Annotated in this window: 112 protein-coding genes, 4 tRNA genes, 1 other RNA gene and 2 pseudogenes (1 of these 119 only partly in view); 73 read left to right on the plus strand and 46 right to left on the minus strand. The window is 65.5% G+C overall.

What is annotated here, in order from left to right:
- Positions 1-256: Spy/CpxP family protein refolding chaperone (locus tag EPD81_RS10670; protein ID WP_221929241.1), on the plus strand; the 256-nt coding region annotated here is incomplete at its 5' end.
- A 15-nt stretch (positions 257-271) separates the two neighbouring features.
- Positions 272-819: pseudogene (locus EPD81_RS10960) on the plus strand (phenylacetate--CoA ligase family protein); the annotation flags it as partial.
- Between the two features lie 281 nt (positions 820-1,100).
- On the opposite strand, the gene EPD81_RS05850 reads toward EPD81_RS10960, so the two are convergent.
- From EPD81_RS05850 to EPD81_RS05860, 3 genes are all read right to left on the minus strand, one after another.
- Positions 1,101-1,176: transfer RNA gene (locus EPD81_RS05850), tRNA-Phe, on the minus strand.
- A 37-nt stretch (positions 1,177-1,213) separates the two neighbouring features.
- Complete coding sequence (locus EPD81_RS05855; protein ID WP_142804529.1) at positions 1,214-2,671, minus strand: sensor histidine kinase; 1,458 nt, start codon at positions 2,669-2,671, stop codon at positions 1,214-1,216.
- Positions 2,655-3,332 carry a response regulator transcription factor gene (locus EPD81_RS05860; RefSeq protein WP_142804530.1) on the minus strand — a complete coding sequence of 226 codons (678 nt, stop codon included), beginning with the start codon at positions 3,330-3,332 and terminating at the stop codon, positions 2,655-2,657. Before EPD81_RS05860 ends, EPD81_RS05855 begins: the two co-directional genes overlap by 17 nt.
- 126 nt (positions 3,333-3,458) lie before the next feature.
- On the opposite strand from EPD81_RS05860, the pseudogene hemA reads away from it, so the two are divergent.
- The 4 genes and pseudogenes from hemA to grxD form a co-directional block, all read left to right on the plus strand.
- Positions 3,459-4,694: pseudogene (gene hemA / locus EPD81_RS05865) on the plus strand (glutamyl-tRNA reductase); the annotation flags it as partial.
- Between the two features lie 95 nt (positions 4,695-4,789).
- Positions 4,790-5,884, plus strand: a complete 1,095-nt coding sequence (gene prfA, locus EPD81_RS05870) for a peptide chain release factor 1 (protein WP_142804532.1) — start codon at positions 4,790-4,792, stop codon at positions 5,882-5,884.
- Entirely contained in the window at positions 5,881-6,744 is an 864-nt protein-coding gene (gene prmC, locus EPD81_RS05875; protein ID WP_142804533.1) for a peptide chain release factor N(5)-glutamine methyltransferase, read from the plus strand. Before prfA ends, prmC begins: the two co-directional genes overlap by 4 nt.
- 129 nt (positions 6,745-6,873) lie before the next feature.
- Entirely contained in the window at positions 6,874-7,197 is a 324-nt protein-coding gene (grxD, locus tag EPD81_RS05880; protein WP_028874655.1) for a Grx4 family monothiol glutaredoxin, read from the plus strand.
- A 65-nt stretch (positions 7,198-7,262) separates the two neighbouring features.
- Here the strand turns inward: grxD and argH are convergent, their stop codons facing one another.
- A complete protein-coding gene (gene argH / locus EPD81_RS05885) occupies positions 7,263-8,666 on the minus strand; it encodes an argininosuccinate lyase (protein ID WP_142804534.1) in 1,404 nt (467 codons plus the stop codon).
- A 129-nt stretch (positions 8,667-8,795) separates the two neighbouring features.
- On the opposite strand from argH, the gene hemC reads away from it, so the two are divergent.
- The 5 genes from hemC (at position 8,796) to ffs (ending at position 13,272) form a co-directional block, all read left to right on the plus strand.
- Positions 8,796-9,755, plus strand: coding sequence for a hydroxymethylbilane synthase (gene hemC / locus EPD81_RS05890; protein ID WP_142804535.1), 960 nt, complete (start codon positions 8,796-8,798; stop codon positions 9,753-9,755).
- A complete protein-coding gene (locus EPD81_RS05895) occupies positions 9,752-10,534 on the plus strand; it encodes a uroporphyrinogen-III synthase (protein WP_142804536.1) in 783 nt (260 codons plus the stop codon). The genes hemC and EPD81_RS05895 overlap by 4 nt, the downstream gene beginning before the upstream one ends.
- Positions 10,531-11,865 carry a uroporphyrinogen-III C-methyltransferase gene (locus tag EPD81_RS05900; protein WP_142804537.1) on the plus strand — a complete coding sequence of 445 codons (1,335 nt, stop codon included), beginning with the start codon at positions 10,531-10,533 and terminating at the stop codon, positions 11,863-11,865. The genes EPD81_RS05895 and EPD81_RS05900 overlap by 4 nt, the downstream gene beginning before the upstream one ends.
- 139 nt (positions 11,866-12,004) lie before the next feature.
- Complete coding sequence (locus EPD81_RS05910) at positions 12,005-13,168, plus strand: heme biosynthesis HemY N-terminal domain-containing protein (RefSeq protein WP_142804538.1); 1,164 nt, start codon at positions 12,005-12,007, stop codon at positions 13,166-13,168.
- Positions 13,169-13,174: 6 nt separating this feature from the next.
- Positions 13,175-13,272: signal recognition particle sRNA small type (ffs, locus tag EPD81_RS05915), an RNA gene on the plus strand.
- 4 nt (positions 13,273-13,276) lie between these two features.
- Here the strand turns inward: ffs and EPD81_RS05920 are convergent.
- Positions 13,277-14,164 (minus strand): ZIP family metal transporter, encoded by an 888-nt coding sequence (locus EPD81_RS05920; protein WP_142804539.1) that lies wholly within the window; start codon positions 14,162-14,164, stop codon positions 13,277-13,279.
- 153 nt (positions 14,165-14,317) lie between these two features.
- Here EPD81_RS05920 and dnaX point away from each other — a divergent pair, with 153 nt between their 5' ends.
- From dnaX to EPD81_RS05960, 8 genes are all read left to right on the plus strand, one after another.
- Positions 14,318-16,120 (plus strand): DNA polymerase III subunit gamma/tau, encoded by a 1,803-nt coding sequence (gene dnaX / locus EPD81_RS05925; RefSeq protein ID WP_142804540.1) that lies wholly within the window; start codon positions 14,318-14,320, stop codon positions 16,118-16,120.
- Positions 16,110-16,436 carry a YbaB/EbfC family nucleoid-associated protein gene (locus EPD81_RS05930; RefSeq protein ID WP_142804541.1) on the plus strand — a complete coding sequence of 109 codons (327 nt, stop codon included), beginning with the start codon at positions 16,110-16,112 and terminating at the stop codon, positions 16,434-16,436. Before dnaX ends, EPD81_RS05930 begins: the two co-directional genes overlap by 11 nt.
- A 6-nt stretch (positions 16,437-16,442) precedes the next feature.
- Positions 16,443-17,042, plus strand: coding sequence for a recombination mediator RecR (gene recR, locus EPD81_RS05935; protein WP_142804542.1), 600 nt, complete (start codon positions 16,443-16,445; stop codon positions 17,040-17,042).
- 95 nt (positions 17,043-17,137) lie between these two features.
- Positions 17,138-17,728, plus strand: coding sequence for a ubiquinol-cytochrome c reductase iron-sulfur subunit (petA, locus tag EPD81_RS05940; RefSeq protein WP_142804543.1), 591 nt, complete (start codon positions 17,138-17,140; stop codon positions 17,726-17,728).
- Positions 17,729-17,744: 16 nt separating this feature from the next.
- On the plus strand, positions 17,745-19,010 hold the full coding sequence (locus EPD81_RS05945) for a cytochrome bc complex cytochrome b subunit (protein WP_142804544.1): 1,266 nt from the start codon (positions 17,745-17,747) through the stop codon (positions 19,008-19,010).
- Complete coding sequence (locus EPD81_RS05950) at positions 19,007-19,762, plus strand: cytochrome c1 (RefSeq protein ID WP_142804545.1); 756 nt, start codon at positions 19,007-19,009, stop codon at positions 19,760-19,762. Before EPD81_RS05945 ends, EPD81_RS05950 begins: the two co-directional genes overlap by 4 nt.
- A gap of 108 nt (positions 19,763-19,870) precedes the next feature.
- Positions 19,871-20,473 (plus strand): glutathione S-transferase N-terminal domain-containing protein, encoded by a 603-nt coding sequence (locus EPD81_RS05955; protein ID WP_142804546.1) that lies wholly within the window; start codon positions 19,871-19,873, stop codon positions 20,471-20,473.
- 2 nt (positions 20,474-20,475) lie between these two features.
- Positions 20,476-20,874, plus strand: a complete 399-nt coding sequence (locus EPD81_RS05960) for a stringent starvation protein B (RefSeq protein WP_142804547.1) — start codon at positions 20,476-20,478, stop codon at positions 20,872-20,874.
- Between the two features lie 2 nt (positions 20,875-20,876).
- Here EPD81_RS05960 and EPD81_RS05965 read toward each other — a convergent pair whose 3' ends face one another.
- A complete protein-coding gene (locus EPD81_RS05965; protein ID WP_142804548.1) occupies positions 20,877-22,133 on the minus strand; it encodes a D-amino acid dehydrogenase in 1,257 nt (418 codons plus the stop codon).
- Between the two features lie 231 nt (positions 22,134-22,364).
- Between EPD81_RS05965 and EPD81_RS05970 the strand changes: the two genes are divergently transcribed.
- The 12 genes from EPD81_RS05970 to EPD81_RS06025 all read left to right on the plus strand — a co-directional run bounded on the left by EPD81_RS05970 (position 22,365) and on the right by EPD81_RS06025 (position 34,194).
- On the plus strand, positions 22,365-23,750 hold the full coding sequence (locus EPD81_RS05970; protein WP_185955374.1) for an MATE family efflux transporter: 1,386 nt from the start codon (positions 22,365-22,367) through the stop codon (positions 23,748-23,750).
- Positions 23,750-24,340 carry a DedA family protein gene (locus tag EPD81_RS05975; protein ID WP_142804550.1) on the plus strand — a complete coding sequence of 197 codons (591 nt, stop codon included), beginning with the start codon at positions 23,750-23,752 and terminating at the stop codon, positions 24,338-24,340. Before EPD81_RS05970 ends, EPD81_RS05975 begins: the two co-directional genes overlap by 1 nt.
- Before the next feature lie 4 nt (positions 24,341-24,344).
- Entirely contained in the window at positions 24,345-26,114 is a 1,770-nt protein-coding gene (gene pabB / locus EPD81_RS05980; protein ID WP_142804551.1) for an aminodeoxychorismate synthase component I, read from the plus strand.
- Entirely contained in the window at positions 26,092-27,078 is a 987-nt protein-coding gene (locus EPD81_RS05985) for a DUF523 and DUF1722 domain-containing protein (protein ID WP_142804552.1), read from the plus strand. Before pabB ends, EPD81_RS05985 begins: the two co-directional genes overlap by 23 nt.
- 55 nt (positions 27,079-27,133) lie before the next feature.
- Entirely contained in the window at positions 27,134-27,898 is a 765-nt protein-coding gene (locus EPD81_RS05990; RefSeq protein WP_142804553.1) for an EAL domain-containing protein, read from the plus strand.
- A gap of 143 nt (positions 27,899-28,041) precedes the next feature.
- Complete coding sequence (locus tag EPD81_RS05995) at positions 28,042-29,052, plus strand: class 1 fructose-bisphosphatase (protein WP_142804554.1); 1,011 nt, start codon at positions 28,042-28,044, stop codon at positions 29,050-29,052.
- A gap of 170 nt (positions 29,053-29,222) precedes the next feature.
- Entirely contained in the window at positions 29,223-29,513 is a 291-nt protein-coding gene (gene groES / locus EPD81_RS06000) for a co-chaperone GroES (protein WP_142804555.1), read from the plus strand.
- A 50-nt stretch (positions 29,514-29,563) separates the two neighbouring features.
- Complete coding sequence (groL, locus tag EPD81_RS06005) at positions 29,564-31,198, plus strand: chaperonin GroEL (protein WP_142804556.1); 1,635 nt, start codon at positions 29,564-29,566, stop codon at positions 31,196-31,198.
- Between the two features lie 118 nt (positions 31,199-31,316).
- Positions 31,317-32,105 (plus strand): molybdate ABC transporter substrate-binding protein, encoded by a 789-nt coding sequence (gene modA, locus EPD81_RS06010; protein ID WP_142804557.1) that lies wholly within the window; start codon positions 31,317-31,319, stop codon positions 32,103-32,105.
- A gap of 9 nt (positions 32,106-32,114) precedes the next feature.
- A complete protein-coding gene (gene modB / locus EPD81_RS06015; protein ID WP_142804558.1) occupies positions 32,115-32,780 on the plus strand; it encodes a molybdate ABC transporter permease subunit in 666 nt (221 codons plus the stop codon).
- Entirely contained in the window at positions 32,780-33,859 is a 1,080-nt protein-coding gene (gene modC, locus EPD81_RS06020; protein WP_142804668.1) for a molybdenum ABC transporter ATP-binding protein, read from the plus strand. The genes modB and modC overlap by 1 nt, the downstream gene beginning before the upstream one ends.
- A gap of 125 nt (positions 33,860-33,984) precedes the next feature.
- Positions 33,985-34,194 (plus strand): YjfB family protein, encoded by a 210-nt coding sequence (locus EPD81_RS06025; RefSeq protein WP_142804559.1) that lies wholly within the window; start codon positions 33,985-33,987, stop codon positions 34,192-34,194.
- 11 nt (positions 34,195-34,205) lie between these two features.
- Here the strand turns inward: EPD81_RS06025 and tgt are convergent, their stop codons facing one another.
- On the minus strand, positions 34,206-35,327 hold the full coding sequence (tgt, locus tag EPD81_RS06030; protein ID WP_142804560.1) for a tRNA guanosine(34) transglycosylase Tgt: 1,122 nt from the start codon (positions 35,325-35,327) through the stop codon (positions 34,206-34,208).
- Between the two features lie 23 nt (positions 35,328-35,350).
- Positions 35,351-36,412 (minus strand): tRNA preQ1(34) S-adenosylmethionine ribosyltransferase-isomerase QueA, encoded by a 1,062-nt coding sequence (gene queA / locus EPD81_RS06035; protein ID WP_142804561.1) that lies wholly within the window; start codon positions 36,410-36,412, stop codon positions 35,351-35,353.
- A gap of 16 nt (positions 36,413-36,428) precedes the next feature.
- Here queA and EPD81_RS06040 point away from each other — a divergent pair.
- The 15 genes from EPD81_RS06040 to ubiD all read left to right on the plus strand — a co-directional run bounded on the left by EPD81_RS06040 (position 36,429) and on the right by ubiD (position 51,277).
- A tRNA-Leu gene (locus EPD81_RS06040) sits at positions 36,429-36,512 on the plus strand.
- 388 nt (positions 36,513-36,900) lie between these two features.
- Complete coding sequence (locus EPD81_RS06045; RefSeq protein ID WP_142804562.1) at positions 36,901-37,287, plus strand: acyl-CoA thioesterase; 387 nt, start codon at positions 36,901-36,903, stop codon at positions 37,285-37,287.
- 101 nt (positions 37,288-37,388) lie between these two features.
- On the plus strand, positions 37,389-38,681 hold the full coding sequence (locus tag EPD81_RS06050; protein ID WP_142804563.1) for an OmpP1/FadL family transporter: 1,293 nt from the start codon (positions 37,389-37,391) through the stop codon (positions 38,679-38,681).
- A gap of 175 nt (positions 38,682-38,856) precedes the next feature.
- Positions 38,857-41,238: a 3-hydroxyacyl-CoA dehydrogenase/enoyl-CoA hydratase family protein gene (locus tag EPD81_RS06055; protein WP_142804564.1), complete on the plus strand. Its 2,382-nt coding sequence runs from the start codon at positions 38,857-38,859 to the stop codon at positions 41,236-41,238.
- A 14-nt stretch (positions 41,239-41,252) separates the two neighbouring features.
- A complete protein-coding gene (locus tag EPD81_RS06060; RefSeq protein ID WP_055423622.1) occupies positions 41,253-42,452 on the plus strand; it encodes an acetyl-CoA C-acyltransferase in 1,200 nt (399 codons plus the stop codon).
- 12 nt (positions 42,453-42,464) lie between these two features.
- Positions 42,465-43,265 (plus strand): enoyl-CoA hydratase/isomerase family protein, encoded by an 801-nt coding sequence (locus tag EPD81_RS06065; protein ID WP_142804565.1) that lies wholly within the window; start codon positions 42,465-42,467, stop codon positions 43,263-43,265.
- A 157-nt stretch (positions 43,266-43,422) separates the two neighbouring features.
- Complete coding sequence (locus EPD81_RS06070; RefSeq protein WP_142804566.1) at positions 43,423-43,884, plus strand: DUF2802 domain-containing protein; 462 nt, start codon at positions 43,423-43,425, stop codon at positions 43,882-43,884.
- Entirely contained in the window at positions 43,881-44,540 is a 660-nt protein-coding gene (locus tag EPD81_RS06075) for an SPOR domain-containing protein (RefSeq protein WP_142804567.1), read from the plus strand. The genes EPD81_RS06070 and EPD81_RS06075 overlap by 4 nt, the downstream gene beginning before the upstream one ends.
- 35 nt (positions 44,541-44,575) lie before the next feature.
- A complete protein-coding gene (gene fliW, locus EPD81_RS06080) occupies positions 44,576-45,031 on the plus strand; it encodes a flagellar assembly protein FliW (RefSeq protein ID WP_142804568.1) in 456 nt (151 codons plus the stop codon).
- A 13-nt stretch (positions 45,032-45,044) separates the two neighbouring features.
- Positions 45,045-45,425 carry a RidA family protein gene (locus tag EPD81_RS06085; protein WP_142804569.1) on the plus strand — a complete coding sequence of 127 codons (381 nt, stop codon included), beginning with the start codon at positions 45,045-45,047 and terminating at the stop codon, positions 45,423-45,425.
- Between the two features lie 7 nt (positions 45,426-45,432).
- Positions 45,433-47,487: an ATP-dependent DNA helicase RecG gene (recG, locus tag EPD81_RS06090; RefSeq protein ID WP_142804570.1), complete on the plus strand. Its 2,055-nt coding sequence runs from the start codon at positions 45,433-45,435 to the stop codon at positions 47,485-47,487.
- Positions 47,480-48,040 carry a chorismate lyase gene (locus EPD81_RS06095; RefSeq protein WP_142804571.1) on the plus strand — a complete coding sequence of 187 codons (561 nt, stop codon included), beginning with the start codon at positions 47,480-47,482 and terminating at the stop codon, positions 48,038-48,040. Before recG ends, EPD81_RS06095 begins: the two co-directional genes overlap by 8 nt.
- Positions 48,041-48,046: 6 nt before the next feature.
- The gene (ubiA, locus tag EPD81_RS06100) at positions 48,047-48,922 is read left to right on the plus strand and encodes a 4-hydroxybenzoate octaprenyltransferase (protein WP_142804572.1); all 876 of its coding nucleotides are present in this window, start codon (positions 48,047-48,049) and stop codon (positions 48,920-48,922) included.
- A 13-nt stretch (positions 48,923-48,935) separates the two neighbouring features.
- Entirely contained in the window at positions 48,936-49,781 is an 846-nt protein-coding gene (gene pyrF / locus EPD81_RS06105) for an orotidine-5'-phosphate decarboxylase (protein ID WP_142804573.1), read from the plus strand.
- Positions 49,782-49,786: 5 nt separating this feature from the next.
- Entirely contained in the window at positions 49,787-51,277 is a 1,491-nt protein-coding gene (gene ubiD / locus EPD81_RS06110) for a 4-hydroxy-3-polyprenylbenzoate decarboxylase (RefSeq protein ID WP_142804669.1), read from the plus strand.
- A gap of 18 nt (positions 51,278-51,295) precedes the next feature.
- On the opposite strand, the gene EPD81_RS06115 is transcribed toward ubiD, so the two are convergent.
- The 10 genes from EPD81_RS06115 to EPD81_RS06160 form a co-directional block, all read right to left on the minus strand.
- A complete protein-coding gene (locus tag EPD81_RS06115) occupies positions 51,296-53,386 on the minus strand; it encodes a M3 family metallopeptidase (RefSeq protein WP_142804574.1) in 2,091 nt (696 codons plus the stop codon).
- A gap of 23 nt (positions 53,387-53,409) precedes the next feature.
- Positions 53,410-54,660: an MFS transporter gene (locus EPD81_RS06120; protein WP_142804575.1), complete on the minus strand. Its 1,251-nt coding sequence runs from the start codon at positions 54,658-54,660 to the stop codon at positions 53,410-53,412.
- A 72-nt stretch (positions 54,661-54,732) separates the two neighbouring features.
- Complete coding sequence (locus EPD81_RS06125; protein WP_142804576.1) at positions 54,733-55,653, minus strand: phosphoribosylaminoimidazolesuccinocarboxamide synthase; 921 nt, start codon at positions 55,651-55,653, stop codon at positions 54,733-54,735.
- A gap of 45 nt (positions 55,654-55,698) precedes the next feature.
- On the minus strand, positions 55,699-56,970 hold the full coding sequence (locus tag EPD81_RS06130) for a DUF3422 family protein (protein ID WP_142804577.1): 1,272 nt from the start codon (positions 56,968-56,970) through the stop codon (positions 55,699-55,701).
- Entirely contained in the window at positions 56,967-57,920 is a 954-nt protein-coding gene (gene corA, locus EPD81_RS06135) for a magnesium/cobalt transporter CorA (protein ID WP_142804578.1), read from the minus strand. Before corA ends, EPD81_RS06130 begins: the two co-directional genes overlap by 4 nt.
- A 233-nt stretch (positions 57,921-58,153) precedes the next feature.
- Positions 58,154-58,408, minus strand: coding sequence for a YfhL family 4Fe-4S dicluster ferredoxin (locus tag EPD81_RS06140; RefSeq protein ID WP_142804579.1), 255 nt, complete (start codon positions 58,406-58,408; stop codon positions 58,154-58,156).
- A gap of 26 nt (positions 58,409-58,434) precedes the next feature.
- Entirely contained in the window at positions 58,435-58,932 is a 498-nt protein-coding gene (gene coaD / locus EPD81_RS06145; RefSeq protein WP_142804580.1) for a pantetheine-phosphate adenylyltransferase, read from the minus strand.
- Positions 58,929-59,465: a 16S rRNA (guanine(966)-N(2))-methyltransferase RsmD gene (gene rsmD, locus EPD81_RS06150; RefSeq protein WP_142804581.1), complete on the minus strand. Its 537-nt coding sequence runs from the start codon at positions 59,463-59,465 to the stop codon at positions 58,929-58,931. The genes coaD and rsmD overlap by 4 nt, the downstream gene beginning before the upstream one ends.
- Before the next feature lie 4 nt (positions 59,466-59,469).
- Positions 59,470-60,795: a pitrilysin family protein gene (locus tag EPD81_RS06155; RefSeq protein WP_142804582.1), complete on the minus strand. Its 1,326-nt coding sequence runs from the start codon at positions 60,793-60,795 to the stop codon at positions 59,470-59,472.
- A gap of 21 nt (positions 60,796-60,816) precedes the next feature.
- Positions 60,817-62,220: a pitrilysin family protein gene (locus EPD81_RS06160; RefSeq protein ID WP_142804583.1), complete on the minus strand. Its 1,404-nt coding sequence runs from the start codon at positions 62,218-62,220 to the stop codon at positions 60,817-60,819.
- 122 nt (positions 62,221-62,342) lie between these two features.
- Here EPD81_RS06160 and ftsY point away from each other — a divergent pair, with 122 nt between their 5' ends.
- Genes ftsY through EPD81_RS06180 form a run of 4 tightly spaced genes read left to right on the plus strand, consistent with a single transcriptional unit; the run spans position 62,343 to position 66,228 of the window.
- On the plus strand, positions 62,343-63,509 hold the full coding sequence (ftsY, locus tag EPD81_RS06165; RefSeq protein WP_142804584.1) for a signal recognition particle-docking protein FtsY: 1,167 nt from the start codon (positions 62,343-62,345) through the stop codon (positions 63,507-63,509).
- Positions 63,506-64,168 (plus strand): cell division ATP-binding protein FtsE, encoded by a 663-nt coding sequence (locus tag EPD81_RS06170; protein ID WP_142804585.1) that lies wholly within the window; start codon positions 63,506-63,508, stop codon positions 64,166-64,168. Before ftsY ends, EPD81_RS06170 begins: the two co-directional genes overlap by 4 nt.
- Entirely contained in the window at positions 64,165-65,067 is a 903-nt protein-coding gene (locus tag EPD81_RS06175) for an ABC transporter permease (protein ID WP_142804586.1), read from the plus strand. The genes EPD81_RS06170 and EPD81_RS06175 overlap by 4 nt, the downstream gene beginning before the upstream one ends.
- Positions 65,068-65,112: 45 nt before the next feature.
- Positions 65,113-66,228, plus strand: coding sequence for an NADH:flavin oxidoreductase/NADH oxidase (locus EPD81_RS06180; protein WP_142804587.1), 1,116 nt, complete (start codon positions 65,113-65,115; stop codon positions 66,226-66,228).
- A gap of 164 nt (positions 66,229-66,392) precedes the next feature.
- Here EPD81_RS06180 and EPD81_RS06185 read toward each other — a convergent pair.
- Positions 66,393-66,469, minus strand: a tRNA-Met gene (locus tag EPD81_RS06185).
- A 56-nt stretch (positions 66,470-66,525) separates the two neighbouring features.
- Here EPD81_RS06185 and miaB point away from each other — a divergent pair.
- Genes miaB through lnt form a run of 5 tightly spaced genes read left to right on the plus strand, consistent with a single transcriptional unit; the run spans position 66,526 to position 71,647 of the window.
- Positions 66,526-67,863 (plus strand): tRNA (N6-isopentenyl adenosine(37)-C2)-methylthiotransferase MiaB, encoded by a 1,338-nt coding sequence (gene miaB, locus EPD81_RS06190; protein WP_142804588.1) that lies wholly within the window; start codon positions 66,526-66,528, stop codon positions 67,861-67,863.
- Position 67,864: 1 nt separating this feature from the next.
- Positions 67,865-68,827, plus strand: coding sequence for a PhoH family protein (locus EPD81_RS06195; RefSeq protein ID WP_142804670.1), 963 nt, complete (start codon positions 67,865-67,867; stop codon positions 68,825-68,827).
- Positions 68,824-69,273 carry an rRNA maturation RNase YbeY gene (ybeY, locus tag EPD81_RS06200; protein WP_142804589.1) on the plus strand — a complete coding sequence of 150 codons (450 nt, stop codon included), beginning with the start codon at positions 68,824-68,826 and terminating at the stop codon, positions 69,271-69,273. The genes EPD81_RS06195 and ybeY overlap by 4 nt, the downstream gene beginning before the upstream one ends.
- Positions 69,270-70,124: an HlyC/CorC family transporter gene (locus EPD81_RS06205; protein ID WP_142804590.1), complete on the plus strand. Its 855-nt coding sequence runs from the start codon at positions 69,270-69,272 to the stop codon at positions 70,122-70,124. The genes ybeY and EPD81_RS06205 overlap by 4 nt, the downstream gene beginning before the upstream one ends.
- A gap of 2 nt (positions 70,125-70,126) precedes the next feature.
- On the plus strand, positions 70,127-71,647 hold the full coding sequence (lnt, locus tag EPD81_RS06210) for an apolipoprotein N-acyltransferase (RefSeq protein WP_142804591.1): 1,521 nt from the start codon (positions 70,127-70,129) through the stop codon (positions 71,645-71,647).
- A gap of 88 nt (positions 71,648-71,735) precedes the next feature.
- Here the strand turns inward: lnt and EPD81_RS06215 are convergent.
- Positions 71,736-71,812: transfer RNA gene (locus EPD81_RS06215), tRNA-Met, on the minus strand.
- Positions 71,813-71,940: 128 nt separating this feature from the next.
- On the opposite strand from EPD81_RS06215, the gene EPD81_RS06220 reads away from it, so the two are divergent.
- Genes EPD81_RS06220 through EPD81_RS06235 form a run of 4 tightly spaced genes read left to right on the plus strand, consistent with a single transcriptional unit; the run spans position 71,941 to position 75,870 of the window.
- The gene (locus EPD81_RS06220) at positions 71,941-72,678 is read left to right on the plus strand and encodes a 16S rRNA (uracil(1498)-N(3))-methyltransferase (protein WP_142804592.1); all 738 of its coding nucleotides are present in this window, start codon (positions 71,941-71,943) and stop codon (positions 72,676-72,678) included.
- Entirely contained in the window at positions 72,678-74,159 is a 1,482-nt protein-coding gene (pap, locus tag EPD81_RS06225) for a polyphosphate:AMP phosphotransferase (protein WP_142804593.1), read from the plus strand. Before EPD81_RS06220 ends, pap begins: the two co-directional genes overlap by 1 nt.
- A gap of 14 nt (positions 74,160-74,173) precedes the next feature.
- Positions 74,174-75,574 (plus strand): amino-acid N-acetyltransferase, encoded by a 1,401-nt coding sequence (gene argA, locus EPD81_RS06230; RefSeq protein ID WP_142804594.1) that lies wholly within the window; start codon positions 74,174-74,176, stop codon positions 75,572-75,574.
- 17 nt (positions 75,575-75,591) lie between these two features.
- Entirely contained in the window at positions 75,592-75,870 is a 279-nt protein-coding gene (locus EPD81_RS06235; protein WP_142804595.1) for an oxidative damage protection protein, read from the plus strand.
- Positions 75,871-76,019: 149 nt separating this feature from the next.
- Here EPD81_RS06235 and phoU read toward each other — a convergent pair whose 3' ends face one another.
- The 3 genes from phoU to EPD81_RS06250 are packed head-to-tail and all read right to left on the minus strand — an operon-like array spanning position 76,020 to position 78,090.
- A complete protein-coding gene (gene phoU, locus EPD81_RS06240; protein ID WP_221928800.1) occupies positions 76,020-76,721 on the minus strand; it encodes a phosphate signaling complex protein PhoU in 702 nt (233 codons plus the stop codon).
- A 41-nt stretch (positions 76,722-76,762) separates the two neighbouring features.
- On the minus strand, positions 76,763-77,443 hold the full coding sequence (gene rpiA, locus EPD81_RS06245) for a ribose-5-phosphate isomerase RpiA (RefSeq protein WP_142804672.1): 681 nt from the start codon (positions 77,441-77,443) through the stop codon (positions 76,763-76,765).
- 5 nt (positions 77,444-77,448) lie between these two features.
- Positions 77,449-78,090, minus strand: coding sequence for a cytochrome c (locus EPD81_RS06250; RefSeq protein WP_221929245.1), 642 nt, complete (start codon positions 78,088-78,090; stop codon positions 77,449-77,451).
- Between the two features lie 76 nt (positions 78,091-78,166).
- On the opposite strand from EPD81_RS06250, the gene yihA reads away from it, so the two are divergent.
- On the plus strand, positions 78,167-78,790 hold the full coding sequence (gene yihA / locus EPD81_RS06255; protein WP_142804597.1) for a ribosome biogenesis GTP-binding protein YihA/YsxC: 624 nt from the start codon (positions 78,167-78,169) through the stop codon (positions 78,788-78,790).
- Between the two features lie 177 nt (positions 78,791-78,967).
- Positions 78,968-79,981, plus strand: a complete 1,014-nt coding sequence (hemB, locus tag EPD81_RS06260; RefSeq protein ID WP_142804673.1) for a porphobilinogen synthase — start codon at positions 78,968-78,970, stop codon at positions 79,979-79,981.
- Positions 79,982-79,989: 8 nt separating this feature from the next.
- Here hemB and EPD81_RS06265 read toward each other — a convergent pair whose 3' ends face one another.
- On the minus strand, positions 79,990-80,862 hold the full coding sequence (locus EPD81_RS06265) for a methyltransferase domain-containing protein (RefSeq protein ID WP_142804598.1): 873 nt from the start codon (positions 80,860-80,862) through the stop codon (positions 79,990-79,992).
- A gap of 16 nt (positions 80,863-80,878) precedes the next feature.
- Here EPD81_RS06265 and EPD81_RS06270 point away from each other — a divergent pair, with 16 nt between their 5' ends.
- Both EPD81_RS06270 and EPD81_RS06275 read left to right on the plus strand, forming a co-directional pair.
- Positions 80,879-81,607 carry a ComF family protein gene (locus tag EPD81_RS06270; protein WP_142804599.1) on the plus strand — a complete coding sequence of 243 codons (729 nt, stop codon included), beginning with the start codon at positions 80,879-80,881 and terminating at the stop codon, positions 81,605-81,607.
- Positions 81,608-81,612: 5 nt separating this feature from the next.
- The gene (locus EPD81_RS06275; protein ID WP_142804674.1) at positions 81,613-82,077 is read left to right on the plus strand and encodes a tRNA (cytidine(34)-2'-O)-methyltransferase; all 465 of its coding nucleotides are present in this window, start codon (positions 81,613-81,615) and stop codon (positions 82,075-82,077) included.
- 6 nt (positions 82,078-82,083) lie between these two features.
- Here EPD81_RS06275 and EPD81_RS06280 read toward each other — a convergent pair whose 3' ends face one another.
- Genes EPD81_RS06280 through EPD81_RS06300 form a run of 5 tightly spaced genes read right to left on the minus strand, consistent with a single transcriptional unit; the run spans position 82,084 to position 84,790 of the window.
- On the minus strand, positions 82,084-83,097 hold the full coding sequence (locus EPD81_RS06280) for an NAD(P)H-dependent glycerol-3-phosphate dehydrogenase (RefSeq protein ID WP_142804600.1): 1,014 nt from the start codon (positions 83,095-83,097) through the stop codon (positions 82,084-82,086).
- Positions 83,085-83,552, minus strand: a complete 468-nt coding sequence (locus EPD81_RS06285) for an SH3 domain-containing protein (protein WP_185955375.1) — start codon at positions 83,550-83,552, stop codon at positions 83,085-83,087. The genes EPD81_RS06280 and EPD81_RS06285 overlap by 13 nt, the downstream gene beginning before the upstream one ends.
- Before the next feature lie 19 nt (positions 83,553-83,571).
- A complete protein-coding gene (gene secB / locus EPD81_RS06290) occupies positions 83,572-84,060 on the minus strand; it encodes a protein-export chaperone SecB (RefSeq protein ID WP_142804602.1) in 489 nt (162 codons plus the stop codon).
- A 23-nt stretch (positions 84,061-84,083) separates the two neighbouring features.
- Positions 84,084-84,362: a glutaredoxin 3 gene (gene grxC, locus EPD81_RS06295; RefSeq protein WP_178086727.1), complete on the minus strand. Its 279-nt coding sequence runs from the start codon at positions 84,360-84,362 to the stop codon at positions 84,084-84,086.
- Positions 84,359-84,790, minus strand: coding sequence for a rhodanese-like domain-containing protein (locus tag EPD81_RS06300; RefSeq protein ID WP_142804603.1), 432 nt, complete (start codon positions 84,788-84,790; stop codon positions 84,359-84,361). Before EPD81_RS06300 ends, grxC begins: the two co-directional genes overlap by 4 nt.
- 130 nt (positions 84,791-84,920) lie before the next feature.
- Between EPD81_RS06300 and gpmA the strand changes: the two genes are divergently transcribed.
- From gpmA to EPD81_RS06320, 4 genes are all read left to right on the plus strand, one after another.
- A complete protein-coding gene (gene gpmA, locus EPD81_RS06305) occupies positions 84,921-85,670 on the plus strand; it encodes a 2,3-diphosphoglycerate-dependent phosphoglycerate mutase (RefSeq protein ID WP_142804604.1) in 750 nt (249 codons plus the stop codon).
- A 25-nt stretch (positions 85,671-85,695) separates the two neighbouring features.
- Positions 85,696-87,018, plus strand: a complete 1,323-nt coding sequence (locus EPD81_RS06310) for a murein hydrolase activator EnvC (protein WP_185955376.1) — start codon at positions 85,696-85,698, stop codon at positions 87,016-87,018.
- A gap of 170 nt (positions 87,019-87,188) precedes the next feature.
- Positions 87,189-88,634, plus strand: a complete 1,446-nt coding sequence (locus EPD81_RS06315; protein ID WP_142804606.1) for a S41 family peptidase — start codon at positions 87,189-87,191, stop codon at positions 88,632-88,634.
- 5 nt (positions 88,635-88,639) lie between these two features.
- Positions 88,640-89,398 (plus strand): TOMM precursor leader peptide-binding protein, encoded by a 759-nt coding sequence (locus tag EPD81_RS06320; protein ID WP_142804607.1) that lies wholly within the window; start codon positions 88,640-88,642, stop codon positions 89,396-89,398.
- On the opposite strand, the gene ribD is transcribed toward EPD81_RS06320, so the two are convergent.
- The 6 genes from ribD to EPD81_RS06350 are packed head-to-tail and all read right to left on the minus strand — an operon-like array spanning position 89,363 to position 95,771.
- Positions 89,363-90,475, minus strand: coding sequence for a bifunctional diaminohydroxyphosphoribosylaminopyrimidine deaminase/5-amino-6-(5-phosphoribosylamino)uracil reductase RibD (gene ribD / locus EPD81_RS06325; protein ID WP_255446494.1), 1,113 nt, complete (start codon positions 90,473-90,475; stop codon positions 89,363-89,365). The two genes, EPD81_RS06320 and ribD, sit on opposite strands and share 36 nt — an antisense overlap.
- On the minus strand, positions 90,450-90,962 hold the full coding sequence (gene nrdR, locus EPD81_RS06330) for a transcriptional regulator NrdR (RefSeq protein ID WP_142804608.1): 513 nt from the start codon (positions 90,960-90,962) through the stop codon (positions 90,450-90,452). The genes ribD and nrdR overlap by 26 nt, the downstream gene beginning before the upstream one ends.
- A gap of 12 nt (positions 90,963-90,974) precedes the next feature.
- Positions 90,975-92,225, minus strand: coding sequence for a serine hydroxymethyltransferase (gene glyA, locus EPD81_RS06335; protein ID WP_142804609.1), 1,251 nt, complete (start codon positions 92,223-92,225; stop codon positions 90,975-90,977).
- A 54-nt stretch (positions 92,226-92,279) separates the two neighbouring features.
- On the minus strand, positions 92,280-92,948 hold the full coding sequence (locus tag EPD81_RS06340; RefSeq protein WP_142804610.1) for a histidine phosphatase family protein: 669 nt from the start codon (positions 92,946-92,948) through the stop codon (positions 92,280-92,282).
- 1 nt (position 92,949) lies between these two features.
- Entirely contained in the window at positions 92,950-94,179 is a 1,230-nt protein-coding gene (locus tag EPD81_RS06345) for a pyridoxal-dependent decarboxylase, exosortase A system-associated (protein ID WP_142804611.1), read from the minus strand.
- A complete protein-coding gene (locus EPD81_RS06350) occupies positions 94,176-95,771 on the minus strand; it encodes an acyl-CoA ligase (AMP-forming), exosortase A system-associated (RefSeq protein WP_142804612.1) in 1,596 nt (531 codons plus the stop codon). Before EPD81_RS06350 ends, EPD81_RS06345 begins: the two co-directional genes overlap by 4 nt.
- 54 nt (positions 95,772-95,825) lie before the next feature.
- Between EPD81_RS06350 and EPD81_RS06355 the strand changes: the two genes are divergently transcribed.
- Complete coding sequence (locus EPD81_RS06355; protein ID WP_206673221.1) at positions 95,826-96,095, plus strand: acyl carrier protein; 270 nt, start codon at positions 95,826-95,828, stop codon at positions 96,093-96,095.
- A gap of 114 nt (positions 96,096-96,209) precedes the next feature.
- On the opposite strand, the gene argB is transcribed toward EPD81_RS06355, so the two are convergent.
- The 9 genes from argB to EPD81_RS06400 are packed head-to-tail and all read right to left on the minus strand — an operon-like array spanning position 96,210 to position 105,882.
- A complete protein-coding gene (gene argB / locus EPD81_RS06360) occupies positions 96,210-97,112 on the minus strand; it encodes an acetylglutamate kinase (protein WP_142804613.1) in 903 nt (300 codons plus the stop codon).
- Positions 97,113-97,128: 16 nt separating this feature from the next.
- Complete coding sequence (gene aspS, locus EPD81_RS06365; protein ID WP_142804614.1) at positions 97,129-98,922, minus strand: aspartate--tRNA ligase; 1,794 nt, start codon at positions 98,920-98,922, stop codon at positions 97,129-97,131.
- A gap of 22 nt (positions 98,923-98,944) precedes the next feature.
- On the minus strand, positions 98,945-99,583 hold the full coding sequence (locus tag EPD81_RS06370) for a DUF502 domain-containing protein (protein WP_142804678.1): 639 nt from the start codon (positions 99,581-99,583) through the stop codon (positions 98,945-98,947).
- A 33-nt stretch (positions 99,584-99,616) separates the two neighbouring features.
- A complete protein-coding gene (locus tag EPD81_RS06375; RefSeq protein ID WP_142804615.1) occupies positions 99,617-99,889 on the minus strand; it encodes an FmdB family zinc ribbon protein in 273 nt (90 codons plus the stop codon).
- A 50-nt stretch (positions 99,890-99,939) separates the two neighbouring features.
- Positions 99,940-100,803, minus strand: a complete 864-nt coding sequence (locus EPD81_RS06380; RefSeq protein WP_142804616.1) for an A24 family peptidase — start codon at positions 100,801-100,803, stop codon at positions 99,940-99,942.
- On the minus strand, positions 100,800-102,011 hold the full coding sequence (locus EPD81_RS06385; RefSeq protein ID WP_142804617.1) for a type II secretion system F family protein: 1,212 nt from the start codon (positions 102,009-102,011) through the stop codon (positions 100,800-100,802). The genes EPD81_RS06380 and EPD81_RS06385 overlap by 4 nt, the downstream gene beginning before the upstream one ends.
- A 21-nt stretch (positions 102,012-102,032) precedes the next feature.
- Complete coding sequence (pilB, locus tag EPD81_RS06390; protein ID WP_142804618.1) at positions 102,033-103,730, minus strand: type IV-A pilus assembly ATPase PilB; 1,698 nt, start codon at positions 103,728-103,730, stop codon at positions 102,033-102,035.
- Positions 103,727-105,052 carry an HlyC/CorC family transporter gene (locus tag EPD81_RS06395; RefSeq protein WP_142804619.1) on the minus strand — a complete coding sequence of 442 codons (1,326 nt, stop codon included), beginning with the start codon at positions 105,050-105,052 and terminating at the stop codon, positions 103,727-103,729. Before EPD81_RS06395 ends, pilB begins: the two co-directional genes overlap by 4 nt.
- An 8-nt stretch (positions 105,053-105,060) precedes the next feature.
- Complete coding sequence (locus EPD81_RS06400; RefSeq protein WP_142804620.1) at positions 105,061-105,882, minus strand: inner membrane protein YpjD; 822 nt, start codon at positions 105,880-105,882, stop codon at positions 105,061-105,063.
- A 39-nt stretch (positions 105,883-105,921) separates the two neighbouring features.
- On the opposite strand from EPD81_RS06400, the gene ffh reads away from it, so the two are divergent.
- Genes ffh through gloA form a run of 4 tightly spaced genes read left to right on the plus strand, consistent with a single transcriptional unit; the run spans position 105,922 to position 109,242 of the window.
- On the plus strand, positions 105,922-107,277 hold the full coding sequence (gene ffh, locus EPD81_RS06405; protein WP_142804621.1) for a signal recognition particle protein: 1,356 nt from the start codon (positions 105,922-105,924) through the stop codon (positions 107,275-107,277).
- A 3-nt stretch (positions 107,278-107,280) separates the two neighbouring features.
- Positions 107,281-108,072, plus strand: a complete 792-nt coding sequence (locus EPD81_RS06410; RefSeq protein ID WP_142804622.1) for an EI24 domain-containing protein — start codon at positions 107,281-107,283, stop codon at positions 108,070-108,072.
- Complete coding sequence (locus EPD81_RS06415) at positions 108,069-108,827, plus strand: molybdopterin-binding protein (protein WP_142804623.1); 759 nt, start codon at positions 108,069-108,071, stop codon at positions 108,825-108,827. The genes EPD81_RS06410 and EPD81_RS06415 overlap by 4 nt, the downstream gene beginning before the upstream one ends.
- A gap of 28 nt (positions 108,828-108,855) precedes the next feature.
- Positions 108,856-109,242: a lactoylglutathione lyase gene (gene gloA / locus EPD81_RS06420; protein WP_142804624.1), complete on the plus strand. Its 387-nt coding sequence runs from the start codon at positions 108,856-108,858 to the stop codon at positions 109,240-109,242.
- Between the two features lie 24 nt (positions 109,243-109,266).
- Here gloA and trxC read toward each other — a convergent pair whose 3' ends face one another.
- On the minus strand, positions 109,267-109,710 hold the full coding sequence (gene trxC / locus EPD81_RS06425; RefSeq protein ID WP_142804625.1) for a thioredoxin TrxC: 444 nt from the start codon (positions 109,708-109,710) through the stop codon (positions 109,267-109,269).
- 93 nt (positions 109,711-109,803) lie between these two features.
- On the opposite strand from trxC, the gene EPD81_RS06430 reads away from it, so the two are divergent.
- Complete coding sequence (locus EPD81_RS06430) at positions 109,804-110,247, plus strand: DUF192 domain-containing protein (protein ID WP_206673218.1); 444 nt, start codon at positions 109,804-109,806, stop codon at positions 110,245-110,247.
- Between the two features lie 88 nt (positions 110,248-110,335).
- On the opposite strand, the gene dnaE is transcribed toward EPD81_RS06430, so the two are convergent.
- Positions 110,336-110,576, minus strand: the 3' end of a protein-coding gene (gene dnaE, locus EPD81_RS06435; protein WP_142804626.1) for a DNA polymerase III subunit alpha. The gene runs 3,224 nt beyond the window's last position; 241 of the gene's 3,465 nt are visible here — the last part of the coding sequence; its start codon lies beyond the right edge, outside the window; it ends in the stop codon at positions 110,336-110,338.

A 110,576-nucleotide genomic window follows, 5' to 3' on the forward strand; every position in this document is an offset into this window, starting at 1 on the left:
GGAGGACTTCCGCAAGAAGCAGGGGGACCTGGCGGCGAAGATGTATGCCGAGCAAGCCAAGCTCAACGAAATCTACTACTCCGGGAAGCGTGACCCCGCCGCGATCGACAACCAATACAAGAAGATTTGCGACCTGCGACGGCAGATGATCCAGATCCAGGTCGATGCGCAGAATCGCATGGACGCGGTGCTCACCCCCGAGCAGAAGGAGCGGCTGCGCGGTTACTACGGCGGGCGGGGCGGGATGATGCGGTAGCCGGCCACAGCCGGCCACGTTAACGGTGACTGGGCCGTGCTCGAGCCGGTCGACGCCGACTACCGGCCGACTCTACCGGGCACGCCGTCGCACACGGTCCTGCTGAGTAATCTCGCCAGCCGGGTACAGCCGATCCTGCGCTACGACCTCGGGGACAGCATCCTGCAGCGGCCCGATCCCTGTCCCTGCGGCAATCCACTGCCCGCGATCCGCGTGCAGGGCCGCTCCGCCGATGTGCTCTCATTTACGACAGAACGCGGCGAGCGTGTCTTTATCCCTCCGCTGGCGTTGGAGCTTGACCATATCTCTGGCGTCGAGCTGTCGCAGATCGTGCAGACTGCACCGATGCGTCTGCGCGTGCGCCTGCGTCCCGCGCCCGGCGCCGACCCGGAGCGCATGTGGGGGAGGCTGTGCGTAGTGGGATCGCGTGCCTGCTCATCGAGCACCGGCTCGATCAGGTCGCGGTCGAGCGCGCCGAGGAGCCGCCTGCGCAATCCAGCGGCGGAAAGTACCGCACCGTCATTCCGCTACCTCCCGAGGGCGCCCCGACCACGCAGGGTTGAGGCTATGTCTGGTTTGGGTGAGCGATGCACTCATCCAACCGGTTGAACGGTCAGCACGTAACTTGTTGATATTGAATGGTGCCGTCGGCGCTCCCTGTTGACTTCGACCTTTCGCCGGGGAGCAGGGCCGGAGAGAAAAACGGCGCGGAGAGAGCGAAATGGGGCCCGAGGCAGGCGAGACGGCCGGGGAAGGAAGTCCGCAGGAATCCGCAGGAGTCCCCGCGAACGCGCGGGAGCGCGCAAGAAAAAAGGCCAACCGAGAACGGTTGACCTTTATATATTGGTGGCCAGGGGCGGAATCGAACCACCGACACGCGGATTTTCAGTCCGCTGCTCTACCGACTGAGCTACCTGGCCGCCGAAGACCGCCATTATAGCGGCGGGAAAGAGAAAGTCAATCATCCTTGGCGCGGGGGCGCTCGTCCTGCCGGGCGGGGCTTCGTGCCGGCAGGGGGAAGCGCACGCGGGCGAGCGTGCCCTGGCCGTGGGGGTTGGGTTCGAGGCTGACGTCGGCGCGGTGCATCTCGGCGATCTCGCGCACGATCGCAAGGCCCAGGCCGGAGCCGTCGACGCCGGTGTCGAGCACGCGGTAGAAGCGCTCGAAGACGCGGGGGCGGTCGGCGGGGGGGATGCCGATGCCGGTGTCTTCGATCTCGACGTCGACCGAATCCCCGCGGGCTAGCGCGCGCAGGGTGACGCTGCCGCCGGGCGGGGTGTATTGGATGGCGTTGTCGACCAGGTTCTTGAAGAGTTCCTGCAGCATGAGGCGGTTGCCCTCGACTTCCAGCCGCCCTTCGCTTTCGTCGAATCCGAGCTCGAGCGCTTTGTGCTGGGCCTTGGGGTAGAGCTCGAGGGCGACGTCGCGCAGCAGTTCCTGTACGTCGAGGCGTTCGATGCGGTGTACCGTCTCCGAGCTCGATTCGGCGCGCGCCAGCGTGAGCAGCTGCTGGATGAGGTGGGCGGCGCGTTCGGCGGCGCCGTGCAGGCGCTGGAGATCCTGGCGCAGCGCCTGCGGGTCGCGCTCGCGCAGGGCGAGCTCGGCCTGCATCTTCAGGCCGGTGATGGGGGTGCGCATCTGGTGGGCGGCGTCGGCGATGAAGCGGCGCTGGGCCTGGAGGTTTTCTTCGAGGCGGGCCATCATGTCGTTGAAGGCGACGATGAGGGGGCGCACCTCTTCGGGAACGCTCTCGGGCGGGATGGGCGAGAGGTCGGTGGGGCGTCGCTGGCGGATGCGCGCCTGTAGGCGAGCAAGGGGTGCGATGCCGCGGGTGAGGCCAAACCAGACGAGCACGACCGAGAGGGGGATCAGGGTGAATTGGGGTAGCAGCACGCCGGTGACGACGTCGGAGGCGAGCTCGCGGCGCTTGTTGAGGGTCTCGGCCACTTGGGCGATGACGACGCGAGGCTGCTCGGCTCCATGGCGCTGGTCGATACGGGCGGCGATACGCACTGGTTCGCCGGCCACGACGTCGTCGCGCCAGCGTACTTCGCCGTCGGGCAGCCAGGGGCGGGGCGGGGCGGGGATCTCGGCGTCGCCGCCGACGATGCTCTCGTCGGTGCGAACCTGGAAGAAAATGACGTCGCTCGCCGAGGAGCGAAAGAGGATGCGTCCCGGCGCGGGCAGGTCGAGTTGGACTCGGTCGCCGTCGATCGTCACGAAGCGCGCGAGCATCTGAACCTGCTCGCCCAGGGCGTGGTCGAACGAGCGATTGGCGATACGATCGGCCACTTGGTGCGTGACGATGATGGAGAAAGGCCAGAGAAAGAGCAGGGGGGCGAGGAGCCAGTCGAGGATCTCGCCGAAGACGGAGTTGGGCGAGCCGTCGGGCGTGCGCTTACGCCAGGGAAGCATCGCTGGGCTCCAGGCTGTAGCCGAGGCCGCGCACCGTCTGGATGCGTACGCCGCTTCCTTCGATCTTCTTGCGCAGCCGGTGCATGTAGACTTCGATGGCGTTGGTGGAGACTTCCTCGCCCCAGCCGCAGAGGTGTTCGACGAGCTGTTCCTTGCTCACGAGCCGCCCGGGGCGGGTGATGAGGTATTCGAGGAGCGCGAGTTCCCGGCCGGAGAGTTCGAGCGGGGTGCCGTCGAGCCAGACGCGCCGAGCGGTCTGGTCGTAGCGCAGCTTGCCGGCCTCGACCACCGGCGGCGCGGCGAGCGAGCGCCGGGTGAGCGCCCGTACGCGGGCTTCCAGTTCGGGCAGGGCGAAGGGCTTGGTGAGGTAGTCGTCGGCGCCGGCATCGAGCCCGCGCACGCGGTCTTCGATTCCGTCCTGGGCGGTGAGGATGAGCACGGGAGTGGTGTTCTTGCGCGCGCGCAAGCGGCGCAGCACCTCGATGCCGGGCAGTCCCGGCAGGCCGAGATCCAGGATGACGAGGTCGTAGGGGGTGGTTTGCAGGGCCACGTCGGCCTCGCGGCCGTTCATCAGCGTGTCGATGGCGCAGCCGGATTGTTTGAGCGCCCGGGCAAGGCCGTCGGCAATGACGGCGTCGTCTTCGACGATGAGGATGCGCATGCCTGCGTTCTCCCTTGGGCGATGGCTTCGCCCGCATTGTGGGTGCCCTGCTGTCCGCCGTCAAGGGTCGGGTCGGGGCGGATGATATAATCGCTGCCTTTACTCCGATCTCCAGCTCGCGCGCTCATGCCGTTCTATGCCTTGGGTCTGAACCACCATTCGGCGCCGATCGCGATTCGGGAGCGGTTCGCGTTCGATGCGCAGCGCGTGGCGCCGGCCCTGCAGGAATTGTGCGGTGGCGTGGCCGGCGTGTCGGAAGCCGCCATCCTCTCCACCTGCAACCGCACCGAGCTCTACGTGGCGGCGCGCGAGGCGGAGCCGGTGGTGGCTTGGCTCACCGCCCGCCAAGGAACGCCGCTGCCGGAAGTGGCGCCGCACCTCTTCACCTATATCGACCAGGCGGCGGTGCGCCATGTTTTTCGCGTGGCGAGCGGCCTCGATTCCATGGTGCTGGGCGAAGCGCAGATCCTGGGGCAGTTCAAGGACGCAGTGCGGGCGGCGCAAGCGGCTGGAACGCTCGGCAAGCATTTGCACAAACTCTTCCAGCACACCTTGGCGGTGGCCAAGGAAGTGCGTTCGGGCACGGCGATCGGGGCGAACGTGGTCTCCATGGCCGCGGCGGCGGTCAAGCTCTCCGAACGCGTCTTCGGGCCGGTATCGGAGCAGCGGGTGCTCTTCGTCGGCGCCGGCGAGATGATCGAATTGTGCGCCACCCACTTCGCCGCCGGCCGCCCCAGGCGGATGATGGTGGTCAACCGCACGCTCGCCCGGGCCGAGGCGATCGCCCAGCCGCTGGGCGCGGGCGTGGGGCGGCTCGAGGACCTGCCGGACATTCTGCCCGAATTCGACACCATCGTCTCGAGCACGGCCAGCCCGCTGCCGCTCATCGGCCTGGGGATGGTCGAGCGCGCCCTGAAAAAGCGTCGGCGCCGGCCCTTCGTGATGGTGGATCTGGCCGTGCCGCGCGACGTCGAGCCGGAGGTGGGTGAGCTCGACGACGTCTTCCTCTATGCCGTGGATGATCTGGCGCAGATCGTGCAGGCGGGGCTCGCCTCGCGGCAGCAGGCGCTGGTGGCGGCGGAGCGCATCGTCGAGGAGCGGGTGGCCGAGTTCATGGCCTGGGTGCGCTCGCGCGAGATCGTGCCCTGGATCCGCCGCCTGCGCGAGCGGGCCGATGCGCTGCGGGAGGCGGAGCTACAGCGGGCCTTGCGCCGCCTGCATGGGGGCGAATCGCCCGAGGCGGTGCTCATGGCCCTGAGCCATGGGCTGATGAACAAGTGGCTGCACGCGCCCACGCGCTTTTTGCAGGAGGCGGGCGACGCGGAACGCGAGGCGCTGCTCGCGGCCCTGCCGCGGCTCTTCGCGCTGGAATCCGACGTGCCACCGGAAAAAGACCGGGGAGAGGAGGCGGCGCAGGCGCAATCCCTGCCCCTGGCGGTGCCGCGAGGGGAGCGGGGATGAAGGCACGTATCCGCGAACGGCTGCAGCGCATGGAGGAGAGGCTGCAGGAGCTCGATCGGGCGCTGATCGATCCGGCGGTGGCGTCCGACCCGCAGCAATTGCGCCGTCTGGGGCAGGAGCGCGCGGAACTCGAGCCCGTGGTGATGCAGTGGCGCGCCCATCGCGCTCTCGAAGACGAGCTCGCTGCGACCGAGGCGCTCGCCGCCGATCCCGAGCTGCGTGCGCTCGCCGAAGAAGAAACGATGCGGCTCGCCGAGCGACTCGCCGAGAGCGAGCGCGCGCTCATGGAAGCGCTCACGCCTCGCGACCCCGAGGACGATCGCCCGGCTTTCCTCGAGATCCGTGCCGGGACGGGCGGCGAGGAGGCGGCGCTCTTCGCGGCGGATCTGCTGCGCATGTATCTGCGCTATGCCGAGCGCCGCGGCTGGCGCAGCGAGATCCTCTCGGCGAGCGAGTCCGACCTGGGGGGGTACCGCGAGGTGATCGTGCGGCTGGAGGGGCGCGGCGTCTACGGCCGGCTCAAATTCGAGTCGGGCGTGCATCGGGTGCAGCGGGTGCCGGCCACCGAAAGCCAGGGGCGCATCCATACTTCGGCTTGCACGGTGGCGGTACTGCCGGAGCCGGACGAGGAGGCCGTGGTGCAGATCGACCCTTCCGAGCTGCGCATCGATACCTTCCGCGCGAGCGGCGCGGGCGGACAGCACGTCAACCGGACCGATTCGGCGGTGCGCATCACGCACCTGCCCACAGGGCTCGTCGTCGAATGCCAGGACGACCGCTCGCAGCATCGCAACAAGGCGAAGGCCATGGCGGTGCTGGCCGCACGGCTGGAGGCGCGGCGGCGGGACGAACAGGCCGCGGTGGTGGCGGCCGCGAGAAAGAGCCTGGTGGGCAGCGGCGATCGCTCCGAGCGCATCCGCACCTACAATTTCCCGCAAGGCAGGGTGACGGACCACCGCATCAATCTTTCGCTCTATCAGCTCGACGCGCTCCTCGAGGGGGATCTTGATCCGCTCATCGAGCCGCTGCGCCTCGAGCATGAACAAGAGCGGCTGCATGAGCTGGAGAACGCGCCCGAGGATTCGAAATGAATACGACGTCCGGGGCGCTGCCGCACGATGCGACGGTGGGCGAGGCGCTCGCCTGGGCCCGCGCCCGTATCGGCGCGCTGGAAGCGCGCGTGCTGCTGTGCCACGCCAGCGGCTGGAGTTCGACCAAGCTCACCGCCTGGCCGGAACGCTCCTTGCCGGCGGAAGTGCTGCAGCGCTTCGCCGCCTGGGTGGAGCGGCGCGCGGCGGGGGTGCCGGTGGCCTACCTCGTGCGCGAGCGGGAGTTCTACGGACGGCGCATTCGCGTCACGCCGTCGGTGTTGATTCCGCGGCCGGAGACCGAAACCTTGGTGGAGGTAGCGATCGCGCTCGCCCTTTCCCTGCCGCCTGGACACGCGCCGCGCATCCTGGATTTGGGCACCGGTAGCGGCTGCATCGCCATTACCCTGGCGCTGGAATTGCCACAGGCGGAAGTTTTCGCAGTGGACGCTTCGTGTGAAGCGCTTGCTCTAGCGTTGGAAAACTCCGCCCGCCTGAAAGCGAGCGTGTCGTTCATGGAGAGCGACTGGTTCTCCCGGCTAGGCCCGGGCGAAACGTTCGACCTCATCGTCTCCAACCCGCCTTATCTCGCCCAGGACGATCCGCATCTCGAAGAGGGGGATCTACGATTCGAACCGCGCTCGGCGCTGATCGCCGGAGAAACCGGCTTGGAAGCGATCGCGGCGATCGTCTCCGAGGCGCCACGCCATCTCGCCGAGGGGGGGTGGTTGTTGCTGGAGCACGGCTGGGACCAGGCACAGCGGGTGCGGGGTCTGTTGCTCGATGCCGGTTTTCTCGAGGTGCAGAGCTGGAAGGATTTGGCTGGGCACGAGCGGGTGAGTGGTGGACGGCGTCGTGGCTAAAATAGAAAATTCCTATGTTGTGGAGCCGGATTGTGATGACCAGGATTTGATCAGGGCTTACCGATCCTTGACGACTCCCGTTACCCTTCGCTAACATGACTCTCCCCCAGCTCCGCAACAAGGACTCCCATGGACATCCAAGAAAAAATTCGCCAGCAGATTGCCGCCGATCCGGTGGTGCTCTACATGAAAGGCACGCCCGATTTCCCCTTGTGCGGTTTCTCCGCGGCGGTGGTGCAGGTGCTGCGCCGCTGTGGTCTGAAAGACTTCGCCGCCTACAACGTGCTCGAAGACGAGTCCTTGCGCCAGGGGATCAAGGAATACGCCAACTGGCCGACCATCCCCCAGCTCTACATCAAGGGCGAATTCATCGGCGGGGCGGACATCGTGCGCGAGATGTACGAGTCGGGCGAACTGCAGGAATTGCTCAAGGAAGCCGGTGTGCTCGCTTGACATCGGGTGCCGCGCAACCCCACCATGCAGCCGCACGGTAGGCGATTCGCGGCACCCGCACGGTTTCAGACGCGATTCATCAGCCGCGCCCGGGCCTGCGCGATCGCTTCGCGCACCGCCTCGGGCGCGGTGCCGCCGATGTGCCGCCGCTGCGCGAGCGACCCCTCGATCGTCAACACTTGATACACGTCCTCTTCGATCAGGGGGCTGAAACCGCGCAGCACTTCGAGCGGCAGTTCGGCCAGATCCACGCCGCGCGCCTCGGCCTCGCGCACGGCGCGCGCCACCGCTTCGTGCGCGTCGCGAAAGGGCACCCCTTTCTTCACCAGATAGTCGGCCAGATCGGTGGCCGTGGCGAATCCCTGGCGCAGCGCTTCGCGCATCGCCTCGGGGTGCACGCGGATGCCGCCCACCATCTCGGCATAGATGATGAGCGTGTCGAGCACGGTATCGACGGCGTCGAACAAGGGTTCCTTGTCTTCCTGGTTGTCCTTGTTGTAGGCGAGCGGCTGCGCCTTCATGAGGGTGAGGAGCCCCATGAGGTGCCCATAGACGCGCCCCGTCTTGCCGCGCACGAGTTCCGGCACGTCCGGGTTCTTCTTCTGCGGCATGATGGAAGAGCCGGTGCAGAAGCGGTCGGCCAGGGTGATGAAGCCAAAGCGCGGCGTCATCCACAGGATGAGCTCCTCGGAGAAACGCGACAGGTGCATCATCACGAGGGAGGCCGCCGAGAGGAATTCGATGGCGAAGTCGCGGTCGCTCACCGCGTCGAGCGAATTGCGGCACACGTCCTCAAAGCCGAGCTCGCGGGCGACGAACTCGCGGTCGATGGGAAAAGTGGTGCCGGCGAGGGCCGCCGCTCCCAGCGGCAGGCGGTTGACGCGCCGGCGGGCGTCGCGCAGCCGCTCGCGGTCGCGCTCGAGCATCTCCACATAGGCCATGAGGTGGTGGCCAAAGGTTACTGGCTGCGCCACCTGCAGATGGGTGAAGCCGGGCATGGGCGTGGCCGCGTGCGCCTCGGCCAGGTCGAGGAGGGCGCTTTGCAGCGCTTCGATCGCTTCGACGATGGCGTCGATCTGGTCGCGCAGCCATAGGCGCAGGTCGGTGGCGACCTGGTCGTTGCGGCTGCGCCCGGTGTGCAGGCGCTTGCCCGCATCGCCCACCAGGGCCGTGAGGCGTTTCTCGATGTTGAGGTGCACGTCCTCGTCGTCCAGCGACCAGGGGAAGTCCCCGCGTCCGATTTCCTCGCGAATCTGGGCCATGCCGCGCTCGATGTCGGCCAGATCCCGGGCGCTCAGGATGCCTTGGCGCGCGAGCATCTTGGCGTGGGCGAGCGAGCCGCGGATGTCGTGCTCGGCAAGCCGCCGGTCGAAGGGGATCGAAGCAGTGTAGCGCTTGACGCGCTCGGAGACGGGTTCGGCGAAGCGTCCCGACCAGGTCTTGGCGGGCGTGTGGGGCGTGTCGGTCATGGTGATGAGCGGTGATCAGGCAAGGAAAGGGGCAATTATAAGGCCGCGGGGCGTCGAGGCGACGATGATAGAATCGCCGCATCCGTTGTTTGCCACCGGCGCTCATGTTCGCGCCGCCAGGGAGAAAGCATGACAGAAGAAAACCCGGCCTTTCCTCCTCCTTCGCGTCTCGTCATCGCCACCCGCGAGAGCCGCCTCGCCTTGTGGCAGGCGCAATTCGTCAAGGCGCGGCTCGAGGCCCTCTATCCCGCCTGTCGCGTCGAACTGCTGGGAATGACCACCCGCGGTGATCGTATCCTCGACCGTCCCTTGGCGAAAGTGGGGGGCAAGGGGCTGTTCGTCAAGGAACTGGAGACGGCGCTGCTCGCGGGGGAAGCCGATCTGGCGGTGCACTCGATGAAGGACGTGCCGATGGTGCTCGACGAGGCGTTCGCGCTTCCCGCCACGCTCGCGCGCGAAGAGCCGGCCGATGCCTTCGTCTCGAACCGCTACGCCAGCCTCGACGATCTGCCGCCGGGCGCGGTCGTGGGTACTTCCTCGCTGCGACGCCAGGCCCAGGTCATCGCTCAGTACCCCTATCTGGCGGTGAGCCCCTTGCGCGGCAATCTCGACACGCGCCTGCGCAAGCTCGACGAGGGGCAGTTCGACGCCATCATCCTCGCGGCGGCCGGTTTGCGTCGCCTGGGATTGGGCGAGCGCATTCGGGCGGTGCTGCCGGTCGAGGTCAGCCTGCCGGCGGCGGGGCAGGGCGCACTGGGCATCGAATGCCTGGCCGAACGCGCGGAGGTGCGCTCCTGGCTCGCACCGCTCGGCGATCCCTTCACCACCGCCTGCGTGGCCGCCGAGCGGGCCTTTGCCCGGGTGTTGGGCGGCAGCTGTGAAGTGCCGATCGCCGCCTATGCCGTGCGCGAGAGCGGGGAACTCTGGCTGCGCGGCCGGGTGGCCGAGCCCGACGGCAGCCGTATCTACGGTGGCGAGATCCGCGGGCCGCTCGCGGAGGCGAGCCGTTTGGGCGAGACCCTGGCGCAGCGTCTGCTCGATGAAGGCGCGGCGGAGCTCGTCGCGACGCTCTCGGGCGGCGCGGCATGAGCGACTCGCCGCCCGCCGTGTGGGTGACCCGTCCGCGTGCGCAGGCCCGGCGGCTCGAGGCGATGCTGCAGGCGCGCGGCTTCGCACCGGTGGCGGCGCCCTTGCTCGCGATCGAACCGATCGAGGACGAGGAGCAAGAGGCGCAGGTCGCCGCCGCGCTGGATGACTATGCATGGGTCTTCTTCGTCAGCCGCACCGCCGCCGAGCTCGCCGTGCCGCGCCTTCGCCGTTACCGCGCCTGGCCGCCGGGTCCGCCGGTGATGACGGTGGGTGAGGGCAGTGCCGAATCGCTGCGCGCCCTGGGATTCTCAGAGGTCATCTGTCCCCGCGAGGGGGCGGATTCGGAGGCAGTGCTCGCGCTGCCCGCGTGTTCGGGCGCGGCCGTCTCCGGGCGGCGGGTGTTGATCGTCAAAGGGGAGGGCGGACGGGCGCTGCTCGCGCGGACCTTGAGCGAGCGCGGCGCTCTGGTCGATAGCTGGGTGTGCTATCGTCGAGTCCCGCCCCGATGGACGGCGGAAGTGCTCGCCCCCTTGCGCGAGCGGCGGCTCGCCGCCATGCTCCTCACGAGCAGCGAAGGGGTCATGAATCTGCCGGCCCTGGTACCGGCTGCCGATTGGCCGCTGCTCGTCGACGTGCCGGCCGTCGCGGCGCACCCGCGCATCGCTGCCGCGGCCACGACCCTGGGTCTGCGGCGCGTCGTCACGGCAGCGGCTCCGGGGGACGCCGGGCTCATGGCCGCCCTGGAATCCTTGCCCGCTTTGCAGGAGGGAAATCGATGAACGAACCGAAAACGAAAGAAAACACGGTGGAGGATGCCGCGGCTGCAGAAAGCGCGGGTACCTCCCCTCCTTCCCTCGAGTCCTCGCCCGAATCGGTAGGACGAGAAGCGACGTCCAGGCCGCCGCAGGGCACGATGGGAGATCCTCAGGGTGGGCCGTCGCACGCGAACGAGGCAGAATCGAGTGCCCCGTCCGCTCGATCCGGCCGTTCCTGTCGCCGCTGGGGCGGCTGGGCGTTGGCAGCCGGCGTCGTGGTGTCGCTACTTGCTTTGGGCGCCTACGCTTATGCGCGCCATGTCGTGCAGCAGGAGGCGGCGCAGCGCCAGGCGCTCGAGGAGCGACTCGTCCGGCTCGAACAAGGATCGCGACGCAGCGAGGAATCATTCCAGCAGCTCCAAGGTGCGCTGACCGTCCTCACGCAGCGGCTCGATGCCGTCCAGCGCACGCTGGGGCAGGTTCAAGGGCAAGTGGATGATCTGCGCGAGCTGGGCCGTTTGGTGGAGCGCCTCACCCAGGCGCTGAGCCGGCAGGACGAGCGACGCCTGCTCGTCGAGGCGCGTGACGTGCTCAGCTATGCGCAACGGCGCATCGACTGGGCGAACGACCTCTCGTCCGCGATTGCCGTGCTCGCCGAACTCGACGCGCGTTTGGCCAAGGAGAGCAAAGGGCTCTTCCTGCCCTTGCGTCAGGCGCTCGCCCGCGACTTGGAGCGTCTCCGCGGCGCCCCTCGGGTCGATCTCGACGGGATCCTCGCCCGACTCGATGCGCTGGAATCCCGTTTGCCGCAGCTCACCCTCACCTTCGCCGCGCCCGTGCCGGAGACGGCGAGCATCGCCCTCCCTCGGCACGGTGCCGACGCAGGGTCGGAGAATTCTTTGCCGCCGGGGGAATCACCTTGGTACCAAGGAATCTGGCAGACGATCCTGCATTGGGGCGACGCAATGCTCACATCCGTGGCTGGGCTGGTGCGTTTGGAGCGACTCGATGCGGTTGCGCCGGAGCTCCTTTCGCCGCAGATGCGCCTGGTGCTCGAAGAAAACCTGAGGTTGTGGCTCTCCAGCGCTCGACTCGCCGCCCAGAGTGGCGACGAGGCGCGTTACCGTGCCGCGCTCGATAAAGTACGAGAGGCGGTGGAGCGATTCTACGAACGTGATGATCCTGTCGTGGCCGCGACGCTCGCGGCGCTCGACGAGCTCACGGCACAAGCGGTCGGCGCGACGCGCCTCTCGCTCACCGACTCGTTCGCCGCGCTCGCCCGGATCGAGGAACGCCTGCAGGCCGAAGCGGCCGCTTCCTCCGCCGCCCCCCTGGGGGAGACGCTGAAGAAATGAGCGAGCGGGATGAAGCGCAAGGCGCACGGAGCGCAGCGACCGAGACATATCGAGTGGATAGGCGAGGGAGCGAGCACCGCGCAACGCAGCGATTCGCCCGCGCAGCCAATCATTCAGCGTTTCCCTTGAGGAGAGCCCCATGAAAGCCTTGCTTACCTTCGTGCTCGTGGCGTCTTTGGCGGTGGCGGCAGGGCTCGCCATCGAGGGCGTGGATGGTTACGTGGTCTTCGTCGTGCCTCCGTGGCGTGCCCAGTTGTCTCTCACCCTATTCGCATCGTTGGTCGTGGCGACCGTATTGGTTCTCTACGCCCTGTTGCGGCTGGGAAGCTCGCTCATCGCACTGCCCCGATCCCTACGCAATCGGCGCGAGGCATGGCGTTTGCGTCGGGCGACACACACGCTGTCGCAGCTGGTGCGCGCCCATGTGCTGGGTGATGTGGCGAGGGTCCATCGTTTGGCGGACCGGCTCTCCCGATACCCCGACCTTTCCGAAGCCGGCGCGGCGCTCGCCACCGTGACGGCGCTCGATCGCGGCGATGAATCCCGAGCGGAGAACTGGCTTGCCCGGCTCCAGCGTTGGCCCGACGTTCGTGCCGTGCTGGAAGCCGAGTTCGGCGCACGATGCGCCCGTCCCGAACGCCTCCATGCGGCGATGGAGCGGCTCGCAGAACTGCGCGGTCTCCCCGAGGCCACGGCGCTGCGTCTGAGGCTGGAAGCCGCCAAAAGGGAAGAACGTTGGCAGGAAGTGCTCGAATCGGCACGTCGCTTGCGCGCGCTCGAAGCCATGGACGCGAGCGAAACGGCTGCCCTCATCCGGCAAGCCCACCTCGACGATGCCTCCTCCCGGCTGAGCTTGGGGGTAGACCTCGCCGCTTGGTGGAAACGGCTACCCAAGGAAGAACGCTACGATCCCGCTTTCCTCGTTTCCTTGGCAAGGCTGGCGCTCGACCGGGGGCAGGGCATGAAGCTTCGTCCCATCCTCGAAAACGCCTTGAGCAAGTGCTGGCTGCCGGAGCTGGTTCGGCTCTACCCTTACTGTGTCGAACCCGGCGCTCGGCAAGAGGCGCTCGTCCGGCTGGAAGAATGGCGCTCGGCTCACCCCGAAGAGCCCGCGGTGCTCGAAGCCCTCGTCGAACTCTGTCTCGAACTGCAGCTGTGGGGCAAGGCGCAGGACTATCTCACGCAGTTGCGTCGGGTCGGTGCCGATCCTGCCGTGCTGGAACGCTTTGGCTCGCGGCTGCGAGCGGGCACCGCAGATCGCGATGGCGCGACCCTTTCCGCTCCTCGAGGCGTGTTAGAATAGTGCCGTGGCGGGTCGCCCCGCATTGCGGCGCGGAAACCGGGTCAGGGCCGGAAGGCAGCAGCCCTAACCGCTCCCCGCAAGTGCCGGGGGTCCGGCTCGCCACCCTCCTCATACCCAGTACGACAGCCCCAACACCAAGGCCACCCCGCCGACGAGCGGTAGGATCGCCCGCATTCCGCTTTGGCGAAGCCGGGGCGCGAATTCATGGATCAGCACGAACCCCATGGCCCCTGCTGCCAAGCCGGCCATCGAGAACGCCTGTTCGGTGCCGACCAGACCCAGGCTTTTCGTCAGCAGCGCCACCACGGGTTCCACCGAGACCGCGGCGAAAGCCCAGACGCCCGCTTTCCTATCGGACCAGCCCGCCGCCGTGAGCAACCACATCGCCAGCACGCTCTCGGGCACGTTCTGGATCGCGATGCCCAAGGCAAGGCTGGGCCCAAGCACCTCACTCATGCTCAGCGCCAACCCTTCGGGCACGTTGTGCAGGGCGAGCGCAAACAGGAACAAGCGGGCCGAGCGCTCCTGCCCGGCCAGGGGCTCATGGCGGTGCGGCACCAACCGATCGAGCAGGGCCAACATGCCGGCCCCCAGGCCGAGCATCAGCATCCACTCGAGCATCGCCCGTACCTGCCCACCGTCCTGGGAGGCGATTTCTTGGATGGAGGGCAGGATGAGCCCTACGATTACGCTCGTGCCCATCACGCCGGCGGCAAAGATCTCGGCCGTGACGGGGGAAGCCAGCACCCACGACGACAAGGTGCGCGCGATCAGCAAGCCGCCGAGGGCCGCCGACAAGGAGAGGCAGACGAGGAAACCCCAAGGTGAAGCCGTCTTCAAGGGAACCAAGACCGCCGCGAACAGCACGGCCGCGCCCGCGAGCCAGATCGCCCATCCCAACGCGGCGCGAAACGCGCGCAGGGCACCGCCTTTCCGTTGCGTCGGCTCGTGTGCCATACCTATCGGGCTGAAGCGCGCCAAGACTTTGCTGATCATGGGATTCTCCTCGTGCTCGTGATCTCGTCCTGAAGAAAGGATAAGGTTTGAGGGCGCCAAATGCAAATGATATTGAGAAATAATCGCAATAAAAAATTCCCATCCCAGGGCGTTTCGTGGTGTCATCGAGAGAATCCGGTAGAATTCCCTCCCATGACCCAACTCGCCCTCGCCCGCAAATGGCGACCCCGCCGCTTCGAAGCGCTCGTGGGGCAGGACCACGTCGTGCGCGCCCTCACGCACGCGCTCGGCACGCAGCGGTTGCACCACGCCTATCTCTTCACCGGCACGCGCGGGGTGGGCAAGACCACCATCAGCCGCATCTTCGCCAAGGCGCTCAACTGTGAGCGAGGCGTCACGCCCGAGCCCTGCGGTACGTGCGCCGCGTGCGTGGCGATCGACGCCGACCGTTTTCCCGACTACGTCGAGATGGACGCGGCTTCCAACCGCGGCGTCGACGACATGGCGGCCTTGCTCGAGCAGGCCGTCTATGCGCCGGTGCAGGGGCGCTTCAAGGTCTACATGATCGACGAAGTGCACATGCTCACCGGGCACGCCTTCAACGCCATGCTCAAGACCCTCGAAGAGCCGCCCGAGCACGTCAAGTTCATCCTCGCCACCACCGACCCGCAAAAGATCCCCGTCACGGTGCTGTCGCGCTGCCTGCAGTTCAACCTGCGCTCGCTGCCGCCCGCCCTCGTCGCCGAGCACGCCGCCCGTATCCTGGAGGCCGAGGGCGTGCCCCACGATCTCGGGGCGCTCGAACTCGTGGGGCAGGCCGCGCGCGGCTCCATGCGCGATGCGCTCTCGCTCCTCGACCAGGCGCTCGCCTACGGGGCAGGAGAGGTGCGCGAGACGCAGGTGGCGGAGATGCTGGGCCTGGTGGCGAGCGCCACCTTGCGCGAACTCTTCGAGGCCGTGACAGCGGCCGATGCCCCGGCTGCGCTTGCGCTCGCCGACCGGCTCGCCATGAGCGGTGCGTCGCTCGAATCGGCCCTGGCCGCGCTCGCGCAACTCGTGCATCAGCTCGCCGTGCTGCAGTTCGCGCCCGAAGCCCTGGAGACGCAGACGCGCGAGGCGCTCGCCCCGCTCGCGGCCCGGCTCGACCCCGAATACCTGCAGCTCGCCTACGACATCCTCACGCACGCGCGCCGCGATCTCCCTCTCGCGCCCGATCCCGCCGTGGGCTTCTCGATGGCCGTCTTGCGTCTGCTCGCCTTCGCGCCCCAGACGACCGCCACGCCCCCTTCCGCCGTGCCCGGCCCCGTCGCGGCGCCGCGCAGTGAAACGACCAGTGCCACGCCGCGCCCCTCGCCAAGCGAGGATGCTTCGCCTCTGGACGAAAGAGAACGCCTGGATACCGCGCCGTCGCGCTTCGAGCACGAGGCATCTACGGATGAGGTGACCCACGAGGCAATCGGTGTTACGCCGATACGGACGGAAGCGGTGCCCGGGGAGCCTTCTTCGTCCGGTGCACATTCCGTGCGGGAGCCGCTCGTGTCTTGCCCGGGCGAGCCGGTACGGTCGGGCAGCAGCGAGGTCGATGCCTGGCACGAATGGTTTGCCGCCATGCGTCTCACCGGGCTCGCGCGCGAGTTCGCGCAACATTGCGTCTGCCGCGCGGTCCACGGCGATATGGTCGAGCTGCTACTCGATGCCTCGCACCGCGTGCTGCTCGAACTACACCCGGAATGCGTCGATCGCATCGCCGAGGCGCTGGGCGAGGTGCTGGGGCGGCGCGTCCAAGTGCGCGTCACCGTGGCCGAAGTCGCCGATACCCCGGCGCAGCGCGAAGCCGAGGCCCGTCGCCGGGCCCATGCCGCCGCCGTCGGGCGGCTGCTGGCGCACCCCGTTACCCAGCGGCTCGTCGAACGGTTCGACGCCACGCTCGACGAGGCCAGCGTCACCTGGTCTAGTTCTTCAACTCCACCGCAAGGAACACGCCATGCTCAATAAGAACGCCCTCTCTGGCTTGATGCGCCAGGCGCAGCAGATGCAGGAAAACATGAAAAAAGTGCAGGACGAACTCGCCGCCCTCGAAGTCGAAGGGCAGGCCGGGGCCGGGCTCGTCAAGGTAATCATGACCTGCAAGTACGACGTGCGCCGCGTCAGCATCGATCCCTCCGTGCTCGACGACAAGGAGATGCTCGAAGATCTCGTCGCCGCCGCGGTCAACGACGCCGTGCGCCGGGTCGAGCAGACCACCCAGGAGAAGATGGCCGCCGTCACTGCCGGCATGCCTTTGCCTCCGGGCATGAAATTGCCTTTCTGAGCGTCCATGCCCACGCCGCTCGACGAACTCATCGAGGCGCTGCGCTGCCTGCCGGGCGTCGGCGCAAGGAGCGCGCAGCGCATGGCGCACCACTTGCTGCAACGCGAGCGGCGCGGCGCGCAGCGGCTGGCCCGGGCGATCGAGGCGGCGCTCACCACCCTCACGCACTGCGCGCGCTGCAATGCCTTCAGCGAGACCGCCGTGTGCGCCCGCTGTAGCGATCCGGCGCGCGACGCCACCCTCGTCTGCGTGGTCGAATCGCCCGCCGACATGGAAGCGATCGAACAAACCCACAGCTACCGTGGCCTTTACTACGTGCTGATGGGGCGCTTGTCGCCGCTCGATGGCATCGGCCCCAAAGAGCTCGAGCTGGAGCGTTTGCTCGAGCGGCTCGCTGCTCCAGAGGTGCGCGAAGTGGTGCTCGCCACCAACTTCACCAACGAAGGCGAGGCCACGGCACACTGGATCGCCGAACGCGTGCGAGCGCGTGGGTTGGCGGTCACGCGCCTGGCGCGCGGCGTGCCGCTCGGCGGCGAGCTCGAATACGTCGATCCTGCCACCGTGGCGCACGCGCTCATCGACCGCCGCCGCCTCGACGCCACCTGAAGCGTCGAGCCACCGCATTCCTCTTGGACGCCTCCCGTCGATCCTTTATAATTTGCAAATTTGTTCCGTCTTCCCATCTCTCGAGGATTCGCGCCATGAGCAAGGATCAAACGTTGGACGACAACCGGCGGCAGCTATTGATCGCCACCTCCGTCGTCGGAGGAGCCGGCGTGGTTGCCGCAGCGGCTCCCTTCGTCGCCAGTCTCACGCCTTCCGATCGCGCCAGGGCGGCCGGCGCGCCGGCCGAAGCCGATGTCAGCAAGCTCGCCCCGGGCGAAATGATGACCGTCGAATGGCGTGGCCAGCCCGTCTGGATCCTGCGCCGTAACGAGGCGATGCTCGCCACGCTCGAAGAAGTCGAACCGCTCCTTGCCGATCCGAATTCCGAGAAATCCATCCAGCCTCCCTACGCCAAGAACCGGCACCGTTCCATCAAACCGGAATATCTCGTCGTCGTCGGGATCTGTACCCACCTCGGTTGCTCCCCTACGCCCAAGTTCGCCAAGGGTGAGGCGAGCGGTATCAGCAAGGACTGGCTGGGTGGCTACCTCTGCCCCTGCCACGGCTCGCATTTCGACCTCGCCGCACGCGTGTTCAAGAGCCAACCGGCGCCGACGAACCTCACCGTGCCGCCGCACCAATACCTGACCGATACCAAGATCCTCATCGGCGAAGACAAAGCTTGACGCGCGAGGAAAGAACATGACTGCCAAGAAAGGACTGTTGCACTGGATCGACGAGCGCTTCCCGCTCACCTCCACGATCCGGGAGCACCTCACCGAATACTACGCACCCAAAAACTTCAACTTCTGGTACTACTTCGGTTCGCTGGCGCTGCTCGTGCTGGTGATCCAGATCGTCACCGGCATCTTTCTCGTGATGCACTACAAGCCGGATGCCTCGCTCAACGCTTCCGGCATCCCCGTGGCCTTCGCCAGCGTCGAGTACATCATGCGCGAGGTGCCCGGCGGCTGGTTCATCCGCTACATGCACTCCACCGGCGCTTCGGCGTTTTTCATCGTCGTCTATCTGCACATGTTTCGCGGGCTGCTCTATGGGTCGTACCGTAAGCCGCGCGAACTCGTGTGGATCTTCGGCGTGCTCATCTTCCTCGCCCTGATGGCCGAAGCCTTCATGGGCTACCTGCTGCCATGGGGGCAGATGTCCTACTGGGGGGCGCAGGTCATCATCAACCTCTTCTCGGCGATCCCCGTCATCGGGCCGGATCTCTCCACCGTGATCCGCGGCGATTTCGTGGTGTCGGATGCCACGCTCAATCGCTTCTTCTCACTGCACGTCATCGCCGTGCCGCTGGTGCTGCTGCTGCTCGTGGCCGCGCACATCATCGCGCTGCACGAAGTCGGCTCCAACAACCCCGACGGGATCGAGATCAAGAAGAAGAAAGACGCCAACGGCCGCCCGCTCGACGGCATCCCCTTCCATCCGTATTACACGGTCAAGGACATCGTCGGGGTGGCGGGCTTCCTCATCGTCTTCTTCGCGGTGCTCTTCTTCATGCCCGAGGGCGGCGGCTACTTCCTCGAGTACAACAACTTCATCCCGGCCGATCCCATGGTCACGCCGCCGCACATCGCGCCGGTGTGGTACTTCACACCGTTCTACTCCATCCTGCGCGCCGTCACCTACCCGCTCTTCGGCATCGACGCCAAATTCTGGGGTGTGGTCGCCATGGGCGCGGCGGTCATCATCATCGCTTTCCTGCCCTGGCTCGACCGTTCGCCGGTGAAATCCATTCGCTACAAGGGACCGATCTACAAGACCGCGCTCACGATCTTCGTCATCTCCTTCTTCATTCTCGGGTATCTCGGCGTATTGCCGCCCACGCCGGGACGCACGCTGGTGTCGCAGATCTGCTCTGTGCTCTATTTCGCCTTCTTCTTGCTGATGCCCTGGTACAGCAAGATCGATCCCTGCAAACCCGAACCGGAAAGGGTGACCTGGAAATGAAGAACCTCATCGTCCATGCCAAGCGGCTGCTCACGGCCGTCCTTTTCGCCCCCGCGCTCGTTTTTGCCGCAGCCGCAGGGGTGCCACTCGACAAGGCGCCGCTTTCTACGGATTTCGAGCGTCTCAAGCGCGGCGCGACGACCTTCGTCGCGGAGTGCCTCGCCTGCCACTCCGCGAGCTTCATGCGCTACAACAAGCTCACCGAGATCGGCTTCACCGAAGACGAGATCAAGGAAAAGCTCTTGCCGCCGGACAAGAAAGTGGGCGACCTCATGACCATCGCCATGCGGCCGCAGGACGCGAAGAGGTGGTTCGGTGGGGTCGCTCCGCCCGACCTCACGCTGGTGACGCGTCAGCGTAATTCCGAGTTCGGCAGCGGCGCGGACTGGGTCTACACCTACCTGCGCTCTTTCTACCGCGATCCTTCCCGTCCCAACGGCTGGAACAACGTCGTCTTCCCGGGGGCCGGCATGCCGCACGTCTTCTGGGAACTTCAGGGCGAGCAGACGGCCAAAATCACTCAAAACCCCGATGGTACCCAGTCGATCGAGCTCGTGCTCTCCAAGCCCGGAACGATGAGCCCGCAGGAATACGACGAGATGGTGGCCGATCTCGTCTCGTTCATGCAGTGGATGGGCGAGCCGATCGCCGAGAAACGCAAATCCATCGGCATCTGGGTGATGATCTACCTGGCGGTGTTCTTTGCGCTCGCCTATGCGCTCAAGAAAGCGTATTGGAAAGACGTCCATTGAACCCAGCTGCGGCGGGGCGCCGCAGCCCGGCCGGGCAGGATCCGCGCCCCGTCGCCACGCACGCACCCCGGCCGGGGTGCGTTCGTTTTTCTTCGTGAGACGCACACCATGATGAACCTCTATTCGGGATCGGTCGATCCATTCAGCCATCGTTGTCGCATCGTCCTCTATGAAAAGGGGATGGATTTCGAAGTCACCGACGTCGATCTGCTCGACAAACAGGCCGACGTCGCCCGTATCAACCCCTACGGGCGGGTCCCGGTGCTCGTCGATCGCGAACTCGTGCTCTTCGAGCCCAACATCATCAACGAGTACATCGACGAACGCTTTCCCCATCCGCAGCTGATGCCGCCCGATCCGATCCTGCGTGCCCGCGCGCGCCAGCTGCTGCAGACGCTGGAGAACGAGCTCTTCCGCCACATGCGCGTGCTGGAAGATGCGCAAGAAGAGGCGCCGCGCGAGCAGGCGCGCCAGACGATCCGCGACCAGCTGGTGCAACTCGCGCCCATCCTCAACCGCCAGAAGTACCTCTTCGGTGAGGACTACTCGATGATCGACGTGGCGATGGCGCCCTTGCTGTGGCGGCTCGAGCACTACGGCATCACCTTGCCCTCGGCTGCCTCGCCGATCATGAAGTATGCCGAGCGCCTTTTCAGCCGCCAGGGATTCATCGACGCCCTCTCGCCTGCCGAAAAACTCATGAGGAAGTGACGATGCTACCCCCTTCGGCCAAACTCTACCTCGCCAGCGCGCTCTACAACTGGTGCCTCGACCGCGGGCTCACGCCCTACGTCAGCGCCAAGGTCCAGGGGGCGCGCGTGCCCCGCGGCTACGATCAGGATGGAGTCATCGTGCTCAACCTCGGACCGGAGGCGACCAACCGTTTCGCCTTTGAACCCGACGGCATCTCCTTCCAGGCCCGTTTCGGCGGCAAGGTCTTCGACGTCTGGCTGCCGGCGGAAAACATCATCGCGATCTACGCGCGCGAGACCGGGCACGGCATCGCGCTGCCCGACGAGATGTTCACCGCGCCGGAACCCGACGGCGAACCGACCCCGCCCGAGGGTCCGGAAGAAAAACCCGCCAAAGGGTTTCTGCGCGTGGTGAAATAGGCTCAGCCCACGAAAGGAAAGGCTTCCAGCCCGGGCGGCGTTTTCCCTTCGAGGCGAGCGACGAGCGCCTGCGCCGAACCGCAGGCGAGCGTCCAACCCAGCGAACCGTGGCCGGTGTTCACCCACACGTTGGCCATGGGGCTGCGCCCGATGAGCGGCACGCCGCCCGGCGTCATGGGCCGCAGCCCGGCCCAGGCTTCGGCCGCTTCCAGATCCGCCACGCCGGGCAACATCGATTCCGCCCAGCGTCTCAGGGGCGCGATGCGCTCCGGACGCACCGAATCGTCGTAGCCGGCGATTTCCGCCGTGCCGGCAATTCGCAGGCGGTTCCCCAGCCGCGAGCAGACGATGCGCTTCGATTCGTCGGTAAGCGAGGCGGTGGGCGCGCGCTCCGGCGCGAGGATGGGGGCCGTGAGCGAATAGCCCTTGACGGGATAGATCGGTGCCTCCATGCCGAGCGGCGCGAGCAGCCGCGGGCTATCCACGCCGGCGCAGACCACGATCGCATCGGCCGTGAGCTCGAAGGCTCCGGCCGACCCCTCGAATCGCGCCGCCTCGCAGCGGCCCTTGCCCAGACGCCAGCCGCTCCAGTGCGTCTCGAAGAGCACCTCGGCCCCGGCCCGGCGTAGCCGCTCCACCATCTCCTCGCAGAAACGGCGCGCGTCGCCGGATTCGTCTTCCGGCGCGTAGAGGGCACCGCAGAGTTTCGCGGCCACCGGCGCGAGCGCCGGCTCGATCTCCACCGCCTCGGCGGGCGAGATCGCCCGAACGGTGATCCCCATCTCGCGCAGTTCCGCCTCGTGCTGCCGCCCGGTTTCCCAGTCGCGCGGGGTGAAGAAGAGGTGCAGGATGCCGCGGGTCTGCACGTCGTACTCCAGGCTGAGCGCTTCGCGCCAGCGGCGCAGCACCTGCAGGCTGTGGCGCGCGAGCAGCGCGATCGCCCGCGTGTTACGCTCGTGGCGCGACGGCAGGCATTCCCGCAGGAAGGCCGTGAGCCAGCACCATTGCGCGGTATCGAGCGAGGGGCGCCAGCGAAAAGGCCCGTCCTCGCGTCCCAGTGATTCCAGGGCGATCAAGGGCGCCCTGGGGCTGGACCAGGGCTGAGGATGGCTCACCGAAATCTGGGCGCCGTTGGCATAGCTCGCGCCACGCCCAGGCGCCTCCCGCGCATCCACCAGCGTCACCGTATGCCCTTCCTCGCACAAGGCCCAGGCCGTGGACACGCCGATGACGCCGGCACCGATCACGAGGGTTTTCATGGGGATCCTGTCTCCATCGGACGAAATGGGAAGTCACCTGCCTTGCATGTCGAACAGTGTAGCGCATAAAAAAACACGCTACGCGTGCAGATGGCTTTCGTGGCAGACTTCGAGGTTTCCCCTCGGTCGAGGAATTCGAATGATTCGTTGCACTTTCTCGTACCTTACGTCGCCTTTCATCGGCTCGGCTACGGGCGTCTTCACCTCCGGTACGCTCTCGGTGAGAAAACGATGAGCGAAAGGGGGTGCGAACCCTGGTCGGAAATCCGGGCGTTGCTCCGCCTCGCCGGGCCGATGGTGTTGTCGCAGGTGGCGTTCGTGCTCATGGGGCTGGTGGATACGGCCATGTCGGGGCACGCGGGGGCGCAGGAGCAGGCGGTGGTGGGGCTGGGGGTGGCGCTGTGGATTCCGGTCTTCATCGGCCTGATGAACGTGGTGCAGGCGGTGAGCCCCTTCGTGGCGCGGCATTATGGGGCGGGGGATCATCGCGCCATCGTGCGCGATACCCGCGAGGCGATGTGGCTGGCGCTCTGGACTTCGCTGGTGCCGCTGGCGGCCTTGCCTTTCGTGCCGGCGGTGTTGCGCGCCTTCGGGATCGAGCCGGAACTGGCGGAGAAAACGACCTTTTTCCTGGAAGGAATCGGCTGCGGTCTGCCGGCGGCGCTGATATTCCGGGCGCTCGCCTTCTATTCGGCGAGCGTGGACCGGCCCAAACCGATCATGACGATAGCGTTTCTCGGGCTCGGGATCAACGCGTTTTTCAACTGGGTGCTGATCTACGGCCGATTGGGGGCGCCGGCTCTGGGGGGCGCGGGATGTGGCTGGGCCACGGCGATCGGGATGTGGTGCAGCCTCGTGGTGATGGGGCTGTGGACGGCGTTCGCGCCGGCCTATGCGCCGTTTCGCCTCTGGCGTGGCGGCTGGAGTTGGCCGAGCCTGGAGGGGCAGAAACGCCTGTTGCGTCTAGGGTTGCCCATGGGCGGGGCGGGGCTCGCGGAGGTGGCGGCCTTCACGGGCATCGCGGTGCTGATCGGGCGCTTCGGGCCGGTGCAGATCGCGGCGCATCAGGTGGCGCTCAACGTGGCTTCGCTCCTTTTCATGTTGCCAGCGGGTATCGGCGCGGCGTTGGCGATCCGGGTGGGGCAGAGCCTGGGCGCGGGCGATCCGGCGCGGGCAAGGTGGCTCGCCTGGATGGGAGTGGCGGTAGGGCTGGCGATCGGGGTGCTGATGATGGGGCCGGTGCTGGCGGGGCGGCATGCGATCACGGCGCTCTACAGTTCGGATCCGGCGGTGCGGGATCTCGCGGCTTCGCTCCTGGTGCTGGCGGCATTATGGCAGGTGTTCGACGCGACGCAGGCGTGCATGATGGGCGCTTTGCGCGGCTATCATGTGACCCTGCTGCCCATGCTCCTCATGCTCGGGGCGTTTTGGCTGGTGGGTATCCCTCTGGGGGCCTGGCTCGGCTATGAAGGGGGGCCGTTCGGTCGCCCGTTGGGAGTGTTCGGTTTCTGGATCGGGCTGCTGGTGGGCCTTGCCTTGGTGTCGTGTGGGCTGGCGTTGACGCTGCGCACGGTGGCCGATGCGGCGTTGTCGCGGTGCAGGACGAAGGAGGCGTGATGACGTTCTCGCTCGATTTTCCTTCATTGGTATCGCAGTACGGTTATCTGGCGGTGTTCGTCGGTTGCTTTCTCGAAGGGGAGACGATCCTGCTCCTGGCGAGCTACGCCGCGCGGCGCGGATATCTCGATCCCTGGCTCGTCTGGGCCGTGGCGGCCTTTGCCGGTACGATGGGGGATTTGTTCTTCTTCTGGCTTGGTCGGAGGCACGGGCGCTGGGTGCTGGAGACTTTGCCTCGTTTGCGCGGCAAGATCACCTGGGCCCTCGTGCTCATCGAGAACCATCCGGTAAAACTCATCCTGCTGATGCGTTTTCTCTACGGGTTGCGCATCGCCTTGCCGATCGCCATGGGCATGAGCCGCATTCCGGTGCAGCTCTATGTGCCGCTCAATTTCCTGTCGGCGCTCTTGTGGGCGGCGGTGATCGTGCTCGCCGGCTACCTCTTCGGTGCCGCGGTCGAGGTCTGGCTCGACGAGCTCGGCCGTTACGAGTATTGGATCATGGGGGCGCTGGCCGTGCTGGTGCTGGTGGTGCACAGGGTGATGCGCCGGGGCGGGTTGCGTCGTCGGAGGGTAAAAAGTGGGCGGTGAGGGCGTGACTCCCGAAGCGTGGATCGATTTTGCCGCACCGAGAGCGGAGGACGTGCCGCTGCGGGGGCGTTTCGCGGGACTGCGCAGCGTGCTGCAGGCCGAGCGTTTCGCAGAGGTCCCGATCGTGCTCGAGCGGGTCGAGGCTGCGGCGAGGGCCGGGCTGTGGGCCGTGGGATACCTGAGCTATGAGGCGGCCGCCGCGTTCGATGCTGCCTTGGAGATCCATGCTCCGGAGCCGGGAGCGCCTCTAGTCTGGTTCGCACTCTTCGAACGGCTCGCTCCCTGGCCAGAGTCCATCACAGCGGGAGAATATGCCCCTTTGGCTTGGCGCAAGACATTGGATGATGCGGCCTTCACGGCGGCGGTGGCGCGCATCCATCGAGCGATCGCCGAGGGGGAGTTCTACCAGCTCAATTTCACGGCGCCCGTGGAGAGCTCCTTTTCGGGGGACGCGCTGGCGTTCTTTCTTGCCTTGCGCCGGGCGCAGCCGGGAGGGTATGCGCTCTTTCTCGACACGGGTGAGGGGCGTCGGGTGGCGAGCGTCTCGCCGGAGCTCTTCTTCGACCGCGTGGGAGATCGGATCCTGTGCCGTCCGATGAAAGGGACCGCGCCGCGGGGGAATTCCCCCGAAGAGGATGCACGCCAGGCGCTGCGTTTGCGCACGGAGGAGAAAGAGCGGGCGGAAAACGTGATGATCGTCGATCTCATTCGCAACGATCTCTCGCGCTTGTCCCAACCGGGAGGAGTGCGCGTGCCGCGGCTCTTCCATACGCAGGCTTGGCCGACGGTGTGGCAGATGAGCTCCGACGTCGAGGCCGTGCTGCGGCGAGAAGTGCGCCTGGTCGATGTTTTCTCGGCGCTTTTTCCCTGCGGCTCGGTGACCGGTGCGCCCAAGGTTCGGGCGATGCATTGGATTCGCCGTCTGGAGCAGGGGCCGCGGGGCGTATATTGCGGCGCGATGGGAGTGGTGCGTCCCGGTGGGGACGCGACGTTCAACGTACCCATCCGCACCGTCGAGATCGTGCAGGGGCGGGCGCGTTGCGGGATCGGCAGCGCCATCACCGCCGATGCGAGGGCCCAGAGCGAGGCGCGTGAGTGGCGCGTCAAAAGCGTTTTCCTCGAACGGGCGGCGCGTCCTTTTCAGCTACTCGAGACGATGCGCGTGGAAAACGGGGCGGTGGCCCATTGGCCGTTGCATCGGGAACGCCTGTTGCGTGCAGCGCGGCATTTCGGCTATCCCTGTGAGGAATCCGTGCTCGAGGCGGCGGTGCGCTCGGCCGCGGCTTCTTGGCCCGAGCCGGCGGGGCGCCTGCGCTTGTTGCTCGACGCCGAGGGAAAGGTGTCGGTCGATGTCGATGCCGTGCCCGGCACGCCGGATCGTCCCAAAGTGATGCTCGCCCGCTCGCCCATCGATGGCACGAGCGAGTTCGTGCGCTACAAGACGACCCGACGCGAAGCCTACGAGGTCCTCGCCCGCGCTGGGGTATTCGACACCTTGTTGTGGAACGAAGCAGGTGAGCTCACCGAATTCACGCGCGGCAACGTCGCGGTGCGATTCGGTGAAACGTGGTATACCCCGCCGCTGTGCTGTGGTTTGCTCGATGGAGTGATGCGCCGCATACTCTTGACGCAGGGGCGGCTCGTCGAACGACGGATCCGCCGTGAGGAGCTCGGCTCAGCCGAAGAGCTTGCTTTTCTCAATGCCTTGCGCGGTTGGGTGTCGGTGGTCTTGATGCGGGAGGAGGAAAACGATGCGCCAGGGTGTGGGGAATGAAAGTCAGGCCCTACAAGGGGCGGAGCGCCTGAAGCTTGCCGTGAGCGCCTGCGTGCTGGGGCAGCCGGTGCGCTACAACGGCGGGCACAAGCGCTCGGCCTTGTGCGTCGAGCTGCTGGGTCAGGCGTTCGACTTCGTGCCCTTGTGTCCGGAAGTGGGGATCGGGCTGGGCACGCCGCGCCCGCCCATCCGCCTCGTCGGTTCGCCCGAATCTCCCCGGGCCGTGGGCGTGAGCGATGCCTCGCTCGACGTCACCGAACGTCTGCAAGAATGGGCCGAGCGCGCGGCGGCGACGCTCTCGGGGGTGAGCGGGGTCATTCTCATGCAGCGCTCGCCTTCTTGTGGTCTTTTTCGGGTCAAGGTCTATCGGCAGGATGATCGGCCGCCGCAGTTCGGCAGCGGCATTTTCGCGGCCACGCTCGCGCGCCGGCTGCCGGAGCTGCCCATCGAGGAGGAGGGGCGGTTGCACGATCCAGTGCTGCTGGAGAATTTCGTCGTCCGGGTGCGGGCCTACGGCGAGTGGCGACGCCTGCTCGCCGCGGGACTCACGCGCGGGGCGATCGTCGCGTTCCATTCACGCTACAAGTATCTGCTGCTCGCGCACGACCCCGCGGGTTACCGTACCCTGGGGCGTATGGTGGCCGGACTCGGCGAGGAGACGCCCGAGGCGTTCGCGTCGCACTATTTTCCGGCGTTCATGGCCGCCCTGAGGCGGCGCGCCACGCGCGGCACGCACGCCAACGTGCTGCAGCATCTGGCCGGTTACCTGCGTCGGGTATTGCCGTCCGAGGAGCGCCAGGAGCTGCAGGAGCTCATCGCGCAGTATCGCCAGGGAGTGGTGCCGCTCGTCGCGCCGATGGTGCTCTTGCGTCACCATCTGCGCCGCCATCCCGATCCTTATCTGGCGCAGCAGGTCTATCTGGAGCCGCATCCGCCCCGGCTGGGGTTGCGCAACGCGCTGTAGGGAACCGTTGCGGCTGCTATCATGGGTCCATCGCCCAAACGCCGGAGATCCAAGAATGCCCACCGTATTTCCACAGGAAGAAACGCTGCGAGCGGGGTGCGACCGTTGCCGCGAGGGACTGGGGTTTGCGTTCAGCTTTGCCTTTCAGCCCATCGTGGACGTGGCTCGGCGCGAGGTCTTCGGTTACGAGGCGCTGGTGCGCGGTCCCCAGGGTGAGCCGGCGATGAGCGTGCTCGGTCGGGTCGACGACGACAACCGCTACGCCTTCGATCAAGCCTGCCGTGTGCGCGCGATCACCTTGGCGAGCCGCCTGGGGCTGGATCGATATCTGAGCATCAATTTCCTGCCCAATGCGGTCTATGAGCCTTCCCTGTGCATCCGCAGCACCCTGGAGGCAGCAAGGGAATGCGGATTTCCCGCCGAGAAAATCCTCTTCGAGGTGACGGAGGGGGAGCGCATCGACGAGGTCGATCATCTCACGAACATCTTTGCCTACTACCGTTCGCGCGGATTTCTCACCGCGCTCGACGATTTCGGCGCGGGGCATTCGGGGCTGAACATGCTGGCGCGCTTCGTGCCCGATCTCATCAAGATCGACATGGCCCTGGTGCGCGATGCGCATCGTGATCGCGTCAAGCAGGCGATCCTCGAGGGATTGCTGCTCACCTGTCGGGAGCTGGGCGTGAAGGTGCTCGCCGAAGGCGTGGAGCAGGCCGAGGAGGCGCAGTGGTTCGCCGCCCGCGGAGTGCACCTGATGCAAGGGTATTTCTTCGCCAAGCCGGGGTTCGAGTGTTTGCCGCCGGTGCGCTGGCCTTCGTAGTGGGCGCCTCGTCTGCGCGAGCGCGCGCCATGGTTCGCAGCTGATCCGGGAACTTTTTGCTCATGGAGCGCCTTCGTGCCCGTGGCAAAGGGTCGTTCTTGGCGCGATAATTCTTTTTTTCGCCAACCGCTGGAGTCTTTCCCATGCGCCGTGTCAGCCTCTCGCAATTCCTCATCGAAGAACAACGCGCCGGACGGCTCGATGCCGACCTGCGGCTCCTCGTGGAGGTCGTCGCCCGTGCCGTGAAGGCCATCGCCGTGACCATCTCCAAAGGGAAGCTGTGGGACGTGCATGGCGAGACCGGTGTGGAGAACGTCCAGGGTGAAGTCCAGAAGAAACTCGACGTCATCGCCAACGAACTGCTGCTGCAGGCCAACGAATGGGGCGGGCACCTCGCTGCCATGGCGTCCGAAGAAGTCGAGGAAATCTGCCAAATCCCCTTCGAGTATCCGCGCGGCGGCTACCTGCTTTTGTTCGATCCGCTCGATGGGTCCTCCAACATCGACGTCAATATCTCCGTGGGCACCATCTTCTCGGTGCTACGCAATCCCGATCGGGAGGCGATTCCGACCGAGGCTTCCTTCCTGCAGCCGGGCACCGCCCAGGCTGCCGCCGGCTATGCCATCTATGGTCCGGCCACCCAGCTCGTCATCACCACCGGCAATGGCGTGCATGGATTCACGCTCGATCGGGAATTCGGCTACTTCGTCTATACCCATCCGTTCATGACGATTCCTTACCAGACGAGCGAATTCGCCATCAATGCCTCCAACATGCGTTTCTGGGAACCGCCGGTGCGTCGTTATATCGAGGAGCTCATCGCCGGCAAGGACGGACCTCGGGGGCGCGACTTCAACATGCGCTGGGTGGCTTCCATGGTATCCGACGTGCACCGTACTTTGTCCCGTGGCGGGATTTTCCTCTATCCCTTGGATGCGAAGAACCGCGCCCAAGGCGGCAAGCTGCGCCTTCTCTATGAGGCCAATCCCATGGCCTTTCTCGTCGAGCAGGCGGGTGGGGGGGCCATCGACGGGCGGCGGCGCATCCTCGAAATCGCTCCGCATCGGCTGCATCAACGTGTGCCGGTCATCTTGGGTTCGATGGAAGAAGTCGAGCGGGTACGGGCCTATCACGAAGAATCCGACGCTTCCTGATTCCCTTGCCCGAGGCCTCGCGGCTTCGAAGAAATGGCGCGAAGCGCGTCGCCCCTCTTGAAATTTCGGTCGAAGGCCCCTATTATTAGCACTCGACAACGGTGAGTGCTAACAACGGGCCGCCGTTGGGTGTGTTCAAACCCTGTATCCGAACCAGAGGAGTCGACACCATGAAAATCCGTCCTTTGCATGATCGCGTAATCGTCAAGCGTCTGGAGTCCGAGCGCAAGACCGCCAGCGGCATCGTGATTCCGGACACTGCGGGCGAGAAACCCGATCAGGGCGAAGTGATCGCCGTGGGCAACGGGAAGATCCTCGAAGACGGCAGCGTGCGCCCCATGTCGGTGAAACCGGGCGACAAGGTACTCTTCGGCAAGTATGCCGGTCAAACCGTGAAAGTCGAGGGCGAAGAGCTGCTCGTGCTGCGCGAAGAAGACATCCTCGGCGTGATCGAAGACTGATCGCGCTGCGACTCCAACCCTTTTCGGAAACTTTTCAGGAGGCATGATCCATGGCTGCCAAGGAAGTCAAATTCGGTGACGTAGCCCGCGAGCGGATGGTGGCGGGTCTCAACATTCTCGCCAATGCGGTCAAAGTGACGCTCGGCCCCAAAGGTCGCAACGTCGTGCTCGAGCGCAGCTTCGGCGCTCCGACCGTGACCAAGGATGGCGTGTCGGTCGCCAAGGAAATCGAACTCAAGGACAAGTTCGAGAACATGGGCGCGCAGATGGTCAAGGAAGTCGCTTCCAAGACCTCGGACGTGGCCGGTGACGGTACCACCACCGCGACCGTGCTCGCCCAGGCCATCGTGCGCGAGGGCATGAAGTACGTCGCCGCCGGCATGAACCCGATGGATCTCAAGCGCGGCATCGACAAGGCCGTCGTTGCGATCGTCGACGAGCTCAAGAAGATCTCCAAGCCCTGCACCACCAGCAAGGAGATCGCCCAGGTCGGTGCCATTTCCGCCAACTCCGACCAGTCGATCGGCGACATCATCGCTCAAGCGATGGAGAAAGTCGGCAAGGAAGGCGTGATCACGGTCGAAGACGGCAAGTCGCTCGAAAACGAACTCGAAGTGGTCGAAGGGATGCAGTTCGACCGCGGCTACCTCTCGCCGTACTTCATCAACAACGCCGAGAAGCAGATCGCCGTTCTCGACAACCCCTACATCCTGTTGCACGACAAGAAGATCAGCTCCATTCGTGAGCTGCTTCCGGTGCTCGAGCAGGTCGCCAAGGCCGGCCGGCCGCTGCTCATCATCGCCGAAGACGTGGAAGGCGAGGCGCTCGCCACGCTCGTGGTCAACAACCTGCGCGGCATCCTGAAGACCTGCGCCGTCAAGGCCCCGGGCTTCGGCGATCGGCGCAAGGCCATGCTGCAAGACATCGCCATCCTTACCGGCGGTACGGTCATTTCCGAAGAACTCGGCCTGCAGCTCGAGAAAGCCACGCTCAACGACCTCGGTCAAGCCAAGCGCGTCGAGGTGGGCAAAGAGTATACCACCATCATCGACGGGGCGGGCGATCCGGCCAAGATCCAGGCGCGCATCAAGGAGATTCGCGTCCAGATCGAAGAGGCCACGAGCGACTACGACCGCGAGAAACTGCAAGAGCGCGTGGCGAAACTCGCCGGCGGCGTGGCGGTGATCAAGGTCGGTGCGGCCACCGAAGTCGAGATGAAAGAGAAGAAGGCCCGCGTCGAGGATGCGCTGCACGCTACCCGCGCCGCGGTCGAGGAAGGCATCGTCCCTGGCGGTGGCGTGGCTCTGCTGCGTGCCCGCGAGGCCGTGCTCGCCAAGGGGCTCAAGGGCGCCAACCACGATCAGGATGCCGGCATCAAGATCGTGATGCGTGCCGTCGAGCAGCCGCTGCGTGAAATCGTGGCCAACGCCGGTGAAGAAGCCAGCGTGGTCCTGGCCAAGGTGCTCGAAGGCAAGGGCAATTTCGGCTACAACGCCGCCACGGGCGAATACGGCGACATGATCGAGATGGGCGTGCTCGACCCGACCAAGGTCACGCGCACCGCGCTGCAAAACGCCGCTTCCGTCGCCAGCCTGATGCTCACCACCGAAGCCATGGTAGGCGAGCTGCCGGAAGACAAACCCGCCGCCAACCCCATGGCGGGCATGGGCGGTATGGACATGTGATTTCTCGCGCTGCTCCTTTCCGGGAGCAGGGATCGAGATCCGGGAGCCCCGCGCGAGCGGGGCTCTTTTTTTGCCCCTTCGCGCTACACTTGAAGCCTTATCAAGGAGGAGCGAGGGAATGGAGCCAAGTTCTGAGCAACGGGTTTCGTCTCGGGGTCGATCCCATCTGCAGGCGGTCTGCCTGCTCCTCGGCCTGTGGGCTATGGCCTCGCCGACTTGGGCCGCCGAAGTGATCGTGGCCGTGGCGGCCAACTTCAGCGCCCCGATGAAAGAGATCGCCGCCTCTTTCGAGCGCGAGACGGGGCATCAGGTGAGCCTGAGTTTCGGTTCGACCGGCGGTTTCTACACCCAGATCGTCCATGGTGCTCCATTCCAGGTCTTTCTGGCCGCGGACGACGAAACACCGGCCGCGCTCGAACGCGACGGCCATGCCGTGCCGGGTACGCGTTTCACCTATGCGGTGGGGAAACTGGTGCTGTGGAGCCCCGGCCCTCTGGTGGATGCCCAAGGCAAGATCCTGGAGACGGGCAAATTCGCGCATTTGGCCGTGGCCAATCCCAAGCTCGCTCCTTATGGCAAAGCGGCGATGCAAGTCCTGCAGAAACGAGGACTTGCCGCGCGCCTCGAACCAAAGATCGTCAGGGGCCAATCGATCACCCAGACGTACCAACTCGTCGTGAGCGGGGCGGCCGAGCTCGGGTTCGTCGCGTTGTCGCAAGTCCATGAAGACGGAAAAGTGAAGGGATCGGCGTGGTTGGTGCCGCAAGAAGATTATGATCCGATCCGGCAAGACGCCGTCTTGCTTGTGCGGGGCAAAGACGAGCCGGCAGCGCTTGAACTGCTTGCCTATCTGCAGCGCGAACCGGCGCGGGCGATCATCCGGCGCTACGGCTATTCCTTCGAGTGAGCTCGTGCGATGAGCGCAGGCGCTTGGGCGGCCTTGGCCCTGTCGCTGCGTCTGGCCGCGGTGACGACGTTGGTGTTGTTCTTGATAGGAACGCCGCTCGCGTGGTGGCTCGCACGCACGCGCTCCCGCTTCAAGGAGGTCATTGCCGCGGTCGTGGCCTTGCCGCTCGTCCTGCCACCCACCGTGATCGGTTTCTATCTCCTGCTCCTCATGGGACCCCATGGACCGGTGGGTTGGCTCACCCAGCAACTCGGTTGGGGGCTGCTGCCGTTTTCCTTTTCCGGCCTCGTGGTGGGTTCGGTGATCTTTTCCTTGCCCTTTCTCGTTCAACCTCTGCAGAATGCCTTCGAAGCGTTGGGCGATCGCCCCTTGGAGGTAGCCGCCACCTTGCGCGCCGGGCCGTGGGATCGCTTTTTCACCGTGGCCGTGCCGCTCGCCCGTCCGGGTTTTCTCACTGCCGGCGTGCTCAGTTTCGCCCATACGATGGGGGAATTCGGCGTCGTCCTGATGATCGGGGGCAATATCCCGGGCAGAACGACCGTCGCTTCGGTTCAGCTCTATGAGTTCGTCGAAGCGATGGAATATGGCGAGGCGCATTGGCTCGCCTTCGTCCTCGTCCTCTTCTCTTTTGCCGTCTTGCTGCTGCTCAACTTCTTCGGGAAGAGAAAGCGATGATGCACGCCGGTATCGAGGCCGAGTTGCATGCCGACTTCGCCGATTTTTCGCTCAGGGTGTCTTTGTCCTTGCCCGGACGGGGTGTGAGCGCCCTCTTTGGCCCCTCGGGTTCGGGCAAGACGAGCTGCCTGCGGGCCTTGGCCGGTTTGATGCGCCCGCGAGGGTTCGTGCGCTTTGCCGACGAAATCTGGCAAGACGATGCCAAGAAAGTTTTCGTGCCGACGCATCGCCGGGCGATCGGCGTGGTCTTCCAAGAGGCGAGCCTTTTCGCCCATCTGTCGGTGCGCGGCAATGTCGAATATGGTCTGCGGCGTGTCCCGCCGGCGCAGCGGCGCATCGCCTTGGAGCAGGCGATCGAGTTGCTGGGGATCGCCCCACTGCTCGAGCGTCGTCCCCAGACTTTGTCCGGCGGTGAGCGCCAACGGGTGGCCATCGCCCGAGCCTTGGCCGTCTCGCCGCGCCTCTTGCTGATGGACGAGCCGCTCTCGGCCCTGGACGTCGGGCGTAAAGGGGAGATCATCCCCTACCTAGAACGTCTGCCGCACGAGCTCGACATTCCCATCGTCTACGTCAGCCACGCGCCCGACGAGGTCGCGCGCCTGGCCGATCACTTAGTGGTTTTGCGCGAGGGCAAGGTACTGGCCAGCGGCCCCTTGTCCGAGGTGCTCGTGCGCCTGGATACGCCGATTCGCCTGGGCGAGGAGGCCGGTGTGGTCTTGCAGGGGAAGCTTGCCGAGCATGACGAAACGTGGGCCTTGATGTGCGTTTCCTTTCCCGGGGGAAGGCTGTGGGTGCGCCGTGAAAATCTACCCCTGGGTGCCCCTTTGCGCTTGCGGGTGCTCGCGCGCGACGTGAGCCTTGCGCGCTCGCCGCATCAGGATGCCAGCGTGCTCAACGTGTTGCCGGCCAGGGTCGAAGCAATCGGCGAGGATGAACACCCGGCCGACGCCTTGGTGCGGCTCACGGTGGGAGAATCCGCTCTGCTCGCGCGGATCACGCGTCGTTCCGCGGCCCGGCTCGATCTGCATCCCGGGCAAACCGTATGGGCGCAGATCAAAGCGGTGGCGGTGCTGCGCTGAAACATCGGGCGAAGACGAGGGAAATGATACGACCTCTGCGGGCTGGTCGTTCCGACAGGGGAACACGGCAATGCTTCGATGATCTACAATGTCCCTATGAGCCGGATCAAAGAAGGGGGTGCGTCATGGATGCCGTCAGTGTCGCCAGCATGATGACCGCCATGCAGCAAGCGCAGCTGCAGGATCAGGTCGGCACCGCCGTGCTGAGAAAAGCACTCGACGTGCAGGAGAGCACGGCGCAGGCGCTGCTCTCGGCGCTGCCGCAAATTCAACAAGCGCCGATATCGGCTTCGAATCCGCCGCACTTGGGCAATTCGGTCAATATTTTCGCCTGAATCGCGTCTCCCTACACGCCGCGCTGACGTTCGGCAAGGATCCGCGCCGCCGTTTCGGTGAAGTTTCCTTGCTCGATCGCCGCGCGCAGCTCCGCCATGAGCGTCAGGTAGAAGTGCAGGTTGTGCGTGGTATTGAGGATGCTCGCCAGAATTTCGCCCGTACGGTAGAGGTGGTGCAGGTAGGCGCGGGTGAAATGGCGGCAGGTGGTGCAGCTGCAGGTCTCGTCGAGCGGGGCGGTGTCCTCGCGATAGCGCGCGTTGCGGATCTTCACGTCGCCGTAGCGGGTGAAGAGTAGTCCGTTGCGTGCATTTCTCGTGGGCATGACGCAGTCGAACATATCCACGCCCGCGCCCACGCCGTGGATGAGGTCTTCCGGCGTGCCCACGCCCATCAAGTAACGCGGTCGCGTCTGCGGCAGCTTGGGCGCGACGTATTCCAGCACGCGCCGCATTTCGTCCTTGGGTTCGCCCACCGACAGCCCGCCGATGGCGTAGCCGTCGAAGCCGATCTCCATGAGCCCGGCGAGCGACTCGTCGCGTAGCGCCTCGTACATGCCGCCTTGCACGATGCCGAAGAGCGCGTTGCGATTCCCCAGCCGGTCGAATTCGGCCCGCGAGCGTTTGGCCCAGCGCAGCGACAGGCGCATCGATTCGGCCGCCTGGTCTGCCGTGGCGGGGTAGGGCGTGCATTCGTCGAAGATCATCACCACGTCGGAATCGAGTACGGTCTGGATCTGCATCGAGACTTCCGGGGTGAGGAAACAGCGGGCCCCGTCGATGGGGGAGGCGAAACGCACGCCTTCTTCGCTGATCTTGCGCAGCGCTCCGAGAGAAAAAACCTGAAACCCACCCGAATCGGTGAGGATCGGCCGTGCCCAGCCCATGAATCGGTGCAGACCGCCGTGGCGGCGGATCACCTCGAGCCCCGGGCGCAGCCACAGGTGAAAGGTGTTGCCGAGCACGATCTGTGCGCCGACGTCTTCGAGCGCCGCCGGGGTCATCGCCTTGACGGTGCCATACGTGCCCACTGGCATGAAGATGGGTGTCTCCACCGCGCCGTGCGCCAGCTGGAGCCGTCCGCGCCGGGCGGCTCCGTCGGTGGCGAGCAGGGTAAAGGCGGGAGTGTCGCTCATGGGGATTCCTCGATGACAGGAATTCAACGCGCGAAGCGGCGCGGGATGAACATCGCGTCGCCATAGCTGAAGAAGCGGTAGCGTTTTGCGATCGCGTGGGCGTATGCGCGGCGGACGCGCTCGAGCCCGGCGAGCGCAGACACCAGCATGAGCAGCGTCGAACGGGGCAGGTGGAAGTTGGTCACCAGCGCATCGACCACGCGAAACTCGTAACCGGGCGTGATGAAGAGCCCGGTCTCGCCGCTGCCGGGGCGAAGTTCTCCGTCTTGGGCGGCGCCTTCCAGGGCACGCAGACTGGTGGTCCCCACGGCGATCACCCGCCGCCCGAGTGCCCGCGCCCGGGCGATGCGCGCCACCGTCTCCTCCGGGATCCAGTAGCGCTCGCGGTGCATGCGGTGTTCGTCGAGGCGCTCGACGCGTACCGGCTGAAACGTCCCTGCACCGACGTGCAGCGTTACCCAGGCGGTGTCCACGCCATGCTCGGCGAGCCGGTGCAAGAGCGCTTCGTCGAAGTGCAGGCCGGCGGTGGGCGCGGCCACCGAGCCGGGCGTACGGGCATAGACCGTCTGGTAGCGCGCCTCGTCCTCCGGTTCGGCCGGGCGGGCGATGTAGGGCGGCAGCGGCAGCCGGCCGTGCCGCTCGACGAGGCGGGGCAGATCGCCTTCTCCGACGAGCCGGAGGTGGTAGAACTCGCCGTCGCGGCCCACGACTTCGACCTCGAAGGACTCTTCCAGCCGCAGGCGCATGCCGGGGCGCGGCGGCTTGCTCGCGCGCACCTGGGCGAGCGCCTCCTGTGTGCCGACGAGCCGCTCGACGAGCACCTCCACCGCACCGCCGCTTTCCTTGCGTCCGAAGAGGCGCGCGTGGATCACCCGGCTGTCGTTGAAGACGAGGAGGTCGCCTTTTTCGAGGAATTCGGGCAGATCGCGAAAGAGCCGGTCGTGCAGCGCTTCGTCGTCGAGCACGAGCAGGCGGCTGGCGCTGCGCTCGGGCAGCGGCGCCTGGGCGATCAGTTCGGGCGGCAGGGAAAAATCGAAGTCGTGCACCGTCAGCGACGGGGCTTTGCGCAGCTCGGGTTCTTGCATATAATCTTTCTTCCGCGCCGGGATGGCGGAACAGGTAGACGCAGCGGACTCAAAATCCGCCGGTGGTAACACCGTGAGGGTTCGACTCCCTCTCCCGGCATTCTATCATCAGACGCATTCTTTCCCTTGGATGGGCCGATGCCCGGCAGCTCGAAATGGACGGCTGCAGGGCGGCTTGTCGCCTCGATACCTCGACCGAAGACCCTTTGCCCGGATTCTACTCGGAGTGGTTTTCGCGGTGCACGACCCTTCCCTGGTTTCTCCCTCCCCTTCCTCGGCATTTTTCTCCGCGAACCATTGCTCCAAAAATTTTTTGTGCTATTATTCAAACAAACGTACGAAACAATTGGTGCATCCCATGCGTTCTCCAGAGTTCCCTCCCTCCCTTGGTGGTCGCGCTCGCCTTCGGGCGAGCGCCTTTTTTTGCCAGGAAGGGATGAACGAGTCGGCTATCATGGTCGTTCGATTCGTGTCCTCAGGAGAAAACCATGTCGGATGTGCTGCCAGATCGTCAACCGGAATTGCGGGTGATGCCCATGCCTTCGGATCTCAATCCGGCGGGCGACGTGTTCGGTGGCTGGGTGATGGCGATGGTCGACATCGCAGGCTCCTTGCCGGCGCGCCGTCGCAGCCGCGGGCGCGTGGCCACGGTGGCGGTCAACAGTTTCGTGTTCAAACAGCCCATCGCCGTGGGTGACGTGGTGAGCCTGTATGCGGAGATCGTTTCGGTGGGGCGTACGTCGATCACGGTGGACGTCGAAGTCTTTGCCGAGCGCCATCCCGAGCGTCCGCTCGTGGTGAAGGTCACCGAAGCCCGGCTCACCTACGTGGCGCTCGATGCGCAGGGTAACAAACGCCCCATAGAGGGGAGTTGAACGGTCCGGCTTGCCGAGGGGGCTTCGTCGGAACGTGGCAGGTAGAAAAGAATGAGCGGGCGTATGTCCGTCGGTTCGTGACGAAGAGGAGGAGACGAGCAATGAAGACGAAGCTTTTGACCGTGGTGGTTCCGTCGCTGTTCGCCGCCAGTTCCACGGCGCTGGCCAGCGGTTTTCAGCTCATCGAACAGAGCGCGAGCGGCATCGGCAACGCCTATGCCGGCTCGGCGGCGCTGGCCGAAGATGCGGGCACGATCTTCTATAACCCTGCCGGTATGACCCGGCTCGGGGCGCGTGAGGTTTCAGTGGGGGTGTCATTGGTGAAACCCAGTTTCAAGTTCAAGAACGAGGGTAGCATGCTAGTCCCCGGTGTGCCGATGACGGGTAGCAATGGCGGTGATGCCGGTGATTGGGCAGCGATTCCCAACGGGTATTATTCGCACAGGATCAACGATCGTTTGTGGGCAGGAATCGGCGTGGGCGTACCCTTCGGCCTCATGACCGAATACAGCGACGACTGGATCGGGCGATTTCATTCGACCAAGTTCGACATCAAGACGATCAACATCAATCCCTCGATCGCGTTCAAAGTGAATGATATGTTGTCATTGGGATTTGGGGTGAGCGTGCAGCGTTTCGAGGCGACCTACGACCGCTATGCCGGCGTGGCGCCGGGGTTACCTTCTTTGCAACGGACGAAACTGCGCCTCGAAGCGGACGACGTCTCCTGGGGGTGGAATGCCGGTGTGCTCTTCACGCCCACCGACAAGACGAAGCTGGGGTTTTCGTACCGTTCCAAGGTCAAGCACGATTTGGAGGGAGACATCACAGCCTCTGGTCCGGCAGCTCCAAAGCTGAACAGCGTTGGCCTGGCCGGAGTCGACGCCAAGGTATCGGTAGACTTGCCGGATACTTTCATCGCCAGCGTGGCTCAGGGGGTCGGGGAGCGTTGGGAGCTCCTCGCCGACGTGTCGTGGACCGGATGGAGCAGCTTGAACGTGCTGCCAATTTATCGTTCGAGCGGAGTACAGTCTGGTTCAGTGGCCGATACTTTGGCTACCCGCTTTCAGGATACGTGGCGCGTGGCCCTGGGGGCACGCTATCGTTATGATGAGCGGTGGCTGCTGAAATTCGGCGTGGCCTATGATGAGTCGCCCGTGCGGGATGCCGAGCGCCGCCTCACGGCGCTTCCGGACAATGACCGGATCTGGGTGTCGCTCGGAGCGCGTTGGTCGCCGGATCGTGACAACCGGGTGGATTTCGGGCTGGCGTATCTATTCATCAACGATACGCGCATCGATCGGAACGCGATCGACGAAGGAAAGGGCTGGGTGAGAGGCAAATACGAAGGCGACGTGTGGCTAGCCGGAGTGCAGTATTCTCGCGCTTCCTGAGTATGTCGATCGGGCGCCGTGAGCGGACCTCGATTGGACCTCGCTGTGCGACCGCTCGTCCATTCGGTCCGACGCGCAGGCTCTTGGGGTTGGTACGACGGCGACGCGCGAGGGTTTTTCGAGGTGCCGTTTTTTCGGCGCCATCATGGTATTCGTTCGAAGCAAGGAGAATCGTGTGGAACGTATGAGGATCCGCAAGGTGGCCGTGCTCGGCGCCGGGGTGATGGGGGCGCAGATCGCCGCGCATTGCGCCAATGCCGACCTGCCGGTGGTGTTGTTCGATCTACCCTCGGGCGAGGGGGATCGCAATGCGACGGTGCTCAGGGCGCTCGAGGGGCTGAAGCGCCTCGATCCGGCGCCGCTGGCCGAGTCGCAGCGGCTCGGCTGGATTCAACCGGCCAATTACGACGACGATCTGGAGGCGCTGCGCGAGTGCGATCTGGTGATCGAGGCGATCGCCGAGCGCCTGGACTGGAAACAGTCCCTTTATGAACGCGTGGCGCCTTTTCTCGCGGAAGGGGTCACGCTGGCCTCGAACACGTCGGGCCTGTCGATCACTGCGCTCGCGCAGGCGCTGCCCGAGGCGGTGCGCCGCAATTTCTGCGGCATCCATTTCTTCAATCCACCGCGCTACTTGCCGCTCGTGGAGCTGGTGCCGCATGCGGGTAGCGACGCAGCACGGCTCGATGCGCTGGAGGGTTGGTTGACGACGCGCTTGGGGAAATCGGTGATCCGGGCCAAGGATACGCCCAACTTCATCGCCAACCGCGTCGGCGTGTTTTCCATCCTCGCGGTGATGCATCACACGCAGCGGCTGGGCCTGGGGTTCGACGAAGTCGACGCGCTCACGGGGCCGCGCATCGGCCGTCCCAAAAGCGCGACGTACCGCACGGCCGACGTGGTGGGGTTGGACACGCTGGCACACGTCATCGGGACGATGCAGACGACCCTGCCCGACGATCCCTGGCATGAGATCTTTCGCGTGCCGCCGTGGCTTGAGGTTTTGATCCGGCAGGGTGCCTTGGGGCAGAAGAGCGGCGCCGGGGTCTATCGCAAGGAGAAAGGGAACATCCTGGTGCTCGATCTATCCGCCGGGACTTACCGTCCGGCCCAGGGAGAAGTGGCGCCGGAAGTGGAGGAGATCCTCGCCCTGCGCGATGTGCGCGAGCGCTTTGCCCGGCTACGCGCGAGCGGGCATCCTCAGGCCCAGTTTCTGTGGGCGCTGTTTCGCGACGTGTTCCACTACTGCGCTTTCCATCTGGCGACGATCGCCGACAGCGCCCGCGACGTCGATCTGGCGATGCGCTGGGGGTTCGGCTGGGCCATGGGGCCTTTCGAGACCTGGCAGGCGGCGGGTTGGCGCGACATCGCCCGGTCGATCGAGGAAGATCGTGCCGCCGGCCTCACGCTCGCCAACGTGCCGCTGCCAGCCTGGGTGGAGGGGCTCGAAGGCACGCACTCGGCCAAGGGTTCGTGGAGCGCGGCGCGCAGCACGTGGGTGGGACGCTCTTCGCTCGCGGTATATCGGCGTCAGCTCTATCCCGACAGGGTCTTGGGGGAAAGATTCGACGATCCGGGCGAGACCTTGTGGGAGAACGAGGGGGTGCGCCTGTGGCGTCGCCCCGATCAGGACCAGGGCGTGGGGATCGTCTCGGTGCGCACCCGCCATCACACGCTGGGCGCAGCGGTGATCGAGGGCATCCTGGAGGCAGTGGCGCGGGCCGAGCGTGAGCTCGATGCGCTGGTGCTGTGGCACGAGGCTCCGTTTGCGCTGGGCGCCGACCTGAAGCAGGTGCTCGAGGCGGCACAGGCTGGCCGGTTCGATCAACTGGAGACCATGGTCGAACGATTCCAGCAGGCATCCATGCGGCTCAAGCACGCCGAGATTCCCGTGGTGGCGGCGATCGAGGGCATGGCCTTGGGCGGGGGCTGCGAGTTCGCTCTGCATGCGGCGCATCGGGTGTTCGCGCTCGAATCCTACGTCGGCCTGGTGGAGGTGGGCGTGGGGCTCATTCCGGCAGGGGGCGGATGCAAGGAACTGGCGATACAGGCGCATCGCATGGCCCGGCGTGCCGCTGGAGGCGATGTTTTCGCGTTCATCCAGCCGATGTTCGAGCAGGTGGCCAAGGCCAAGGTCTCGCGCAGTGCGCTCGAAGCGCAGGCGATCGGCTATGGGCGAGCCGGTGACGACGTGCTGATGCATCCGAAGGAGTTGCTCTACGCGGCGATCCGACGTGCCCGCTCTCTGGCCGAGGCGGGCTACCGTCCGCCGCTGCCCGAGCGTGAGGTCGTGGTGGCGGGGCGAAACGGCATTGCCACCTGCGAGATGATGCTGGTCAATATGCGCGAAGGGGGATTCATCTCCGAGCATGATTACCGCGTCGGCAAGGGAGTGGCTACCGCTTTGTGCGGAGGAGAAGTGGAGAGCGGAGCCCGGGTGCCGGTGGAATGGCTGCTGGCGGTGGAGCGGCGCGAATTCATGGCGCTGCTGCGCACGCCCCAGACGTTGGAACGCATCGCACATACGCTCGCAACGGGCAAACCGCTGCGCAACTGAGGAAAGGAGCAACGATGAGCAAACGAGGGCAGGATGCCTATGTGGTGGCAGCGGTACGCACGCCGGTGGGTCGCAAGGGCGGGATGCTACGCCATGTACGACCGGACGACATGCTGGCGCACGTGCTGCGAGCGGTGACGGAAAAGGTGCCGTCGCTCGATCTGGCGGAGATCGGCGACGTGATCACGGGCTGCGCCATGCCCGAGGCCGAGCAGGGGATGAACGTGGCCCGCATCGGCCTCTTGCTGGCTGGTTTTCCGGTGCAAGTGCCGGGCGTGACGATCAACCGCTTCTGCGCTTCCGGCCTGCAGGCGGTGGCCGACGCGGCGGCGCGCATCCGCTTGGGTGAGGCCGACGTGATGGTCGCCGCGGGCACCGAGTCGATGAGCGTGATGCCGCAGATCATGGGCAACAAGGTGAGCCTCAACCCGAAGGTGGTGGAATCGGACGAGAACCGGGCCATCGCTTACGGGATGGGGTTGACCGCAGAGGTGGTGGCACGCAAATATGGCGTGTCGCGTGAGGATCAGGATGCCTTCGCCCTGGAATCACACCGCAAGGCAGTGGCGGCAATCGACGCAGGGTACTTCCGCGACGAGATCGCTCCCCTGATGGTACGAACGCACCTGCCCGGCGCCGAGGGAACGGTGGCGGTGCGCGAGTCGATGGCCGAGATCGACGAGGGGCCGCGGCGCGATACCTCACCGGAGCGGCTCGCCTCCCTCAAACCGGTATTCGCTGCGCGCGGCAGCGTGACCGCCGGCAACAGCTCGCAGATGTCCGACGGGGCGGGGGCAGTGTTGCTGATGTCCGAAGCGGCGCTCGAACGCTATGGAGTGCGGCCCATTGCCCGCGTGGTATCGTACGCGGTGGTCGGCGTGCCGCCGGAGGTGATGGGAATCGGTCCGGTGGAAGCCATCCCCCGAGCCTTGCAGCGTGCCGGCCTGAAACAGGATGATCTCGACTGGATCGAGCTCAACGAGGCGTTCGCGGCGCAATCGTTGGCGGTGATGCGCACGCTGGGGCTGGATCCGGCCAAGGTGAATCCGCTGGGCGGGGCGATCGCTTTGGGCCATCCTCTGGGGGCAACCGGAGCGATCCGTACCGCCACCCTGATGGCGGCGATGCAACGCGACCCGAAGGTGCGCTATGGCATGGTGACGATGTGCATCGGCACGGGTATGGGGGCAGCCGGGATCTTCGAGCGGGTGTAGACGGGAGGAAGCATGGCACAGACGGTGCTGTGGGAGGTGGTCGACGGAATCGGACGGTTGGAGCTCAACCGTCCGGAGTCGCTCAACGCCTTGTCGTTCGACATGATGGAAGCGCTCGACGAGGCGAGCGCCGCTTTGGTGCAGCGTACTGATCTGCGCGTCCTGGTGGTGAGCGGGCAGGGTGGGCATTTCATGGCCGGTGGGGACATTCGCGATTTTTCCCGCCTGCTCGATCGTACGCCCGGGGAGCGGCGTGAAGCGTTTCGCGCCGCGATCGAGAAGCGGGTGAATCCCGTGGTGGAGCGTTTGAGCCGTGTGCCCTGTCCGGTGGTGGCCAAGGTGCGTGGTGCCTGTGCCGGGTTCGGCATGTCCTTGATGCTCGCCTGCGATCTGGCGATCGCCTCGAGCGACGCGGTGTTTACCACGGCCTATGCCATGCTGGGGTTGCCTGCCGACGGCGGGTTGTCTTACTTCTTGCCCCGGGTGGTGGGCAGCCGACGTGCGGCGGAGCTTTTCCTTCTCTCGGAGCGTTTCGACGCGCAGCGTGCCCTGGAGCTGGGGATCGTCAATCGGGTGGTCGCGCCCGAAGCGCTCGACGCCGAAGTCGAGGCGCTGGTCGCGCGCCTGGCCGCCGGGCCGGGCTACGCCTATGGGCGCATCCGCTCGCTGCTCGCCGATTCGCTCGAACAGAGCCTGGAGGCGCAGCTCCTTGCCGAAGCCGAGGCATTCGGCGATTGCAGCGCCACCGAGGATTTCGTCGAGGGCGTCGAGGCGTTCCTGGCCAAGCGTAAACCACGTTTTCGCGGTTGCTGAGGGCGCGTTCGCACGACCCAACGTGCGGGAATGGCGACTTCCTGCGAAGTCTGAAGGGCTTCCGCTCATAGGTACCGTACCCCGAAGTGCCCGATGTCTTGGTGAGAATGCCGTCCGGCTTTATCATTGCCGCTAGAAGAACGACGGAGCGCTGAGCGTGCAGTGGGTGATCGGCGGGATCCTGGTGGCGAGCATCGCTTGGGTGATGTTCGAGGTCGTGCGCTGGTGGCGTGCTCGTCGGCGAAATCAGCCCAAGGGCACGATCAACGCTGCCGCCTCCGATGTGCCGGGTGCAACTCCGGCCCTCTTTGCACTCGATCTGGCGGTGAAAACGCTCGAGCGGCGCTGCGAGGCGTTGCAGCGCGATCTCGAAGAGCATGCCCGCCGTGAGCAGGAAATTCTCGAACGGCTGAATCGCCTGGAGGCATCCGCTGCGGCCTCCACCTCCGCTACCGGCCCGGTCGAACCGCTTGCCGCTTCTCCAGAATACGTCGAACCGATGGTACTCGCCCGCCGGGGGTTGGATGCGCCGGCGATTGCCGCGCGCTGCGGCATCACGCTCGGCGAGGCGGAGCTGCTCGTGGCGATGGCGCGCGGCGAAGGGAGAAGTGAGCCATGAGTAAAGCCGAGGAAGATTCTCGAGTCTTTCCCTGGAAGCGGGTGCTGCTGGCCCTGCTGATCGCAACTGCTGCTGCGTACGGTCTATGGTATGAGACGAGGGATCCCCCGAGACCGGCGGCCGGCACCCAGGAAGCCCCTGCCCAGATGCAGGCTCAGAGCCAACCGGGCGGGCAAGAAGATAATGATCCTGCACCAAACGACCGATGGCAAGGGGCTGCGTCGCGGGAGGATGCTGCAACGCATCGCTCCTCGATCGAGAATCATCCGCCGACGGTTGCATCGGAAGATCCGATCGTCGCCCAAGATGCTCCGCCGCCCGAACCGGTTGCGCCGACTGCGAAGGCTGAAACGAGCGGCCAGAATGCTCCCCCCAAAGCGATGACAACGCACCCGGCCGGGGAAAAGGCGGAAGAACCTCCCTTTATCGACCGTTCGAAACCGCTCGACAAAGGCTACTATGTCCCCATCGGTGTGTTCGGACGGATGGATAATGCCATGGCACTCGCAGGGCGGGTGCAAGAACAAGGCTTTCCCTCTCATCTACAAGCGCGGGTGTTGGTAGGGCCGTATGCTTCGCGCCAGGAAGCGCTGGAGGCGGCCAAGCAACTCAAGCGCCATGAGATCGAGGTCGGCGCGGTGACCCAGGTGAAATGAGCGGTTTCGTAGGTTTTGAGACGAGGAGATGGGTGATGAAAGTGCAAAGTCCCGTGTTGGGAGAAGTGAATGTGGCCGAAGACAAGGTGATCGAATTCCCCAATGGCCTGCCAGGGTTCGAGGCGTGCAAGCGTTTCATGCTGGCTCACGATGAAGAAGGGGGCGCGGGCGAGGATCGTCCCAAGGTCTTCATTCTGCAGAGTCTGGACGATCCGAACGTGGCTTTTTCCGTGGTGAGCCCCGATGCCTTGGGAGTGCGCTACGAGATCACGCTCTCCGACGGCGAAGTGGCGCAACTGCAAATCGGAAAACCCGAGGACGTGGCCTTGGCCGTGATCGTGCGCCGTGCCGATGGCGCCGAGGCGAATACGCCGCAGGATAAGGGATTGCGAGCGAACTTCATGGGGCCGCTGCTCATCAACACCGCTGCGCGTCGCGGATTGCAAAAGGTGCTCGAGCGGTTTACCTGTGAAATGGTCGTGCGGGCATAAGGAGGTTGAGGCCATGCGACGTCACGTCAATACCGACAAGGCTCCGGCAGCGATCGGCACCTATTCCCAGGCAGTGTTCGCCGGCGATACGCTCTATCTCTCCGGCCAGCTGGGGCTCGATCCGGCCACGATGACGCTGCCGCCGGAATTCTCCGCCCAGTGCGAACGGATGTTTTCCAATCTCAAGGCAGTGGTGGAGGCGGCCGGGGCGAGCCTCGATCAGGTGGTGAAACTCACGGTCTTTCTCACTGATCTTTCCTACTTTGCCACCGTCAACGAGGTGATGGCACGCTACTTCGGTGCGCCCTATCCGGCGCGCTCTGCGGTGGAGGTGAAGGGCCTGCCGCGCGGGGCGATGGTGGAGGCCGAGGCCGTCGTCTGGCTGGGGGTGTGATCCGGCCTTGCCCGCGCAAGCGCCTTTCCGCCATCCGCTGGAGTCCTGGCCGGGCGTCGGCCCGGCGGTGGCTTCGCGTCTGGTGAAACTCGGGGTGATGCGCCCCGAGGATCTCCTTTTTCTCTTGCCGCTGCGCTACGAGGACGAGACGCGCATCACGCCCGTGGCGCAGGCGCAGGCCGGTTCGTCCGTACTCGTGGAAGGCCGCATCGTGCGCGTGGAGCGCAAGGAGGGGCCGCGGCCGCAGCTCGTCGCGCATCTGGACGACGGTACGGGGCTGCTCACGGGGCGCTGGCTGCACGTCTATCCCGGTACCGTCAAGCGGCTCGAGCCGGGACGGCACATGCGCTGGTTCGGCGAAATCCGGGTCGGTTTCTTCGGCGAGCGCGAGATGTTCCACCCGCGGCTGGTGCCGCTCGAGGCGCCGCTGCCCGATCGCCTCACCCCTGTCTATCCGAGCGTGGAGGGGTTGTCGCAGGGGCTCTTGCGCCGTCTGGTGCGCCGGGCGCTGGAGGTGGTTTCGCCCGCCGAGTGGCTCGACGAGGCGCTGCGCGCGCGCGAGCAGCTGCCGCCGCTGCGCGAGGCGCTGGAATGCTTGCATGCACCGCCCGCCGGTGCCGATGAACGTCGGCTGGACGCAGCGCGTCGCCGCCTGAAACTGGAGGAATTGGTGGCGCAGCAGGCATCGATGCGTCGGGCGCGCACGGTGCGACGATCGGCCACGGCGCCCGCTTTGCCCGAAGCGGAAGGGCCGGTGCGGCGGGCGCTGCGCGAGGCGCTGCCTTTCACCCTCACCGCGGCACAGCGGCGGGTGCTCGCCGAAATCGACGCCGATCTGGGAAAACCTCATCCGATGCACCGTCTGCTCCTGGGCGACGTGGGCAGCGGCAAGACGGTGGTGGCCGCTTTGGCGCTGGCGCGGGCGCTGGATGGGGGGCATCAGGGGGCGTTGATGGTGCCCACCGAGATCCTCGCCGTCCAGCACGCGCGCAAGCTCGGCGAGTGGCTCGCCCAGGCCGGGATCGAGGTGGCGCTGCTCACCGCCGCCACGCCGGCGCGCAGCGCGCAGGCGCTGCGTGCCCGGCTCGCCGAAGGGGAACCGCTCCTCGTGGTCGGCACGCACGCGCTCATCGAAGAGGCGGTCGCTTTGCCGCGCCTGGCGCTCGCGGTGGTCGATGAGCAGCACCGTTTCGGCGTGCGTCAGCGCTTTGCCTTGCGCGCGAAGGCGGGCGAGGGATTTTCGCCGCATCTGCTGATGATGTCCGCCACGCCCATTCCGCGCACGCTCGCGCTGGCGATCTACGCCGACCTGGAGTTGTCGCTGCTCGACGAGCGCCCTCCGGGGCGCCAGCCGGTACGGACTTTGCTGCTGTCGCAGCGCCGCCGGGAGGAGCTCATCGAGCGGGTACGCCGCTGGTGTGCGCGAGGGCGACAGGCCTACTGGGTCTGCCCTTTGATCGAGGAGTCGGAAGTGCTGGATCTGCAGGCGGCCACCGAGACCTGGCGGGAGCTCGTGGCGGCGATGCCGGAGCTGCGGGTCGGTCTGCTGCACGGTCGACTCAAAAACGAAGAGAAACAGCAGGTCATGGAGCGGTTCGTGGCCGGCGCCCTCGACGTGCTGGTGGCGACCACCGTGATCGAGGTGGGCGTGGACGTGGCCAACGCGAGCCTCATGGTGATCGATCATGCCGAGCGTTTCGGTCTGGCGCAGCTGCATCAATTGCGCGGCCGGGTTGGGCGCGGCAGCGAGGCGTCTTTTTGCGTGTTGTGCTACGGTGAGCCGCTCTCGGCCACGGCGCGCCAGCGGCTCGCCGCGATCCGTGCCAACGACGACGGTTTTGCGCTCGCGCGCGAGGACCTGCGGTTGCGCGGCCCCGGCGAGTTCGTCGGGCTGCGCCAGAGCGGCGTGCCCAGCCTGCGTGTGGCCGATCTGGTGGCGGACGAGGATCTCGTGCCGCTCGCGCAGCGGCTCGCCGACGAAGTGCTGGAACGCGATCCGGCGCTTGCCGAGACGCTCATCCGGCGCTGGGTGCCGGGTGGCGGGGCTTGGCTCCATGCCTGAGGGGGCGCTCTTCTTCGTGCCGCGCTGGCGATCCGGTTTGCCTGTCGGGGTGCCGCGCCGTCTGCAGCCTTGGCTTGCCGAGCGGGGCTCGCTCACCGCCCGCATCCGGGCGCACTGTCGGGAGTTCGCCGTGCGCCGCCTTTGGGAAGGATGGGGCCGCCCCTATCCGGACGAGGCGATCGCCCTGAAGGTACCGAGGTGGGAGAGGGTGCGCGTGCGCGAAGTGGCGCTTCTTGCCGACGGCGTGCCGGTGGTGTTCGCACGCTCGCTGACGGCGTGGCAGGGAGTGCGATACCCGTGGCGTCTGTTGCAGCGCATCGGCAACCGTCCTCTGGGCGCGGTGCTCTTCGCCGATCCCACGGTACGCCGCGGCACGCTGCAGGCGGTTCGGCTCGATGCGCGCGATCCGCGGTATCATCGCGCATCGGCGCTGTGGCGGGAAGTACCGCCGGGTTTGTGGGCGCGACGCTCGCTCTTTTGGCGGGCGGGCGTGCCGCTGCTGGTGAGCGAGGTTTTTCTGCCGCCGATCGACCTTCTCATTACACCGACGTGACGAGCGATGGAGCCGAATTTCGACTGGAGAGCGCGCCTGCCGCTCTATTGGCAATTGATCCGCGGGGATCGACCCATCGGTACGCTGCTGCTGCTGTGGCCGACCCTGATCGCCCTGTGGTGGGCCGCGGGTGGATTTCCGCCGCCGGGGGTCTTCTTCGTCTTCGTGGCGGGTACTTTCCTCATGCGTTCGGCCGGTTGCGCCATCAACGACTGGGCCGACCGCGACATCGATCCGCACGTGGCCCGTACGCGCGACCGACCCCTCGCCGCGGGGTTGATTTCACCCGATGAGGCGCTCAAGGTCGCCGCAGTGCTCGCGGGGATCGCCTTTCTCCTGGTGCTGCCTCTGGGCTGGAAGGTGGTGGCCTGGTCGGTGCCGGCGCTCGCCATCGCCGCCACCTATCCCTTCACCAAACGATTCTTGCCGGTACCTCAGGCTTATCTGGGGGTGGCGTTTTCGTTCGGCATCCCCATGGCCTGGGTGGCGATTCGCGGCCAGACCGACGCGGTGTGCTGGACGCTCTTTGCCGCCAACTTCTTCTGGACGATCGCCTACGACACCGAATACGCCATGGCCGACCGGCCCGACGACCTGAAACTGCCGGTCCATTCGTCGGCCATCACCTTCGGGCGCTGGGACGTGTTGGCGGTGTTCCTGTGTTACCTCGCGGCGTTTGCGCTGTGGGCGCGCGCCGGCATCCTCGCCGGGGCCGGGGCGCCTTTCCTCGTCTCGCTGGTGGTCGCCGCGGGCATCGCCGCCTACCATCTGGAGCTCATCGGCACGCGCGAACCGGCGCGTTGTTTCAAGGCGTTCCTGCACAACAACTACCTCGGGCTCGTGCTCTTTGCCGGCGTCGTGCTCGACCTGTGGCACGGCTGAAAGAGAGAACGAAATGGCGCAAACGACTTTCCTCGAATCGTTACGCGAGCGCTGGCGCGATCCGGCGCGCCTGCTGTGTGTGGGGCTGGATCCGGAACCGGAGCGCTTGCCGCGCAGCGTGCGCCGTCTGCCGCTTGCAGAAGGGGTCTGGGTGTTCTGTCGCGAGGTGATCGAGGCGTGCGCGCCTTGCGTGTGTGCCTTCAAACCGCAGATCGCGCATTTCGCCGCTCTGGGATTGGAGGGCGTGCTCGAGCGGCTGATCGCCCACGTGAAGCTGCACCATCCCGACGTTCCGGTGATCCTGGATGCCAAACGCGGCGACATCGGCTCCACTGCCCGCCACTACGCGCGTGAGGCGTTCGAGCGCTACGGGGCCGACGCGGTCACGGTGAATCCCTACTTGGGCGGTGATTCGCTCGAGCCGTTCTTCGCCTGGCCGGGCAAGGGGGTGTTCGTGCTCTGCCGGACTTCGAATCCGGGCAGCGCCGAGCTGCAGGCCCTGGAGCTCGCCGGCGGTGAGCGGCTCTTCGAGCGCGTGGCGCGCCTGGCTGCCGGCCCTTGGAACGCGAACGGGCAGGCAGGGTTGGTGGTGGGCGCGACCTGGCCGCAGGAGGTGGCTCGGGTGCGCCGGCTCGCGCCGGGCGTGCCGCTGCTCGTGCCGGGCATCGGTGCGCAGGGCGGAGACCTGGCGGCCACGGTGCGCGCCGGCTGGTGCCGCCCGGAATTTCCCGGTCTGATCCTCAATTCCTCGCGCGCCATCCTCTACGCGAGCGAGGGCGAGGATTGGCAGGATGCCGCCGCCGCCGCGGCGCAGTCGGTGCACGCTGCCGTGCGCGCGGTGCTCGCCGATCGGGCATGAGCGACATGACGTTTGCCGATCTGCGCGAATTCTGCGCCCGGCTCGAGGCGCTGGGCGAGCTCAAACGGGTGTCCGAACCCGTGGATACGCACCTGGAGCTCACGGCGCTTGCCGAGCGCGTCCTGCGGCAGCGGGGCCCGGCACTGCTCGTCGAGCGGCCGCACACCCAGGGCCGGGCGCATTCGTTGCCGGCGCTGGCCAATCTCTTCGGTACGCCGCGCCGCGTCTTGCTGGGCATGGGGCAGGACGTGGGCGAGGACGGCGACTGGCGCGAACCGCTGCGTGACGTGGGGCGCCTGCTCGCCTATCTGAAAGAACCTGAGCCGCCGCGCGGCTGGCGCGACGCCTGGGAGAAGATGCCGGTGCTGCGCCGGGTGCTCGACATGGCGCCCAAGGTCGTTTCGCGCGCGCCGTGCCGCGAAGTGGTGTGGGAAGGGGCGGAGCTCGATCTCGCTCGGTTGCCGATCCAGCACTGTTGGCCGCAGGACGCGGGTCCGCTCATCACCTGGGGGCTGGTGGTCACCCGCGGGCCGCACAAGAAACGCCAGAATCTGGGAATCTACCGCCAGCAGGTGATCGGGCGAAACCGGGTGATCATGCGCTGGCTCGCGCATCGCGGCGGGGCGATCGATTACGCCGAACACGCCCGGCTGCATCCCGACGAGCCCTTTCCCGTGGCGGTGGTGATCGGCTGCGACCCGGCCACACTCCTTGCCGCGGTCACGCCGGTGCCCGACACCCTTTCCGAATACCAGTTCGCCGGCTTGCTGCGCGGGGCGAAGACCGAGCTCACCGAGGCCGTGGGGGGCTTGCAGGTGCCGGCGCGCGCCGAGATCGTGCTCGAAGGGCACATCCATCCCGGCGACACGGCCCTCGAAGGCCCTTTCGGCGATCACACGGGGTACTACAACGAGCAGGCGGTCTTCCCCGTGCTCACGCTCGATCGCATCACGCTGCGCCGCGAGGCGATCTACCACACCACGTACACCGGCAAGCCGCCCGACGAGCCGGCGGTGCTGGGCGTGGCCCTGAACGAAGTGTTCGTGCCGTTGCTGCAGCGCCAGTATCCGGAGATCGTCGATTTCTACCTGCCGCCGGAGGGCTGCTCCTACCGCATGGCGCTGGTGTCGATCAAAAAGGCCTATCCGGGGCACGCCAAACGTGTGATGTTCGGCATCTGGGGTTTCCTGCGCCAGTTCATGTACACCAAGTTCATCGTGGTGGTGGATGAGGACGTCGACATCCGCAACTGGCAGGAAGTGATCTGGGCGCTCACCACGCGCGTGGATGCGGCGCGCGACACGCTGATCGCCGAGCACACGCCCATCGACTATCTCGACTTCGCCTCGCCCGAAGCCGGGCTGGGCAGCAAGATGGGGATCGATGCCACGAACAAGTGGCCCGGCGAGACGCATCGCGAGTGGGGCCGGGCCATCGTCCAGGATCCGGAAGTGGAAGCGCGCGCGGCGGCGCTCGTCGAGCGGCTGCTCGGCTGAGCGGGTCGCTCGTCTCATTCAGCTGCGCGCCGGCTCCTCCATCAGCCCGTTGTGCCGCAGCAGGGCGTCGATGCGCGGCTCGCGGCCGCGGAAGGCGCGGAAGGATTCGGCTGCGGGGCGGCTCGCGCCCACGGCGAGGATCTCGCGCCAGAAGCGACGCCCCGTGTCGGGATCGAGCACGGTGCCGGTACGCGCGCTCGCCTCTTCGAAGGCCTCGTAGGCATCGGCCGAGAGCACTTCGGCCCACTTGTAGCTATAGTAGCCGGCCGCGTACCCTCCGGCGAAGACGTGTGAGAAGCTCTGCGGGAAGCGATGCCAGGACGGCGGCCGGATCACTGCCACCTCGTCGCGCACTTCTTCCAGAATGCGCAGCACGTCGGCGAGCGGCACGCGTTCGAGGGCCGGTTCCTGGGCGCGGGCGAGTTCGCGGTGGATGCGCAGGTCGAAGAGCGAGAATTCGATTTGGCGCACCATCTGCATGCCGGCCTGGAAGTTCTTGGCCGCACGCATTTTCTCGTAGAGCGTGCGCGGCAGCGGCTCGCCCGTGTCGACGTGGGCGGTGATTTTCTCCAGCACTTCCCATTCCCAGGCGAAGTTTTCCATGAACTGGCTGGGCAGCTCGACGGCGTCCCATTCGACGTGGTGGATACCCGAGATGGGCGCCTCGTCGACCTGGGTGAGCATGTGATGCAGCCCGTGGCCCATCTCGTGGAAGAGCGTGAGCACGTCGTCGTGGGTGAGCGTGGGGGGGGTGCCGCCCACCGGGGGGGCGAAGTTGCACACGAGGTAGGCCACCGGCAGCATGAGAAATTCGGCCTCGCGCCGGCGCGATTTGGCGCTGTCCATCCAAGCGCCGCCGCGTTTGGTGTCGCGGGCATAGAGGTCGACGTAGAAATAGGCGATCGGCGTGCCGTCGCGCTCGACGCGGTAGAAGGTCACGTCCGGATGCCACACGGGGGCGGTGTCGGGCACGAGGCGCACGCCGAAGAGCCGTTCCAAGAGGGCGAAGAGCCCCTCCAGGACGCGGGGAAGCGGCAGGTAGCGCCGCACTTCCTGTTCGGAATAGTCGTAGCGCTCCTGGCGTAATTTTTCCGAGGCATAGGCGATGTCCCAGGGCTCGAGCGGATCGAGGCCGAGGCGGTCGCGGGCGAAAGCGCGCAGTTCTTCCAGATCGCGCAGGGCGAAGGGTTTGGCGCGGGCGGCGAGTTCCCGCAGGAATGAGGCGACCTCTTCCGGCTCGTTGGCCATTTTGGGAACGAGCGAGTAGCTGGCGTAGTCGGGATAGCCCAGCAGTAGCGCCTCTTCGCCGCGCAGCGCCAGGATGCGCTCGATGAGCGGGCCGTTGTCGCGCTCGGGCGGGCCGAACTCGGAGGCGCGGGTGGCGTGGGCCCGGTACATGCGCTCGCGCAGCGCCCGATCGTCGGCGTACTGCATCACCGGCAAGTAGAAGGGCATCTGCAGGGTGAAGCACCAGCCCGGACGGCCTTGCGCCTGCGCCGCCTCACGTGCCATGGCCCGCACTTCCTCCGGAATGCCGGAGAGTTGCGCCTCGTCCTCGATCCATTCCTGATAGGCGTTGGTCGCATCGAGCAGGTTTTCCGAGAACTTGGCCGAGAGCGCCGACAGTTCCTGTTGGATGTCACGGTGGCGGGGTTTCTTCTCGGGCGGCAGTTCCGCACCGGCGAGCCGATGGTCGCGCAAGTCGAGTTCGATCACGCGGCGGCGTTCGGGCGAGAGGCGAGCGAACTCCGGGCTTTGCGCGAGCGCCTGCGTCTTGCGGTAGAGCGCCTCGTTCTGTCCCAACTCCGTCCAGAAACGCGTGACTTCGGGCAGCAGCTTATTGTAGACCTCGCGCCAGGCGGGGGTGTCCATCACGCTGTGCAGGTGCCCGATCACGCCCCAGGCGTCCGAGAGCTGTTCGAGCGCGCGTTCGAGCGGGGCGACGAAGTCTTCCCAGGTGGGCGGGGTGCGTTCATCGACCGCGCGCTCGATCGCGGCGCGGGCCCGCGCGATGAGTTCGGTGATGACCGGCTCGACGTCCTCCGGCCGGAGGCGATCGAAGGGAGGGAGTTGAAAGGGATGCAGCAGCGGATGTTCTGGTGCGTTCATCGTGTCCTCGAGGTGGATTCTCTTCAGGCGGGATTTTGCCACCGGTTGCGGGCGCGTGTCTCGTGGACGAGACAGGCGCCGAGAAAACCGAGCGCGGCGGCACCGGCGAGGCAGGCGATCGCCGCGGTGAAATGTTCCGGGGCATAGATACGGACTCCGTCGAGTACGGTTCCGTTCCAGGCGCGGTCGATGAGTGCGCCGGCGAGCGGCTGCAGGAGGGCGCCGCCGAGGAATCCGCCCATGTTGGTGAGCGCCGTGCTCATGCCCGAGAGCGCCGGCGGATTGACTTCCTTGGCGCAGGCCCAGGTGAGCGAGAAGGAAGAGGAGGCGAGCCCCATGAGGGCGAAGAGGGGAAAGGTGAGCGTCTGGGGCAGCGGCCCCGCCGTCAGGCACACGACCCAGCAGGCGAGGTAGAGTGCGGCCATGGGCACCAGCACGGCTTTGCGCCGCGCGAGCCGATCGGACAGGGCGCCAATGGCGAGGCACCCGAGGGCGAAGGCGAGGAAGTAGAGTGAGAGGTGGTGCGAGGCTTGCAGTTTCGTCAGGCCGTGCACGCTCATGAGGTAAGGCGTGGCCCACAGGCCGGCGAAGGCGAAGAAGCTGCCGGCGATGCCGAAGTTGGCGAGCACGGCGGGCCAGGAGGCGCGGTTGCGCAGGATGGTCGCGAGTCCGCCGAAGATCACGGTACGGTCGAAACGCTTGAGCGTACCCGGCTCTTCCGGCTCAATCAGCCGCCAGCACAGCACGGCGACGGCCAGCGACGCCAAGGCCGTGGCCACGAACACGCCGCGCCAGCCCGTGAGCTGCGCCAGCGCCGTGAGCGGCGTGCCGGCGAGTACCGAGCCGAGGTTGCCGACGAACATGCCCAGACCCACCAGGGAGGCGAAACGGCGCTCGTCGTACCACAGGGCGAAGAGTTTGAGCATGGCGATGAAGGTGACCGACACGCCCAGGCCGGTGAGGGTACGTCCGGCGAGTGCCACTTCGAGCGAAGGGGCGAGCGCGAAGAGGAGGCTACCCGCGGCGGCGACGAAGCCGCCCGCCACGATGATGCGTCGCGGTCCCACGGTGTCGGCAAGGATGCCGGTGGGCAGCTGCATCAGGGTGTAGACGTAAAAATAGGTGGCAGCGAGCGTGCCGAGCGAGGCGGCGCTGGTGTGGAAGGCCGCGGCGAGTTCGGTGGCGATACCGGCGGGCGCGAAGCGGTGGAAAAAGGACAAAACGTAGGCGGCGATGACGACGACGAGCGCCGTCGTGCGGCGGCTGCAGGCCATGGAGTGTCTCCTCTTTTTGTTTTCGGAATTGCGGCGACGGGGGGGTCACCGGAATACTCACTTCAGGAAGTGTTATTCCGGCAGCGCTTGCCCAACCAGGCGTCGATACGCCTCACGATACTTCTCAGCCGTCTTCCGGATGACGTCTTCCGGCAGACGCGGCCCGGGCGCGGTTTTGTCCCAGTCGAGCGTCTCGAGGTAGTCGCGCACGTATTGCTTGTCGAAGGACGGCGGGTTGGTGCCGGGCTGCCAGGCGTCGGCCGGCCAAAACCGGGACGAATCGGGTGTGAGTACTTCGTCGATGAGGTGCAGCACGCCGGCAGCGTCGATGCCGAACTCGAACTTGGTGTCGGCGATGAGGATGCCGCGCTCGGCGGCGTAGTCGCGCGCCCGGATGTAGAGCGCGAGCGCCGCGGTCTTGGCTTGCCGCGCGAGGCTCGCGCCATCGTGCGGTGCGAGCCGTGCGGCGCACAGGGCCTCGGCCTGTTCGAAGGAAATGTTTTCGTCGTGCTCGCCTGCCTCGGCCTTGGTGGCCGGAGTGAAGATCGGCTCGGGCAAGCGCTCGGCGAGCCTCAGCCCCGGCGGGAGCGGGATACCGCACACGCTGCCTTTGTGCTGATATTCTTTCCAGCCCGAACCGATGAGGTAACCGCGTACCACCGCTTCGATGGGCAAGGGCTGCAAGCGTTTGACCACCATCGCCCGCCCGAGGACCTGGTCGCACTCTTCGGGCGCGACGACGGAGGTTGGATCGATGCCGGTGCGATGATCCGGAACGATGCCGGCGAGCAGATCGAGCCAGAATTCGGTGATTGCCGTGAGCACCTTGCCCTTGCCCGGAATGGGATCGGGCAGTACGACGTCGAAAGCGGAGAGCCGGTCGGTGGCGACGACGAGGAGTTTGTCCTCGCCAACCGCGTAGAGGTCGCGTACCTTGCCGCGTCCGATGAGCGGCAGACTGGTGATGTGCGTCTCGAAGATCGCCTCGGCCATGGATCCTTCCCCGGCATTCTGAAAACGAGAATTATCGCACGGGCGCTAGCTTTCATGCTCCACCGCCCGGTGGACGCGGCGCACGCCCAGGGCGATCAGGCCGGCGAGCACGGGGATGGAAAGGGCCGTGACCAGTTCCGGTTCGAGGTGCAGCCAGGGCTTGAATCCCTTGGTGAGGTAATTGACGAGCTGCGAGCCGTAGTAGGTGATGGCCATCACCGACAGGCTCTCGACGGCCGCCTGCAGCCGTAGTTGCACCTTGGCGCGGCGGTTCATCTGTGCGAGCAACTGCTGGTTCTGGCGTTCGATTTCGAGATCGACGCGCGTGCGCAGCAGCTGGGAATCGCGTACCGAGCGCTGCGAGAGTTCTTCCTGACGCCGGGCGACGGCGGCGCAGGTGTTCATGGCCGGGGCGAAGCGACGCTCCATGAATCCTTGCAAGGTGGAATAGCCGGGGAGCCGGATCTCGCGCAGCTCGGCGATGCGCTGACGAACCAGGGCGCTGTAGGCCGAGGCGGCGCCGAAGCGGTAGGCGCTGGCGGCGATCGAATTTTCGATTTCGGCGGCCAGGTGGGTGAGTCGTGCCAGGATCTCGCGCTCGTCGGTGAACGAAGCGGCGCGGCTCATGGCCGCCACCAGTTCGGCCAGTTCCGCCTCGGCGCGGCCGAGAAAGGCTCCGACTTCCTTGGCCATGGGAAAGGCGAGCAGCGCCAGCATGCGGTAGGTGTCGATCTCGAGCAGCCGCTGCACGGCGCGTCCGGCCTGTTTCGGCGTCATGGCCGCGTCGAGCACGATGAACTGAATGAACCCCTCGTGCAGTTGGAAGTCGCTGAGCACCCAGGCGTTGCCGTCGGAGATCTTCGAGGCGACGAGTGCCGGACCGAACGGATCGGCCGCGTCGAGGAACTCGGTGGGCGGCGTGTCGGATACCGGCCTCAGGCGAACGTGCGTGGCGGCGATCACTTCGCCGGGGCTGGCCTCGAGCCAGCCCTCGGGCAGGCGTGAGAGGATCGCCGCGGGGGAGTCGTGATCGCCGTCGAGATAGAAAGTGTAGGAATGGAATTCGGCGTGGCGTTCGCGCTTGATGCGCAACCCACCCCACCGTAGGAGGGACTGCGCCGCGGCATCGAGCTCGAGCACGGCGCCGGGAAGATTGCGCAGCCGCGCCCAATGCTCGAGGAGACGGTCGGACGGGGTCTCACGCGGCAATAGCCACGACAGTTGCACCACCGTGGCCGGGGCGAGCAGCGGCACGGACGGCCGGGCGTGGATCTCCTCGTGCAGTGCTTGCCGGATGGGATGCTGGGTGAGTTTCACAGCCAGCCCTTGCGCTTGAAGTAGAAGTAGGGGGCGAAGCCGCTGATCACCATCAGGATCAGCGCGAGGGGATAGCCGTATTCCAAGTGCAGTTCCGGCATGTGTTCGAAGTTCATCCCATAGATGCTGGCGACCAGGGTCGGCGGCAGGAAGACGACGGCGGCGATCGAGAAGATCTTGATGATCTGGTTCTGCTCGATGTTGATGAACCCTTGAGCCGAGTCCATGAGGAAGTTGATCTTCTCGAAGACGAAGTTGGTGTGAGCCATGAGAGTTTCGAGGTCGCGGATCATCTCGCGGCAGGTCTCTTGCAAGCCGTTTTGGTCGCGCAGGTGGCGCAGCAGGAAAGAGACGGCACGCTGCGTGTCCATCAGACACAGGCGAATGCGCCCGTTGCTGTTCTCGATCTTGGCCAGCTTGTCGATGGCGTCCTCAAGTTCGGCGTTCTCGTCCTCCAGCACCATGAAGCTGACCTCTTCGAGCCGCCGGTGCAGGTCTTCGATGGTGTCGGCGAGGTTTTCCACTTTTTGCTCGAAGATGGTGACCAGCAGTTCCTGGGGGGTTCCGGCATGGACCTGACCGTGGCGGGCGCGCATGCGCAGTAGCCGAAAGTCCGCGAGATCTTCTTCCCGCACCGAGATGAGCCGTTCGCGCTGCAGGATGAAGGCGACGGTGACGGTGACGTGGCGTCCTTCTTCCTGGGCGAGGAAGAGGGAGTGGACGTGCAACCCCTGGCTGTCGATGAAGAAACGGGCGGAGGATTCGATCTCCTCCACGTCTTCGGATTCGGGCAGTTCGGCGTTCAGCAACCGCTGCAGCAGCTCGCGTTCGTGCTCGTCGGGGTCTTGGGCATCGATCCACAGGGCCCTGGCCACGGCTTGGTCGTCGAGCGCGAGCGCCTTGGGCAGTTCACGGATGGTGTCTTTTTCGGCCTGGAACAGTCGCAGCATGGAGCACCTTTACACGTTTCGCCAGCGGGGTCGGGGATCGCGGCGAAACGACGAAGGCGTCAGCCGCGAACGCAGCAGTAGAGGAACGAGCGACGAGGTCGACAGCGGGTTTTGGAGTTCACGGAAAAGATCGGAACGAGCGCGACGGCGAAATTATACGCTTTTTGCAGCGCAACAAACACGGGGCACCGATGACCTCGTGGAAGGATCGGTGCCGCGTCGTGCGCTCGGGCTTACGCCTTGGCAGCCATCAGGCGCTTGTATTTTTCTAGCAGTTGCTCCTTGGTCTCGCGGTGGGCGGGGTCGGGGATGATGCAATCGACCGGGCAGACTTGCTGGCATTGGGGTTCGTCATAGTGGCCGACACATTCGGTGCATTTGTTCGGGTCGATGACGTAGATCTCGTCGCCCTGCGAGATCGCATCGTTGGGGCACTCCGGTTCGCACACGTCGCAGTTGATGCACTCTTCGGTGATTTTCAGGGCCATGGACAAGCCTCCATAGGAAGAAAAAGTCAATCGGTTGGTGTGGTATTGCGGCGGGAGAGCCGGTCGGCAACCACGGGATGCACGAACCCGCGCACGTCGCCCCCCAGCCGGGCGATCTCGCGCACCATGGTCGCCGAGATGAACATGTACTCGTCCGCCGGCGTGAGGAACACCGTTTCGATGTCGGGGAAGAGCTTGCGGTTCATTCCGGCCATCTGAAATTCGTATTCGAAGTCGGAGACGGCGCGCAAACCCCGCAAGAGGATGCGTGCTCCGCGTTGGTGCATGAAATCGATCAACAGGCCGTCGAAACCGACCACCTCGATGTTGGGAAAACGCTGCAGCACCTCCCGGGTGATCTCTACCCGCTCTTCGAGCCCGAAGAGGGGATTTTTATTGCGGCTGCGCGCCACGGCGATGATGATGTGATCGAAAATGCGAGACGCCCGGCGCACGAGATCTTCGTGACCCCGAGTGAAAGGGTCGAAGGTGCCGGGATAGACGACGACCGATCGTTCGCTCATGCGTTGCGCTCCAGCAGGTGGTAATGTACTTGGCCCGCGCGGCCGCGTTTCACGGTGTGCCAGGCCCCGAGGGTTTCGATCTCTCGCTCGGATTCGAGATAGAGGGATCCGTCGGGGCGTACGAGCCGGTCGAGCCAGGGTTCGAGCCGTTCGGGCCAATGCGCGTGGTAGGGCGGGTCGAGAAAGAGGACGTCGACGGGCTCCGACCAGGTGCGCGCGCATTCTAACGCATTCGCCGTGATGACTTCCACCTCGTCGGCACGCAACGCCTTGCGGTTTTCTTCGAGTTGCCTGGCTAGGTGTCGGTCGCGCTCGACCAGGATGACGCGCGCCGCACCGCGCGAGGCGGCTTCGAATCCGAGCGCGCCGGTGCCTGCAAAGAGATCGAGGCAGGTCAGCCCCGTGAGATCCTGTCCCAGCCAGTTGAACAGCGTCTCGCGGACCCGATCCGGTGTCGGGCGCAGGCCGGGGCGATCGGGCACGATGAGCACGCGCGAGCGCCAGGCGCCGCCGATGAGGCGCAGCCGCGCCATCGCCTCAACGATCTCCGTCGCCGCCGACGCGCACCGTCACGAGGCGGGCCGGGTCGATGCGGCGACTGAAAGCGTCTTGCACCTGCTGCCCCGTCACGGCGCGCACCGCCTGCGGATAGCGTTCGAGCCAGTCGGTGGGGAGGTTGTAGTAGCCCATCATCGAGACGTAGCCGATGAGCTTGCGGTTGGAATCGAGTCTCAGGCCAAAACCGCGCGCGATGTTGTCCTGGGCGCGGCGTAGTTCTTCGTCCGTGGGGCCTTGTTCGCGGAAACGCGCGAGCGTTTCGCGCGCGAGCGCCAGGGCTTCCTCGGCCTGCTGGCCCCGGGTCTGCAACGCGATGACGAAAGGGCCGGCCTGGCGTCGCGGCTCGAGATAACTGCCTACGCTGTAAGCATAACCGCGTTTCTCACGGATCTCCTCGACCAGGCGCGAGCTGAAACCGCCGCCGCCCAGTACGTGGTTGCCTACGAGCAAGGGAAAATAATCGGGGTCGTCGCGGGTCATCACGGCCAAGCCCAGACGCAGATGAGCCTGCTGCGCCGGATGAGCGATGCGCACGTCGTTCGCCTGCGCCGGCGCGACTGGCACCAGGGGCTCGGGTGTCTCGCCAGCGGGCAGTTTGGCCATGATGCGCTCGGCTAGCTGCTCGGCCTGGGCGCGGTCGAGGTCACCGACGATGGCCACGTGTGCCCGCGCACGCGTGTAGTGGGTGCGATGGAAGGCGACGAGGTCGTTGCGGTCGAGTCGGTCGAGGGACTCGGGCGTGGTGAGCCTGCCGTATGGGTGGTCGCGGTAGATGGCGGTGGTGAAAGCACGCTCGGCGAGGACATTGGGCCGGGTGAGCGCGTCTTTGAGGGCCGCTTTGGCGTTCGCCCGTTCGCGAACGAAGACGGCAGGGGAGAAAATCGCCTGGGTGAGCACTTCGGCTACCAGATCGGCGGCCGCGTCGCGCACGGAGGGCTCCGAGAGGCTACGCCAGGCGACGGTGGCGCGGTCTTCGTCGACCGAGCCGGAGAGGCTGACCGCCAGATCCGCGAAGGCTTCGCTCAAGCCTTGTTCATCGTGCACTCTGGTACTGGTATCGAGCAGACGCCGTGTGAGGGCAGCGAGCCCCTCCTTCCCTGCAGGGTCGCGGGCGGAACCGGCGTCGAACGAGATGACGACGTCGATGAGCGGCAAGTCGCGGTTGGCGACGAAATCGACGCGCACTCCGCTTGCGGTGGTGAAGCGCTCGATCGTCGGTAGCGCCAGGGCGAGCGGTGAGAACGCGGTGGCGACGAAAAAGAGCAGCACGGTAAAAGCGCGGGTGCGGAGGGTGCGTTGGATCATCGGGACCTCCTCGGAGCAGGGTCAGTGCAGGGGCGCATGGGGATCGGTGGCAACGGGGCGGGGGGCGCGGCCATCGGGCAGCACGTCGACCCGGGTGAGCCCTTCTTCGGTGAACCAGGTTTGGGCCACGCGCTGCACGTCCTCGGCGGTGACGCGCTGAAGCGCTTCGGTGATGCGCGCGCTCGCATCCCAAGGGAGCCCCACGGCGCGCGCGAACCCGATCTCCATGGCTTGTCCCATGAGGGAATCCCGCTTATAGACCTGCTGCGCCACCGCTTGACGGATGACGCGCTGGAGTTCCTGCTCGGAAACGCCTTCTTTGGCGATGCGTTCCACTTCCTCGCGCAGTGCCTTTTCCAACTGATCGAGCGCGATACCCGGTCGGGCACTGGCCGACAGCGTAAAGAGGCCGGGGCCGCGGGCAATTCCGTCGTAATCGGCCGAAACCGCGATGGCCCGCGGTTGCTCCCGCACCAAGGCTTTCGTCAGACGTGCACCGTCGTAGCCGTCGAGCACGGCGGCGAGCACCATGAGGGCGTAAGGATCCCGGTCGGCCTCCAGATCGCGCAGCGGCGGGACTTTCCAGGCGAGTCTCATGCTGGAGAGTTCCGTCGGCCCTTGCACGACCGCATGGCGGCGCCCATGCTGCGGGGTCTCGTCGAGGAACGGTCGCTCGGGCACGGGACGGGCGCCGATCGCGCCATAGTGCCGTTGTGCCAAAGCGTAGACTTCGCCCGCGTTGACGTCGCCCACCACCACCAGCCGGGCATTGTTGGGTGCGTACCAGCTACGGTACCACTGTTGCACGTCTTCGAGTCTGAGCCGTTCGAGGTCGGTGGGCCAGCCGATGATGGGGTTGCGATAGGGATGTGACCAAAAAACGGTAGCCATTAGGGCTTCATGGCCGAGCGCTTCGGGTACGTCGTCGGTACGCAAGCGACGCTCTTCACGCACGACCTCGCGCTCCTTGACGAATTCATCGGGGTCGAAGACGAGATGCTCCATCCGGTCCGCCTCGAGCGCCATCACTTCGCCCAGCGCTTCGGGTGGAATCTGCTGGAAATAAGCGGTGTAGTCGCGGCTGGTGAATGCGTTGTCTCGCCCACCGAGCTCGGCTACACGCCGGCTGAATTCTCCCGGTCCCACCGAGGGGGTGCCTTTGAACATCATGTGTTCGAATACGTGGGCTACGCCCGTCTTGCCCGCCGGCTCATCGATGGCACCCACGTCGTACCACACCATGTGCACCACGGAGGGAGCCCGGTGGTCTTCGACGACGATGAGTTCCATCCCGTTGTCTAGGCGAAAGATTTTGGTCTCGGCGTTCGCTGTCGTGGCGACGAGCACGGCAATGCAAACGAACAGCACGGAGAAGAACGACCACGACCAGGGGAACGTCCGGCGGGCGGAGGGATCGAATCGCATCTGCTAGAATCCTTTTCACCCATTGGGTGAGCAAACGCTGAAGAAACCATTGTACCCATAATTTTTTGGCGATGTCCGGGATGAATTCCCGGAGGGTCGCGCCAAGGTGGCAGACAACTTCTATGTTCGGTTTGTTCAAACGCAAGAAAACGGAGCCGGCACCTGCAGTGACGTCGCCGCAGGAGACGGCCGAAGACGGCACCTCGGCCGAGGCAACCCTCGACGTCCCGGCGGACGGGCTCGGGCACGAAACGGCGGCCATGCCGACGCCCGGGCGGGTCGAGGGCGGGGCGAATCGTGCGCTACCGCAATCTGAGCCTTCGCGTACCGAGGCCCAAACGGCGGCTTTGCCCGATGAAGCACCGACCGAATCCGCTCCGCGCAAGCGTTCCTGGGCCGAACGCCTCAAGGCGGGGCTCGCGCGCACGCGGCAGAATCTCTCGGGGCTTTTCGGGCGGCGGCGCATCGACGAAGAGCTCCTCGAAGAGATCGAGACCACTTTGCTCCTCGCCGACTGCGGGGTGGAGGCCACGCAATGGCTGATGGATGCCCTTCGTCGGCGCATCAAGAAAGATGGCCTGACCGACGCCGAACAGCTGCGCGACGTGATGGCTGAACTCCTTACCGAGCTGCTCCTGCCCTTGCAGCAGCCGCTGGAGGTCGAGGCGCACCAGCCCTTCATCATCATGGTGACGGGGGTCAATGGTGCAGGCAAGACCACGTCCATCGGCAAACTCGCCAAGTATTTCCAGTCGCAAGGGAAAACCGTGCTGCTGGGGGCGGGGGACACGTTCCGTGCCGCCGCGCGCGAGCAGCTGGTGGTATGGGGCGAGCGCAACGGCGTACCGGTGATCGCGCAGGAACACGGCGACCCGGCGGCGGTGGCCTTCGACGCGGTACAGGCGGCCAAGGCACGGGGTGTAGACGTGGCCATCATCGACACGGCCGGGCGGCTTCCCACCCAGCTGCATCTGATGGAGGAGATCGCTAAGGTGCGCCGTGTCATCGCCAAGGCCGAGCCGGGCGCGCCGCACGAAGTGCTGCTCGTGCTCGATGCCAACATCGGCCAGAACGCCATCACCCAGGTCGAAGCCTTCGACAAGGCCGTCGGGCTCACCGGCCTCGTGCTCACCAAGCTCGACGGCACGGCCAAGGGGGGCGTGATCGCGGCGATCGCTCGGCGTTGCCCCAAGCCGGTGCGTTTCATCGGCGTGGGCGAAGGCATCGACGATCTTCGTCCCTTCTCGGCCCGTGAATTCGTGGAGGCACTGCTCGGGATCGAGCGATGATCCGTTGCGAGAAACTCGCCAAGATCTATCCCGGTCCGGTGGCGGCGCTCGTCGATCTCGACCTCACCATTCCGGCGGGGCAGTTCCTACTCGTCTGCGGCCATTCGGGGGCGGGCAAGACCACGCTCTTTCGCCTCATCGCCGGGCTGGAGACCCCGACCCACGGTAGCGTCTCGGTCAATGAGCACGACGTGGCGCGCCTGGGGCGAGGCGGTTTGCCCTATTATCGGCGCCGCTTCGGCCTGGTGCTCTCCGATGCGCCGCTCTTGCCCCAGCGCACGGTGGCCGAGAACGTGGCGCTGCCGCTTTTGATCGCCGGGGTTCCGCGCCGCCAGGCGTTCGAACGCGTGGCGCTGGCGCTGGAACGCGTCGGCCTTGCCGGCCGGGCGCACGAATTGCCGCCCACGCTCTCGGGCGGAGAACAGCAGCGGGCGGCGATCGCCCGCGCCGTGGTGCACCGTCCTTCGGTGGTCATCGCCGACGAACCCACCGCCCAGCTCGACCGCGACAACGCCGAGGAAGTGGTGCGGTTGTTGCGTGCCTTCCACGCGGCGGGGGTGACGATGATCATCGCCACGCACGACGAAGCGCTCTTTGCCAGCGTGGCGCAACGGCGCATCGTGCTCGCGAACGGCCGCCTGGTGGAGGATACGTGGTGAAACGGGGTTGGTGGGAAGGACAAACAGAAGCGCTGGGACGCGCCTTCACCCTCTTGGGCAGGGCGCCCCTGGTGACGGTAGTCGTCACGCTGGTGCTCGCCACGGCGCTCGCGTTGCCGGCGACGATGGCCTGGATCGGGGCTGGCGTGACCCAGTGGTTCGGGGGGCAGGGAACGGAGCCGCAGATCACGGTTTTTTTCCAACAGACGATCGATCGGGAGGAGGCGCTCGCGATAGTGCAGCGCTGGCGCGAGGACGAGGCGGTGGCGCGCGTCGTTTTCGTGCCGCGCGAGGCGGCACTCGCGCGGCTGCTGCAGACCGATCTGGGCGAAGCGATCGAGACCCTGCCCGACAATCCCTTGCCCGATGCCATGACGGTGGTGCCTCGACGCTTTGCTCCGCAGGACGTGGCCCAGCTGCAGCAGCGGCTCACCGCCGAGGCAGGCATCGAGACGGTTCAGGTGGATACGGCTTGGGTCGAGCGGGTGCATGGACTGGCGCGCGCCGGTACTATGGTGGCGGCAGCGCTCGCGGCGTGGTTCGCCCTGGGAATGCTGGCGCAGACCTACCTGGCGATCCGGCTGCAGCTCGTCGCTGCGGCGCAGGAGATCTACGTGCTGCGCGCCCTGGGTGCCACCGACGGCTACATCGGTCGGCCGTTCCGCTGGTTTGGCTGGTTGCAGGGCTTACTCGCCGGCTGTGTCGGTGCCGCGCTCTGGGGCGGGCTCGTCGCCTGGCTCACACCGCCGTTCGACGAGCTCGCCCGGCTCTACGGCTTGGGAGGATTCTTGCCGTTTCCGGCATGGATGGCTGTGTTGGTGCTCGTCACTGCCGGCGCAGTACTGGGGGTGCTCGGCGCCGAGATCTCGTTACGACAGTTCTTCCGGGCGTCGACCTAGGAGGTGCGCTGGCGCCTGCATTTACCTTGAAACAAGGAGCATGTCATGAGCCGTCTGTTTTCTTCGTTCCGTTTGGGCGCGCTGGAGCTGCCCAACCGCATCGTGATCGCGCCCATGTGTCAGTATTCAGCCGAAGAAGGGCATGCCACCGATTGGCATGTCATTCACTGGGGGGATTTGTCGCTCTCCGGCGCAGGCTTGCTGATCATCGAAGCGACGGCAGTGTCGCCGGAAGGGCGTATTTCCTCAGCCGATCTCGGTTTGTGGTCCGATGCGCAAGCCGAGACCTTGGCTCGGTGCTTGGCCCCAGTGAGACGTTGGAGCGCCATGCCGCTCGCGATCCAGCTGGCGCATGCCGGACGCAAAGCGTCGAGTAAGGTACCTTGGGAAGGAGGCGCTCAACTCCGGCCAGAAGAAGGGGGGTGGGTGGCGGTGGCGCCTTCGCCCTTGCCGCACGCTCCGGGTGAGCTGCCGCCGCAGGAACTCGATGCAGCCGGTCTTGCCCGCATCCGTGAAGCCTTCGTGGCCGCCGCCCGCCGTGCCGTCGACTGCGGCCTGCAGGCGATCGAGCTGCACATGGCGCACGGCTATCTGCTGCACGAGTTTCTCTCGCCGTTATCGAACCAGCGTACCGACGCGTATGGCGGCTCGCTGGAGAACCGCATGCGTTTCCCGCTGGAGGTGTTCCGCGCCGTGCGTGAAGCGCTGCCGGAACGCATCCCGGTGGGCGTGCGCATCTCGGCCACCGACTGGGTCGAAGGCGGTTGGGATCTGGAGCAGAGCATCGCCTTTGCACAGGCGCTCGAACCCTTGGGCTGCGCTTATATCCACGTCTCGAGCGGCGGTCTCTCGCCCCTGCAGAAAATTCCGGTGGCTCCGGGCTATCAGGTGCCATTCGCCGAAGCGGTACGGCGCGCCGTGAAGCACATGCCCGTGATCGCCGTGGGGCTCATCACCGAGCCCCAGCAAGCCGAGGCCATTCTTGCCGAAGAAAAGGCCGATCTGGTGGCGCTCGCGCGCATGATGGTGTGGGATCCTCGCTGGCCGTGGCACGCCGCCGCCGCGCTCGGTGCCACCGTCAAAGCCCCGCCGCAATACTGGCGTTGCCAGCCGCAGCAGCATCGCGGCGTGTTCGGCGACGTGAAGATCGGCCAGCGCTGAGAGGGGGTGCGCTGTGGCACCATGCGCTGTATGATGAGGGGGCCGCCAAATGAGGGGCGGATCCTTGACAGCGCCCTTACTGGATGGAATCTTTGGCGGATTTACCGCGTCCCGCAGAGCAGACGCGAGGGAGACGCCGTCGCTACAAGACAGCGAAGAGGAGATGGTGGTGAAGGGCGGAGTCGAACCGCCGACCTACGGGTTATGAATCCGTCGCTCTAACCATCTGAGCTACTTCACCATCGAGTCTGGTAATATACCGGTTTTCCCTTTCGGGTGTCAAGGGTCCATAGGCAAATGAAGAAAGTCTACATCCGCACGTTCGGATGCCAGATGAACGAGTACGACACGACCAAGATGTTCGACGTGCTCTCGGCGCGCTACGGCACCGAACCCACCGACGATCCGCTCGAAGCCGACGTCATCCTCTTCAACACCTGCTCCGTGCGCGAGAAAGCGCAGGAGAAGGTCTTCCACGACCTGGGGCGGGTCAAGGAGCTCAAGCGACGCAACCCCGATCTCGTGATCGGCGTGGGGGGCTGTGTGGCGAGCCAGGAAGGTGAGGCCATCGTGCGCCGCGCCCCTTACGTCGATGTCGTCTTCGGGCCGCAGACCTTGCACCGGCTGCCGGAGCTGATCGAAGCGCGGCGGCGGCAGGATCGGCCGCAAGTCGATATCTCCTTTCCCGAGATCGAGAAGTTCGATGCGCTGCCCGAGCCGCGCGTCGAAGGGGCGAGCGCCTTCGTTTCCATCATGGAAGGCTGCTCCAAGTACTGCTCTTTCTGCATCGTTCCCTATACGCGGGGCGAAGAGATTTCCCGTCCGCTCGAAGACGTGCTCGTCGAGGTGGCCCAGCTCGCCGAACAGGGAGTCAAAGAAGTGACGCTGCTGGGGCAGAACGTCAACGCTTGGCGCGGGCGGCTGTCGCGCGACGGGGAGGAAGTAGGCGACTTCGCCTTTCTGCTGGAGTGCGTGGCCGAGATCCCCGGCATCGAGCGCATCCGCTACACGACCTCGCACCCGCGTGAGATGACGTCGCGCCTGATCGCCGCCTACGAGAAAATTCCCAAGCTCGTCAGCCACCTGCACCTGCCGGTGCAGTCCGGTTCCGACCGGGTGCTCGCAGCGATGAAACGCGGCTATACCGTGCTCGAATACAAGTCCATCGTGCGGCGGCTGCGGGCGGTGCGCCCCGACCTGTCGCTGTCGTCCGATTTCATCGTCGGTTTTCCCGGCGAGACCGAAGCCGACTTCGAAAAGACGCTGCGCCTCGTCGAGGAGCTGCAGTTCGACCATTCCTTCAGTTTCGTCTATAGCGCCCGCCCCGGCACGCCGGCGGCCGAACTTCCCGACCCGCTGCCGCAGGACACCAAGCTCGCCTGGCTCGCCCGGCTGCAGGCCCAGATCGAAGCGCAGGCGCGCGCTTTCAGCGAAGCCATGGTGGGGCGCATCGAGCGGGTGCTGGTCACGGGGCCTTCGAAGAAAGACCCGGCCTGGCTCGCCGGCCGTACCGAGAACAACCGCGTGGTCAATTTCCGCGGCGAACCCCGCCTGGTGGGGCACTTCGTCGACGTGAAGATCACCGAGGCGCTGCCGCACAGCCTGCGGGGGGAGGTGCTCGTCCGTGCGTCCTGAGATGCAGTACCTGGAGTGGGACATCGAGCCGCTCGACAACGCGCGGCTCGCGAATCTGTGCGGAGTGCTCGACGAGAACCTGCGCCAGATCGAATCGGCATTCGACGTGACGATCGCACGGCGTAGCGGCCATTTCACCCTCGCGGGGGCGCCGGCGCAGACGAGGCTCGCGCTCGACGTCCTGCAGCGCTTGTGGGCTCGCGCCGGACAGGAACTCTCGCTCGACGACGTCCAGCTCGGCGTGATCGAGCGCCTGAGCGATGCCAACGAGGCGATGGCCGAGGAAGGCGCAGTGCCGCGGCTGCGCACGCGCAAGGGGGCGATCGGCGGGCGCACGCCGCGCCAGGTGGCCTATCTGCGCGCGATCCAGTCGCACGACATCACCTTCGGCATCGGCCCGGCCGGCACCGGCAAGACCTATCTCGCGGTGGCGGCGGCCGTCGACGCTTTCGAGCGCGAACAGATCGAGCGCATCGTGCTCACGCGCCCGGCGGTGGAGGCCGGCGAGCGGCTCGGTTTCCTGCCCGGCGATCTGGCCCAGAAGGTAGATCCGTACCTTCGCCCGCTCTACGACGCGCTCTACGACCTCTTCGGTTTCGAGCGCGTAGGCAAGCTCTTCGAACGCGGCGCGATCGAAATTGCACCGCTCGCCTTCATGCGCGGGCGTACGCTCAATCACGCCTTCATCATTCTGGACGAGGCGCAGAACACCACGCCCGAGCAGATGAAGATGTTCCTGACGCGCATCGGCATCGGCTCCAAGGCGGTCATCACGGGCGATCTCACCCAGATCGACCTGCCTCGTGGCACGAAGAGCGGTCTTGCGCAGGCGCGTGAGGTACTCGCCGAGGTACGCGGCATCGCGTTTACCCAGTTTCTCAAGGAAGACGTGGTGCGTCACCCCTTGGTGGCGCGCATCGTCGAGGCCTATGACCGTCACGGCAGCGAAGGAGGGGAGCGGTGAAGCGTCTGCGCCTGAGCTATCAGCGGGTCTGCTCCGCCGAAGTCCCGCCGCGCGCCGCAGTGCTGCGCTGGGCGCGTGCCGCCCTGCAGAAGGGCGAGGCGCAGGTGGCGGTGCGTTTCGTCGATGCCGAGGAAGGGCGCGAGTTGAACCAGCGTTTCCGCGGCAAGGATTACGCCACCAACGTGCTTTCTTTCGTCTATGATGTGCCGGAAGAAGCGGGATTGATGGGAGATCTGGTGCTGTGTGCGCCTGTGGTAGAGCGTGAGGCCGCGGAGCAGGGCAAGCCGCTGGCGGCGCACTACGCGCACCTGATCGTGCATGGTATGCTGCACCTGCAAGGATATGATCACGAGGACGAGGCGCAGGCGGCCGAGATGGAGGCACTCGAGCGCGACGTGCTCGGACGGCTCGGTTTCCCCGACCCCTATGCCGACGAGGAGCGATGAAAGACGACGACGAACCTTCCCATCGTAGTTGGTGGGATCGACTGACGGCGTTCTGGTCGCGCGAACCGGAGACGCGCGAGGAATTGCTGGAAGTGTTGCGCTCGGCCTGCGAGCGCAACCTTTTCGATGCCGAGGCCCTCTCCATCATCGAAGGCGCCTTGGCCATCTCGGAGCTGCGCGTGCGCGACGTGATGGTGCCGCGCAGCCAGATGGACGTGATTCGCATCGACGATCCGATCGAAGAGATCGCCCGTTTCGTGGCCGAGACCAATCATTCGCGTTTCCCGGCGATCGGCGAGAGCAAGGACGACGTCGTTGGCATTTTTCTCGCCAAGGATCTGATCCGTTATTTCGCCGGTTTCCCCTTCGATCTGCGCGACAGCCTGCGTCCGGCCGTGTTCGTGCCCGAATCCAAACGATTGGATCTCTTGCTGCGCGAGTTCCGCCGCCGCCGCAACCACATGGCCATCGTCGCCGACGAATACGGCGGAGTGAGCGGCCTGGTGACGATCGAGGACGTACTCGAGCAGATCGTCGGTGACATCGAGGACGAATACGACTTCGACGAGCCGGAAGACGCCATCCGGCTGGAAGCGGACGGCAGCTATCGCGTCAAGGCGACGATGGAACTCATCGACTTCAACGAGGCGTTCGGTACCTCGTTCTCCGACGAGGAGAGCGACACCATCGGCGGACTCGTGATCCATCGGCTCGGGCGCCTACCGCAGCGCGGTGAATGCGTCGACATCGACGGTTGGACCTTCGAGGTGCTGCGCGCCGATAGCCGCCGGTTGCACTGGCTGCGGGTGCGGCCACCGACCAGGGCAGGCGGAGCGACGGAATCGGAGTGAGGGTGAGCGTGACCGCCTGGTTGCCGCGCCTCATCCTGCGTGGCCGCGCATTGCCGTCTTGGGCGGTGGCGTGTCTGATCGCTGCTGCCGGCGCGAGCGCCCCGTGGGCTTTTGCCCCAACCGGGGCGTACTGGTGGCTACCCCTTGCGCTCCTTCCCCTCTTGTTCGCGTTGAAACAAGCGAATCCACGGCAGGCCATGGTCGCAGCCCTTCTCTGGGCTTGGCCCTATTTCTTTGTAGGAGTGGGGTGGTTGTCGGTGGCGCTCGCACGCTACGGAGGACTTCCCTGGCCGGCGGCTTGGGCGGCGGTGGCGCTCTTCGCCGTCTATCTCGCCGCCTGGTGGGCGCTGGCTGCAGGGCTTGCCGTGCTCTGGTCTCCGGCAGGAAGCGCTTTTCGCCGGTCGGTCTTCACGGCGGCGGTTTTCACGGCAGCCGAATGGGTTCGCGGCTGGGCCTTCACGGGCTTTCCCTGGCTCAGCCCCGGTCTGAGTCAGACGCCGCCCAGCCCTCTGGCGGGATTCTATCCGCTCGTCGGATCGCTGGGGGTGGGGTTTCTTCTCTTCGTCATGGTTGCGCTCCTCGCGTTTGGCATGCCTTGGCGACGCTGGTTGCCAGTCGTGCTGCTCGTGGCCGCGCTCGGCGGGGTATTGCGCAGCGTGGAATGGACCCGACCGGTAGGTGCCCCACTCGCGGTGAGTTTGGTACAGCCGGCGATTCCCCAGGATCAGAAATGGGACGGGGCGCTGCTGGGGCGTCACCTCTGGCGCCAGGCCGAGCTGATCGCGCAGACGCGCGGCACATTGGTGGTATTGCCGGAGACTTCCTTGCCGCTGCTCGACGTGCAGATCCCAGATGAATGGCACGGCCTCGTGGCGCAGGCCTTGGGCGAGGATCGCACCGTGCTCTATGGCACCTTCACGCGCGACGAGGCAGGAGTCATCCGCAATTCGGCGGTGGCACAGGGCAAGGCTGCGCCTTTTTCCTATCACAAGCGTCACCTCGTTCCATTCGGTGAGTATTCACCGCCGCTCTTCGGCTGGTTTTTCCGCGCCTTGTCGATTCCAATGTCGAACCAAGGACCGGGGGCTCCCCTTCAGCCTTTCTTGCACGTGGGCGAGACGGCTGCCGCCGTCGACATCTGCTACGAGAGCGCGTTTGCCGATCTCATCGCCGGCGACGTGCGCGCCGGTGCCACGTGGCTCCTCAATCTCTCCAACCTCGCGTGGTACGACCGCAGCGCGGCACAGGCTCAACATGCGCAGATCGGCAGGGTGCGCGCGCTGGAAACCGCTCGCCCGTGGGTACAAGCGACCAACACCGGCGTGAGCGGGGGGTTCGACGCCGACGGGCGAGTGCTGGCGGTTTTGCCCGAATGGCGTGAGTCGATCCTGGAATTGACGGTGCAAGGAAGGCACGGCGAGACGCCCTTCGTGCGTTTCTACGGTGAGATGGGGACGATGGCGCTGCTGGTGCTTCTCACCGTTGCACTTCGCGGGAAGAACCTCCTCGGCTCGAGGAGGTAACCGAGGCAGGGACCGCGCAGCAGCTCGATACATGGCTCGGTGTTCTGCAGGCATGAAAAAACCGGCTGCGAGAGCCGGTTTTTGGCGATGGTTGCGGGGGCAGGATTTGAACCTGCGACCTCCGGGTTATGAGCCCGACGAGCTACCGGACTGCTCTACCCCGCGATCGATGAAGTAAATTATACCCGGTCCATGATGGAAGTCAAGCGATCGTTGCATTGCAAAGCGGCTAGTCCGTCATTCTGGTCGGTCCGTTCCAGCCAGGAGCACGGCCCATCGTATAATGCGCTGCCATGGTTGCTCGTTTCTTCGTTCCCAATCTCACGCCCGAGGCTGGTGCGCTGGTGTCGCTACCTGCGGAGGTGGCTCATCATGCCCTGCGCGTGCGGAGGTTACGCGCAGGAGCGCCCGTGGTGGTGTTCGATGGTCGGGGAGGGGAGTGGCGTGGGGTGCTGGAACCCATGGGGCGGGATGCAGCGCGGGTACGACTGGAAGCCTTCGAGCCCGTTTCGCGCGAGTTGCCTTTCTCCGTGACGCTTGGTCAGGCACTGCTACCGGCCGAGCGCATGGACTGGGCGATCCAGAAAGCGGTCGAACTCGGTGCTGCGCGCATCGTGCCGCTCGTGACGGCGCGCACTCAGACCGGTGGCGCGCTGGAGCGGGGAGCGCGCAAGCTGATGCATTGGCAGCGTGTCGCCGTGGCCGCGGTGCAGCAATGCGCCCGCACCGTGGTGCCGGAAGTGGCGCGGCCATGTCACTGGCGGGAATGGATCGAGGACGTGCGAACGAACCATCCCGAGGCGCACCGGTGGCTGCTCGCGCCGCAAGGGGTTCCCCTGTCCCGCCTTCCCCCACCCTCGAGGCCGGTGATCGTGCTCGTTGGCCCCGAGGGTGGCTGGAGCGCGGAGGAACTGAGCGAGGCGGAACGGATCGGCGTTGAGCGCATCGGCTTGGGGCCGCGGATCCTGCGCAGCGAAACCGCCGCGGCTGCGGTGCTGGCGATGATGCAAGCCCTGTGGGGAGAGCGTTGATGTTCGAGAATGTGGAATTGGGCCATCGCCTCGACAAGGAGACCTATCGCCAGCGCTCGGAAGCCGTGCGTCTGCAGTTGCTCGATCTGGAATACCGCCTGGTGCAGGAGCGCGCTTTCGCCACGCTGATTCTCATCAACGGGGTCGACAAAGCGGGCAAGGGCGAGACGATGAATCTGCTCAATTCCTGGCTCGATCCGCGCCATCTCGACAGCCACGCGATCGACCGCCCGAGCTCCGAAGAGGAAGAGCGGCCCTATATGTGGCGTTTCTGGCGCCGTTTGCCGCCACGCGGGCGCATCGGGGTCTTCTTCGACAACTGGTACGCCGAAATCATCGAGGATCGGGCTACGGGCCGAAGCAAGCGCGCCGTCTTCGAAGCAGCGCTCGAGCGGGTGCGCCGTTTCGAGGAAATGCTGGTAGCCGAGGGCGTATTGTTGCTGAAGCTGTGGTTTCACATTTCGGCCAAGGAGTTGAAACGTCGTTTGGAGAAACTCTCCAAGGACGAGCGCACCAGCTGGCGCGTGAGGGAGTCCGATTGGCGTTATCTCGAACACTACGACGACTATGCCCAGACGGCGGCCGCGGCCATTCGGCATACGAGCACCGGCGTGGTGCCTTGGGTATTGGTCGATGGGGCCGACGATCGTTATCGGGCGGTGTTCGTGGGTGAAACGCTCGCCGGTGCCTGGCAGCGCAAGTTCGAAGCGATCGAGCGCGGGGAGGTGGGCGTGCCGCCCCTCGTCCTCGTGCCGGATCTCGAAGAACGCCCCAACGCCGTGAGTGCGCTCATCCTCGATCAGCCGATGAAGAAGAAAGCGTACAAACGTCAGCTGGAGCATCTACGGGGGCGCTTCGATGCGCTCGTGCGCGACGCGCGTTTCGCCAAGCGCAGCCTGGTGGTGGTCTTCGAGGGGATGGACGCAGCCGGCAAGGGCGGGGTAATCCGGCGCGTAACCGCGGCGCTCGACGTGCGGCGCTACCAGGTGGTGCCGATCGCCGCGCCCACCGACGAAGAACTGGCCCAGCCCTATCTCTGGCGTTTCTGGCGCCGCATGCCAGGGTACGGCCGGGTGGTGATCTTCGATCGCTCTTGGTATGGGCGCGTGCTCGTCGAACGGGTCGAAGGTTTATGCGCGCCGGCCGACTGGATGCGGGCCTATGCCGAGATCAACGATTTCGAGGAAGAGCTGATCGAGAATGGGGCGGTGGTGGTGAAGTTCTGGCTGGCGATCGATTTGGAGGAGCAGTTGCGACGGTTTCGTGAGCGCGAATCCGATCCTTTGAAACGGCACAAGATTACGCCGGAAGATTGGCGCAACCGGGAGAAATGGCCGCAGTACGAACTGGCGGTGAGCGATATGATCGAGCGCACGAGCACCGAGATCGCACCTTGGACGTTGGTCGAGGCGAACAACAAGTACTATGCCCGGGTGAAGGTGCTACGAACTTTGTGTGATCGACTCGAGGCGTCGTTGTGAATGGAGGCAGACAGATGAGTAAAGCGGCGGGCTCGGGATCGCAGTATGACCAACCGGGCGAACGCATCCCCGAAGCGCCTCATCCCGTGTCGCTGCAAGACGGCTCGGCCGCGGCCTTCGTCGGCTGGATGCGCCACTCCGCGCCTTACATCCACGCATTTGGCGGCAAGACTTTCGTGATCGCCTTCGACGGCGAAGTGGCCCAGGGCGAGCGCATGCAGCGGCTCGCCTATGATTGCAACCTGCTCGCAGCGCTGGGGATACGCCTGGTGCTGGTGCATGGCGCTCGACCCCAGATCGACGCCGAGATGGCGCGCCGTGGCTTGACGCCGGTGTTCCACAAGGACCTGCGGGTGACCGACGCGGCCGCGCTCGAATGCGTCAAAGCGGCGATGATGGTCACGCGCGTCGAGATCGAGGCCAAGCTCTCGCAAGGACTACCCAACACGCCCATGGCGGGTAGTTACATGCGGGTGACGGGAGGGAATTTCATCACTGCCCGGCCGCTGGGGGTGATCGACGGGGTGGATTTTCAATATACCGGGGCGGTGCGCCGGGTGATCGGCAAGGAGATCGTCGCCGACCTGGAGCAGGAAAACGTCGTCCTCATCACGCCGCTCGCGCCTTCACCTTCGGGCGAGATCTTCAACATCACGATGGAGGAAGTCGCCACCGAGGTGGCGGTGGCGATCGGCGCGGAGAAACTCGTCTTTTTGTGCGACGCGCCGGGTCTGCTGGATGCACAGGGCAAACTCGTCTCGTCGGTGACGGCGGATGCGGCCGCCCGGGCGCTCGCCGAGGGCACGGGACTTACCGAGGACCTGCACCTCTATCTGCCGCGGGCGATCGAAGCGGTACGCCGCGGCGTGGGCCGGGCGCATCTCATCGACCGTGACCTCGATGGCGGCCTCCTGCTCGAATTCTTCACCCATTCCGGCGTGGGGACGCTCATCACCCGCGATCCAATTTTTCGTTTCCGTGACGCGCGCCCCGAGGACGTCGCGGCGCTCGTTGCGCTCATCGCGCCGATGGAGGCCGACGGCACCTTGGTGCGCCGCAGCCGTGAGTTGCTGGAAAAGGAAATCGAGCGTTTCGTGCTCGTGGAGTACGACGGCGTGGTCGTGGGTTCTGCCGCCATCTATCCTTTCAGCGAGGAGAACGCGGCAGAATTGGCCTGCCTGGCGGTGGCCCCGGAATTTCGCCGCGCCGGCATCGGGGAGGAGCTGCTCCGGCGCATCGAGGCACGTGCCCGCGCCATGGGGCTAGAGCGGCTCTATGTGCTCACCACGCGCACGGCGCATTGGTTCCTCGAGCGGGGTTTTCGCGAGGTGGGACCCGAGGCGCTCCCTCGGCGCAAACGCGAGCTCTACAATTATCAGCGCCGCTCGAAGGTGTTCGTCAAAGAGTTACAGTAAACGGGAAAGGAGAGCCGATGACAAGGACGGTCTTTTGCGTCAAGCTGGGTCGGGAAGCCGAGGGGCTGGAACGGCCGCCGCTGCCGGGTGTGCTCGGCAAGCGCATCTTCGAGAACGTCTCCAAGGAGGCGTGGCAGGAATGGCAGCGTTATCAAACGATGCTCATCAACGAAAATCGTCTGAACCTGATGGAACCGGCTGCGCGCAAGTATCTGCAGGAGCAGATGGAACGCTATTTCTTCGGCGATGGAGCCGACGAGATCGCCGGCTATGTGCCGCCGAATCGTGGAGGGTGACCCGTAATCCGCGTGCGGCTGCACGGCGGCGTTTCTCGGCGCCCGGGCACTTGCGATCCAGGCGGTAGGTTTCGCGCCCCATCGGACGATGGGTGCCTTGCCCTGCAAGCGCTCGCGATGCGGTGGGTTTTCGGTGCGGCCGGTGCGGCTTACTCGGGTTCGGGTTTGGCCTCGGGGGTGTAGCGGATGTCGCGCCCCTCGACGAGATAGACCACTTGCTCGATCACGTTCTTCGCGTGATCGCCCACGCGCTCGAGCGATTTGGCGATGAAGACGAGCTCCAGCGAATGCGAGATCGTGCGCGGGTCTTCCATCATGTAGGTGACGAGCTCGCGCAGGATGGCCTTGAACATCGCATCCACCGTTCGATCATCGGCGAGGATCTCGGACGCATGGCTGTCGTCGAGGCGGGCATAGGCATCGAGCGAGGCGTGTAGCATGGCCAGCGTCGTGCGCGTGATGAGCTCGAGCTCGACCGTGGGCGTAAAGGCGGGGTAGGATTGATAGAGGCGGATGCCGCTCTTGGCGATCTTCTTCGCCTCGTCGCCGATGCGCTCGAGATCTTTGCTGATCTGCAGCGAGGAGATGACCAGACGCAGATCATTGGCTGCCGGTGCATTGCGCACGATCAGCTGTACGCTCTGCTCGAAGACGCGCCGGTCTTCGGCATTGATCGAGCGCTCGGTTTGCAGCACTTCGTCGAAGAGGGCCTGATCGCCTTTGCGTATGCCCTCGATGGCTTTGGCGACCTGTTGTTCGACGGTTCGGCCCATCTCGAGCACGGTCTGGCGCAGCTGGTTGAGCTCGCGGTCGTAAGGCCGGAAGGTGTGTTCTTCCATCGTCTTCTTCATGGCGTCCTTGCGGTGGTGATCGTCATTATCAAGGGAGAACGTTACCGTTTCGTGACGTTGGCGCGTTCACGGCGTTGTACGCCCTCGCCGGTGGCGAGCAGCAGAACGTCGGCACGCCGGTGGGCAAAAATGCCGTTGGTGACGACGCCGGGGATGTCGTTGAGCGCCGTCTCGAGCGCATCCGGGTCGTCGATGACGAGGCCGTGCACGTCGAGGATGGCATTTCCGTTGTCGGTGACGAAGCCGACGCGTCGGCGCGGCTCACCGCCGAGTTCGCGCAGTCGGCGTGCGACGAGCCGTTCGGCCATGGGAATGACTTCGATGGGCAGGGGAAAGCGGCCCAGCCGCTCGACGAGCTTGCGTTCGTCGCAGATGCACACGAATCGCTCGGCCATGGCGGCGACGATCTTCTCGCGGGTGAGTGCGCCGCCGCCGCCCTTGATCATGGCAAAGGCGGGGTCGATCTCGTCGGCGCCGTCGACGTAGAGCGGCACCGTATCGAGTTCGGTAGCATCGAGCACGGGAATGCCGTAGCGGCGCAGCCGCTCGGTGGTGGCCTCCGAGCTGGAGACGGCCCCGCGTATGCGTTTGCCGCTGCGCACGAGCGCATCGATGAAGCAATTGACGGTAGAGCCGGTGCCCACCCCGAGGAAGATTCCTTCGGGGACTTCGGCCACGGCGGCCTCACCGGCCAGGCGCTTCAATTCGTCGGCGTGCGTCATTGGCATCAGCGCAGGCTCGCGGCGTAGTCGGCCAGCGCCTCGATCTCGGTATCGGTGAGCTTGTTGGCGATCTGGCGCATCATTTGCTCGGGATCGTTGGCGCGTTGCTGCTCGCGGAAGGCTTTGAGCTGCAAGACGACGTAATCAGGGGTTTGACCGGAGAGCCTGGGGTAGAGGCTGGGGATGCCGGCTCCATTGTTACCGTGGCAACCCGAACAGGCGGGTACGGCCTTGTCGGGAAGGCCATGGTGCCAGATTCGCTGACCGAGGGCGAGCGTTTCCTGCGCCTTGGGTTCGGCGGGCTGCAGGGGTTGCTGGGCGAAATACTGGGCCAGACCCAGCATTTCTTCCTTGGAATATGCCATGACCATCGCGTTCATCGTGGCGTTTTCCCGAGCGGGGGGTTTGTCGTCCCACGCTTTGAAATCGAGGAGCTGCTTGTAGAGATACTCGGGATGTTGGCCCGCGAGTTTGGGATATTCCGGCATCAGCGGCGTATTGCCGTCTGGTCCGTGGCAGGAAGCGCACAAGGTGGTGACGATTTCCTGCACCTGTTCCGGAGCCACGGGTTCGGCGGCATGGAGTAGGCTGGAGGCTGCGAGCGCGGTGAGCACGATGGAACGCTTGAGCATAGGGATCCTCGGCACGATGGATGGGAATTCGGAAATTTTGCTATTCTATCGCATCTCTCCATTTTGCGCAGGCTTGCCTGCCTCTCTTTCCATGCCCCTTTTTCGCCATGCCGAGTTCGTCACCTCGATCGCCAAGCCTGCAGGGTTGCCGGTAGCCAAAGGGCCGGAGATCGCCTTCGTTGGTCGCTCCAATGCCGGAAAATCCAGTGCGATCAATGCCTTGGTCGGGCATACGCGACTGGCCTACGTTTCGAAAACGCCTGGGCGCACTCAGTTACTCAACCTTTTTCGCACTCCTGCCGGCCTCTACCTGGTGGATTTGCCGGGATTCGGATTCGCCAAAGTACCCGAGGCGGTGCGTCGCGGCTGGGCGGATTTGATCGAACGTTACCTGCACGAGCGCGAGGCGCTCGTGGGCCTGATCCACATCATGGACGTGCGCCATCCGCTCACGGCCCTCGATCGGCAATTGCTCGACTGGTTCTTGCCCAGCGGCAAACCGGTGCATGTCCTCCTCACCAAAGCGGACAAGCTCTCGCACGGGGCAAGAACGGCGACGCTCGCCCAGGTGCGCCGTGCCTTGGCGCCATGGTCGGGCCAGGTCACGGTGCAGCTCTTTTCGGCGCTTCGCAAGCAGGGCGTGGAAGAGGTGGAAACCGTAGTAGGAGGCTGGCTCACGGGTATTTTGCTCGAGCCGGACGGAGCACATATCTAATTTGGATAAAAAGAGGCCCGAACGCAGGGGGCGTGTTCGGGCCATCAACCCGGCGAGAACCGCCGGGGTCCCGCTCAACTGGGAGAGTTCATGCAGGGCGGCGTCGAGCCAATGAAGTAGAAAGTTTTCACGAGCGGAAGTTCCCGCCGCTGCGGGAATGCTGACGAGGAGCGAATGATGCAGTTTTTCGGTAGGTTTCCCACGACGCGCATGCGGCGCATGCGGCGCGACGAGTTTTCCCGACGCTTGATGCGCGAACACGTGCTCACGGCAGACGATCTGATCCTGCCGGTGTTCGTGCTCGAGGGGGAAAACCGCGAGGAGGCGGTGCCTTCCATGCCGGGGGTGAAGCGCCTGTCGATCGACCGTTTGCTTGCGCTCGCCGAAGAATCGGTCGGGCTGGGCATCCCGGCGCTCGCCCTCTTTCCCGTGATCCCGCCGGAGCTCAAAACCCCGGGAGCGGAGGAGGCGTGGAATCCGGCGGGTCTGGTGCCGCGGGCAGTGCGGGCGCTGAAACAGCGCTTTCCCCAGCTCGGGGTGATCACCGACGTGGCGCTCGACCCCTACACGAGCCATGGACAGGATGGACTGATCGCGCCGGACGATCCGCGCGGCTACGTGATGAACGACGAGACGGTGGCCGCCCTCGTGCGCCAGGCGCTGTGTCATGCGCACGCCGGCGCCGACATGGTGGCGCCCTCCGACATGATGGACGGGCGCATCGGCGCGATCCGCCACGCGCTCGACGAACAGGGGCTCATCCACGTGCGCATCCTCGCCTATTCGGCGAAATACGCTTCGTCCTTCTACGGGCCGTTTCGCGATGCCGTGGGCTCGGCGGCCAATCTCGGGAAGGGCAGCAAGGCGACCTACCAGATGGATCCGGCCAACAGCGACGAGGCACTGCGCGAGGTGGCGCTCGATCTCGACGAGGGAGCCGACATCGTGATGGTCAAGCCGGGCATGCCGTACCTCGACGTGATCCGCCGGGTCAAGGAGACCTTCGGCGTGCCGACCTTCGCCTATCAGGTGAGCGGCGAGTACGCCATGCTCAAGGCCGCTTTCGCCCACGGCTGGCTCGACGAGCAGGCGGCGATGATGGAGTCGCTCCTTGCCTTCAAGCGCGCCGGAGCCGATGCCATCCTCACCTATTTCGCGCTAGAGGCGGCGCGGCTGCTCGCGCGACGCTGAGGCGACGCTCAGGGGCGGCGGTGCACGCGAATCACCGCGCGCCCGTCGGGCAGCGTCTTGGGCGCGGCTTTCCATGCGTGGCCAAAGACGAGCTCGACGGTGATGGGAATCGTGCCGTCGGCCTCGCGCCGCATCTCCAGCGCGGCGAGCGCCCGCTGCCATTGCACCTTGCCGGTGAGGGTGCGGCGGCGGTCGCGGCGCGCGTTCGTCGCGCCACTCGCGCGCAGATCCTGCCACAGGCGTGCCGGGTCACGGTAGCGCAGGGTGAGCATCTGCATGTCCATCACCGGATCGGCGAAACCCGCGGCCATGAGCAGATCGCCCACGTCGTGCATGTCGAGGAAAGGATGCACCGCGGTGGGGCCGAGCACCTCGCGCAGTTCGCGCAGCGTGTCGGGGCCGACGGTGGCGAAAAACACCGTGCCGCCCACGGCGAGCACGCGCTGCCATTCTGCGAGCGCGGCGAGCGGTTCGGCAAGCCAGTGTAGCAACAGGTTCGACCAGAGAAAATCGACGCTGCCGGTGGCGAGCGGCAGCGCGTGCGCGTCGGCCACGATGCCCTTGGTCGGTTCGCGCCGCACCAGCCGGCTGAGCCAGGAGGGGCGGGGAGCAAGGTGCGCGAGCCGCGCCGGGGCGAAGTCGACGGCGATCGCCTCGGCCTGGGGATAGCGTGCACGCAGCGCCGGCAAATCGTTTCCGCCGCCGAGATCGAGCACGCGCCGCGGAGTGATGCGCAGGTAGTCGAGCCGCTCGAGCAGGCGCTGGGCCGTTTCTTCGGCCAGAAAACGATGTTGAGGGTAAGCCGGGGCCGTGCGCTCGGCGCGGCGGCGAATCAGGGCGGAATCGAGGTCGGGGCCCAGCGGGGTCGAGGTATCGGGCATGGTGCAGGGGGAGGAAATGAATCTGCCGGATTTTACGCTGCTCGTCGATTTTTTCCTGCCGTCGCACTGCGGCGTGTGCGGTCTGGGGACGACGGTGCGGGGCGTGTGCGCATCCTGCCGAGCCGAATTCGATCCCTGGACGCAGGAGGCGGCCTGCGGACGTTGCGGCGATCGTCTGACGGAGGACGAGCGTGAAGGAATCTGCGCCGAATGTGCGCTGGATCCGCCATTCTTTGACGCCGTGCGTGCGGGGTTCTGGTACGCGCCGCCGCTCGATGCCCTGATCCAGCGCTTCAAGTATGGTGGAGATCTGCGCCTGGGGCACGCCCTGGCGCGGGCCTTGGCGCAGGAGCGGTCCTCTCCGCCGGTGGTCGACGTCCTCGTGCCCGTGCCGCTCGCACGCCAGCGGCTGCGCTCGCGCGGTTTCAATCAGGCGGCGGTGCTCGCCCGTGATCTGGGTGCCGCATGGCACGTGCCGGTTCTGCTCGAAACAGTGCAGCGTCGGCGCGAGACGCTGCATCAGGCCCGTCTGCACGCCGCGGCGAGGCGCGAGAACTTGCGCAGTGCCTTTGCCGTGGATCGGGTGCAGGGGATCGCCGGCAGACGGGTGGGCGTGGTCGATGACGTGCTCACCACGGGGGCGACGCTGAACGCTCTGGCCGCGGTCTTGCGGGAATGCGGCGCGGCTGTGGTCCAGGGAATCGTGCTGGCACGGGCGCTTTCGCCGGCCCGTCGGAGTCGATGACGAACATGTTCGAGATCGTTCTTTTCCGGCCGGAGATCGCGCCCAATACCGGCAACGTGATCCGGCTTGCCGCAAATACGGGGGCGCGACTGCATCTGGTGCGGCCGCTGGGCTTCGTGCTCGAAGACAAGGGGCTGCGACGGGCGGGGCTCGATTATCACGACCTCGCGCGGGTGGTGGTGCACGAGGATTGGGCGGCGTGCCGCGCTTGGTTGGGCGCGCGTCGCCGTTTCCTGCTGACGACCAAAGGCGCACGGTGCTATGCGGACGTGGCGTTCGCGCCAGGGGACGTCTTCGTCTTCGGTTCCGAGACGCGTGGCGTGCCCGACGAGGTGGCGGCGGAATTCGCCGAGGAGGCGCGCCTGCGCATTCCCATGTTGCCGGGCAACCGCAGTCTCAATCTGTCGAACGCCGTCGCGCTCGTCGTCTACGAGGCCTGGCGGCAGCAGGGATTTTCGGGCGGAGGGTGAGGAGGGTCAAACGCGCTCGAACTTCGGATCGCGCGCGAGCAAGGTCTCGAGGACATCCTCGGCGCTGATCTCCGGTTCGAAGAGCAGACGATGGACGGCCTCGGCGATGGGCAGTTCGATACCGTGGCGGTGGGCGAGCGCTACTGCGGCGCGGGTGGTGGGCACGCCTTCGGCGACGTGCCCCAGTTCGGCGAGGATTTCCGCTAGCGGTTTGCCGGTGGCGAGCATGAGCCCGACGCGGCGATTGCGCGAGAGCTGCCCGGTGGTGGTGAGGATCAGATCGCCCATGCCCGCCAGACCCATCAAGGTTTCGTCACGTCCGCCGAGCGCGCGGGCGAGGCGGGTAATTTCGGCCAAGCCGCGTGTAATCAAGGCGGCACGGGCATTGAGCCCGCAGCCCAGACCATCGGCTACGCCCGCGGCGATGGCGATGACGTTTTTGAGCGCTCCGCCCACCTCGGCCCCGACCACGTCGTCGTGGGCGTAGAGGCGCAAGCGCGGCTGGTGCAGCTGTTCGACCCAATGTTTGGCCCAGTGGGCGTCGGCGGCGGCAAGCACCATGGCGGTGGGCAAGTTGCGCGCCACTTCCAGGGCGAAACTGGGGCCAGTGAGCACGCCCGCCCGTGGCGGAGGCAGGCTCGCGGGCCAAGATTCGGCGACGATGCGGTGCGGCAGTGCCAGGCGCTCGGGGTCGATGCCCTTGCAGGCCCAGAGAAAGGGCAGATTCGGGCGCTCGCGGGCGAGCGCTGCCACGGTGGCCCCGAGCCCCGCGAGCGGCGTGACGATCAGAGCGAGATCCGCCCCTGCGAGTGCCTCGGAAAAATTTGCCGTGACGCGCACTTCTTCAGGGAGCGTCACATCGGGCAGATAACGGTGATTGTGGCGTTCGCGCGCCATCAGCTCAGCCTGGACGGGATCGCGGCACCACAGGCGGACGTGGTGACGTTGCGCCATGGCGACGGCGAGTGCCGTGCCCCAGGCGCCGGCGCCGAGTACGGCCAAGCGCATCACGGCCCCCATACGGCGCTGCGGGAGATGAATCCGCGCAGGGAGCCATGAGCGACTTCGACCCAGCCGTCGTGCGTGGCTAAGAGTGAGAGCACGACGTTACGCTCGACTTCGAAGACGATTGCCGCCTCAGGGTCGGGCGCAGAGCGGACTTCGGCCCGATCGACGGTGACGATCACGGTACGACGAGGGTCGAGATTGGCCGAGGGTACCCAGTAGAGTCCCCCGTCGGCGTCTCGGATCTGGGCCCATTCGCCCTGGTCTCGGATCAATTCGACGGGGGTTCCGGGCAATAAGTAAAACACGGGCACCGGTTCCTCGGGGGCGAGGTAGGCCGGGGTGTGGGTGGTGACGCTCCGGTACGGGATACCCTGGGCCAACGCGACGGGCAGCCATAAGGCCAGGGCGACGAGCAAGCCCCAATGGACGAGCTCGTCGAGGAAAGAATGGTTTCTGGGACCGGGCATCGATGCGTTCATGCCGAATTCACTGCAGTGGCGTTTGGCTTTCGCCTGCACGAGCGAGTTCGGCTTGTTGTTTCTGTTGGGCGTAGAGCGCTTCGAAATTGACCGGTGCAAGGATCACCGGTTGGAATCCGGCGCGTAGCGACGCGGAGGTAACGACCTCGCGTGCGTAGGGATAGAGCAGGCTGGGGCAGGCGACGAAGAGCAGCGGTTCGAGGTTTTCTTCCGGCACGTTGCGGATCTGGAAGATGCCGGCTTGTGCCACTTCGATGAGGAAGAGCGTTTTGTCCTGGCCGATCTTGGCGGTGACGGTGACGGTGAGCCTGACGTCGAAGAATCCTTCGTCGAGGCGCGTGGCGGCAGTGGCCAGTTGCACGTCGATGTTGGGCGTCTCGCGCTCGAGGAAACATTGCGGCGCATTGGGAACCTCGATCGAGAGGTCGCGCACGTAGAGTTTTTCGACGCTGAAGACGGGCTGGTCGGAGGTTTGCGTTGCGTTGGTGTCGCTCATGGCTGGGATCCGAAAAGAAAAAATCAGGAGGAGGGAATGCCTTGCAGCAGGGCATCGAGTTTGCCCTGGCGCTCGAGTTCGTAGAGATCGTCGCAGCCGCCGACGTGCGTCTCGCCGATGAAGATCTGCGGGACGGTGCGCCGACCGGTGAGGCGGATCATCTCGTCGCGTTGCTCGGGATCGCGGTCGATCAGGATCTTTTCGATTTCGCTCACCCCTTTACGGCGCAGCAGCTGCTCGGCCCGGACGCAGTAGGGGCAGACCTGGCTCGCATACATGCGTACTCTGGGGGACCCGCTCATTTCTTCTTCCTTTGAGTCTCGCTTTCTAGAGGCAGCCCGGCTTTCTGCCAGGCAGCGATGCCGCCTTCGAGATTATAGACGTGCGGAAAACCGGCGGCGCGCAGTTTCTTGCAGGCGGTGGCCGAGCGCAGGCCGCTATCACAATAAAGGATGAGGTGGCGTGAGCGCAAGGCTTCGAGTTTGCGATCTTCAGGGATGCGATCGGCGGGGATCGAGATCGCATTGGGCAAATGCCCTTTGCGATAATCGGCTTCGGGACGGATGTCGATCAGGACGGCATCTTGACGGTTCACCATGATGACGGCCTGAGCGGGAGTGACGCGGCTGGTGTCGGTGGCACTGCGTATCGTCTCGATGAGCCACCACAGGCCGCTTGCCAACGCGAGCAAGGCCCAATGCCAGTTTTGCACGAGAAATTCCTGCAACATTGCCTCCTTTCACGACGGGATAGGACGACGCACGGGCGACGGCTGCGATAAAATGCTCGGCTCGATCGTGATGTGCATCTGCCGTCGCCAGAGCGTCGATCGAGGTGTCCAATCATATCAGAGGATGATCATGTACAAGATCGTGCTGTTGCGTCATGGCGAGTCCGTGTGGAACAAGGAGAATCGTTTCACGGGCTGGACCGACGTCGATCTCACCGAGAAAGGCGTCGAAGAGGCGCGCGCGGCCGGGCGTCTGCTGCGCGAGCAGGGATTCGCCTTCGATCGGGCGTTTACCTCGGTGCTGAAACGGGCGAACAAGACGCTCAACATCGTGCTCGAAGAACTCGATCAGCTATGGTTGCCGGTGGAGCATTCCTGGCGGCTCAACGAGCGTCACTACGGTGCGCTGCAGGGGCTGGACAAGGCCGAGACGGCGGCCAAATACGGCGACGAGCAGGTGCTGCTGTGGCGCCGCTCCTACGATGTTCCGCCGCCGCCGTTGCCCGAGGGTGATCCGCGCATTACCGCCGACGATCCGCGCTACCGCGATCTGCCCAAGGCCGAGTTTCCCCGCACCGAATGCCTCAAGGATACGGTGGCGCGCTTCGTGCCCTACTGGCAGACGGTGATCGTGCCGCGCATTCTCGCCGGGGAACGTATCCTCATCGCGGCGCATGGCAACAGCCTGCGTGCGCTCATCAAGTATCTCGACGAGGTGTCGGACCAGGACATCGTCGGGCTCAACATTCCCACGGCTCAGCCCCTCGTCTATGAGCTGGACGAGAGCTGCCGGCCGCTCAAGAGCTATTACCTCGCCGACGAGGAGACGATCAAGGCGCAGCAGGCGGCCGTGGCGGCGCAAGGGCGCGCGAAAAAGTGAAGGGCACCGGGCGGACGACGCGTCGATGAACGTCCGGAGGGTTGCGGCAAGGCTGATCGGGTTCGCGTGGTTCGTCCCTTTCGGCTGGCTCGCGCATCCGGTCGGGACGTGGGCGGATGAGGGGTTGGGGGAGAAACGCTCCGAGCTCCAGAGTCTGCAGCAGGAGATGCAGCGTATCGATCGTGAGGTGCGTCAGACCGAGGACAAAAGACGGCAGATCGAAGCGAAGCTGAAAGAATCGGAGCGTGCGGCCAACGCCTCGGCGCGCAAACTGGAGCGCTTGCGCACCGAAGAGGCGACCCTGTCGGCGCGGATCGCCGAAAACGAGGCGACATTGGCGGAGCTGGAGCGCTCGATTGCGCAGCATCAACAGGAAATGGCCGCCTGGGCAAGGGCGTATTACCGCCAGCAGCGCCCACTCGATCCGCTCCTTTCGAGCGAAGATCCCGCCGAAGTGGGGCGGCGCGTGCATTACCTGCAGATCCTGGCCGCCGACCGGGCCCGGCGTATCGCCGCCTTGCGTGAGCAGCAATCCCGTGCAGTGGTGCTGAGCAGAGAACTCGAACGCCGTCGGGAGCGTTTGGCACGAGTCCAGGAAGAAACGGCCCGAGAGGCCGAGCGCTGGCAGGTGCTGGCGCAGGAGCGGCGGCAGTTGCGTGAGGCGTTGGCGCAACAGGTTCAGGCGGCCAAGGATCGCAAGCGCGAGATCGAGGCGGATGCTGCCGCACTCACCCGCCTGGTGCGTCAGCTGGAAGCTCAGGAACGCGCTCGGCGCGAGGAAGCCCAGCGCCGGGAAAGGTTGCGACGTGAGGAGGAAGCTCGGCAGGCACGCGAGCGGCTTGCGTCCAAACCGATGGCGCGGGATGCAGAAAGCGGACCAGCCGCCGAAGGGACGCGGGGGCGTACGGCCCAAACCACGGCCCGGGTCCTCGCCGATGAGTCTGCTGCGGGGCAACCGCTCTCGGGCTTGCGCGGGCGCTTGGGCTGGCCGACCGAAGGTGGGGTGCAGGGGCGATTCGGCGCGGCCCGCCCCGAAGGTGGAACCTGGCGAGGACTGTTCATCGCCACCGATGCCGGGCAGCCCGTGCGGGCCGTGGCCGATGGGGTGGTCGCCCACGCCGATTGGATGCGCGGTTATGGTAATCTGATCATCCTCGACCATGGGGGTGGCTATCTCACCGTCTATGCCAACGTCGACTCGATGTTGTACGAACCGCAACAGCGGGTAAAAGCCGGAGAGACGATCGCCACCACGGGATCGAGCGGTAACATGGGACGCTCGGGGTTATACTTCGAAATCAGGCATAATGGCGAACCGCAGGATCCACTGCGTTGGATCCGGCGGTGATACACTCGGGTGCCTCGAAAAACCGTCACGAGCGGTTGCAGAGCAAGGAGCCCGGCGCACGGAATGCAAGACCCATCGAATGGAAGGGCGAGCAACCGAGCATCGGAGCACCGTGCCATGCAGCCAGGCAGTAGGTCATTCGAGGCTCCCACTCGATCGAGGTGAGTCGAATGCGACGCTGGATTAGTCGGATTTCCCTGTTGGTGGTTGGAATCGTGGGCGGGGCGTTGCTCACGTTCAATTTCTCGGCTTTGGCGGAGCGTAACGCCACTTCCGCTTTGCCCCTGGAGGACCTGAGGGCGTTTGCCGAGGTCTATGATGCAGTCAAGAAGGCATACGTCGAGCCGGTAGAGGATCAAAAGCTCATCAGCGAAGCGATCCGGGGCATGGTGAGCGGCCTGGATCCCCATTCGGCCTATCTCGATCCGGAAGAATACCAGGAGCTGCAGGTCGGCACCCAAGGCGAGTTCGGTGGCCTGGGAATCGAAGTCGGCATGGAAGATGGCTTCGTCAAAGTGGTCTCGCCGATCGAGGATACTCCGGCGTTTCGTGCCGGGATCAAGTCGGGTGACCTGATCGTGAAAATCGACGAGACGCCAGTCAAGGGGATGAGCTTGCGCGATGCGGTCAAACGCATGCGGGGCAAACCCGGTACCAAGGTGACGCTCACGATCGTACGCGAGCAGGTCGACAAGCCCATCGTGCTCACGATCACGCGCGAGGTGATCACCGTGCGCAGCGTCAGGAGTACGCGTGACGATACCATTGCCTACGTGCGCATCACCCAATTCCAAGAAAACACGGGCCCCATGCTCGTCGAGCACCTGAGCAAGCTGCGCCAGGAAGGGGCGGTCGATGGGTTGATCCTCGATCTGCGTAACGATCCGGGTGGGTTGCTCAACGCGGCGATCGGGGTGTCCGGTGCCTTCCTGCCCGAGGATGCCGTAGTGGTCAGGACCGAGGGGCGTTTGCCGGATTCACGGCGCGAATACCGCGTGCGTCCCTCGGACTATCTGCGTGGGCCGCGGGAGCGCGATTATCTTGCCAATTTGCCAATGGAATATAGAACCTTGCCGATGGTGGTCTTGATCAATGCAGGCTCCGCCTCGGCCTCCGAGATCGTGGCCGGAGCGCTGCAGGACCATGGTCGGGCGAAGATCTTCGGAACGCGCTCGTTCGGCAAGGGTTCGGTGCAAACCATTCTCCCGCTCAACAACGGCGCAGCGCTCAAGCTGACCACCGCGCTTTACTATACGCCGAACGGCCGTTCCATCCAGGCCAAAGGCATCGAGCCGGATTTCGTCGTCGAGGAAACCGAGAATGGATCGGTTCGTGCGCTGCGTGAGGCCGATCTGCAGCAGCATCTCGAGCTCGATCGCGATGGGGTCAGACGTGCTCCCGCGGGACGCTCGGAGGGTGTGGGTACTGGTGCCGACGAAGGATCGACTTCGCCCGAAGCATCGAGTCTGCCTCCCCGATTCGAGTTTGGTTCGAGCGAAGATCGTCAATATCAGGCAGCGCTGAAGTGGTTGCGCGAAGGGGTCGTACCCGCTTCGGTGAGCGCCGAACCATCTGGCGCCGTGAGCAAGCAGGGCGAAAAAGCGCCCCTGAAGTGAGAACGATGGATGACGCGGCGCTGCTGCGCTACAGCCGACATCTGCTCCTGCCCGAGATCGGCATCGAAGGGCAGGAGCGCATCGGACAGGGCAAGGTATTGATCGTCGGAGCGGGCGGTCTGGGTTGCCCGGCGGCATGGTATCTCGTCTCGGCCGGCATCGGCCGGCTGTTTATCGCCGATGATGATGTGGTCGACGAGACCAATCTGCAGCGCCAGATGCTCTACGACGCGACCTCGGTCGGTCAGCCCAAGGTGCTGGCGGCGCGGGCGGCGCTCGCACGGGTCAATCCACTGGTCGAGGTCGTCCCGTTGCAGGCGCGGCTCGAAGGGGATCGCCTGGCGCAGGCGGTGGCAGAGGTCGATCTGGTGCTCGATTGCAGCGACAACTTTTCCACGCGCCACGCCGTCAACCGCGCATGTGTAGCGGCGGGAAAACCGCTTTTTTCCGGCTCGGCGATTCGTTTCTCGGGACAGATCGCCGTGTTCGACCGGATAGGGCAGGGTGGGGCGTGCTACCGCTGCCTTTTCCCCGAAGAGGCCGAGGACGAGGAGCTGCGCTGTGCCGTGATGGGCGTGTTCGCGCCGCTCACCGGTCTCATCGGCACGGCGCTTGCCGCCGAGGCGATCAAGTGGCTCGCGGGCCTGGGGGCGGCGCTTTCCGACCGGCTCGTGCTCTTCGATGCCTTGACGATGCAGTGGCGCACCTTGAACGTGGCGCGCGACCCTTCATGTCCGGTCTGCGGGGCGCAGGCGCAGGCGTAGGTCTTCACCGAGGCGTTTCGTTTCTTGCAGGCGAAAGCGGGGCGCTAGAGCGAGCGTGGCCGGTTCGGGCAGCGCAAAGAGACCGCGCGCGCCATTACCCAACACGCAAGGGGCGGCGTAGTGCAGCCATTCGTCGACGAGACCGGTGGCAAGGAACGCGGCGTTCGCCGTCGCACCGGCTTCGATCAAAACTTCGTTGATGTCGTGCGCTCCTAGCCACTGCGCGAGCGCTTCGAGTGCGACACGCCCGTCGGCGTCGGCCGGCAGCCGGATGATGCGATGCCCCAGGGCTTCGAGGCGGGCGCGTTTCTCCACGTCTTCCCGCACCGTGAAAATCCACACCGGTTCGCCTTGCAGCAGGCGGGCGGATTCGAGCAGGCGCAGGCGGCTGTCGAGCACGGCGCGGCGCGGCGTGCGTCGGCAGGGGACGTGGCGCACTGTGAGCTCGGGATCGTCGGCGAGCACGGTGGCGATCGTCGTGAGCACGAGGCAGGAGCGGGCGCGCCAGCGGTGGACATCGCGCCGGGCGGCTTCGCCCGTGATCCAGCGGCTGCGCCCGTCGGCGAGTGCCGTGCGCCCGTCGAGCGTGGCGGCGGTCTTCAGGCGAAACCAGGGGCGGCCCTGGGTCATACGGGTGAGAAAACCCCGGTTGAGCTCGGCGGATTCCGCGGCGCACAGCCCGACGTCGACGGGGATGCCGGCCTCGCGCAGTCGTTCGATCCCTTTGCCGGCCACGCGGGGATTGGGGTCTTGCAGGGCGATGACGACACGCCCTACGCCGGCGGCGATGAGGGCGTCGGCACAGGGCGGAGTGCGGCCGTGATGGCTGCAGGGTTCGAGCGTGACGTAGCACGTGGCGCCGCGTGCGGCCGCTCCGGCCTGGCGCAGGGCGTGGATCTCGGCGTGCGGCTCGCCGGCGCGCTCGTGCCATCCTTCGCCGAGCAGCCGTCCGTCGGGGGAGACGATGACGCAACCGACGCGCGGATTGGGCGTGGTGGTCTCCAGCCCCTTGCGCGCGAGCCGTAGCGCCCGGCGCATCCAGTACGGGTCGTCAGGAACGGACGAGGTCGGCGGCATCGTCGTCGGTGTTCTTCTCGCTGCGCTTGCGTCGGGCGCTCGCCTGCACGTCGCGGATGAGCTCGGCGAACTTGCCGACGTCCTCGAAGTTGAGGTAGACCGAAGCGAAGCGCACGTAGGCGACTTTGTCGAGGCGCTTCAAGGCTTCCATCACCATTTCGCCGATCATGGTACTGGGGACTTCGCTCGCGCCGCTCGACAAGAGCTCCGCTTCGATGCGCTCGATCGTGTGTTCGATCGTCTCGGCGGGCACGGGGCGCTTGCGCAAGGCCAGCCGCAGACTGGCGGCGAGCTTTTCCCGATCGAAGTCCTCGCGCGAGCCGTCGCGCTTGACGACGACCGGGGGCTTGAGGTCGACCCGCTCATAGGTGGTGAAACGGCGCTGGCAGTTGGCGCAGCGGCGACGGCGGCGCACGACGCTGCCGTCTTCGCCCTCACGCGTGTCGAGCACCTGGGTGTCCGTGTCACCACAAAAAGGGCATTTCATCGCGGAGGAAAATCAAGGCTCGTAGACGGGGAAACGGCGGCAGAGATCGGCCACTTGTTCCCGTACTCGGGCGAGCACGGTTTCGTCGTTGGGCGCTTCGAGCACGTCGGCGATGAGGTGCGCCACCCGTTCGGCTTCGAGTTCGCTGAACCCGCGGGTGGTCATGGCCGGGGTGCCGATGCGGATGCCCGAGGTGACCATGGGTTTTTCCGGGTCGTTGGGAATGGCGTTCTTGTTGACCGTGATGTGGGCCCGCCCCAGCGCCGCTTCGGCGTCCTTGCCGGTGACGCCCTTGGGACGCAGGTCGACGAGGAAGAGGTGCGACTCGGTGCGCCCGGAGACGATGCGCAGCCCCCGCTCTTCCCCCAGCACGCGCGCCATGACCTGGGCGTTGAGCACGACCTGTTCCTGATAGCGCTTGAATTCGGGACTCATGGCCTCCTTGAAGGCCACGGCCTTCGCAGCGATGACGTGCACGAGCGGGCCGCCCTGCAGACCGGGGAAGATGGCGGAGTTGATCGCCTTTTCGTGCTCGGCTTTCATGAGGATGACGCCGCCGCGCGGCCCGCGCAGCGTTTTGTGCGTGGTGGAGGTGACGACGTCGGCGTGCGGTACGGGATTGGGATAGAAACCGGCGGCGATGAGACCGGCGTAGTGGGCCATGTCGACCCAGAAGATCGCTCCCACATCGCGGGCGACCTTGGCGAAACGCTCCCAGTCGATGCGCAGAGAATAGGCCGAGGCCCCGGCGACGATGATCTTGGGTTTGTGTTCGTGGGCCAGCCGCTCCATGCGGTCGTAGTCGATCTCCTCGCGTTCGTCGAGCCCGTAGGCGACGACGTTGAACCATTTGCCCGAGAGGTTGAGCGGCATGCCGTGCGTGAGGTGCCCTCCTTCGGCCAGGCTCATGCCCATGATGGTGTCGCCGGGCTTGGCGAAGGCCATGAGCACCGCCTGATTGGCCTGTGAGCCCGAGTGGGGCTGCACGTTGGCCGCTTCCGCGCCGAAGAGTTTCTTCAGCCGCTCGATGGCCAGCCGCTCGATGACGTCGACGTGTTCGCAACCGCCGTAGTAGCGCTTGCCGGGATAACCCTCGGCGTACTTGTTGGTGAGCTGCGAGCCCTGCGCCTGCATGACGGCATAGGAGACGTAGTTTTCGGAGGCGATGAGTTCGATGTGCTCTTCCTGCCGGCGGTTTTCGGCTTCGATCGCGGCGAAGAGCTCCGGGTCGACCTGGGCGAGGCCATCGGCTTTGCGGAACATGGGGGGACTCCGTCGGGGTTCGGAAACGGGAAATTCTAGCATGGGGCGCCACGATCACATGGCGGCGATCTCGTCGCGCGCCGGCGCTTCGAGGTGAGAGGTCTCGGCCCAGGCGAGGAGCTCGCGCGTTCGCCCCCAACGTACCCACGACAGGCCGCAGTTGGGGATGGGGAAGTCGCGCTTGCGCTCGAGCGGCAGTCCCTCGACGTGCCGACGCACGGCATCGAGCACGCCGCCGTGGGTGACGATGAGCACGGCTTCGCCGCGATGGGCGCGGGCGAGTTCGTCGAGCGTGCGGCCGATGCGGGCGAACGTTTCGCTGAGCGCTTCGCCGCCGACCGGTCGATAGTGAGGGTCTCGGCTCGCGTAGCGGGCATAACCATGAGGATCGAGCCGTTCGGCTTCTTCGGGCAAGAGCCCCTGGAAGTGGCCGCAGTGTCGCTCGCGCAGGCCCGGATGGGGCTGAAGGGGCGCATCTGCGCCGAGGATGAGGCGGGCGGTTTCGAGGGTACGCGCGAGGTCGCTCGCGTAGTGCGCGGCAAAGGGGATTCCGACAAGGGCACGGCGCACGGCCAGCGCCTGGCGGCGACCGGTGTCGTTGAGCGGCACGTCGAGATGCCCCTGGATGCGCTTCTCGCGGTTCCAGTCGGTTTCGCCGTGGCGAACCAAACAAAAGAGCGCGTCGTCGCCATCGGGCAACGGAAAAGGGAGTGTTCGTTTCATTTTATACGAGGGTTTCGATCACGTCGGGATGGGAGAGGAAGGCGCGAGGACTTGCGCTCGCGCCGTAAGCACCAGATTGATAGACCACGAAGAGATCACCAGGTTCGGCCGGCGGTAACGGCACCTCTTGGGCGAGGATGTCGAGGGGGGTGCACAGCGGCCCAACCACGGTGACCCGTTCGCTCGCCGGCAGGTGCATCTTGTTGCCGATCGCCACGGGGTAGTTTTTGCGGATCACTTGACCGAAGTTGCCGCTCGCGGCCAGATGCTGGTGCAGGCCGCCGTCGACCACGAGAAACGTCGTGTCGCGCGAGCGTTTCTTGTCGAGCACGCGGCAGACGTAGAGACCCGCTTCGCCTACGAGGTAGCGCCCCAGTTCGATGACGAGTTCGGTCGCGGGCAGGAGACGGTGCAGCTCGGCGGCGAGCGCGCGCAGGTTTTCGCCCACCGGTTCAAGCGCGAGGGGCTGCTCGCCGGGAAAATAAGGGATGCCGAAGCCGCCGCCGAGGTTGAGCCAGCGCGGCGGTGCAGGCAGCTGCTCGGCAAGCCGGACGAGGCGCTCGAAGGCGGCGCGCTGCACGGCCACGAGCGCTGCGGCATCCAGGATCTGCGAGCCGGCGTAGAGGTGCAACCCCTCGAGGGCAAGGCCGGCGGCATGCAGAGATTCGAGTATGACCGGGGCGCGCTCGAGGTCGATGCCGAAGGGTTTGGCCCCGCCACCCATCTTCATGCCGGCGCGCTTGAGCTCGAAATCGGGATTGAGCCGCAGCGCGAGGTGCGGTGCGATGCCGAGCGACTCGGCGTGGGCGAGCACGCGCGACAGTTCGCGTTCGGATTCGAGGGTGATCGTGATCCCTGCGGCCAGCGCTTGGCGCAGCTCTTCGTCGCGCTTGCCTGGACCGGCGAAGGCGATGCGCTCCGGCGCCATGCCGCAGTCGAGCGCAAGCGCCATCTCGCCGGCGGAAGCTACGTCGAAACCGTCGGTCTCGCGGGCGAGCAGCGCCACGAGCGGCGGGAAGGGGTTGGCCTTGAGGGCGTAGTGCAGGCGCACCTCGGGGCCGATCGCCGCGCGCACGCGGGCCACGCGCGCGCGCACCCGGGCGCGGTCGTAGGCGTAGAAAGGCGTGCGGCCGACGCGCTCGGCGAGCCGGCTGAGCGGCAGGCCGCCCACGGTGAGCTCGCCGCGCGCGTCGACGGGAAACTCGCTCATCGGGGCGTGTTCCGGGGTCATGCGGGCACCTGGGTCTTGGCATGCCGGGCGAGCCGCTCGCGGATCGCCACCCGGTCGAGCTTGCCGTTGGGATTGCGCGGCAAGGGCTGCTCGGACACGAGGAAGACCTGCGGCATCTGGTAGGGCGGCAGGTGCTGGCGGCAATGGCGGCGTAGGGCCTCCAGATCGAGGGGGCCGCCCGCTGGCTGCAGCGCCACGGCGATGATCTGGCCGAGCCGCTCGTCTTCCAGCCCGCAGGCGCAGCACTCGCGCACGAGCCCGGAGGCGAGTAGCGCTTCTTCGATCTCGGTGGGACTGACGCGATAGCCGGAGGTTTTGATCATCTCGTCGCGCCGCCCCGCGAAATAGAGGTACCCTTCTTCGTCGAGCCAGCCGTAGTCGCCGGAGTAGACCGCCCACTGGCGCGCTGGCACCGGCGCCGGACGCGGATCGACGGCCGCAGGCAGCGGCCGGAAGCGCTCGGCGGTGCGCTCGGGGTCGTTCCAGTAGCCCTGCGCCACCAGGGGGCCGCGCTGCACGATTTCGCCGATTTCGCGCGGCGCGCACGGGGTCCCGTCCTCACGCAGCACGAAGATCTCGGTGTTGGGAATGGCGCGTCCGATCGAGTCGGGACGGCGGTCGATCTCTTCCGGCGGCAGGTAGGTGGCGCGGAAGGCTTCGGTGAGGCCGTACATCAAAAAGGGTTTGGCTTGGGGCGCAAGTGCACGCAGGCGCTCGAGCACGCGGCGGGGAAGTTTGCCGCCGGTATTGGCGAAGTAGCGCAGGTGGGCGGCGACAGGAGCCGGCCAGTCGAGCTCGGCGAGCGCCACCCACAGCGGCGGCACGGCGGTGAGCCCGGTGACGCGCTCGCGCTCCATGGTGCGCAGCACGTCCACGGGCAGCAGGTAGTTGAGCAGCACCACCCGCGCCCCGCTGCAGAAGGCCGTGGTGAGCTGGGAAAAACCCGCATCGAACGAGAGCGGCAGCGCCGCGAGCAGTACGTCGTCGGGAGAATTTTCCAGATAGCTCGCCACCGATTGGGCGCCGGCGACGAGATTGCGATGCGACAGCACCACCCCTTTTGGGCGTCCCGTGCTGCCGGAAGTGTAGAGGATGGCGGCGACGTCGTGCTCCGTGGCGGGCGGTGCGGCGAAGGTGCCGGCCTGCGCCAGGCACTCATGATAGGAACGGGCCTCGGGCGGCGTACTTTGTCCCGCTTCCTCCACGGCGAGCACGAGGGGTGCGATGTCTTCGGGCCAGGGCAAGAGAGTGCGCAGCCGCGTCGGGGCGGTGACGAGGCAGCGTGCGCCGCTGTCGCGCAGCAGATAGTGCACCTGCTCGGCCTTGAGGAGCGGATTGATCGGCACGAAGATGGCGCCGGCGGCGGCTGCGCCGAAACAGGCGATGACCGTCTCGGGTCGTTTGTCGAGCCAGACGGCGACACGATCGCCGCGCCGAATACCCAGCGATTGCAGCGCCGCGGCGCAGCGTTCGATCTCCCGCGCGAGTCGGGCGTACGTGAGATGTTCGTTGCCGGAAGTGAGCGCCCGCGCTTCGGGGCGACGTTCGGCGTGGTACCGTGGCAGATGCCACAGCAGGAGCGGTGGATGCATCGCGGTGCGACCTCCCGTTATAATCATCGTTTCGCCACATCCGGGCGAGGATGCATGAAGGGGATGGGTTTGGACGTCGAACGCAGAGTGCGTGAAATCTTGGGCGAGGCGCTCGAATTGCCGCCGGAGCGCTTACAGACCCTGGGGCGCGAGAGCGCGCTTTTGGGGGCCGTGCCCGAGCTCGACTCGATGGGGGTGTTGGCCGTGATCCATCTCCTCGAAGAGCGTTTCGACTTCATCATAGGCGACGACGAGATCGACGGCACCACGTTCGCCACGCTGGGTTCGCTCATCGACTTCGTGGCTGAGAAACTCGGCGACTGAACCCTGGCACATCGATCCGCCGGGCGGTTTGATCGTGGCGTTGCGCCTCGTGCGCCTCGCGGTTTCTCCCGGCTGTGGCAATCCCTTCACGGGCTCTGTGTCGCCGGTTTCTCTTCATTCGGCACGAATCATGGTGCCGACCCCTTGGTCGGTGAGGATCTCGACGAGCAGCGCATGCGCGACGCGTCCGTCGATGATGTGCACCGAGCGCACGCCGTTCCTGGCCGCCTCGAGCGCGGAGGCGATCTTGGGCAGCATTCCGCCCGAGAGCGTGCCGTCGGCCACCAGTTCGTCGATCCGGCTCGGCGTGAGCCCCGTGAGGAGATTGCCGTTCTTATCGAGCACGCCGGGCGTGTTGGTCATGAGGATGAGCTTTTCGGCGCGTAGCACTTCGGCGAGTTTTCCGGCCACCAGGTCGGCATTGATGTTGTAGGTTTGCCCTTCCTCGTCGACGCCGATCGGAGCGATCACCGGGATGAAGTCACCGCGATCGAGGAATTGGATGATCGCAGGGTCGATGGCGCTCACTTCGCCCACCTGGCCAATGTCGATGAGCGATTCGCCGTCGTCTCGCTGGCGCAGGCGCATACGGCGCGCGCGGATGAAGCCGCCGGCGTCCTTGCCGGTGAGCCCGACCGCCTTGCCGCCGTGCCGGTTGATGAGGTTGACGATCTCCTTGTTCACCTGACCGCCCAGCACCATCTCGACGACGCTCATGGTCTCGGCGTCGGTGACGCGCATCCCCTGGATGAATTCCCCTTTCTTGCCGATGCGGGCGAGCAGCTGCTCGATCTGCGGTCCGCCGCCATGCACCACCACCGGGTTCATGCCGACGAGCTTGAGCAGAACGACGTCGCGCGCGAAGCTATCTTTGAGGCGTTCGTCGGTCATGGCGTTGCCGCCATACTTGATGACGAGCGTCTTGTCGAAGAACTGGCGGATGTAGGGTAAGGCCTCGGAGAGCACGTCGGCTTTCTGCGCGGCGGTGAGCGGGGCGTCGGAGGTTTCCCGGGTCATGGCATCGTCCTTGGCATCAAGCGTTCTTGGCTGGTTTTTCCGGTTCGACACGCAGGCGGATGTGCAGCTCGCGCAGCTGTTTCTCATCGACTGGGCTGGGAGCCTGGGTGAGCAGGCACTGGGCGCGCTGCGTTTTGGGGAAGGCGATCACGTCGCGGATCGATTCGGCGCGCGCCATCATCGCCACGATGCGATCCAGGCCGAAGGCGAGGCCGCCGTGGGGGGGCGCGCCGTACTTGAGCGCGTCGAGCAGGAAGCCGAACTTGGCGCGCGCCTCTTCCTCGCCGATGCCGAGTACGGCGAAGACGCGCCGCTGCACCTCCTCACGGTGGATGCGCACCGAGCCACCGCCGATCTCCCAACCGTTGAGGGCGAGGTCATAGGCCTTGGCGCGCACGCTGCCCGGGTCGGATTCCAGTCGCTCGAGGTCTTCGTCCTTGGGCGAGGTGAAGGGATGGTGCAGCGCCACCCAGCGTTTCTCTTCCTCGTCGTATTCGAACATCGGGAAATCGGTGATCCACACCGGCGCCCAGTCGGCTCCCGTGAGAAAGCCTTTTTCATGCCCGATCTTGGTGCGCAGCGCCCCCAGGGCATCGTAGACCACCTTGGGTTTGTCGGCGCCGAAGAAGATGAGATCGCCGCTTTGCGCGCCGGTGCGCTCGAGGATGGTCCGCAGCGCCTGCTCGTGCAGGTTCTTGACGATGGGAGATTGCAGGCCGGTTTCGTCGGGGCGGCTCGCGTCGTTCACCTTGATGTAGGCGAGCCCCTTGGCGCCGTAGATGCCGACGAATTTGGTGTACTCGTCGATCTCACCGCGGGTGAGCTGCGCCCCGCCGGGGATGCGCAGCGCCATCACCAGCCCGCCCGAGTTGGCCGGGCCGGAGAAAACCTTGAAGGCGACGTCGCGCACCGCGTCGGTGACGTCGGTGAGCTCCAGCGTCACGCGCAAGTCGGGTTTGTCCGAACCGAACCGCGCCATCGCCTCGGCGTAGCTCAGGCGAGGGAAGGGATCGGGCAGCTGTACGCCGAGCGCTTCGCCGAAGACCTCGCGGATCATGGCTTCGGCGAGCGCCGTGATCTGCGCTTCCGTCATGAAGGAAGTCTCGATATCGACCTGGGTGAATTCGGGCTGACGGTCGGCGCGCAGGTCTTCGTCGCGGAAGCACTTGGTGATCTGGTAGTAGCGATCGAACCCCGAGACCATCAGCATCTGTTTGAAGAGCTGGGGGGACTGGGGCAGCGCGAAGAAGTGCCCTGGATGCACGCGCGAAGGTACGAGGTAGTCTCGCGCGCCCTCGGGGGTGCTGCGCGTGAGCATGGGCGTTTCGATGTCGATGAACCCCTGTGCGTCGAGAAAGCGGCGAAAGGCCCGGGCGGCGCGGTAACGCAGCATGAGGTTGGTTTGCATCACGGGGCGACGCAGATCGATGACGCGGTGCGTCAGGCGAACGGTCTCGGAGAGATGGGATTCGTCGAGCTGGAAGGGCAGGGGTGCGGCGGCGTTGAGCACTTCCAAATCACGGCACAGCACCTCGATCTCGCCGGTGGGCAGATTCGGATTCTCGGTACCCGCGGGGCGGCGGCGCACCGTACCGGTGATGCGCACGACGTATTCGTTGCGCAGGGATTCGGCGGTGTGGAAGGTTTCGGGGGAGTCGGGATCGCAGACGATCTGCACCAGACCTTCGCGGTCGCGCAGATCGAGGAAGATGACGCCGCCGTGGTCGCGTCGGCGATGGACCCAGCCGCACAGGGTGACGGTCTGATCGAGGTGTTCGGTAGTAACCTGGCCGCAATAGTGGGTACGCATGGAGTTCCGTTTTCTTTTTTCGTCAGACAGAAGGGGGAAGATCCGCCGGAGGGGGGACGGGTGAGCGGGTTTTCGGATTGAGCGTGCCGAGAGAGATCACGTATTTCAAAGCCTCGTCGATCGACAAATCGAGGGGAATGACGTCGCGTGCCGGCACGATCAGGAGGAAGCCCGAAGTCGGGTTGGGCGTCGTGGGAACCATCACGGTGAGAAAGCGACCGTGTTCATTCAGATTGCCTACCGTCTCGGGGGCGGGTTCGCCAGTGACGAAGGCGATGGTCCAAGTGCCGTGCCGGGGGTATTGCACGAGGACGGCAGTGCGAAAGGCCTGTCCCGTATCGGAAAAGAGCGTCTCGGAGACTTGCTTCACGCTCGCGTAGATGCTCTTGACGATAGGGATGCGATGGATGAGGGCTTCCCACAGCCGGATCAGGCGCTGCCCCAAGACGTTGGCCGCCACTAGCCCGGTGAGAAAGACGATGGCCACGGCCATCACCACCCCCATGCCGGGAATGCGCCGTCCTAGCAAGGCTTCGGGTCGCCAGGCATGGGGTAGCCAGTCGACGATGGCATCGATCGTGCCCACGATCCAGCTGAGCACCACGAAAGTGACCACGATGGGCAGCCACACCAGCAACCCGGCGATGAAATAGCGTCTCAGATGCATGGGGGTGGAGGATCCAGGCTACCGGAATCAATGGCACGCGCAGGATGCACCGCAGCCGCCTTCAGTCGCCGTGGCCGGTGCCTTCGATGCTTCGCTGGAGGGGTTACTGGACGCTCCTCCTCCCTTGAAATCGGTGGCGTACCAGCCGCTGCCTTTCAGCTGGAAACCAGCGGCAGAGACGAGTTTGGCGTACTGCATGCTGCCGCAATCGGGGCAGCGTTCGAGCGGCGCCTCGCCGAGTTTCTGCAGATGCTCGTGCCGGGTGCCACAATCGTTGCAACGGTATTCGTAGATAGGCATCGCAGATCTCCTGGAAAGGAAAGAACACCTGTCGGGACGAATCGGCAAGTCTACCGCAAAATGGGGGCGCCGATCCACCATTGCAAGAGGTCAGCCCCCCACAGCAGTGTTACTGCTCCGCCGGCAGCAAGGAAAGGGCCGAAAGGCAGGGGTTGCCCTTGTCCCAGATGTCCGAGCGTCTTGAGCGCGATTCCAACCACGGCGCCCGTGAGCGAGGCGAGCAGGAGAACGAGGGGAAGGGCCGTCCAGCCGAGCCAGGCGCCGATCGCGGCGAGCAGCTTGAAGTCGCCATAACCCATGCCCTCTTTGCCCGTGAGGAGCTTGAAGAGCCAATAAATGCTCCACAAGATCAGATAACCGGCGACGGCGCCCAGCACGGCCTCGGGCAAGGAAGCGAAATGCTCCTGCAGGTTGACCAGCAGCCCCGCCCACAAGAGAGGCAGAGTCAGATCGTCCGGCAGCAGGCGCGTGTCGAGATCGATGAAGGCGAGCGCGATCACACACCAGAGAAAACCAGCGCCAGCGAGCGCCTGCCAGCCCATGCCGAAGCGCCACAGTGCGGCGAGCGCCGCGAGCGCCGCGAGGAGCTCCACGAGGGGGTAGCGCCAGCCGATGGGGGCTCGACAATGGCGGCATCGCCCACGCAACACGAGCCAGCTCACCAGGGGAACGTTCTCCCAGGCGGAAATGGCATGGCCGCAGTGCGGGCAGTGCGAAGCCGGTCGCGCGAGGTCGTAGCGCGCTCGAGGCTCGAGCGGTAGCCCCAGGATTTCGCGCGCCTGCGCCTGCCATTGTTGCTCCAGCATACGAGGCAAGCGATGGATCACGACATTGAGGAAACTCCCCACCATCGCGCCGACGACGAGCGCGGCGAGCAGCTGCACGCTCCAAGGCAGGGCAGTCGCTGCGCTCATATGGTCTGGGCCATTTTGAAGATGGGAAGGTACATGGCCACGACGATGCCGCCGATGACGACCCCGAGGAAGACCATGATCACCGGTTCGAGCAGCTGGGAGAGCGAAGCGACCGCCTCATCGACTTCGCGTTCGTAATATTCCGCCACCTTGCTGAGCATGGAATCGAGTTGCCCCGACTCTTCCCCGATCGAAATCATTTGCGTGACCATGGCCGGAAAGACGCCGGTTTCGGCCATCGCCACGGTGAGCGAGATACCCGAAGTGACCGCCTGGGTGATTTTTTCGGTGGCTTCACGGTAGACGATGTTGCCGGCGGCGTCTCCCACCGAGACGAGCGCCTCGTTGAGCGGCACGCCGGCGGCGAACATGGTGGCGAGCGTCCGGGTCCAGCGTGCGATGGTGGCCTTGCGGACGATCTCGCCTACGATGGGGAGGCGTAAGATGAATCGATCGACGAGGGCGCGGAACGCCGGAGATCGCCGATGCAACAGGGTGAGACCGACCATGATCAGGATTACCGCGCCCAGCATGACGTACCAGTTGGCGACGAAGAATTCCGACATGTCGATCACGATCTGGGTCGGAGCGGGGAGATCGGCGCCGAAGCTGGTAAAGATGTCCTTGAACTGCGGGATGACGAAGATCATCATGACCGCGATGACGATCATGGCCACGACCACGACGGCGGCAGGATAGAAGAGTGCCGATTTGATCTTGCCTTTGATCGCCAGGATTTTTTCCTGGTAGGTTGCCAGGCGCTCGAGCAGGTCGTCGAGGATACCGGCCTGCTCGCCGGCAGCCACCAGCGAGACGAAGAGCCGATCGAAGTACAAGGGGTGTTTGGCAAAAGCTGCCGCCAGGCTGGAGCCGGCCGCGATGTCTTCGCGGATGAGATTGAGTAATCGCGTCAGGGCTGGATTGGTCGAGCCCTTGATGGCGATGTCGAAGGATTGCAGCAGCGGCACGCCCGCCTTCATCATGGTGGAGAGCTGCCGGGTGAAGAGGACAAGATCCTTTTCACCGACACGGCCGCGGCGTTGCTTGATCTTGGTGATCCTGGTGACGATCACGCCTTGCCGGCGCAGGGCCGTTCGCGCCGAGGCTTCGCTCATGGCGCGGATCTCCCCGCGGGCGGGTTTGTTCTGGGCGTCCTTACCTTCCCAGCTGAACAGCAGTTCTTTGGGTTTGGAAGTCGCGGTTGCCATGGCACACCTCTCGCAACGGGATCAATCGTTGGTGGCGGCAAGCACTTCGGTGAGCGAAGTGATGCCGTGTTTGACTTTCAGAAGCCCGGATTGCCTCAAACTGCGGACGCCTTCGCTCCGTGCCTGGGCCTCGATCTCCATGGCCGAAGCATTGGCCATGACGAGGCGTTGGATGGCTTCACTGATCGGCATCACTTCGTAGATGCCGGTACGGCCTTTGTAACCAGAACCGCGGCACTTCTCGCAGCCGACCGGACCGTAGGGCTGCCAGCTACCGTCGAGCTCCTCTTCACTGAAACCTGCCGAAATCAGGGCTTCCACCGGAATGTCGATTGGCTTTTTGCAGGTGCACAGGCGCCGCACCAGCCGTTGCGCCGTGATGAGGATCACCGAGGAGGCGATGTTGAAGGGGGCGATGCCTATATTGCGCAGCCGCTCTACGGTGCTGGGCGCGTCGTTGGTGTGCAGGGTGGAGAGGAGCAAGTGGCCGGTCTGGGCTGCCTTGACGCCGATGTCGGCGGTTTCCAGATCCCGGATCTCACCCACCATGATGATGTCCGGGTCTTGACGTAAGAAAGCGCGCAGCGCTGCGGCGAAGGTCAGCCCCACTTTGTCGTTGATGTTGACCTGATTGATTCCGGGCAGGTTGATCTCTACCGGGTCCTCGGCAGTGGAGATGTTGACTTCCGGTTTGTTGAGCAGATTGAGGCAGGTATAGAGCGAGACGGTCTTGCCCGAGCCGGTGGGGCCCGTGACGAGAATCATGCCGTAGGGGCGCTCGATCGCCTCTAAAAGTGCTGCTTTTTGCTCTGGCTCGTAACCGAGGGCGTCGATGCCGAGCATCGCCTGGCTCGCATCGAGGATGCGCAGCACGATCTTCTCACCCCACAGAGTGGGTAGGGTGGAGACGCGGAAATCGATCGATTTGTTCTTGCTGAGGGTGAGCTTGGTACGTCCATCTTGGGGAATGCGTTTTTCCGAGATGTCGAGCCGGGAAATGATCTTGAGGCGGGCGGAAATCTTTTCTTTGAGCGCCAGCGGCGGGCGAGCGATCTCGCGCAACACGCCGTCTTGGCGCACCCGGACGCGGAAGAATTTCTCGTAGGGCTCGAAGTGGATGTCGGAGGCGCCTTCATTGATCGCGTCGATCAGGATCTTCTGTATGAAGCGTACCACCGGGGCGTCTTCGACGTCGACTTCGGATTCCTCCGTGGCCGTACTCTCCGTGCTGAGGGAGACCTCCTCATACAGCTCGTCGGTTTGAATGAGGGCAGAAAGCGCATTGGTGGTCGATTCGTAGAATTTTTCGCAAAAACGGGCGAGGGATTGGGCCGGGGCAACGACGAGCTCGATCGACATGCCGGTCTGAAATCGGATTTCGTCGTAGACACGCACCTGGGTGGGATCGGCCACGGCGATCACCGTTTTCCCTTTGCGCTGCGACAAGGCGACGATCTGGTAGCGACTGGCGATCTGCGGATCGATCAGTTTGCGTGGCAAGACGTCGGGATTGACGGCCTCGATGTCCAATACGGGCAAACCAAACGTCTCGGCCGCGAACTGGGCGACCTTGCGCTCGTCGAGTGCATCCGACTTGATGAGGGCGAGCAGCAGGGCGTTGGGTCCATCATCCGCTTTGGCTTGAGCCTGTTCGACCGTTTTCTCGTCGATCCAGCCTTTCTGGATCAGGGCCCGTACCAAACCCGTCTTTTCCGTCATCGTCCTTCCTCACTGGATTCAGTGGCATCGCGCTCATCCGCATCGGTTCTGCCGGACGAGGGGGCGTAAATGCGGACCGATCTTATTCGGCGATCATGGCATTGTAAAACCTCCAGGCGTACGTCGCCAATACGCAGGGATACTTCCGATTCGGGGATCTCCTGGAGATATTCGAGAATTAGCCCATTGAGGGTCCTGGGGCCAGCGGTGGGCAGGTTCAGTCCGAGCATCTGGTTGAGGTCCCGTACGGGGGTGGCCCCGTCGACGATGACCGTGCCGTCTTCCTGCCACTGCAGCAAGGCGTCGCTACCGGGGCGACTGGTGGTGAATTTTCCCACCATCTCCTCGATGATGTCGTCGAGCGTCACCAGCCCCTGGAGCTCGCCATATTCGTCGACCACCAGCGCCAGCCGTTGGTGATGTTCCTGGAAGAACTGCAATTGCGTCATGGCATTGGTGTCTTCCGGCACGAAGTAGGGCGGCGAGAGGCTGCGGCGGATGGATTCGCGGGAGAATCCCGCGGTGAGCGTCTCGGCGAGGAGCTGGCGCACGTGCAAAATGCCGAGTACTTCGTCGGGATTGCCTTCGATCACCGGCAGCCGCGTATGGTAGGCGGTGGCCAGTTGCGCCCGTAGGGTCTCTTCGTCGTCGGTGAGATCGAGAAATTCGATCGCCTGTCGAGGGATCATGACATCGGCTACCGTGATGCGCTCGAGATCGAAGAGTTTGAGCAGCACGTCGCGGTGTTTCTCCGAGCGCAGCACGCGCGACTCGAGCACGAGGCTGCGCAGTTCCTCCAGGCTTGGGTCCTGAGGTGCGGCTCGGTGCGGCAAGCGCAGCAGCCACAGCAGTGCCTTGACGAAGAGATTGACGAAATTCACTACGGGCCCGAGCAGGCGCAGCAAGGCCGTGAGCGGATAAGCGACGTAGGGCGCGAGGAGGTCGGCATAGCGGGCACCGATCACTTTCGGCGTGATCTCGGAGAAGACGAGGATGAGGAAGGTCAGCGAGAAGCTGCCCACGGCGAGCATCGCCTCGTTCTGGCCGAAGAGCTCGATGGTGATGACGGAAGCGAGCGTGGCCGCACCGACGTTGACGGCATTGTTGACGAGCAGGATCACGCTCAGCATCCGCTCGGGGTGGGCGGTGAGCGCCGCGGCGAGCTGAGCGCCGCGCTCGCCGTTGTCCGCGCGGGCCTTGAGACGATAGCGGTTGGCCGCCATCATCACGGTTTCGCTCATGGAGGACAGACCCGAGGACAAGAGCAACAAGGCCAGCCCGAGCCATTGCCAGAGCAGATCGGCGGGAAGCGGGGCATCCATCGGAGGCGTCATCGGTGCTGCAGGAGGTATTCGAGGACGAAATGGGTGCCGAGGTAGGCGAGCACCAGGGTGACGAAACCGGCCCAGGTCCAGCGCAGGGCGACGCGCCCGCGCCAACCCCAGGCGTGTCGCCCCAAGAGTAGCACGCCGAAGATCGCCCAGGCGAGCAGGGTGAAGATGGTTTTATGGTCGGGGCGCAGCGGCTGGCCGAAGAGCGCTTCGGAAAAAACGACGCCGGTGAGCACCGTGACCGTGAGCAGGGCGAAGGCTACGCCGATCACGCGAAAGAGCAGCGTCTCCATCACGAGCAGCGGCGGCATCCGTCCGAGCCAGGCCGCGGGTTCGCGCCGGTGCAGGGCACGCTCGAGCACCGACATCAGCACCGCGTGCAGCGCGGCGAGCGTGAACAGCGCATAGGAGAGCAGCGCCACGACCAGGTGCAGGCGCAGCCACGGGTTGTCGGTGGCGACAGGCGCGGCAGGCAAGGGCAGCCAGGGCACGAGCAGGCACACCAGGGCGGCGATCGGCGTGAGCACGGTGTAGAGCCAGCCGATGGGGGCGTAGAAGGATTCTATCCAGAAGAAGAGGGCGGCGAGCCACACCGTGAGCGAGAGTGCCGGCGCGAACCCGAGCCGCAATCCTTGGTCCGACAGCAGCAGGGCGGCCGCGCCCCAGCCGTGCGCGAGGATGGCGGCGGTGAGCAGCGCCCGGTCGAGTGGGCGCGGGCAGCGGCCTCCTTCTTCCGGTTGGCGGCGGCAGCGCCGCCCTACGGCGATCGCCCCGAGGCCGTACAGGAGGAAGGCCAGCAGATGGGGTAGAATCGAATCCATGATCCTAGTTTACTCGAAGAATGCCGAGGTTTTGTGCCCATGCTCGACAACCTGACGCAAAGACTATCCAAAGTCGTCAAGACGCTGCGCGGCCAGGCGCGGCTCACGGAAGACAACATCCAGGAGGCGCTGCGCGAAGTGCGCATGGCGCTGTTGGAAGCCGACGTGGCCCTGCCGGTGGTCAAGGACTTCATCGCCCGCGTCAAGGAAAAGGCCGTCGGCCAGGAGGTGATCGGTTCGCTCACGCCGGGCCAGGCCCTCATCGGGGTGGTGCACGACGAACTCGTGGCGCTGATGGGCGGCCAAAGCGAGGGGCTCAAGCTCGAGGCGCGCCCGCCCGTCGTCATCCTCATGGCGGGTCTGCAGGGGGCGGGCAAGACGACTACCGTGGGCAAGCTCGCCAAGTGGCTCAAGGAAGAAAAACGCAAGAAAGTGCTGGTGGTCTCCACCGACGTCTACCGCCCGGCGGCGATCGAGCAGCTGCGTACGGTGGCCGAACGGGCCGGGGTCGACTTCTTTCCTTCCTCGCCCGAGCAGCAGCCCGAGGCGATCGCACGGGCGGCCAAGGACTGGGCCGAGCGGCATTTCCACGACGTACTGTTGGTGGACACCGCCGGCCGGCTGGCGATCGATCAGCCGATGATGGACGAGATCAAGGCGTTACACGCGGCCTTGAACCCGACCGAGACGCTCTTCGTGGTCGATGCCATGCTGGGGCAGGACGCGGTCAATACGGCGCGTGCCTTCAACGAGACCCTGCCGCTCACCGGCGTGGTGCTCACCAAGCTCGACGGGGACGCGCGCGGCGGGGCGGCGCTGTCGGTGCGCGCCGTCACCGGCAAGCCGATCAAGTTCGCCGGGGTGGGAGAGAAACTCGCGGGGCTGGAACCGTTCCATCCCGACCGGATGGCGAACCGCATCCTCGGCATGGGCGACATCCTCGGTCTGGTGGAAGAGGCGCGGCGCACCGTCGACGAGCACAAAGCCAAGGAGCTCGCGCAGAAACTGCGCACCGGCAAGGGGTTCGATCTCAACGATTTCCGCGAGCAGATCGTGCAGATGCGCAAGATGGGTGGCATCGGGGCCTTGCTCGACAAGCTGCCGGCCCAATTCGCCCAGGCGGCCGGGCAGCTGCAGGGGGGCATGGAGGAAAAAGCGATCTCGCGCATCCAGGGCATCATCGATGCCATGACGCCGCAGGAGCGCGCCAATCCCGACATCATCAAGGCGAGCCGCAAGCGGCGCATCGCCGCCGGCGCGGGGGTGACGGTGCAAGAGGTCAATCGCTTGCTCAAGCAGTTCGACCAGACGCAGCGCGTGATGAAGCAGTTCTCCAAGGGCGGGATGGGCAAGGTGATGCGCGGGCTGCGCGGCGTGATGCCGCGGCTGCACTGAGGGATGATGGATCTCATCCGCATCGCGCTCTGGCGCTCGCTCGCCACCCTGGGGCGGGGCAAGATCCTGTGGGAGATGTTCTGGCCGCTGCTCGCGGCGGGCTTGGTCTGGATCGTGGCGCTCGTACTCGCCTGGGAGCCGCTCACGGCCTGGCTTGCGGGTTGGTTCGACGCCTCGCCGGAAGGTGCGCAAGCAGGGATGCTGGCGATGGCCGGGTTCTTCGCGCTCAAGGTGTTGCTGGTGTTGAGCGTGTTGCCGCTCATGTACGTCACCATGCTGGTGATCGTGGGCATCTGGGTGATGCCGCGTGTCGTCGCCTTGGTGGGCCGCGAGGAATACGCCGACCTCGAATTGCGCCATGGCGGGAATTTTGCCCGCAGCCTGTGGAACACCCTCAGCGCCTCGGGCCTCTTCCTGATCGGTTTTCTCGTGAGCATGATTTTCTGGTGGATTCCCGGCGCTGCGCTGGTGCTACCCTGGATCTTGACGGCCTGGCTCAACAGGCGCACTTTCACTTATGATTGCCTGATGGAACACGCCGACGCCGAGGAGCTGCGGGCGCTGGAGGCACGGGAAGGAGGAACCTTCTTCTGGCTCGGAGCGATCGGTGCGGCGCTCGCCTACGTGCCGCTGCTCAACCTCTTCGCCCCGGCGATCACGGGCTTGCTCTTCGTGCATGCCGGGCTGGAGGCGTTGCGGCGCTTGCGCGCCGAGCGCGGGGAATGGATCGTGGAGGCGGACGTTCCTTCCGGCGAAGCGACCTCGTACCCTCATCTGCCCAAGGGGAAGCCATGAGCGCGTTCGGAGCCTACATCATCGGTGACGAAATCCTCTCGGGCCGTCGAGAGGACAAACACTTCGCCAAGCTGCGCGCGCTATTGCATGCGCGCGGCTTGCGCCTTGCCTGGGTGCACTACCTGGGAGACGATCCGCGGCGGCTCACCGAGGCGTTTCGCCACAGTTTCGCGAGCGAAGACATCGTCTTCAGTTTCGGCGGCATCGGGGCCACGCCCGACGATCATACGCGGCAGTGCGTGGCGCAGGCCTTGGGCGTGCCGCTCGAGCTGCATCCCGAGGCCGAGGCCCTGATCCGCGCGCGTTTCGGCGAGCGTACCACGGCGCAGCGTCTGGAAATGGGGCGTTTTCCCCGGGGCGCACGCATCATCCCCAATCCCTACAACCAGATCCCGGGCTTTTCCGTCGGCAATCACCATTTCGTGCCGGGTTTTCCCGTGATGGCCTGGCCCATGATCGAATGGGTGCTCGACACCCAATACGCGCACCTCTTCCATCGCGAGGACTACGTCGAGGATTCCGTCTACGTGTGGGACGCGCACGAGGGTGACCTGGTCGATCTGATGCAGGCACTCACCGTGCGCTATCCTGAAGGGACGCTCTTTTCGTTGCCGTCGGTGCCCGAAGAGACGGGCGGCCGGCGTCGGCTCGAGCTGGGTTTCAAGGGCCCCAGGGCGATCGTGGAGGCGGCGATGCGCGACATCGTCGCCGCGCTCGAGGAGCGAGGTTTGCCCTGGGAACGCCCTCGCAGTTGATTCCCCAACCAGAAGAAGGAGAGACGTCATGCCCCGTATTTTGCATACCATGATCCGTGTCGGCAATCTCGACCGTTCGATCGAGTTCTATACCAAAGTGCTCGGCATGCGGCTGCTGAGGCGCGAAGATTATCCCGACGGGAAATTCACGCTGGCGTTCGTCGGCTATCAGGACGAGAGCGAAGGGGCGGTGATCGAGCTCACCTACAACTGGGGGGTCGATCATTACGAAATGGGCAACGCGTTTGGGCACATCGCCATCGCCGTTCCCGACGCCAAAGCCGCCTGCGACGAGATCCGTGCTCGCGGCGGGAAAGTGATCCGCGAGGCCGGGCCGATGAAGCACGGTACCACCGTGATCGCTTTCGTCGAGGATCCGGACGGCTACAAGATCGAGCTCATCGAGCGGCCCTGAGTCGGCAGCCAAAAGCCGGGATCGTCAGGGTTGTCGGAGATGGCTCTGGACCCAACGCACGATCTCGGCCGTGCCGACGGCGCCGGAATGCCGCGCCACTTCCCGCCCCTGCTGAAAGAGGATCATCGTCGGGATGCTGCGGATGCCGTAACGGGCGGCCGTTTGTTGGGCTTCGTCCGTGTTGAGCTTGGCGAAGAGAACCCGCGGGACGAGCTGGCTGGCAGCATGGGCAAAGGCGGGCGCCATCATGCGACAGGGGCCGCACCAGGGAGCCCAGAAATCGACCAGCACGGGCAGATCGTTCTTCGTCAGATACGTGTCGAAGTGCGCCTCACTGAGTTCGACGGGGTGATCGGGAAAGAGCGGTTGGTGACATTTGCCGCAGTTGGGCCTTTCGTGCACGCGCTCGGCGGGGACGCGATTGACGGCGAAGCAGGCCGGGCAGACGATATGCAGGGTATCGCTCATGGGGATGGCTCCACGAAGAAGTTCGATCGAACTATGGGGGCAAAGCCGGTGAGGGTCAAGAGGGTTTGACCCCATCTTGCTCGAGGAGGAAAGATGTCGTTGAAGTCCTGCTTGTGGGCCATGCTTTTCGGGCTCGTGCTGATGCCATTGAGCGTCTTGGCTCAGCCGCGCGCGCAGCTGACGGTTGGCATGTACCGAGTGGTGGCCGAAGTGGCGGCCGACGAGCCCTCTCGGGCGCGCGGCCTGATGTTTCGCGAGCACCTGGGGGCGAACGAGGGGATGGTGTTCGTCTTTCCCGTGGCGGGGCGTCAGTGCATGTGGATGAAGAATACGCTCATCCCCTTGTCGGTGGCTTTCATCGACGAGGCGGGGCGCATCCTCAACATAGAGGAGATGGCGCCGCGTACCCTGGATTCGCACTGTGCCGTGGCGCCGGCGCGCTATGCGCTGGAGATGCCGGGCGGGTGGTTCCGCGAGCGCGGCATCGCGCCGGGCATGCGCGTCGAAGGGCTCGAGCGCTTGCCCGCGGGGCGTTGAGCGGGCGCGGAAGGAGGCGGACGAACATCCGGACATATAAGGAATTTGTCATATATCCACGAGGCTGGTTGGCCGCAGGGCGCGTGGATCATTCGTAGCGCACCTCGACGCGCTCCACTCCCGGGAGCGTCCGCAGGGTGGCGAGCAAAGTCTCTTGCGGATGCAGGGTCCACGGGGAGGAGCATCGCAGCGTTCCCTCGGTGCCGTCGAGGCGCAGGGTGAGTGCGAGCGGCAGCCGACCACCGAGGTAGGGACGCAGCGCGGATTCCAATTCGGCGGTGAATTCCAGCGTGGTCTGTTCGAGCGCTACGGTGAGCGCGATCGCCCGG

Origin of the sequence: Tepidiphilus sp. J10 (genome assembly GCF_006980785.1) — a bacterium.
GTDB classification, from domain to species: domain Bacteria; phylum Pseudomonadota; class Gammaproteobacteria; order Burkholderiales; family Rhodocyclaceae; genus Tepidiphilus; species Tepidiphilus olei.

Bases quoted from the DNA above. Each gene is read 5' to 3' on its own strand.
- trxC (WP_142804625.1), bottom strand. From the start codon at position 109,710: ATGAGCGATACCCTGCATATCGTCTGCCCGGCCTGCTTCGCCGTCAAT.
- EPD81_RS06095 (WP_142804571.1), top strand. From the start codon at position 47,480: ATGCCTGAGGGGGCGCTCTTCTTCGTGCCGCGCTGGCGATCCGGTTTG.
- grxC (WP_178086727.1), bottom strand. From the start codon at position 84,362: ATGAGCGGGTCCCCCAGAGTACGCATGTATGCGAGCCAGGTCTGCCCC.
- EPD81_RS06285 (WP_185955375.1), bottom strand. From the start codon at position 83,552: ATGCCCGGTCCCAGAAACCATTCTTTCCTCGACGAGCTCGTCCATTGG.
- EPD81_RS06355 (WP_206673221.1), top strand. From the start codon at position 95,826: ATGAAGGGGATGGGTTTGGACGTCGAACGCAGAGTGCGTGAAATCTTG.
- EPD81_RS06320 (WP_142804607.1), top strand. From the start codon at position 88,640: ATGGATGACGCGGCGCTGCTGCGCTACAGCCGACATCTGCTCCTGCCC.
- EPD81_RS06180 (WP_142804587.1), top strand. From the start codon at position 65,113: ATGAGCCGTCTGTTTTCTTCGTTCCGTTTGGGCGCGCTGGAGCTGCCC.
- pap (WP_142804593.1), top strand. From the start codon at position 72,678: ATGTTCGAGAATGTGGAATTGGGCCATCGCCTCGACAAGGAGACCTAT.
- gloA (WP_142804624.1), top strand. From the start codon at position 108,856: ATGCCCCGTATTTTGCATACCATGATCCGTGTCGGCAATCTCGACCGT.
- EPD81_RS05990 (WP_142804553.1), top strand. From the start codon at position 27,134: ATGCCCACCGTATTTCCACAGGAAGAAACGCTGCGAGCGGGGTGCGAC.
- EPD81_RS06340 (WP_142804610.1), bottom strand. From the start codon at position 92,948: ATGAAACGAACACTCCCTTTTCCGTTGCCCGATGGCGACGACGCGCTC.
- yihA (WP_142804597.1), top strand. From the start codon at position 78,167: ATGCCCCTTTTTCGCCATGCCGAGTTCGTCACCTCGATCGCCAAGCCT.
- EPD81_RS06400 (WP_142804620.1), bottom strand. From the start codon at position 105,882: ATGGATTCGATTCTACCCCATCTGCTGGCCTTCCTCCTGTACGGCCTC.
- EPD81_RS05895 (WP_142804536.1), top strand. From the start codon at position 9,752: ATGAGCGACTCGCCGCCCGCCGTGTGGGTGACCCGTCCGCGTGCGCAG.
- ffh (WP_142804621.1), top strand. From the start codon at position 105,922: ATGCTCGACAACCTGACGCAAAGACTATCCAAAGTCGTCAAGACGCTG.
- EPD81_RS06140 (WP_142804579.1), bottom strand. From the start codon at position 58,408: ATGGCCCTGAAAATCACCGAAGAGTGCATCAACTGCGACGTGTGCGAA.
- glyA (WP_142804609.1), bottom strand. From the start codon at position 92,225: ATGTTCCGCAAAGCCGATGGCCTCGCCCAGGTCGACCCGGAGCTCTTC.
- ftsY (WP_142804584.1), top strand. From the start codon at position 62,343: ATGTTCGGTTTGTTCAAACGCAAGAAAACGGAGCCGGCACCTGCAGTG.
- miaB (WP_142804588.1), top strand. From the start codon at position 66,526: ATGAAGAAAGTCTACATCCGCACGTTCGGATGCCAGATGAACGAGTAC.
- EPD81_RS06060 (WP_055423622.1), top strand. From the start codon at position 41,253: ATGAGCAAACGAGGGCAGGATGCCTATGTGGTGGCAGCGGTACGCACG.
- EPD81_RS06270 (WP_142804599.1), top strand. From the start codon at position 80,879: ATGAATCTGCCGGATTTTACGCTGCTCGTCGATTTTTTCCTGCCGTCG.
- hemB (WP_142804673.1), top strand. From the start codon at position 78,968: ATGCAGTTTTTCGGTAGGTTTCCCACGACGCGCATGCGGCGCATGCGG.
- queA (WP_142804561.1), bottom strand. From the start codon at position 36,412: ATGCAAGAACCCGAGCTGCGCAAAGCCCCGTCGCTGACGGTGCACGAC.
- prfA (WP_142804532.1), top strand. From the start codon at position 4,790: ATGAAGGCACGTATCCGCGAACGGCTGCAGCGCATGGAGGAGAGGCTG.
- EPD81_RS06160 (WP_142804583.1), bottom strand. From the start codon at position 62,220: ATGCGATTCGATCCCTCCGCCCGCCGGACGTTCCCCTGGTCGTGGTCG.
- EPD81_RS06235 (WP_142804595.1), top strand. From the start codon at position 75,592: ATGACAAGGACGGTCTTTTGCGTCAAGCTGGGTCGGGAAGCCGAGGGG.
- groES (WP_142804555.1), top strand. From the start codon at position 29,223: ATGAAAATCCGTCCTTTGCATGATCGCGTAATCGTCAAGCGTCTGGAG.
- aspS (WP_142804614.1), bottom strand. From the start codon at position 98,922: ATGCGTACCCACTATTGCGGCCAGGTTACTACCGAACACCTCGATCAG.
- EPD81_RS06375 (WP_142804615.1), bottom strand. From the start codon at position 99,889: ATGCCTATCTACGAATACCGTTGCAACGATTGTGGCACCCGGCACGAG.
- EPD81_RS06315 (WP_142804606.1), top strand. From the start codon at position 87,189: ATGCGACGCTGGATTAGTCGGATTTCCCTGTTGGTGGTTGGAATCGTG.
- argA (WP_142804594.1), top strand. From the start codon at position 74,174: ATGAGTAAAGCGGCGGGCTCGGGATCGCAGTATGACCAACCGGGCGAA.
- petA (WP_142804543.1), top strand. From the start codon at position 17,138: ATGAGCAAGGATCAAACGTTGGACGACAACCGGCGGCAGCTATTGATC.
- EPD81_RS06280 (WP_142804600.1), bottom strand. From the start codon at position 83,097: ATGGGGGCCGTGATGCGCTTGGCCGTACTCGGCGCCGGCGCCTGGGGC.
- EPD81_RS05970 (WP_185955374.1), top strand. From the start codon at position 22,365: ATGAGCGAAAGGGGGTGCGAACCCTGGTCGGAAATCCGGGCGTTGCTC.
- EPD81_RS06065 (WP_142804565.1), top strand. From the start codon at position 42,465: ATGGCACAGACGGTGCTGTGGGAGGTGGTCGACGGAATCGGACGGTTG.
- modB (WP_142804558.1), top strand. From the start codon at position 32,115: ATGAGCGCAGGCGCTTGGGCGGCCTTGGCCCTGTCGCTGCGTCTGGCC.
- EPD81_RS06220 (WP_142804592.1), top strand. From the start codon at position 71,941: ATGGTTGCTCGTTTCTTCGTTCCCAATCTCACGCCCGAGGCTGGTGCG.
- prmC (WP_142804533.1), top strand. From the start codon at position 5,881: ATGAATACGACGTCCGGGGCGCTGCCGCACGATGCGACGGTGGGCGAG.
- EPD81_RS06115 (WP_142804574.1), bottom strand. From the start codon at position 53,386: ATGAACGCACCAGAACATCCGCTGCTGCATCCCTTTCAACTCCCTCCC.
- EPD81_RS05910 (WP_142804538.1), top strand. From the start codon at position 12,005: ATGAAAGCCTTGCTTACCTTCGTGCTCGTGGCGTCTTTGGCGGTGGCG.
- phoU (WP_221928800.1), bottom strand. From the start codon at position 76,721: ATGAAGAAGACGATGGAAGAACACACCTTCCGGCCTTACGACCGCGAG.
- EPD81_RS05930 (WP_142804541.1), top strand. From the start codon at position 16,110: ATGCTCAATAAGAACGCCCTCTCTGGCTTGATGCGCCAGGCGCAGCAG.
- ubiA (WP_142804572.1), top strand. From the start codon at position 48,047: ATGGAGCCGAATTTCGACTGGAGAGCGCGCCTGCCGCTCTATTGGCAA.
- modA (WP_142804557.1), top strand. From the start codon at position 31,317: ATGGAGCCAAGTTCTGAGCAACGGGTTTCGTCTCGGGGTCGATCCCAT.
- EPD81_RS06085 (WP_142804569.1), top strand. From the start codon at position 45,045: ATGCGACGTCACGTCAATACCGACAAGGCTCCGGCAGCGATCGGCACC.
- EPD81_RS06265 (WP_142804598.1), bottom strand. From the start codon at position 80,862: ATGCCCGATACCTCGACCCCGCTGGGCCCCGACCTCGATTCCGCCCTG.
- argB (WP_142804613.1), bottom strand. From the start codon at position 97,112: ATGACCCGGGAAACCTCCGACGCCCCGCTCACCGCCGCGCAGAAAGCC.
- rsmD (WP_142804581.1), bottom strand. From the start codon at position 59,465: ATGGCGCGGCTGCGCCTCATCGGCGGCGCCTGGCGCTCGCGCGTGCTC.
- modC (WP_142804668.1), top strand. From the start codon at position 32,780: ATGCACGCCGGTATCGAGGCCGAGTTGCATGCCGACTTCGCCGATTTT.
- EPD81_RS05985 (WP_142804552.1), top strand. From the start codon at position 26,092: ATGCGCCAGGGTGTGGGGAATGAAAGTCAGGCCCTACAAGGGGCGGAG.
- EPD81_RS06025 (WP_142804559.1), top strand. From the start codon at position 33,985: ATGGATGCCGTCAGTGTCGCCAGCATGATGACCGCCATGCAGCAAGCG.
- EPD81_RS06310 (WP_185955376.1), top strand. From the start codon at position 85,696: ATGAACGTCCGGAGGGTTGCGGCAAGGCTGATCGGGTTCGCGTGGTTC.
- ubiD (WP_142804669.1), top strand. From the start codon at position 49,787: ATGACGTTTGCCGATCTGCGCGAATTCTGCGCCCGGCTCGAGGCGCTG.
- EPD81_RS05950 (WP_142804545.1), top strand. From the start codon at position 19,007: ATGAAGAACCTCATCGTCCATGCCAAGCGGCTGCTCACGGCCGTCCTT.
- grxD (WP_028874655.1), top strand. From the start codon at position 6,874: ATGGACATCCAAGAAAAAATTCGCCAGCAGATTGCCGCCGATCCGGTG.
- nrdR (WP_142804608.1), bottom strand. From the start codon at position 90,962: ATGAAATGCCCTTTTTGTGGTGACACGGACACCCAGGTGCTCGACACG.
- pilB (WP_142804618.1), bottom strand. From the start codon at position 103,730: ATGACGGAAAAGACGGGTTTGGTACGGGCCCTGATCCAGAAAGGCTGG.
- EPD81_RS05900 (WP_142804537.1), top strand. From the start codon at position 10,531: ATGAACGAACCGAAAACGAAAGAAAACACGGTGGAGGATGCCGCGGCT.
- EPD81_RS06195 (WP_142804670.1), top strand. From the start codon at position 67,865: ATGCAGTACCTGGAGTGGGACATCGAGCCGCTCGACAACGCGCGGCTC.
- EPD81_RS06430 (WP_206673218.1), top strand. From the start codon at position 109,804: ATGTCGTTGAAGTCCTGCTTGTGGGCCATGCTTTTCGGGCTCGTGCTG.
- EPD81_RS05995 (WP_142804554.1), top strand. From the start codon at position 28,042: ATGCGCCGTGTCAGCCTCTCGCAATTCCTCATCGAAGAACAACGCGCC.
- coaD (WP_142804580.1), bottom strand. From the start codon at position 58,932: ATGAGCGAACGATCGGTCGTCGTCTATCCCGGCACCTTCGACCCTTTC.
- EPD81_RS06050 (WP_142804563.1), top strand. From the start codon at position 37,389: ATGAAGACGAAGCTTTTGACCGTGGTGGTTCCGTCGCTGTTCGCCGCC.
- rpiA (WP_142804672.1), bottom strand. From the start codon at position 77,443: ATGACGCACGCCGACGAATTGAAGCGCCTGGCCGGTGAGGCCGCCGTG.
- EPD81_RS05975 (WP_142804550.1), top strand. From the start codon at position 23,750: ATGACGTTCTCGCTCGATTTTCCTTCATTGGTATCGCAGTACGGTTAT.
- corA (WP_142804578.1), bottom strand. From the start codon at position 57,920: ATGCTGCGACTGTTCCAGGCCGAAAAAGACACCATCCGTGAACTGCCC.
- EPD81_RS06275 (WP_142804674.1), top strand. From the start codon at position 81,613: ATGTTCGAGATCGTTCTTTTCCGGCCGGAGATCGCGCCCAATACCGGC.
- groL (WP_142804556.1), top strand. From the start codon at position 29,564: ATGGCTGCCAAGGAAGTCAAATTCGGTGACGTAGCCCGCGAGCGGATG.
- EPD81_RS05855 (WP_142804529.1), bottom strand. From the start codon at position 2,671: ATGCTTCCCTGGCGTAAGCGCACGCCCGACGGCTCGCCCAACTCCGTC.
- EPD81_RS06155 (WP_142804582.1), bottom strand. From the start codon at position 60,795: ATGATCCAACGCACCCTCCGCACCCGCGCTTTTACCGTGCTGCTCTTT.
- EPD81_RS05955 (WP_142804546.1), top strand. From the start codon at position 19,871: ATGATGAACCTCTATTCGGGATCGGTCGATCCATTCAGCCATCGTTGT.
- EPD81_RS06385 (WP_142804617.1), bottom strand. From the start codon at position 102,011: ATGGCAACCGCGACTTCCAAACCCAAAGAACTGCTGTTCAGCTGGGAA.
- EPD81_RS05965 (WP_142804548.1), bottom strand. From the start codon at position 22,133: ATGAAAACCCTCGTGATCGGTGCCGGCGTCATCGGCGTGTCCACGGCC.
- EPD81_RS06380 (WP_142804616.1), bottom strand. From the start codon at position 100,803: ATGAGCGCAGCGACTGCCCTGCCTTGGAGCGTGCAGCTGCTCGCCGCG.
- EPD81_RS06045 (WP_142804562.1), top strand. From the start codon at position 36,901: ATGTCGGATGTGCTGCCAGATCGTCAACCGGAATTGCGGGTGATGCCC.
- recR (WP_142804542.1), top strand. From the start codon at position 16,443: ATGCCCACGCCGCTCGACGAACTCATCGAGGCGCTGCGCTGCCTGCCG.
- EPD81_RS05920 (WP_142804539.1), bottom strand. From the start codon at position 14,164: ATGATCAGCAAAGTCTTGGCGCGCTTCAGCCCGATAGGTATGGCACAC.
- pyrF (WP_142804573.1), top strand. From the start codon at position 48,936: ATGGCGCAAACGACTTTCCTCGAATCGTTACGCGAGCGCTGGCGCGAT.
- ribD (WP_255446494.1), bottom strand. From the start codon at position 90,475: ATGCCGCCGACCTCGTCCGTTCCTGACGACCCGTACTGGATGCGCCGG.
- EPD81_RS06205 (WP_142804590.1), top strand. From the start codon at position 69,270: ATGAAAGACGACGACGAACCTTCCCATCGTAGTTGGTGGGATCGACTG.
- fliW (WP_142804568.1), top strand. From the start codon at position 44,576: ATGAAAGTGCAAAGTCCCGTGTTGGGAGAAGTGAATGTGGCCGAAGAC.
- hemC (WP_142804535.1), top strand. From the start codon at position 8,796: ATGACAGAAGAAAACCCGGCCTTTCCTCCTCCTTCGCGTCTCGTCATC.
- EPD81_RS06125 (WP_142804576.1), bottom strand. From the start codon at position 55,653: ATGGCCGAGGCGATCTTCGAGACGCACATCACCAGTCTGCCGCTCATC.
- tgt (WP_142804560.1), bottom strand. From the start codon at position 35,327: ATGAGCGACACTCCCGCCTTTACCCTGCTCGCCACCGACGGAGCCGCC.
- dnaX (WP_142804540.1), top strand. From the start codon at position 14,318: ATGACCCAACTCGCCCTCGCCCGCAAATGGCGACCCCGCCGCTTCGAA.
- EPD81_RS06300 (WP_142804603.1), bottom strand. From the start codon at position 84,790: ATGTTGCAGGAATTTCTCGTGCAAAACTGGCATTGGGCCTTGCTCGCG.
- EPD81_RS06410 (WP_142804622.1), top strand. From the start codon at position 107,281: ATGATGGATCTCATCCGCATCGCGCTCTGGCGCTCGCTCGCCACCCTG.
- EPD81_RS06345 (WP_142804611.1), bottom strand. From the start codon at position 94,179: ATGACCCCGGAACACGCCCCGATGAGCGAGTTTCCCGTCGACGCGCGC.
- EPD81_RS06120 (WP_142804575.1), bottom strand. From the start codon at position 54,660: ATGGCCTGCAGCCGCCGCACGACGGCGCTCGTCGTCGTCATCGCCGCC.
- EPD81_RS06170 (WP_142804585.1), top strand. From the start codon at position 63,506: ATGATCCGTTGCGAGAAACTCGCCAAGATCTATCCCGGTCCGGTGGCG.
- EPD81_RS06395 (WP_142804619.1), bottom strand. From the start codon at position 105,052: ATGGATGCCCCGCTTCCCGCCGATCTGCTCTGGCAATGGCTCGGGCTG.
- EPD81_RS05860 (WP_142804530.1), bottom strand. From the start codon at position 3,332: ATGCGCATCCTCATCGTCGAAGACGACGCCGTCATTGCCGACGGCCTT.
- EPD81_RS06350 (WP_142804612.1), bottom strand. From the start codon at position 95,771: ATGCATCCACCGCTCCTGCTGTGGCATCTGCCACGGTACCACGCCGAA.
- EPD81_RS05960 (WP_142804547.1), top strand. From the start codon at position 20,476: ATGCTACCCCCTTCGGCCAAACTCTACCTCGCCAGCGCGCTCTACAAC.
- EPD81_RS05945 (WP_142804544.1), top strand. From the start codon at position 17,745: ATGACTGCCAAGAAAGGACTGTTGCACTGGATCGACGAGCGCTTCCCG.
- secB (WP_142804602.1), bottom strand. From the start codon at position 84,060: ATGAGCGACACCAACGCAACGCAAACCTCCGACCAGCCCGTCTTCAGC.
- gpmA (WP_142804604.1), top strand. From the start codon at position 84,921: ATGTACAAGATCGTGCTGTTGCGTCATGGCGAGTCCGTGTGGAACAAG.
- EPD81_RS06075 (WP_142804567.1), top strand. From the start codon at position 43,881: ATGAGTAAAGCCGAGGAAGATTCTCGAGTCTTTCCCTGGAAGCGGGTG.
- EPD81_RS06415 (WP_142804623.1), top strand. From the start codon at position 108,069: ATGAGCGCGTTCGGAGCCTACATCATCGGTGACGAAATCCTCTCGGGC.
- argH (WP_142804534.1), bottom strand. From the start codon at position 8,666: ATGACCGACACGCCCCACACGCCCGCCAAGACCTGGTCGGGACGCTTC.